Source organism: Caballeronia sp. GAWG1-5s-s (assembly GCF_023631445.1).
In the GTDB taxonomy this organism is placed as follows: domain Bacteria; phylum Pseudomonadota; class Gammaproteobacteria; order Burkholderiales; family Burkholderiaceae; genus Caballeronia.
In genome coordinates this window covers 281,083-370,771 of sequence record NZ_JALQDC010000004.1, presented here as the reverse complement: position 1 = coordinate 370,771, position 89,689 = coordinate 281,083, and the positions used below count along the sequence as shown (strand labels likewise).

At 65.0% G+C, this 89,689-nt stretch carries 83 protein-coding genes; 33 read left to right on the top strand and 50 right to left on the bottom strand.

Features of this window, described 5'->3' with window-relative positions:
- Window positions 1-592 precede the first annotated feature (592 nt).
- From NCR34_RS07600 to NCR34_RS07590, 3 genes are all read right to left on the bottom strand, one after another.
- The gene (locus tag NCR34_RS07600; protein WP_250499507.1) at window positions 593-1,459 is read right to left on the bottom strand and encodes a DMT family transporter; all 867 of its coding nucleotides are present in this window, start codon (window positions 1,457-1,459) and stop codon (window positions 593-595) included.
- Window positions 1,460-1,539: 80 nt separating this feature from the next.
- The gene (locus tag NCR34_RS07595; protein ID WP_248319873.1) at window positions 1,540-2,451 is read right to left on the bottom strand and encodes a YihY/virulence factor BrkB family protein; all 912 of its coding nucleotides are present in this window, start codon (window positions 2,449-2,451) and stop codon (window positions 1,540-1,542) included.
- Between the two features lie 103 nt (window positions 2,452-2,554).
- On the bottom strand, window positions 2,555-2,758 hold the full coding sequence (locus tag NCR34_RS07590; protein WP_175940354.1) for a hypothetical protein: 204 nt from the start codon (window positions 2,756-2,758) through the stop codon (window positions 2,555-2,557).
- 206 nt (window positions 2,759-2,964) lie between these two features.
- Here NCR34_RS07590 and NCR34_RS07585 point away from each other — a divergent pair, with 206 nt between their 5' ends.
- Window positions 2,965-4,443 carry an NCS1 family nucleobase:cation symporter-1 gene (locus NCR34_RS07585; RefSeq protein ID WP_248319872.1) on the top strand — a complete coding sequence of 493 codons (1,479 nt, stop codon included), beginning with the start codon at window positions 2,965-2,967 and terminating at the stop codon, window positions 4,441-4,443.
- 391 nt (window positions 4,444-4,834) lie between these two features.
- Here the strand turns inward: NCR34_RS07585 and NCR34_RS07580 are convergent, their stop codons facing one another.
- Window positions 4,835-5,155, bottom strand: a complete 321-nt coding sequence (locus tag NCR34_RS07580) for a hypothetical protein (RefSeq protein ID WP_250499506.1) — start codon at window positions 5,153-5,155, stop codon at window positions 4,835-4,837.
- Between the two features lie 193 nt (window positions 5,156-5,348).
- Here NCR34_RS07580 and tehA point away from each other — a divergent pair, with 193 nt between their 5' ends.
- Window positions 5,349-6,347 carry a dicarboxylate transporter/tellurite-resistance protein TehA gene (gene tehA / locus NCR34_RS07575; protein WP_248319870.1) on the top strand — a complete coding sequence of 333 codons (999 nt, stop codon included), beginning with the start codon at window positions 5,349-5,351 and terminating at the stop codon, window positions 6,345-6,347.
- Window positions 6,348-7,749: 1,402 nt separating this feature from the next.
- Here tehA and NCR34_RS07570 read toward each other — a convergent pair.
- Window positions 7,750-8,667 carry a LysR family transcriptional regulator gene (locus NCR34_RS07570; RefSeq protein WP_248319869.1) on the bottom strand — a complete coding sequence of 306 codons (918 nt, stop codon included), beginning with the start codon at window positions 8,665-8,667 and terminating at the stop codon, window positions 7,750-7,752.
- A gap of 222 nt (window positions 8,668-8,889) precedes the next feature.
- Here NCR34_RS07570 and NCR34_RS07565 point away from each other — a divergent pair, with 222 nt between their 5' ends.
- The 3 genes from NCR34_RS07565 (at window position 8,890) to NCR34_RS07555 (ending at window position 10,686) form a co-directional block, all read left to right on the top strand.
- Window positions 8,890-9,273, top strand: a complete 384-nt coding sequence (locus tag NCR34_RS07565) for a hypothetical protein (protein WP_248319868.1) — start codon at window positions 8,890-8,892, stop codon at window positions 9,271-9,273.
- Between the two features lie 37 nt (window positions 9,274-9,310).
- The gene (locus tag NCR34_RS07560; protein ID WP_248319867.1) at window positions 9,311-9,541 is read left to right on the top strand and encodes a hypothetical protein; all 231 of its coding nucleotides are present in this window, start codon (window positions 9,311-9,313) and stop codon (window positions 9,539-9,541) included.
- A gap of 611 nt (window positions 9,542-10,152) precedes the next feature.
- Window positions 10,153-10,686, top strand: coding sequence for a cupin domain-containing protein (locus NCR34_RS07555; RefSeq protein WP_250499505.1), 534 nt, complete (start codon window positions 10,153-10,155; stop codon window positions 10,684-10,686).
- 21 nt (window positions 10,687-10,707) lie between these two features.
- Here the strand turns inward: NCR34_RS07555 and NCR34_RS07550 are convergent, their stop codons facing one another.
- On the bottom strand, window positions 10,708-11,649 hold the full coding sequence (locus tag NCR34_RS07550; RefSeq protein WP_248319866.1) for a DMT family transporter: 942 nt from the start codon (window positions 11,647-11,649) through the stop codon (window positions 10,708-10,710).
- Window positions 11,650-11,965: 316 nt separating this feature from the next.
- Between NCR34_RS07550 and NCR34_RS07545 the strand changes: the two genes are divergently transcribed.
- The gene (locus NCR34_RS07545) at window positions 11,966-12,475 is read left to right on the top strand and encodes an ElaB/YgaM/YqjD family protein (RefSeq protein WP_250499504.1); all 510 of its coding nucleotides are present in this window, start codon (window positions 11,966-11,968) and stop codon (window positions 12,473-12,475) included.
- 381 nt (window positions 12,476-12,856) lie between these two features.
- A complete protein-coding gene (locus NCR34_RS07540; RefSeq protein WP_248319864.1) occupies window positions 12,857-13,234 on the top strand; it encodes a hypothetical protein in 378 nt (125 codons plus the stop codon).
- A gap of 212 nt (window positions 13,235-13,446) precedes the next feature.
- Here the strand turns inward: NCR34_RS07540 and NCR34_RS07535 are convergent, their stop codons facing one another.
- Window positions 13,447-13,716, bottom strand: a complete 270-nt coding sequence (locus tag NCR34_RS07535; protein ID WP_175940343.1) for a DUF1488 family protein — start codon at window positions 13,714-13,716, stop codon at window positions 13,447-13,449.
- 221 nt (window positions 13,717-13,937) lie between these two features.
- On the bottom strand, window positions 13,938-14,162 hold the full coding sequence (locus NCR34_RS07530; RefSeq protein ID WP_248319863.1) for an FmdB family zinc ribbon protein: 225 nt from the start codon (window positions 14,160-14,162) through the stop codon (window positions 13,938-13,940).
- 149 nt (window positions 14,163-14,311) lie between these two features.
- Between NCR34_RS07530 and NCR34_RS07525 the strand changes: the two genes are divergently transcribed.
- Window positions 14,312-14,857 (top strand): DUF4142 domain-containing protein, encoded by a 546-nt coding sequence (locus tag NCR34_RS07525; protein ID WP_248319862.1) that lies wholly within the window; start codon window positions 14,312-14,314, stop codon window positions 14,855-14,857.
- A 70-nt stretch (window positions 14,858-14,927) separates the two neighbouring features.
- On the opposite strand, the gene NCR34_RS07520 is transcribed toward NCR34_RS07525, so the two are convergent.
- Both NCR34_RS07520 and NCR34_RS07515 read right to left on the bottom strand, forming a co-directional pair.
- Window positions 14,928-15,629: a carbonic anhydrase gene (locus NCR34_RS07520; protein WP_248319861.1), complete on the bottom strand. Its 702-nt coding sequence runs from the start codon at window positions 15,627-15,629 to the stop codon at window positions 14,928-14,930.
- A gap of 285 nt (window positions 15,630-15,914) precedes the next feature.
- Window positions 15,915-16,574, bottom strand: coding sequence for a hypothetical protein (locus NCR34_RS07515; RefSeq protein ID WP_250499503.1), 660 nt, complete (start codon window positions 16,572-16,574; stop codon window positions 15,915-15,917).
- 775 nt (window positions 16,575-17,349) lie between these two features.
- Here NCR34_RS07515 and NCR34_RS07510 point away from each other — a divergent pair.
- The 3 genes from NCR34_RS07510 to NCR34_RS07500 all read left to right on the top strand — a co-directional run bounded on the left by NCR34_RS07510 (window position 17,350) and on the right by NCR34_RS07500 (window position 22,475).
- Window positions 17,350-18,696: an O-antigen ligase family protein gene (locus tag NCR34_RS07510; protein ID WP_250499502.1), complete on the top strand. Its 1,347-nt coding sequence runs from the start codon at window positions 17,350-17,352 to the stop codon at window positions 18,694-18,696.
- A 1-nt stretch (window position 18,697) separates the two neighbouring features.
- On the top strand, window positions 18,698-20,008 hold the full coding sequence (locus NCR34_RS07505; protein ID WP_502800059.1) for a cellulase family glycosylhydrolase: 1,311 nt from the start codon (window positions 18,698-18,700) through the stop codon (window positions 20,006-20,008).
- A 124-nt stretch (window positions 20,009-20,132) separates the two neighbouring features.
- Entirely contained in the window at window positions 20,133-22,475 is a 2,343-nt protein-coding gene (locus NCR34_RS07500) for a GNVR domain-containing protein (RefSeq protein WP_250499501.1), read from the top strand.
- A 6-nt stretch (window positions 22,476-22,481) separates the two neighbouring features.
- Here NCR34_RS07500 and NCR34_RS07495 read toward each other — a convergent pair whose 3' ends face one another.
- The 3 genes from NCR34_RS07495 to NCR34_RS07485 all read right to left on the bottom strand — a co-directional run bounded on the left by NCR34_RS07495 (window position 22,482) and on the right by NCR34_RS07485 (window position 24,982).
- Window positions 22,482-23,861 (bottom strand): glycosyltransferase family 9 protein, encoded by a 1,380-nt coding sequence (locus tag NCR34_RS07495; RefSeq protein WP_250499500.1) that lies wholly within the window; start codon window positions 23,859-23,861, stop codon window positions 22,482-22,484.
- Between the two features lie 213 nt (window positions 23,862-24,074).
- Window positions 24,075-24,563, bottom strand: coding sequence for a hypothetical protein (locus NCR34_RS07490; protein ID WP_250499499.1), 489 nt, complete (start codon window positions 24,561-24,563; stop codon window positions 24,075-24,077).
- Between the two features lie 245 nt (window positions 24,564-24,808).
- Entirely contained in the window at window positions 24,809-24,982 is a 174-nt protein-coding gene (locus NCR34_RS07485; RefSeq protein ID WP_248319855.1) for a hypothetical protein, read from the bottom strand.
- A 68-nt stretch (window positions 24,983-25,050) separates the two neighbouring features.
- On the opposite strand from NCR34_RS07485, the gene NCR34_RS07480 reads away from it, so the two are divergent.
- Entirely contained in the window at window positions 25,051-25,239 is a 189-nt protein-coding gene (locus NCR34_RS07480) for a hypothetical protein (protein WP_250499498.1), read from the top strand.
- Window positions 25,240-25,347: 108 nt separating this feature from the next.
- Here the strand turns inward: NCR34_RS07480 and NCR34_RS07475 are convergent, their stop codons facing one another.
- From NCR34_RS07475 to NCR34_RS07460, 4 genes are all read right to left on the bottom strand, one after another.
- Window positions 25,348-26,637, bottom strand: coding sequence for an RNA polymerase sigma factor (locus NCR34_RS07475; RefSeq protein WP_250499497.1), 1,290 nt, complete (start codon window positions 26,635-26,637; stop codon window positions 25,348-25,350).
- Window positions 26,634-27,032, bottom strand: a complete 399-nt coding sequence (locus tag NCR34_RS07470) for a VOC family protein (protein WP_250499496.1) — start codon at window positions 27,030-27,032, stop codon at window positions 26,634-26,636. Before NCR34_RS07470 ends, NCR34_RS07475 begins: the two co-directional genes overlap by 4 nt.
- 69 nt (window positions 27,033-27,101) lie before the next feature.
- Window positions 27,102-27,455 carry a YciI family protein gene (locus NCR34_RS07465; RefSeq protein WP_250499495.1) on the bottom strand — a complete coding sequence of 118 codons (354 nt, stop codon included), beginning with the start codon at window positions 27,453-27,455 and terminating at the stop codon, window positions 27,102-27,104.
- A gap of 231 nt (window positions 27,456-27,686) precedes the next feature.
- Window positions 27,687-27,866, bottom strand: a complete 180-nt coding sequence (locus NCR34_RS07460; RefSeq protein ID WP_250499494.1) for a hypothetical protein — start codon at window positions 27,864-27,866, stop codon at window positions 27,687-27,689.
- A gap of 12 nt (window positions 27,867-27,878) precedes the next feature.
- Between NCR34_RS07460 and NCR34_RS07455 the strand changes: the two genes are divergently transcribed.
- Together NCR34_RS07455 and NCR34_RS07450 are read left to right on the top strand one after the other, a co-directional pair.
- A complete protein-coding gene (locus NCR34_RS07455; protein WP_250499493.1) occupies window positions 27,879-29,807 on the top strand; it encodes a hypothetical protein in 1,929 nt (642 codons plus the stop codon).
- Between the two features lie 274 nt (window positions 29,808-30,081).
- Entirely contained in the window at window positions 30,082-30,459 is a 378-nt protein-coding gene (locus NCR34_RS07450; protein ID WP_250499492.1) for a DUF2917 domain-containing protein, read from the top strand.
- A 12-nt stretch (window positions 30,460-30,471) separates the two neighbouring features.
- Here NCR34_RS07450 and NCR34_RS07445 read toward each other — a convergent pair whose 3' ends face one another.
- Together NCR34_RS07445 and NCR34_RS07440 are read right to left on the bottom strand one after the other, a co-directional pair.
- Window positions 30,472-32,082 (bottom strand): tannase/feruloyl esterase family alpha/beta hydrolase, encoded by a 1,611-nt coding sequence (locus NCR34_RS07445; protein WP_250499524.1) that lies wholly within the window; start codon window positions 32,080-32,082, stop codon window positions 30,472-30,474.
- A gap of 183 nt (window positions 32,083-32,265) precedes the next feature.
- Window positions 32,266-33,126 carry a LysR family transcriptional regulator gene (locus tag NCR34_RS07440; protein ID WP_250499491.1) on the bottom strand — a complete coding sequence of 287 codons (861 nt, stop codon included), beginning with the start codon at window positions 33,124-33,126 and terminating at the stop codon, window positions 32,266-32,268.
- A 129-nt stretch (window positions 33,127-33,255) separates the two neighbouring features.
- On the opposite strand from NCR34_RS07440, the gene NCR34_RS07435 reads away from it, so the two are divergent.
- Both NCR34_RS07435 and NCR34_RS07430 read left to right on the top strand, forming a co-directional pair.
- On the top strand, window positions 33,256-34,641 hold the full coding sequence (locus NCR34_RS07435) for a DHA2 family efflux MFS transporter permease subunit (protein ID WP_250499490.1): 1,386 nt from the start codon (window positions 33,256-33,258) through the stop codon (window positions 34,639-34,641).
- Between the two features lie 70 nt (window positions 34,642-34,711).
- Complete coding sequence (locus NCR34_RS07430) at window positions 34,712-35,707, top strand: aldo/keto reductase (protein WP_250499489.1); 996 nt, start codon at window positions 34,712-34,714, stop codon at window positions 35,705-35,707.
- 25 nt (window positions 35,708-35,732) lie between these two features.
- On the opposite strand, the gene rarD is transcribed toward NCR34_RS07430, so the two are convergent.
- Entirely contained in the window at window positions 35,733-36,611 is an 879-nt protein-coding gene (rarD, locus tag NCR34_RS07425; protein ID WP_250499488.1) for an EamA family transporter RarD, read from the bottom strand.
- Window positions 36,612-36,836: 225 nt separating this feature from the next.
- Between rarD and NCR34_RS07420 the strand changes: the two genes are divergently transcribed.
- A complete protein-coding gene (locus tag NCR34_RS07420; protein ID WP_250499487.1) occupies window positions 36,837-37,892 on the top strand; it encodes an AI-2E family transporter in 1,056 nt (351 codons plus the stop codon).
- 53 nt (window positions 37,893-37,945) lie between these two features.
- Here the strand turns inward: NCR34_RS07420 and NCR34_RS07415 are convergent, their stop codons facing one another.
- From NCR34_RS07415 to NCR34_RS07365, 11 genes are all read right to left on the bottom strand, one after another.
- Complete coding sequence (locus NCR34_RS07415; protein ID WP_175940322.1) at window positions 37,946-39,598, bottom strand: SpoVR family protein; 1,653 nt, start codon at window positions 39,596-39,598, stop codon at window positions 37,946-37,948.
- Complete coding sequence (locus NCR34_RS07410; RefSeq protein WP_175940321.1) at window positions 39,595-40,860, bottom strand: YeaH/YhbH family protein; 1,266 nt, start codon at window positions 40,858-40,860, stop codon at window positions 39,595-39,597. Before NCR34_RS07410 ends, NCR34_RS07415 begins: the two co-directional genes overlap by 4 nt.
- Before the next feature lie 170 nt (window positions 40,861-41,030).
- On the bottom strand, window positions 41,031-42,953 hold the full coding sequence (locus NCR34_RS07405) for a PrkA family serine protein kinase (protein ID WP_248322230.1): 1,923 nt from the start codon (window positions 42,951-42,953) through the stop codon (window positions 41,031-41,033).
- Window positions 42,954-43,288: 335 nt separating this feature from the next.
- A complete protein-coding gene (locus NCR34_RS07400) occupies window positions 43,289-44,050 on the bottom strand; it encodes a 2-keto-4-pentenoate hydratase (protein ID WP_250499486.1) in 762 nt (253 codons plus the stop codon).
- 128 nt (window positions 44,051-44,178) lie between these two features.
- Entirely contained in the window at window positions 44,179-45,888 is a 1,710-nt protein-coding gene (locus NCR34_RS07395; RefSeq protein WP_250499485.1) for a methyl-accepting chemotaxis protein, read from the bottom strand.
- Window positions 45,889-46,077: 189 nt separating this feature from the next.
- Window positions 46,078-47,022 carry a ribokinase gene (gene rbsK / locus NCR34_RS07390; protein ID WP_250499484.1) on the bottom strand — a complete coding sequence of 315 codons (945 nt, stop codon included), beginning with the start codon at window positions 47,020-47,022 and terminating at the stop codon, window positions 46,078-46,080.
- Between the two features lie 54 nt (window positions 47,023-47,076).
- Window positions 47,077-48,126: a LacI family DNA-binding transcriptional regulator gene (locus NCR34_RS07385; protein ID WP_250499483.1), complete on the bottom strand. Its 1,050-nt coding sequence runs from the start codon at window positions 48,124-48,126 to the stop codon at window positions 47,077-47,079.
- 228 nt (window positions 48,127-48,354) lie between these two features.
- Entirely contained in the window at window positions 48,355-49,362 is a 1,008-nt protein-coding gene (locus NCR34_RS07380; protein WP_250499482.1) for an ABC transporter permease, read from the bottom strand.
- Complete coding sequence (locus NCR34_RS07375) at window positions 49,363-50,970, bottom strand: sugar ABC transporter ATP-binding protein (protein ID WP_502800058.1); 1,608 nt, start codon at window positions 50,968-50,970, stop codon at window positions 49,363-49,365.
- A gap of 174 nt (window positions 50,971-51,144) precedes the next feature.
- Window positions 51,145-52,107 (bottom strand): sugar ABC transporter substrate-binding protein, encoded by a 963-nt coding sequence (locus NCR34_RS07370; RefSeq protein ID WP_248322226.1) that lies wholly within the window; start codon window positions 52,105-52,107, stop codon window positions 51,145-51,147.
- 196 nt (window positions 52,108-52,303) lie between these two features.
- Complete coding sequence (locus NCR34_RS07365) at window positions 52,304-52,585, bottom strand: hypothetical protein (protein WP_175940314.1); 282 nt, start codon at window positions 52,583-52,585, stop codon at window positions 52,304-52,306.
- A 228-nt stretch (window positions 52,586-52,813) separates the two neighbouring features.
- Here NCR34_RS07365 and NCR34_RS07360 point away from each other — a divergent pair, with 228 nt between their 5' ends.
- The 3 genes from NCR34_RS07360 (at window position 52,814) to NCR34_RS07350 (ending at window position 54,700) form a co-directional block, all read left to right on the top strand.
- The gene (locus NCR34_RS07360; protein WP_206468135.1) at window positions 52,814-53,119 is read left to right on the top strand and encodes a PsiF family protein; all 306 of its coding nucleotides are present in this window, start codon (window positions 52,814-52,816) and stop codon (window positions 53,117-53,119) included.
- A 223-nt stretch (window positions 53,120-53,342) separates the two neighbouring features.
- Entirely contained in the window at window positions 53,343-53,813 is a 471-nt protein-coding gene (locus tag NCR34_RS07355) for a hypothetical protein (protein WP_248322225.1), read from the top strand.
- Window positions 53,814-54,109: 296 nt separating this feature from the next.
- Window positions 54,110-54,700: a BPSL1445 family SYLF domain-containing lipoprotein gene (locus tag NCR34_RS07350; protein ID WP_175940651.1), complete on the top strand. Its 591-nt coding sequence runs from the start codon at window positions 54,110-54,112 to the stop codon at window positions 54,698-54,700.
- 111 nt (window positions 54,701-54,811) lie between these two features.
- Here the strand turns inward: NCR34_RS07350 and NCR34_RS07345 are convergent, their stop codons facing one another.
- The 9 genes from NCR34_RS07345 to mltG all read right to left on the bottom strand — a co-directional run bounded on the left by NCR34_RS07345 (window position 54,812) and on the right by mltG (window position 62,958).
- Entirely contained in the window at window positions 54,812-55,879 is a 1,068-nt protein-coding gene (locus NCR34_RS07345; protein ID WP_250499481.1) for a glycosyltransferase family 4 protein, read from the bottom strand.
- A gap of 242 nt (window positions 55,880-56,121) precedes the next feature.
- Entirely contained in the window at window positions 56,122-57,507 is a 1,386-nt protein-coding gene (otsA, locus tag NCR34_RS07340) for an alpha,alpha-trehalose-phosphate synthase (UDP-forming) (RefSeq protein WP_175940310.1), read from the bottom strand.
- A gap of 130 nt (window positions 57,508-57,637) precedes the next feature.
- Window positions 57,638-57,994 (bottom strand): Rap1a/Tai family immunity protein, encoded by a 357-nt coding sequence (locus NCR34_RS07335; RefSeq protein ID WP_175940309.1) that lies wholly within the window; start codon window positions 57,992-57,994, stop codon window positions 57,638-57,640.
- Window positions 57,995-58,079: 85 nt separating this feature from the next.
- A complete protein-coding gene (locus NCR34_RS07330; RefSeq protein ID WP_250499480.1) occupies window positions 58,080-58,844 on the bottom strand; it encodes an ankyrin repeat domain-containing protein in 765 nt (254 codons plus the stop codon).
- A 54-nt stretch (window positions 58,845-58,898) separates the two neighbouring features.
- Window positions 58,899-59,687, bottom strand: a complete 789-nt coding sequence (locus NCR34_RS07325) for a TatD family hydrolase (protein ID WP_250499479.1) — start codon at window positions 59,685-59,687, stop codon at window positions 58,899-58,901.
- A 27-nt stretch (window positions 59,688-59,714) separates the two neighbouring features.
- Entirely contained in the window at window positions 59,715-60,242 is a 528-nt protein-coding gene (locus NCR34_RS07320) for a GNAT family N-acetyltransferase (RefSeq protein WP_250499478.1), read from the bottom strand.
- A gap of 30 nt (window positions 60,243-60,272) precedes the next feature.
- On the bottom strand, window positions 60,273-61,310 hold the full coding sequence (locus tag NCR34_RS07315) for a DNA polymerase III subunit delta' (RefSeq protein WP_250499477.1): 1,038 nt from the start codon (window positions 61,308-61,310) through the stop codon (window positions 60,273-60,275).
- 17 nt (window positions 61,311-61,327) lie between these two features.
- Window positions 61,328-61,948 carry a dTMP kinase gene (gene tmk, locus NCR34_RS07310; RefSeq protein ID WP_250499476.1) on the bottom strand — a complete coding sequence of 207 codons (621 nt, stop codon included), beginning with the start codon at window positions 61,946-61,948 and terminating at the stop codon, window positions 61,328-61,330.
- On the bottom strand, window positions 61,948-62,958 hold the full coding sequence (gene mltG, locus NCR34_RS07305; RefSeq protein ID WP_175940303.1) for an endolytic transglycosylase MltG: 1,011 nt from the start codon (window positions 62,956-62,958) through the stop codon (window positions 61,948-61,950). Before mltG ends, tmk begins: the two co-directional genes overlap by 1 nt.
- A gap of 252 nt (window positions 62,959-63,210) precedes the next feature.
- Here mltG and NCR34_RS07300 point away from each other — a divergent pair, with 252 nt between their 5' ends.
- The 3 genes from NCR34_RS07300 (at window position 63,211) to NCR34_RS07290 (ending at window position 65,953) form a co-directional block, all read left to right on the top strand.
- Entirely contained in the window at window positions 63,211-63,543 is a 333-nt protein-coding gene (locus tag NCR34_RS07300; RefSeq protein WP_250499475.1) for a hypothetical protein, read from the top strand.
- Window positions 63,544-64,141: 598 nt separating this feature from the next.
- A complete protein-coding gene (ygfZ, locus tag NCR34_RS07295; protein WP_250499474.1) occupies window positions 64,142-65,128 on the top strand; it encodes a CAF17-like 4Fe-4S cluster assembly/insertion protein YgfZ in 987 nt (328 codons plus the stop codon).
- Between the two features lie 6 nt (window positions 65,129-65,134).
- Entirely contained in the window at window positions 65,135-65,953 is an 819-nt protein-coding gene (locus NCR34_RS07290) for an NRDE family protein (protein WP_250499473.1), read from the top strand.
- A gap of 125 nt (window positions 65,954-66,078) precedes the next feature.
- Here NCR34_RS07290 and NCR34_RS07285 read toward each other — a convergent pair whose 3' ends face one another.
- The 8 genes from NCR34_RS07285 to NCR34_RS07250 all read right to left on the bottom strand — a co-directional run bounded on the left by NCR34_RS07285 (window position 66,079) and on the right by NCR34_RS07250 (window position 74,335).
- The gene (locus NCR34_RS07285; protein WP_250499472.1) at window positions 66,079-67,035 is read right to left on the bottom strand and encodes an alpha/beta hydrolase; all 957 of its coding nucleotides are present in this window, start codon (window positions 67,033-67,035) and stop codon (window positions 66,079-66,081) included.
- Window positions 67,036-67,037: 2 nt separating this feature from the next.
- Complete coding sequence (locus NCR34_RS07280) at window positions 67,038-67,907, bottom strand: SDR family oxidoreductase (protein WP_250499471.1); 870 nt, start codon at window positions 67,905-67,907, stop codon at window positions 67,038-67,040.
- Window positions 67,908-67,926: 19 nt separating this feature from the next.
- Window positions 67,927-68,931, bottom strand: a complete 1,005-nt coding sequence (locus NCR34_RS07275; protein WP_250499470.1) for an NADP-dependent oxidoreductase — start codon at window positions 68,929-68,931, stop codon at window positions 67,927-67,929.
- A gap of 14 nt (window positions 68,932-68,945) precedes the next feature.
- Complete coding sequence (locus tag NCR34_RS07270) at window positions 68,946-69,431, bottom strand: PaaI family thioesterase (RefSeq protein ID WP_250499522.1); 486 nt, start codon at window positions 69,429-69,431, stop codon at window positions 68,946-68,948.
- 5 nt (window positions 69,432-69,436) lie between these two features.
- A complete protein-coding gene (locus tag NCR34_RS07265; protein ID WP_250499469.1) occupies window positions 69,437-69,739 on the bottom strand; it encodes a Dabb family protein in 303 nt (100 codons plus the stop codon).
- Window positions 69,740-69,802: 63 nt separating this feature from the next.
- Window positions 69,803-70,429 (bottom strand): bifunctional nicotinamidase/pyrazinamidase, encoded by a 627-nt coding sequence (gene pncA, locus NCR34_RS07260; protein WP_248322210.1) that lies wholly within the window; start codon window positions 70,427-70,429, stop codon window positions 69,803-69,805.
- A gap of 7 nt (window positions 70,430-70,436) precedes the next feature.
- Window positions 70,437-72,521, bottom strand: a complete 2,085-nt coding sequence (locus tag NCR34_RS07255; protein WP_250499468.1) for a 3-hydroxyacyl-CoA dehydrogenase NAD-binding domain-containing protein — start codon at window positions 72,519-72,521, stop codon at window positions 70,437-70,439.
- Between the two features lie 155 nt (window positions 72,522-72,676).
- Window positions 72,677-74,335, bottom strand: coding sequence for a 3-(methylthio)propionyl-CoA ligase (locus tag NCR34_RS07250; protein WP_250499467.1), 1,659 nt, complete (start codon window positions 74,333-74,335; stop codon window positions 72,677-72,679).
- A gap of 188 nt (window positions 74,336-74,523) precedes the next feature.
- Between NCR34_RS07250 and NCR34_RS07245 the strand changes: the two genes are divergently transcribed.
- The 5 genes from NCR34_RS07245 (at window position 74,524) to NCR34_RS07225 (ending at window position 78,365) form a co-directional block, all read left to right on the top strand.
- Window positions 74,524-76,059, top strand: coding sequence for a protein adenylyltransferase SelO (locus tag NCR34_RS07245; protein WP_502800061.1), 1,536 nt, complete (start codon window positions 74,524-74,526; stop codon window positions 76,057-76,059).
- 43 nt (window positions 76,060-76,102) lie between these two features.
- Window positions 76,103-76,525, top strand: coding sequence for a peptide-methionine (R)-S-oxide reductase MsrB (msrB, locus tag NCR34_RS07240; RefSeq protein WP_250472292.1), 423 nt, complete (start codon window positions 76,103-76,105; stop codon window positions 76,523-76,525).
- Between the two features lie 140 nt (window positions 76,526-76,665).
- A complete protein-coding gene (locus tag NCR34_RS07235) occupies window positions 76,666-77,202 on the top strand; it encodes a septation protein A (RefSeq protein WP_175940289.1) in 537 nt (178 codons plus the stop codon).
- Window positions 77,203-77,219: 17 nt separating this feature from the next.
- Window positions 77,220-77,513: a BolA family protein gene (locus NCR34_RS07230; RefSeq protein WP_206468229.1), complete on the top strand. Its 294-nt coding sequence runs from the start codon at window positions 77,220-77,222 to the stop codon at window positions 77,511-77,513.
- 69 nt (window positions 77,514-77,582) lie between these two features.
- Window positions 77,583-78,365, top strand: coding sequence for a peptidylprolyl isomerase (locus NCR34_RS07225; protein ID WP_206468117.1), 783 nt, complete (start codon window positions 77,583-77,585; stop codon window positions 78,363-78,365).
- Between the two features lie 136 nt (window positions 78,366-78,501).
- Here NCR34_RS07225 and purL read toward each other — a convergent pair whose 3' ends face one another.
- Window positions 78,502-82,539 carry a phosphoribosylformylglycinamidine synthase gene (gene purL, locus NCR34_RS07220; RefSeq protein ID WP_250499466.1) on the bottom strand — a complete coding sequence of 1,346 codons (4,038 nt, stop codon included), beginning with the start codon at window positions 82,537-82,539 and terminating at the stop codon, window positions 78,502-78,504.
- A 412-nt stretch (window positions 82,540-82,951) separates the two neighbouring features.
- On the opposite strand from purL, the gene NCR34_RS07215 reads away from it, so the two are divergent.
- The 3 genes from NCR34_RS07215 (at window position 82,952) to pgi (ending at window position 87,728) form a co-directional block, all read left to right on the top strand.
- Window positions 82,952-84,244, top strand: a complete 1,293-nt coding sequence (locus tag NCR34_RS07215; protein WP_250499465.1) for an FAD-dependent oxidoreductase — start codon at window positions 82,952-82,954, stop codon at window positions 84,242-84,244.
- 111 nt (window positions 84,245-84,355) lie between these two features.
- Complete coding sequence (locus NCR34_RS07210) at window positions 84,356-85,909, top strand: NAD(P)H-hydrate dehydratase (protein WP_250499464.1); 1,554 nt, start codon at window positions 84,356-84,358, stop codon at window positions 85,907-85,909.
- 196 nt (window positions 85,910-86,105) lie between these two features.
- Window positions 86,106-87,728 (top strand): glucose-6-phosphate isomerase, encoded by a 1,623-nt coding sequence (gene pgi, locus NCR34_RS07205; RefSeq protein WP_248322204.1) that lies wholly within the window; start codon window positions 86,106-86,108, stop codon window positions 87,726-87,728.
- A 73-nt stretch (window positions 87,729-87,801) separates the two neighbouring features.
- Here pgi and NCR34_RS07200 read toward each other — a convergent pair whose 3' ends face one another.
- The gene (locus tag NCR34_RS07200) at window positions 87,802-88,503 is read right to left on the bottom strand and encodes an ABC transporter ATP-binding protein (RefSeq protein WP_250499463.1); all 702 of its coding nucleotides are present in this window, start codon (window positions 88,501-88,503) and stop codon (window positions 87,802-87,804) included.
- On the opposite strand from NCR34_RS07200, the gene NCR34_RS07195 reads away from it, so the two are divergent.
- Both NCR34_RS07195 and NCR34_RS07190 read left to right on the top strand, forming a co-directional pair.
- Complete coding sequence (locus tag NCR34_RS07195; RefSeq protein WP_502800057.1) at window positions 88,502-89,179, top strand: arylesterase; 678 nt, start codon at window positions 88,502-88,504, stop codon at window positions 89,177-89,179. The genes NCR34_RS07200 and NCR34_RS07195 overlap by 2 nt on opposite strands.
- Window positions 89,180-89,297: 118 nt before the next feature.
- Window positions 89,298-89,639, top strand: coding sequence for a hypothetical protein (locus tag NCR34_RS07190; protein ID WP_175940281.1), 342 nt, complete (start codon window positions 89,298-89,300; stop codon window positions 89,637-89,639).
- The last annotated feature ends 50 nt before the right edge of the window (window positions 89,640-89,689 follow it).

Here is an 89,689-nt window from a genome sequence, read left to right as displayed (position 1 = left end):
CCCCCCCCCCCCCCCCCCCCCCCCCCCCCCCCCCCCCCCCCCCCCCCCCCCCCCCCCCCCCCCCCCCCCCCCCCCACGGCTCTTCGGGTAGTTCAGCGTGGTGAGGCATGGCTGCGCTCTCCAGAACATGTACATCAGCGGCGGACACCGACCGCGCGCGCGGTCGTGCGCGGGTCGCCGCAGGAAGCCGGATGAAGCGCGTAAGCGAAGCGGGCGTGACCCCTTACGCTGCGCGCGTCATTCGAAATGAATAATCAAACTGAAAAAGCGTGCGGCCGATCTCGACGGCGTTGCCCCGAGCGTGGCTCATCGGGAAGCGGAGAACCGGCCGTACCGCCTGCAACGATGTAAGGCTTGCCGCAGGCCGGCAAAATCTGCCAATCGTCAGCAGCCACGGTGTTGCGCGACGCGCGCTGCCGGCCGCAAGCCGCACTGCGCATGACGCTGCCGCACGTGACCGCGCGAATACCGAATACTACCGTAGCATCGAGCAGGCCAGCCGACCGCAATCGCCATTCCTCAGATCAGCGAGGCTTCGCTTGGTTGCCTTGCGCACAGACGGAAGCGGCGAATGCATGAAGCGCCGCTCATTCTAGCGTTTTCGGCGACTGGCGATGACGAGCGCGATACCGCCGAGAATCGCCACCGAACTGACGACGAGCCGGACCGTAAGCGCCTCGCCTAGCAGCGCGACGCCGCCCGCTGCCGCAAGGACCGGCACGCTCAGTTGCACGGTCGCGGCGGTCGCGGGTTCGAGCTTCTTCAGCGCCGCATACCAGATGATGTATCCGAGTCCCGACGTCAGCGCGCCCGAGGCCAGCGCATAGCCGAACCCGGCGGCGTCGAACGTCGCGTGCCGGTAAGCGAGCGCGAAAACCGCCGCCGCGATCGGGAACGCACGCAGAAAATTGCCGGCGGTCGCGGCGGTCGGATCAGCGAGACCGCGGCCTCTTAGCGAATACACGCCCCAGCCGACGCCCGCCACGAGCATCAGCGCCGATGACAACGGCTGCGGCGCGGCCAGTCCCGGCAGCACGAGCCAGACAAGGCCGGCGAGCGCGAGCGTCAGGCCGAGCCATTGACGCGCGGTGAGGTGTTCGCCCCGAAAGAGACCGTAGCCGATCATCGTCGCCTGCACCGCGCCGAAGAGCAGCAGCGCGCCTGCGCCGGCCGACAGCGCGACATAGGCATAGGAGAAGGCGGCCGCATAGAGCGTGAGCATCGCGGCCGACGCCCAGCTTCCGGCGCGCCGCGCATCGCCGCCGCGCGCCGCGAGTATCAGCCACAGCACGAGCGCCGCCGACGCGATGCGCACGAACGTGAACGTCGCGGCATCGATGCTCGTGCCCTTCAGCGCCAGGCGACACAGCAGCGAATTGCCGGCGAACGCGAGCATCGCGAGCGCGGCGAGCGTGGCGGTGCGCGCCGGCGACGACGCATCGGGATAGGCTTCGTCCATCGAAAGTCCCGGTGATGGCAACGCGCCGAATGTATCCCAACCGTGCCGCGCGGACATCGCGCGGTGTGTCAGTCGGCGTGTCAGTCGGTGCGAAAGGCGGGCGGCTTGTCCGGCTGTGGCAAGCCGAAACGCTCGAACTCCGAGATGACCTGCGCGCCGAAGAGCAGCAGCGTCGCAAGCGCTTCGAGGCTGAACAGCACGACGATCGACGTCGTGAGCGACCCGTACACCACGCTCACCTGCGAAAGCGTCGCGAAGTACCAGACGAGCACGTGGCGCGTGATCTCCCAGAGCAGGGCGGCGGTGATGCTGCCGAGCAGCGCGAGCCTGAACGACGGCCGCCCCACCGGCATCACGAGATAGATGGACGTCAGCACGAACACCTCGCCCGCCACGCCGAGCAGATAGAGCAGCACCCGCGACGCGCCCTTGAGCGACACGTCGAAGCCGAGCAGGGTGACGCTGTTATCGCCCATCGCCTGAAGGCCGTTCGACACCAGCGTGACGATCAGCATGCCCACGCCGAGAAACAGGATGTAGCAGTACGGCAGCAGCGCGGACCAGAGAAAGTGGCGCCGTCGAATGGCGACGCGGTGCACGAAGATGACCGACATCGCGTTCTCCAGCACGGTGAAGGCGAGCGAACTGAAGAAGATCATCGTGACGAGAAGCAGCCAGCCGATCACCGCGCGATGCGTCAGAAAATTGGCGAGCTCGCGCACGATGGCGCGCGCCTGTCCCGGCACCAGCCATTCCAGCAGATGCGCGAGCGTGTCCAGCAACTCCTGCTGACCGACGAACTTCGACAGCACGATCACGATGAGAATCAGGAGCGGCACGATGGAAAGCAGCGCGTAATACGCCACCGCGCCGGCGAGCAGCATGCCCTGATTGGCGCGGAACGCCTTCACGGTCCGCGTGAGAAACCCGAGCGGATGGCGCGCGACGCTTTTGATCTGTGGCCCGAGCACGGGGCCGAGAATCTTCGACATGGAACCTCCGCGGCGCGTGTGCGGCCCTCGCACGATGGCCAGCCCCATGTTCAGGGCGACGGGACGACAAGCCGCCAAGCAACTTGCACGCCCGAAGCGATGTCTATCCCGCGCGATGCGCTTTCGTGCGGCGTGCGGCGGCTTGCTGCGCGGCTTCTTCGAACGCGATGTCGAGCAGCGCATCGACGTCCTGTGCCGGCAGATCGGCCGCGTCGATGCGGCGCAACCGGCAGATGAGCGCAAGGGCTTCGGCGGCAGCGGCGAAGGCGAGATTCACATCGCGGGCGGGAAGGCGTTTTTTTCTCATGCCCCGCATATCGGCAAGCGCGCCGTTTTACTTTAATCTCTCTGTAACGGCGGGCGCGCGCCCGTCGTGGCCGGGCCCGCGCGCTTTTCCCCGGATCTGGCGATTCGCATCTCCATCGCGGCTTCATTTGTCGGCCGTTTGCGTTGCAGGCAACGCTACTCAACGTTGCTCAACGCGGCTCGACGCTTTGAACAGAGGGGACGATCATGCCAGCTTCGCACGTTGCGAATACCTCCGCTCTCGGTCCGGGCGCCGATGTCGACGTCGCCGACGCCGACGAGCGTCTCTACAACCACGACCTCGCGCCCGTGCCGCGCGCGCGGCGCACATGGACCGGCTACAGCATCTTCGCGATGTGGATGTCGGACGTGCACAGCGTCGGCGGCTACACCTTCGCGGCGAGCCTCTTTCTGCTCGGGCTCTCGGGCTGGCAGGTCCTGCTTGCGATGACCATCGGCATTCTGGTGGTCTACGTGCTGATGAACTGGGTCGGCAAGCCGAGCCTGGTGCACGGCATTCCATTCCCCGTGATGGCGCGCGTCTCGATGGGCGTGATGGGCGCGAACCTCGCCGCGCTGATTCGCGGCGTCGTGGGCATTGTCTGGTATGGCGTGCAGACGTACTTCGCGTCGAAGGCGGTGGCCACGCTGCTCTTGCTCTTCGTGCCGTCGGCCGTGGCGTTGCGCGATTCGAGCTTTCTGCGGCTCGACATGCTCGGCTGGGTCAGCTTTCTCTTCATGTGGCTGCTGCAACTCGTGATCTTTCAGCGTGGCATGGAGATCATCCGCAAGTTCATCGACTTTTGCGGGCCGGCTGTGTACGTCGTGATGTTCTTTCTGATGGGATGGATTCTGTATCGCGCGGGGCTCGGGAGCCTGAATCTCACGCTCTCCGGCAAGGTGCTGCCGGGCGACGAGCAATTGCACGCGATGGTGAACGCCATTCTGCTCGTCGTTAGCTATTTCGCCGCGCTGCTGCTGAATTTCGGCGACTTTTCGCGCTTTGCGAAAAGCGAGCGACAGATGAAGATCGGCAATTTCCTGGGCCTGCCGTTCAACTTCATTGCGTTCGCCATCATCACCGTGATCGTCACGGCGGGCAGCGAGAAAGTATTCGGCGCGATGATCATGGACCCGGTCGAGATCGTCTCGCGCATCGACAACAAGCTCGCGGTGGCGGTCGGCAGCATTACGTTCGTGATCGCGACGATGGGCATCAATATCGTCGCGAACTTCGTATCGCCGGCCTACGACATCGCCAATCTGTTCCCGAAGCACGTGGACTTCAAGAAGGGCGGGCTGATCGCGTCGGTGCTCGCGGTGGTCGTGTGTCCGTGGATCTTCGTCGATAGTCCGAAGGCGATCACGATTTTCGTGTCGGTGTTCGGCGCGGTCCTCGCGCCGCTCTATGGCGTGATGATCGCCGACTATTACCTCGTGAAGCGTCAACACGTGAACGCCGCCGAGCTGTACACCATGCAGCCCGGCTCGCGCTTTTACTACGACGGCGGCTGGAACAAGGTCGGGCTCGCGGCGCTGATCGTGTCCGGCGTGATCTCGGTCGGCTGGGAACTCTCGACGCAACTGCTCAAGGTGCTGCCACCGAACAACCTCGGCTGGCTGATCGGCGCGGTGGCGGGGGCGTTGCTTTATATCGTCTTCATGCGCGTTGCTCGGCGTACTTGACCGGAACGGCGCGTTCGCGCGACGACGCGGGCAAGGTGCTGCGAGCGGACGACGCGGATGTTGCCGTGCTGCACATGCCGATGGGAAGATGCCGAGTGCTTGCGCGATGCAACTCCATGTGCGCGAAGCCATTGCCGTATCCGCACGGCCGCACGGTCTGCTGCCGGCGTCGCAGCACGCGATGCGCTCTCACGGCCATCTCGCGCTCTCGCTGGCCGAAAGCGAGGCTCGTCGCACGCCTCGGCGGGCATCGCTGAGCCCGGGTCAGCGGCCCACAGCGATGGCCAGTCTTCGGCCCAGCGAGCCGCTCGACATTTGCATGCTGAGCGTGGAGCTCGCCACGTCGGACATCGCATACTTCCGTCGTCGCAGCCGTGGCTTTCACACGAATTCACTTCAGCCAGCGGCGGACATCCTGTTCCCAGTCGGGTTGTCCGCAATTCGGCGGATTCTCCGGGCCGAGCACGGTGATGTAGCCCTGCGTTTTCATGCACGCTTCATATGCGCGAACCTGCGCGCATCGGCCGGGGCCCGCGTTGCGCGACGAGGCTTTGCAGGTGTCCATCGCGCGGTCCATGCCGCTGAAGTCGGCGTTGACGGATTCGCTGGCAGGCGGCGGATTCGCGTTCGCGGAGAATTCGACGGGGCCGGGGCAGGCGGCCAGCGCGAGCAGAACCAGGGTGACGAGCGTGCGTGCGATGCGATATGCCATCGTGTCGTTTCCTCGCGTGAATGATGCCGTGGATGTTACGCGCAGTTTGGCGCTGCGGAGCATCGCGAGTCTGAGACGATCGAGCAGCCGAACAAGACGTTGCGACATTTGCGCCGCCGGCCCTCGCCACTAAGCTTTCTCCAACGACGAAGAACGCAACCGCGCGCTTCGGACATGCGAAAAGGAGAAGGCAATGGACAAGAACCAACCTGCAACCCGTCCCGGCCCGATGCCGGTGGCGTTCTTCGGCATCGCGGTGGGCACGCTGGCGCTGGCGGGCGCATGGCGCGCGGCGGCTCGCGTGTGGCATGTCCCGCATGGCGTGCCGGATCTGCTGACGGCGGGCGCGCTCGTCGTATGGATCGCGCTTCTGGTCGCTTATGGCCGGAAGTGGCTGACCGAGCGCGAGGAGGCCATCGCGGAGATGCGGCATCCGGTGCAGTCGTCGTTTGCGGCGCTCGTCCCGGTATCGACGATGCTCGCCGCGCAAGCGGTTCAGGCCGTTTCGCGCGAACTCGCGGTGGGGCTCTTCTTCGTAGGCGTTGCGAGCCAACTCGCGCTCGGGGCGTTCCTGCACGGGCGCTTCTGGCAAGGCGGCCGCAAACCCGAACTTACGACACCGGCGATGTATCTGCCGACTGTCGCGCCGAGCTTCGTCGCAGGCACGGCAGCCGCGGCCTTCGGCTGGACGCAGCTCGGCGCGTTGTTCTTCGGCGCGGGCGTGTTCTCGTGGCTCGCGATCGAATCGATTCTGCTTCATCGCGCCGCCGTGCACGAGCCGCTCGCCGATGCGCTGCGCCCGACGCTCGGCATTCAGCTCGCGCCGCCGGTGGTGGGAGGCGTGTCGTATCTCGCGATCACGCACGGGGTGCCGGATGTCTTCGCGTACATGCTGCTCGGTTACGGACTCTATCAGGCTTTGATCTTGACGCGCCTCGTGCCGTGGATTCGTCAGCGCGCGTTCGCGCCTTCGTACTGGGCGTTCAGCTTCGGCGTGGCCGCGTTGCCGACGATGGCCATCCGCATGCTTGAGCGCGGGGCGCAGGGTCCGGTGGAATGGATCGCGGTGGCTTCGTTTATCGTGGCTAACGTGGTGATCGCGGGGTTGGTTGCGGGGACGGTGCGGGCGGCTTTGCAGGGGCGGCTGGTGCCGGTGGTTCCGGCAGTGCCGGTGCAGGCGACGCAGGCGTGACGCGGGCGAGGCGGCGGGCGGGGCGGCGGGCGTCGGCGGTGGGTTGGTGGGGGGCTTCTTTGTCGGGAGTGAGTTGTTTGAAGTGGGGGACGGCGAAGGTCAAAGGCATGCTTAATGCCGAATGCAGAATGCCAAAGGCCAAGCGCGAGAAGCCAGAGCCGTTGTGCGCACCGGTAAACGCCGCCCGCTACGCTCGCCTCGCGCACCCTCAAGCCATAGGCTCGGTCGCGGGTTGGCGCCGGCCGTCTCCGTTGAAGCGAACTGATCGAATAGGGGCGGCATACGCCGAAGGGCGAAGGTCAATGGCATGTGGAATGCCGCTTGAGGAATGCCGAATGCCAAACGCCAAAGGCGAGAAGCCAGAACCCGTTTGGGGGCAACAGTAATCGACGCCCGCTGAGTCCGCGTTTGTGCACCCTCAACCCATAGGCGTCAGTGCCGGGGTGATGTCGGAACTCGGCGTTGGGAGCGAACCCCCAACAAGGGGCGATGGTCCTCAATGGGTAAGGCAAAGGCACGCAGAATGGCGAATGATGAACGGCGAATGGTGGATGCAAAACGCCAAACGCCAAAGGCGAGAAGCCAGACCCGTTCCTAGGGCAAACTGCAAACGCCGCGGCCACGCCCAACTTCATGCACCCTCAACCCATAGTTTTCAGTGGCGCGGTGATGCCGGGAGTCTGCGTTGCAAGTGACTGATCTAAGACGGGGCGGCGAACGCCAAAGGGCAAGAAGGTCAAAGCCACGTGGGACGAGATGCCGCATGCCGAATGCAAAACCCAAACGCGAGAAGCCAGACCCGAGAAGCCAGACCCGAGAGGCCAGACCCGAGAAGCCAGACCCGAGAAGCCAGACCCGAGAGGCCAGACCCGAGAGGCCAGACCCGTTCAGGGCAACCAGCAAATGCCACCCGCCACGCCCAGCTTCCCGAACGGTCAACCCGTCGGCTTCGGTGATGGGATGACGTGGGCCGTCTGCTTTTAGGAGAAGTTGTTCAAGTGGGGCCGGCAAGTGCCGAAGGGCAAAGGTCAAAGGCACGCGGAATGCCGAGTGCGAAATGCCAAACGCCAAACGCCAAACGCCAAACGCCAAACGCCAAACGCCAAACGCCAAACGCCAAACGCCAAACGCCAAACGCCAAAGGCGAGGCGCCAGACCCCATTCAGGGCAACCAGCAAACGCCGCCCACTGCGCCAGCTTCGCGCACCCTCAACCCATCGGCTTCGGTGGCGGGTGACGTCGGCCGGCTGCGTTGGAAGTCAAGGTTGTTCGAAGAGGGACGGCGAACGCCAAAGGACAACGTCAAAGGCAAGCGGAATGCCGAATGCAGAATGCCAAAAGCGAGACCGGTCGAACGCAACGAACAAAGCCCCGCCGACCACCCCGAGAACTTCCCGCCCCCTCACCCCATCTGCTCCGCCAGCGTCCCTTCGACGAATTCCTTCAAAAACGCCACCCACGTCTTGATCTTCGCATCGAGATATTGCCGCGACGCATACATCGCGTAGATCGTCATGGTTTGCAGTTCCCACTCGGGAAGCACGCGCACGAGTTCTCCGCTTCTAATGGACGGCAGCGCGGACAGCGCCGGCAGCGGCGCAATGCCGAAACCATCCGCGACCGCGAAGGCGAGCGCATCCGCCGAATTGACCCGCAGGCGCCCCGGCGGAAGATCCACCTCGGCTCGTCCGCGCGGGCCCTCGAACGCCCAGCGATCGACCGGAAAAAACGTGGTGACGAGTTGCAGGCAAGCATGCTTCGACAGATCGTCGATATCGCGCGGGACGCCCGCCCGCTCCAGATAACGCGGCGACGCGCAGAGCACGCTCGGCATCGAGCAGATGCGGGTCGAGACGAGCGCCGAGTCCGGCAGCGCCGATGTCGTCACCTGCACGAAGACGTCGTAGCCTTCGTCGAGCATGTCGGGCACGTTCTGCGACAACGTCAACTCCACGCGAACTTGCGGATGCGCCTCCAGATACCGCGTGAGCGCGGGCACCACATAGTGATGCCCGAACGTAATCGGCGCATGCATGCGCAGCACGCCGCTCGGCAGCACGCGGGCATCGCCGGCTTCGGCTTCGGACAGATCGACTAGCTCGATCACTTCCTTGCATCGCGCGAGATAGCGGTTACCGGCATCCGTCAGCGCGACGCGCCGCGTCGTGCGATTCAGAAGCCGCGTGCGCAAGTGCGTCTCGAGATCGGTGATGGCCCGCGATGCCTGCGCCGTCGTGATGTCCAACTGTTGTGCCGCCGCCGTGAAGCTCGACGCTTCCGCCACGCGCGCAAAAATCCGCATGCTTCGCAACAGGTCCATTCGCTCGCAACCTTTTTTGACGAAGCCCGCACTATCCCACCGGGCGCCCGACCGCGCAACCGCTTGCGGCGACATCGCCGATACGCTCGCGACGGGCGATACGGCGCAAGCCGACCGTTCGTTTCAACGTTCACATCTGTTACAGGCGTTGTAACGCAAGGCCCGACGCGCCCGCCTAACATGCGGTCATGGCCGTGCTGCGGCCGTCAGGCAGAGGACAACATGAACGTCAAAACAATTATCGGACTGGGAATCGCCGCATGCGCCGCGCTCGCGTGCGAGGCGGCATTCGCGGGCGTGAGCATCGGGGTCAATCTGGGCGTCCCGGTCGCGCCGGTCTATGCCGCGCCTGCGCCGGTGTACGCCGCGCCGCAACCCGTGTACGCGCCGCCGCCGCCCGTCTACGTCGAGCAACCCGCGCCGCCGCCCGTCGTGTATGAGCCCGCGCCGCCGCCCGTCGTGTACCAGCCCGCGCCCGTGATGGTCGCGCCCGCGCCGGCTATCGTCGTCGGCTGGCACGGCGATCGTTACTGGGACGGCTACCGTTATTGGGACCGTCGCGACTGGTACGCGCATCACGGCGTCTATGGCCATCGCCATTGGTGAGACCGGACGTCGGGGAGCGCACATCATGAATAGGCACATGAACACCAAGCCGGGCCGGCGCGTGTCGCGTCTGGCGATCGTCTCCGCGACGCTCGCGCTCGCGGCGGCATTGAGCGGCTGCGTCTATGCGCCGCCGTATGCCTATGCGCCCGCGCCGGCTTATGGCTATGCGCCCGCATACGGCTACGGTTATGCGCCGGCGTACTACGCGCCGTCGGTATCGGTCGGCGTTGGCTTCGGCGGATACGGACACTGGCACGGCCGCTAAGCTCCGCGAGCCGGAGAGGCGTGGAAACGCGACGAATATCGGTCGGCGTCGGGTTCGGCGGATATCGACACTGGCACGGCCGCTAAACTCCGGTGAGCCGGAGAAGCGTGGAACGCGATGAATATCGGTCGGCGTTGGCTTCGGCGGATACGGGCACTGGCACGGCCGCTAAGCTCCGCGAGCCGAAGAGGCGTGAAAACGCGATGAATATCGGTCGGCGTCGGGTTCGGCGGAATGAACACTGGCACGGCCGCTAATCCCGGCGAGCGGAAGAGGCGTGGAAACGCGACGAATATCGGTCGGCGTCGGCTTCGGCGGATATGGACACTGGCACGGCCGCTAAACTCCGGTGAGCCGGAGAGGCGTGGAACGCGATGAATATCGGTCGGCGTCGGCTTCGGCGGATACGGGCACTGGCACGGCCGCTGATCTCCGCGAGCCGGCGACGCGTGACAACGCGGTTAATAGGTGTCGGCGTCGGGTTCGGCGGAATGAGCACTGGCACGGCCGCTAATCTCCGCGAGCCGACGAAGCGCGAAAACACGCTGAACCGCGCCTAACGACAGGAACAGCCGTTGCTGCGATGCTCCCGATTCCACGGAGAAACGCATATGGCCGAGCACACCGAAACCGAGCAGGCGGCCGACGCCCGCTGCGAGTCGTTCATGCTCGCGGCGAACGGCTGGGTGCCGAACAACGCGCGCTTGCCGGTACTCGTCTGGCACGGCGCGATCGATCCTCAGGACCGCGACTGCGGCAGCCGCTTCGAGGCGCTCTTCGCGCAGAACGGCTGGCCGCCGCAATGGCGCGACAGCGTCTTCGACTATCACCATTTCCATTCGACGGCGCATGAGGCGCTCGGCGTGGCGTCAGGCGAAGCTGAACTGATCATCGGCGGACCGAACGGGCGCGTGATCCCCCTGCGCGCAGGCGATGCCCTGATTCTGCCTGCCGGCACGGGGCACTGCTTGCTGACGAGCGGACGCCGCTTTCAGGTGATCGGCGCGTACCCCCCGGACCAGCAGTGGGACATTCGCCGCGACGCGCTCTCCGACGACGAGCGGCGCGCGATGGAAGCCCTGCCGTTCCCGAAAAGCGATCCGGTCGGCGGAGAAGGCGGACCGCTCACGCGCTTGTGGCGATAAGCGGCGTACTGCGCACTACGTTCACTGCTTGGCGCACGCCGCGCGGCGTTCGCGCACGAGCGGCACGCGCTTGACGACGCCCGTCGCGAGCGCGGTGCCGGCCAGCACGACGGCGCAAGCCGCGGCCATGCCCGCCGACACGCGCTCGGCCAGAAAGAGCGCGCCCCACAGAATCCCGAATATCGGAATCACGAACGTGACGGTGATCGCCCGCGCGGGTCCGGCGACCGCGATCAGGTGAAAGAACACCATGTAAGCCACGCCCGTGCACGCGACGCCGAGGCCGAGCACCGCGCCCCACGCGCTGAGCGACACCGCGCCCGCGGGCCACGCGACGAGCGCGAACGGGATGAGCACGAGCGTCGCTGCGCTCATCGTGCCGGCTGCCACGGTCAGCGAATCGACACCGGTCAGATACCGCTTCGTGTAACTGGCGGCGATGCCATAGCAGAGCGTCGCGGCCAGCGCGGCGAGGGCCGCTAGCGCCGTCGTCATCGGCGCGATCGCGGGTGTCGTGGCGTCGTGAACGAACATCTGATCCCACACGAGCGCCATCACGCCCGCGAAACCGATGCCCAGTCCCGCCACGCGCAGGCGGCTCAAACGATCGCCGAGCCACAGGTAGGCGACGAGCGCGCCCCAGAGCGGCGTCGTCGCGTTGATCACGGAGGTGACGCCCGCGGTCAACGTCAATTCCGCATAGGCGAAGAGACAAAACGGCGCGGCGGAGTTGAAGACGCCGACCACGAAAAGCGGCCACGCGCGCTTGCGCATGGTCGCGAACGCCTCGCGCGGCGAGCCCCGCAGCATCAACACGATAACGAGAAAGGCAGCGCCGATGCCCACGCGCAGCGCCATCAGCGGCGCGACGCCGAGATCGGTCACCCCCACGCGAATGAAGAGAAATGAGCCGCCCCACAGCGCGGCGAGCAAAAGCAACTGAGCTAGATTGACGGGATTCATGACAGGCTTCGCGTAAAGAAAGGATGAAGCCATCGTAGCGGCGCGCAATCGCGCGATGCTTCGCTGCGGCCTGAAACGAAAGATGCGCGAGCCGAGGGCTTCGTCCGATGGAGGAGCATCGTAGGCGCGCGGCCGGGCGTCGGCAAACGAGCAATTCTCACCGGTATGTGAAAGAAATTGCGATTCATGCGGACGCGCTCCGGCGTCGGGCTTATGCCGTGCGGACGAGTGGCGCGCGTCTGTCGTCGGTGCGACTCTTGCTGGCAGGACGAAGAACGGCTCACGCATGACATCAACGACGCGAAAGGAGAGCGCCATGGAGAACGTCAACGTCAACGCAAATGCCAACGCCAGCGGCAACGCGAATGCAAAAGGGAACGCCGCGACATCGTCGGGCGAACCCGCTGTGTCGCGCAAGGCCGTGGAGCGCGCGATGGACGCCGCACTCGGGCCCGGCATGGAGCAGAGCGGCGAGGGCAACGCGGCGGCGCACGCGCCCGGCGCTGCGCAACAGCCCGCGCGTAATGCTCCGTATCCCGCGCCCTATCATGCGCACGGCAGCGTGCTGGAGGGCGGCGACAGTCCGGCCGTGCTTGCGCAGCCGGCGTCGGCTTCCTCGCAAGGGCAGGGCAGTCCGTTGCGTCCGGAGCGGCTGTCGGCGGGCCGCCGGGCGCAGCGCGTCATCTCGGGGGCGCAGGATGTCGCCGTGGCGCGCTATCGGCTCGTCACGGAAGGCACCGACGACTTCGTGCACGATAACCCGTGGAAGTCCATCGCGATGGCGGCGATAGGCCGCCTGATCGTCGGGCTGCTGATCGCGCGCTGATGCCGCATGGGGCGCGGCGGGCCTCGTCTTGCTTCGCAGCGATGGACGGCGCGGTGCGCATCGCCGCGCCGGACCGCTATGAATGGTTCGACGAGCGAAGCGCGCGCAAGCGGCTAACTATGGACGTCACGCAAGGCGGTCGTGCCGATGCACGATGAAAGCCGCGCCGCGTACTCATTGCGCATTCCGAATCGAAGGCAGGCGTTGGTCTAGCGCTCGTGCTTGCGACGCGCGGCTTCGAAACCGCGAGAAATCGGCGATGCTGGGGCAGCTGACAGCTCGCGTCGTCGCGGCGGCAGCTGGCGCTCTCCGTGAAAACGCGCATCGGCACGCGCACTGATTGCGCATTCCAAATCAAAGGTAGGTGTTTGTCTGACGCTCATGCTTGCCATGCGCGCCTCGAAACCGCGTGACCTGGCGATGCTGCGGCTGCGTTCGGGCCCACGTCGTCCCGGCGGCCGCAGGCGCTTCTCGTGGGCACGCGCATCGGCACGCATACTGATTGCGCATTCCGAAGCGATCGCAGGCGTTTGTCTCGCGCTCACGCTTGCCATGCGCGGTTTCGCAATCACGCGAATCGGCGGTGGTGCTGCTGTCAGGCTCGTGGTGTTCTGGCGGTGGCAGGCGCATTTCGTCGACACGCGCATCTGCGGGACGGGCCGGCAGCGCCAGGCGACGAATGGCATCGACATGCGCTTGAGCACTTCCGGTGGGAACTACAGCGCGAGGAACGTGTGGCAGGGTAGGAGCCGCTGCTGATCGGCGCTAGCCACGAACGAAGGCACCGAACCGCGCGACGCGTTGCGAGAAGTGGGCTACGACGGATCTATCGCGATCCTTCGCTGGTGAGTAATGGACCCGTCGCCGCACTTCTCGGATGCCGAAGCATTTCGGCAAGCGACGTCGGCGCCGTAGCGTCGACGCTGCCGTCGATTGAATCAAACCGACCGGCGGCGTCGATATATGAATGTTCAGGCCGTCTTCTTGAAGTCGTTGGTTTCGAGTTCCACCGACTGACCGCCATTGCGCTCGAGCGCCCGGCGCGCCGCTTCCTCGATCTGCAGACGTCCGCCTTCGAACGCGCTCAAGATGGCGTGCGACGAGGTTCCGCTATTGCCGAAGTGGTCGTTGAGCGCGTCGAGAGACACGCTGCACCAGACTTCGCGGCCGTCCACCGACGCTTCGAATGCGACACGCGCTGCCGCTACCACATGACGCCGCCCGCTGAACTCTATCGTCATCCTGATCACCTCCTGTTATTCGTTTGAGTTAAACGTTGGGAAAAAAGGAAAACTGGAAAGGCTTGATACACGCTGACCGTCACGCTCGGGACGAACTGGCCGAATGCCGGCATGCCGCCGGTGCCGCTTTCATCATACGCCGCGCGGCGCGTTCGCAGGGAAGTGCAACGCGTATGCCTGGCTGCGCGTCGGAAACGGCGCGCGCATCGGCGAGGACCGTTTCAGCAGCAGAGGCAGCCGCCGCGATGCCGCATGCCGTAACTGCCGACGTCGTCGTTCTGGGCCTGCGAGCTGCCGCCGCTGCTCCCGACAGACGGCGCGCCGACGGTCACGCGCACGGCCGTCGCGCCGCATGTGGGGCAGGCGGCGGGGTCGTCGCGTTCGGAGATGCGGCGGACTGCTTCGAATGCGCCGCATTCGGAGCATGCGTAGTCGTAGACAGGCATGGCGTCTCGTAAAGGAATTGAGAAGGGAAAGTGTAGCAAGCCAGCATCAGAAGGGCAGCAATAGCTATTCCGGAAGCGCGAGCGGCTCTCGGCTGGGTGGCATCGCCATTGCTATCGAAGGGGAGCTATCACCGCCAAAGGAGGCATCAATGAAACGCAATGCAGTTCTGCTCACCGCGCTGGCATCGGCGCTATTTGCCGCCGCGCCGGCAGTCACGCTCGCGCAGACGCAGGCGGCCAGCACCACGATGGCCAACGACTTGCCCTCGCCTGACAAGGAATTCGTGCAGGCCGCGTCGAAGTCCAGTTCCACGGAAATCGACGCCAGCAAGCTCGCCACCAAGCAATCGCAAGACAAGGATGTGAAGAGCTTCGCGCATCACATGATGGTCGATCACACGAAGCTCACGATGCAGCTGAAGATGGCCGCGCCGCACGGCATCGCCGTGCCGAAGGACAATTCGGACACGGCCGTGCTCGATTCGCTGAAAGGGCTGAAGGGCAAGGAGTTCGACACCGCCTATATCCAGAAGGTCGGCGTGCAAGGCCACCAGGAAGCGGTCGAAGCCTTCAAGAAGGAAGCCGAAGGCGGCCAGAACGCGGACTTGAAGAAGGCCGCGCAGAAGGCATTGCCGACCATCGAGCAACACCTGAAGATGGCGCAGGACCTCGCCTCGAAGAAGGGCGTGCAGTAAGCGTAAGCATCGAAACGGCGGGCGCGGCGTTCGGCGCCGCGCCGCCTTTCCTTGCTTCCCTCTGCTCCTGTCAGCGCGAGCCGCTGTGCAGGAGCCGCTCGCGTGCTTGCGGAATCGACTCGAACGCGCCGGCGTACTCATCGAATACGGACACCTCGCCCTGTCCGATGTCATAGACCCAGCCCTGCACCTGTAGCTTGCCGAGCGCGAGCCGTCCCGCCACCGCCGGGTGCGTGCGCAGATGCGTAAGCTGGAGGCGGATGTTTTCTTCGACCATCGCCTGCACGACGCGGCTTTCGTCGAGTTTCCTCGTCATCACGACACTGCGCGCCGCTTCCGCGTTGCGCAGCCACGCGTGGACCGTCGGCATTTCATCGGCAATGGTGGCGCCGGACGCGAGGCCCTTCATGGCGCCGCAATCCGAGTGGCCGCAGATGACGATCTGGCGCACGTTCAGCGCCAGCACCGCGAATTCCACCACGGCGGACACGCCTCCGAGCATTTCCCCATAAGCCGGCACGATATTGCCGATGTTGCGGCACACGAAAAGCTCGCCCGGGTGCGTCTGGGTAATCATCTCGGGCGACACGCGCGAGTCGGCGCACGTGATGAACAACGTATGCGGAGCCTGCTGATGAGCGAGGCTCTTGAAAAGCGCCTCGCGGTCGGGAAAGACGAACCGGCTGAAGTCTTCGGCGCCCTGCAGCAGATACAGCAGGTCGGGGTTATCGGAGCCTTTGCGCTCTTCGTTCATCGTCAATTTGTCGGACATGGGACCTCTACGTTTCACAGACCGGCGCGCGTCACGCGCCGCAACCGAGAGCTTGCGGGGTTTTGAGATGATCTGCAAGCGTGAGGCATTGTCGCGCTGAATGATGCAGTCGGCAGGAAACCGTTTTCTCTCTGCAGAAGAGCGGTGAAAGCTGCCTGGAAGCGTCGAGCTCGCCACTACGAGGCGTTCGTCACGGCCGCGCCGAAGCGCGACGCGCGATCATGCACCATCCGGGGTCGCAACGCGAGTCACGCCCGACGCTGCCACGGATGCCGACTCATCCGCTCAGAGCGCGTCGAGCCCGGTGACGGTCTCGACAGGAAACACGGCGTCCGACGGCGTGGCCAACTCGTGCCGGCGCAAGCGGTTGACCGCCGACAGTCCCAGCGACAAGCCCGGGTCCAGATAGTGAATGACGAGGCTGCGGCGTTCCCCTGCGAGCACATCCAGATTGCAATGCTGCATCAGGAATCCGTTGAAGACGTACACGTCGCCCGCGAAGCCCCGAATGCGAGAGCACAGGCCGCGTTCGAGATGCCGCTCGGTGCGCGCGGCGCGAAGCTGGAACGGCAGGCCGCGCTCGCCCCACTGCATGCTCTTGCGCAAGAGGTTGTGACGGCGTCGCGGAATCTCGCGTGTTCGCGGATAGACGACGAGATCGCCGCTCTTGTCCTTATCGCTCGCTGTCTTCAGCACGATCACGAGCGTGAGCACTTGCGAGTCGAAGTGTCGGCAATGGCTGCCCGCCGTCGTCGTGCTGCTTCCGATGCGCAGACCGAACCACGGTCCGACCGTCGCGGTGACCTGCATCGTCGACCTGAGCCAGTCGGATGCGGCGCGCACGGCCTCGTTTTCGAGTTCCTTGAAGGCGGGAATGTCGCGCAAGGTATGCACCACATCCTGCGCGCTGCCGAAAAAACTGCTCGTGGTCGTGCGTGGCTTCATAGGCCGCATCCAGCATGCGGTTGATAGCGGAAAGCGTAGCCTGCGGCACGACGGATTCGAATACCGCAATGCTGCCCTTCGATGCCTGCGTCAACGCGGCACGGTCTTGTGCGTTCATATGCGCTCCCGAAGATGACGTGGAAAAGACGGCGATTCGTTGCGGGCGCGAGAGTCATCGGAGGCCGCGTGGCGCGTGCCTCGAAGCGAGAAGCATGACGTTGCCGCTGACGTGTGCGGCATTGCAGGCGTGCGTGCTGGTCTGACTCATGGCGAGCCTCTTTGATCTTTTCGATTCGTTCGATACCGCGACCCCGCGCGTCCGGCCCCGACCGCCTCCCGGCGCGCATTCCTGTCCGGCTTGATTCGTACGTAATCCTACGCGTTTCGATTCGTGCCGATATGGCTCTAATGTACGACGTCACGCGCGTTCGCGACACATGACGACCACGAGGACAAACCCGTAGCGACGCCACAATAAGCCGGCTTATGTTCGGTAACGATCGCAAGGAACGTTCGGGTGCAGACATCAGCGCCTGCGTGTGGCGGCTTATGAGCGCAAGCCGACATAGCAAACGTGAGCGCGGAGCATCGACCGGAACGAGCGTGCGTAGGCGCACGGAGGGGCCTCGACGGCGGCGGTAAGTTTTCGGCAACGGGGGCGGGCCTGGCCGGGTCCGTCGCGCTGGAAGCACAGCGCATACAACAAGAGGCGATCGGCGGCGACATGGGCGACATGCGCGACCGGCGATCCCCGGCGACATGCGACGGTGAAACAATGGAAAGGGCATCGCTCGAAGACAAACTGTGGGTCGCGACGTTTCTCGCCGCCGTGGCAAGCGACGTGCTCTCGGGCGTCATGCGCTATTACACGTCGATGGCCGGCGTGCCTCAGGCCGCGTATCTTCCGAAAGTCGTCATGGTCGCGTGGGTGTTGTTCACGCTCATCAAGCGCCCGAAGGCGAGCCACGCGCTCATTGGGCTCTACATGCTCGCGCAGTCGTGCGTATCGCTCTCGCATGGCGTCGTGCCGCAAGCCGTCGCGTTCTGGGTGTGGACGGTGACGCCGATGCTCTTTGCGCTCACGGCGCCGCGCGGCGCGCTCGCGCTGCTCAACGCGCGTACCGCGACAACCGGCTTTGTCGTGCTCGCCGCGCTGTGCGGCATCGGCATTCTCGCCAACACGTTCATGACGCTGCCGTGGGTGGGCGTGAGCGTATCGGTCGGCGGGCACAACGTGCGCGCCGCGGTGTCTTCCTATGTCGGTATCGCATCGCGGCTGTCGGGCTTCGGCCGCGATAGCGCGTCGACGGGGCTCATGGCCGGTCTGCTCACTACGTGGCTTCTCATGCGGACCGACAATCGCTGGTTGCAGTGCGCGTTGCTCGCGGCAGCGGGCGCGGCCATTCACGCCACCACCAACAAGACGGCGCCCGTGGCGCTCGCGCTTGTCGTCGGTGCGCACTGCCTTTTCTCCACGATGACGATGAAACGCGCCTGCCTGTGGGCGACGGCCTTCGCCATCGGCTTTCCGCTCGCGTCGTTCATCGCGGCCTCGGCGTTCAATCTCTCCGGCACGGGCTACATGACGCTCGCATCCTTCCAGGATCGCATGTTCAATACATGGCCGATCCTGATAGAAGGACTCCTGAAGAACAACCGCATATGGCTCGGACTCGGACCAGGTGGCTTCGGCTCGGCATCCACCTATTACGAAAGCGCGTTCGGGTTCAATGTGGCCTATGCGGACAACACGGTGCTGTATGCGCTCGCGAGCTTCGGCATGCTGGGCGCAGTAGCGCTTATCGGCTTTTTCGTGCGCGTGTTGCTGAGAGCGCAACCCGAGGACAGACCGTCGTGGGCAATGCTTCTTTATCTGCTCTTCGCCTGCGCCACGACCGATATCTGTGAATCGATCGGCTGCCTGCTATTCCTCGGCATCACGCTCGCTTATCTGCGTGAGAGCGGGCTCGCTGTGGAGCCGCGCGTGTGGCGCATGCCGGTGCCGTTGTCCGCGATGCAATGGCGCGCCCGCATGCCGGCGATGCATGCGATGCATGCGATGCCGTCGGTCAAGAGCGAGCCGATGCTCGAATCGGCGCGCGACGGACTGCGGAGCCTTTGACATGATCCGCGCGAAAAGCATCGCCCGGCACATCGCGGTAGCGGGCGTCGTGGCCGCCTGCATCACGATGCTGCCCGCATCCGCCACGACCGATGTAGCGCTCGACGGCTCGCCGGTGTCGCTCGAGCGCGCTTATGTCGCGTTGCCGTCGTTTGCCGCGTCGCGGGCGAACACGGGCGTCGCCATTCATCAGATCGGCGATACGCAACTGCTCGACGCGGTGAAGGACGTCGGCTTCTCGTTCGTGCGCACCGACCTCTTCTGGGAAGCGGTGCAAGCGCCGGACGGCTGGCACTTCGGTGAGTTCGACGGTCTCGTGAACAACCTGAAGGCGCGCGGTCTCGGCGCGCTTTTCATCCTCGGCTACAAGCATTACGCGTACAGCCCGGACCAGCCGCCGACGTCCGCGCCGCAGCTCGCCGCGTTTCAGACGTACACGTATCAGGCGGCATACCGCTATCGCAATGCGCCGGTACGCTTCGAAGTGTGGAACGAAGAAGATCATAAGGACTACTGGTTAGTCACTCCCTCGGCGACCGCGTATCGCGCGTTGCTTCAGACTGCGGTGAAAGCGGCACGGGCCGCGAATCCCAACGTGGTGATTGCGACTGGTGGCGTGCAGCAGGTCGATCGCGACTTCATACGCGCGGTGGGCGATATCAGCGCGACGCAAACCGGGCCGGACGCCGTGAGCGTTCATCCGTACCGGCAGCAAGAACCGGAGACCGTGCTCGGGGATTATCGTGCGTTGCGCGAGGACCTCTCGACGTATGCAAGGCGTCCGCAAGTGTGGGCCACCGAATGGTCATACCCGAGCGTCGGCTATCACTATGTAGTTGATATCGGCAATGGTCACGCGAGCGAAGCGCGCGCGAGACAGGCGAACTATGCGGTGCGCTTGCTGTTGATGAACTGGATCGCGCAAGTGGGACTGACCTCCTACTACGACATGCGCAACGACGGCAATGATCCGAAGGAGATGGAACATAACTTCGGTCTGCTGGATGCGCAGAACGGAAAGCTCCCGGCGTATCGAGCGGTGAAGCATCTGTTCGCGTTCACGGCGGATGCGAAGAACGCGCGGTATTTCATCGACGAGAAGGAGCAATACATCGTGCTCAAGTTCGACGACGCGCAGGCAACGAAATATGTGGTCTGGTGCTACGGCGCCGGCAACGTGGTGAATCTGGATGTGTCGCGTCTGCCTGCGGGCGCGCGGATCACGGATCTGTTTGGCGTCGCGCGAGCCGGGCAGAAGGTGCTCGCCGTGACGGAAGCGCAAGGGCCGGTCTTCGTGACGGTTTCCTCGTAGTGGTTCGCTGTACGTATCAGCAGGCACATGCGAGGGAATGTGCCTGCGTGGAAATGCACTGACGTCCTGGGTCTTTTACTTTTCTTAGGGATATAACATGCTTTCATATAATATGCGCCCGGCCATGACGCCAGTTCCGCAACGCGGCGACGGTCTCGTCGACTTATGGCGCAGCGTGGTGCGCCATAAGACCTTGTTGGGCGCAGTCACCGGCACATGCTGCGCGGCCGGTGTGCTGTATGTGCTGCTCGCCACGCCGCAATATCGCGCTGAAGCGCTGTTGCGCGTGCAAAGCAAGGCCGGCACGTCGATCAGCGCGCTCTCCGACGTATCTGGCTCGATGGCCGCCGACGCCTCCGCGAACGACGAGAGCGACGTGCTCACGTCGCGTTCCGTGGTGAGCGCGGCTATCGCGCAGACGGGCGCGGAGACCGTCGTCGAGACGAAGAGCCACTTTCCTTTGATCGGTAGCTATCTCGCGTCGCGCCACGCGAGCGACAACGAGCTTGCGCCATCGCTCTTCGGCCTCGATGACTATGCTTGGGGCGGCGAGCGCCTGAAGCCCGGCGTGTTCACCGTTCCTGAGTCCACTTACAAGGCGAAGTTCCGCGTGGTCGCGGGACCAGCGGGACGATGGACGCTCTACGACAAGGACGACAGGCAACTCGCGCAAGGGCGCGTCGGCGAGACAGTGCCGTTTCAGGTCAGTACGCCGGAAGGGCAGGCGCCCGGCGAACTGCGCATCGACACGCTGCGCGCGCGCCCGGGCATCAGCTTCGAACTGCGCAAGTACTCGCAGCAGATGACGTTCGACAACGTGATTGCGCGGCTGCGCACATCGATTCCGCCGCGCGAATCGTCGTTGCGCGACCCGTCGCTGATCCACCTGAGCTATCAGGCGGAATCGCCGCTGCTCGCGCAGGCCATGGTCAACGCGATCATCAAGACGTATCAGCAGCGCGACGTCGAACGCCGTGCCGCGCAGGCGCAGACGAGCCTCGACTTCCTGAAGCAGCGCCTGCCCGCGTTGAAGCAGGATCTCGAAACGGCCGAGCGACGCCTCAATGCATTCCGCACGCAAACGGGCACGGTCGACATGGCGCAGCAGAACGCCGCGCTCATCACGCGCATGAGCCGGCTGGAAGAGCAGCAGACGACGCTGCAACTCGCCCTCGATGCCGCGCAGCATCGCTACAAGCCCGACAACGAGAACTATCAGAGCGCGCTCACGCAGTTGAATCAGGTGAAGCGCGAGATTGCCGATACGTCGAAGATCGCGGCGAATCTGCCGACCGTGCAGCGGCAATACGTCGAGCTCGCGCGAGATGTCGCCGTCACGACGCAGCTTTACACGAGCGTGCTCACGAATGCGCAACAACTGGAAGTGGCGGCCGCGAGCACGCCGCCGGGCGTCGCGGTGGTGGATTGGGCCGTCGCGCCCGAGAAGCAGTCGTGGCCGCGCGCGTGGATCGTGCTGCTCGGCTCTGTCTTCGGCGGCCTCTTTATCAGCACCGTTTCGATCTATCTGATCGCGTTGAATCGGCGCGAACTTCGGAGTCCGGAAGAAATCGATCAGTTCTCGCAGTTGCCGCGTCTTGCGGTGATCGCGCGTTCGACGGCGCAACTGCGCCAGGACGTGCGCGCGCTAACGCACAACGCCGCGCCTGCGAAGCTGCTCGCCATGACGAGTCCGACCGACCCGAGCATCGAGGCGTTGCGCTCGTTGCGCAACAGCGTCCGCGCGATGCTGAGCGGCGCGCCGGTGCCGATGGTTCATGCGGGACTCGGCGGCGGACTCAACTCGCTGAACCCGATGAACGGGATGCCTTTCGGCACGACCACGACGATGATGAATCCGCGCTATGTCGCGAGCGCCGACGATCGTCACGGCAAGGTGATCCTCTTCACCGGCCCGACGCAGGGCGTGGGCAAGAGCTTCGTCTCCTCGAACTTCGCGTATCTGCTAGCGGAAACGCGTGCGTCGGTGTTGCTGATCGACGCGGACATGCGGCAGGGCCGTCTGCGCCATCTCGTCGATGGCCGCACCGGGCCCGGTCTCGCTGAAGTACTGGAAGGCTCCGCGCACGTGGATGAAGCGATCGTCTCGCTCGGCGGTGGTCTTTCGATGATGGACGCGGGCGCGTTCTATCCCGAGAATCCCGCGGAACTGCTCGGCCGTCCGGCGTTCCAGGAGACGCTGTCGATGCTGCGCGACATCTACGATTACGTCGTCATCGACTCGCCGCCGGTGCTTCCGGTCAGCGACGCGCTCTCCATCGCCATGCACGATTGCGATCTCGTGCTGCTGGTGTCGCGGGCGGACCGGACGGGCGCGCGGCAACTGGAAGAGACCTTGCGCCGCCTTGAAAACGTGGGCGCGAAAGTGGGCGGCCACGTGTTCAACGGCTTCGCGCCCGGCCGCTACGGCGCGCGCGAGGAGTACGGTTTCCGGGCAGTCGCGCGCTGAGCGCGGCTAGCGTGCGTCGGCATTGAGCAGTCGCTGCAACGCGCCGACCACGTCGCCCCAAGCGCCCAGCTCGCGCGCCCGGACGAGCCGCACGTTCGGGTACCAGGCCGTTGTGGCGCCTTCGCGCTCGTAGCGCCATTCGGCGACGTGGTTCAGAAAGAGATAGGTGCGCTTGCCGAGCGCGCCGGCGAAATGCGTGAGCCCGCCGTCGTTGCCGATGAACGCATCCAGCCGATCGATCAGCGCCGCCGACTGACCGAGCGTCATGTCGAGATCGAGCGTGGTAAAGCGGTCGAGATCGTTCGAGCGCGGGTCGTTCAGCCAGCGGCGGCGTTCGAAGCCGCGCTGCATGACGACCCAGTAGACGTCGCTCTGCGTATCGAACAGCGGGTCGAGGTCGGGCAGGGTGAGGCTGCGGCTCGCGAAGTTATTCGCCGATTCGCACGATGACCAGAACACGCCGACGCAGCGCCGGCCCCGCGCGCGATGCCAGATGCGGTCGACGACGGCATCGACGCTCGCGGAGGCCGCCGGTTCGATGTACCGGTGCGACGGCGCGTGGCCGAGCACCGGGAAAAGGGCGGTGAACAGCGTGAACGGGTCCGTCCACATTGCGCCGTCGCCCGTCGGTCGCGTGAAGCCGGCGGCTTCCATCGCCCGGACGTAGTCGGCGCGATCGGCTTCCGGCGTCGCCACGCGGAAGAGGTCGGTGTCGTAGTCCACGGCGACGCCCATCGCCTGCAACGCGCCGATGTAGCGCGCCCAGTTCACCAGATCGCCGAAACCCGACGCGATGAGTTGGACAGACAGGCGCGCGGGCAGGGCGCGCTGACCGGTCCAGTAACCTTCGCGGTTCACATGCGGGAAAAGCACGCGCCGCGCGTCGTCGGACGACCAGTACTGATGCATCGCCTCGACGCCATGCGCGATGCCGTGAAGCCGCATGCGGCTGCGCGCCTGGTGATGACCGAGCACGAAGGCGGAATGCTCGTCGATGCCGTCGGGTCTCAATTCCAGTACGCGATTGTCTTCACCGAGATAATGCCATCCGTACACGCGCCACAGAAAACCGGCGATTTCAGGCGTCGACGCTTTCTGCGCGAACGATTCGATTCCCGCGAGCGCGACTTCTTTCAGACCGAGATGTGCGGCGACGTCGCACATGCAGTGGACGTGAAAGGCGAAAGAATCGGACAGACGCGTGAGCATGAAACAAATATCGAGCGCCTGAAGAAATTGTCCCGCGCGCAGATGCACGATTGCGCGCCAATGCCAGTATTCGGCCGTGTTGCCATCCGCCGCTCGCCGTTCGTCGAGAAAGCGCGCGCATGACTCGACATCGCCGGCGTAGAGTTTCGGATAAAGGTCGTCGTATTGTTCGAGCATGCTGTCGTGTCGTGGGTGGTGCGCAAAACTGGGCTTGAGCCCAGACGGAAGCGCTAATTACGCGACTATGGCACGATGCCGGGGCAGGTTTCGCTGAGTGAACGAATCGTCGAAGAAATTTGACGATTCAGCGCGCGTGCTTTCAGTATAGGTCGTGGTTTTGGTTTGGGGAGCACGGGGGAAAGCGCGTTGGAGAAGCGCCGACTTCTCGCGCTAGAACGCGTAAAGCTCCGGCACTCGTTCGCTCAGCTTGCGCGCTCGATACAACATGCGGTGGGTCTTCGGCGACAATACGTTGACTTCTCCTTTCAGCAAGCGGCTCACCATCTGTACGACGTCCTGTAACTCGTCGGCTTTATTGGCGACGCTCGGTCGGTTCAAATGCGTCATTTTCTCCAGAATTTGCGGATCGGTCACCGTGGTATGCAGGAGAATGGAAACGTGAGAATGCCGATTAATGAAAGCAGTGAGCGAATCGATATTGCCGAGATCGAGATCGTGCTGCAAGAATGCGGGATCGAGAATAAGAATATTGATGTCGCTACGATTTAGGCGGTCCGTTAATTCGACTTTGCATGAGGATATTCCGACAACTACCGGAAGACTGCTTTCGCTTAGAAGCAATTTTAAGCCTTCCGCTATCATCGGTGTCGTGTCCGCGATAAGCACTCGATGTAAAGCCTTTCCTCGTTTCATCTTCAAGCCCCAAATCGATTGAAAGGTGCCACTGAGAAGGAGGATAACGCGGAACGCCTAGTTTCTCGAACGATTTTTATGCGCGTTTTTGCGAATGTCTTTTACTGAGCATTTTCTGATTAAATTCCGATGCCTTCGGGAAATACTCTCGGACGTCAAGCAATTGGTTCGGAACGGTTTGAAGTTGCTGAGACGAATTCGGCCGCGCCGATTATCGACGCGCACCATTGACGTGTTATCGCAGAGCAGTATCAGCGATCGTCCGGACGTGGAACGCCCGCCGGACTCGGGGGATCGCGCAAATCGGCGTCCGCTTGCGGCGGATGCGGCGGGTCTTCGGGCTGCGCCGGCCCGAGATCGGTCAGTCCCTCGGAGTCGATCGGGTTTTCGGGTGGTTTATTGGTTGAGCTGGTCGATGCGGACATGGTTGGCTCCGGTTGTCGAATACATCGACGCAACGAAGCAACGCGCATTCCGCGATCAGGCACTGTCGATGCTGATGGTCATCTCAACAAAGGAGACGATCATGAGTATTCCGCAGAACGAACCGGGCACCGATGTCGTCGATACGGACAAAGCGGCGCAGCCCGCGCCGAAGTCCGGCGATCAACCGGCCGATATGCCGCTGACCGAGGCAGACGACGGCAACACGCGCACACCAACTGCGCCAGCGCAGGAATAGCAACGTAGGATCGGCGATGGCATAAGCGGTCGCCGATCATCAATTAAACGGCTAACTAAAAATGTGCTAATTTATCTTATGTCAAATGACGTAGCCGTCGCCCAGCAATCAACCCATCTCCCGACTCCGCTTCAACAAAAACTCCCGCTCCCGTGCATTTCTCGCCAGCCCCGCCGCCCGCATGAACTCGTCCCGCGCCTCATCCACGCGACCAAGTCGCGCCAGCAAATCCGCGCGCACGCCGGGCAACCAGTGATAATTCTCCAACGCGGCCGCATCCCGTAACCGGTCGACGATGGCGAGCGCCGCCTCTGGCCCCGACGCCATGCTCACCGCGACCGCGCGGTTGAGCTCGACCACCGGCGTCGGCGCCACCTCCATCAGCGCATCGTAAAGCGCGACGATCATCGGCCAGTCGGTCTCGGCGGCGCTCAGCGCGCGCGCGTGGCATGCCGCCAGCTCCGCCTGCAATGCATACACGCCGCGCGCGCCGCCCAACGCCGCCGCGCGCCGCAGCGCCGCCAGACCGCGCTGAATCAGCAACGGATCCCAGCGGCTGCGATCCTGATCCGGCAACAGCACCGGGCGGCCGTCGCGGTCCACCCGCGCCTTCGTCCGCGATGCCTGAATCTCCATCAGCGCAACGAGGCCGTGCACCTCGCTCTCATGCGGCATCAGTTCGGCGAGAATGCGGCCGAGCCGCAGCGCGTCGTCGCAGAGCCCGGGCCGCATCCAGTCATCACCGGCTGTGGCCGAGTAACCTTCGTTGAAAATGAGATAGATCACTTCGAGCACCGATGCCAGCCGCGCCGCGCGCTCGCCGGCCTTCGGCACCTCGAACGGCACGCGCGCCGCCGACAGCGTGCGCTTCGCCCGCACGATGCGCTGCGCGATCGTCGGCTCCGGCGCAAGAAACGCCCGCGCGATTTCGTCCGTCGTGAGGCCGCCCGGAAGCCGCAGCGTCAGCGCGACGCGCGCATCCAGCGACAGCACCGGATGGCACGCCGTGAACACGAGCCGCAGCAGATCGTCGCCGATGTCGTCGTCGCGGGCGGCGTCGAGGGAATCGACGAAATCGGGCGTGATGTGTCGCTCCTGCGCATCCAGATCGCGGCCGAGTTCCTCGTGCTTGCGCGCGTGCAGCGCGTGCTGACGCAGACGGTCGAGCGCCCGGTTCTTCGCTGTCGTCATGAGCCACGCTCCCGGTTTCTCGGGCACGCCTTCGCGGCTCCAGTGCTCGAGCGCCGCGACGAACGCGTCCTGCGCCAGCTCTTCCGCGAGCGCGACGTCGTGCACGACGCGCGCCACGCTCGCAATCACCTTCGCCGATTCGATGCGCCACACCGCCTCGATGGTCCGCCGCGTCGCTGCTTCGCGTTCGTCCGACGACGCGCTCACGCTGCTTCCGGCTCCATATGCACCAGTTCCCAGGTATGGCCGTCGAGGTCCTCGAACGCGTGACCGTACATGGACCCGTGGTCCTGCGGCGCGCGCGGCGTGCGCCCGCCCGCAGCCACGGCCTTGGCGATGAGTTCGTCCACTTCCGCCCTGCTCTCGCAGGACAGGCACACGAGCGCCTCGACGCTTTCACGCGCATCGACGAGCGTCTTGTCGGTGAACGTCTTGAAGAACGCCTCGGTGAGCAGCATCGCGTAGATGTTCTCGCCGATGACGAGGCACGCGGCGGCGTCGTTCGTGAATGCCGGGTTGAAGTGAAAGCCGAGCGCCTTGAAGAACGTCATCGATTGCTGAAGGTCGCGAACCGCCAGGTTCACGAAGATCTGCTTGTGCATGGCGTGATGCTCCGTTTTCATGGGATGTCGTTTGAACGACGATCGAAGCACGCGGAAATCGACACCGCGTCACAGATAGCACGGCCCGAGCTTGCGGACCTCCACCGTGCACCATGCCGCCGCCGGGCACTCGCCGGCGATCGCCACCGCTTCGGCGTGCGTCTCGCAATCGAGCAGGAAGAAGCCGCCGATCATTTCCTTCGCTTCCGCAAACGGCCCGTCGATGACCCGCGCGTCGCCTTTTACCGTGGAAACGCGCGACGCGTCCGCGAGCGACGTCAGCGATTCGCACGCGCGCAAGACGCCGCGCGCCTTCAGTGTGTCGGCGAATTCGACCATCTGCCGATACGCCTCCCGCCCTTCCTCTGCCGTGCGCTGCGCGCGCTGACCGACGGGTTCCACGATGAGCAACAGAAAAGCCACGGCGGTCTCCTTTCGTGAAGTCATGTGCCGACAAAGTTAAACCGGCATCGCCTGAACAGCAACCTTCGGCCGCCACGCTCATTAGTCAGACGAAAAGACGTAATTGTCGTACGTTACAAGACGTTACGAGCTGTTACGTGCCATTGTCTGAATTATCCCGTAGTATTTGCCTCCGTCGGCCGGTAAGCGAATTGCCCAGAAGCAATTTATACCGCCCGGTGTCGCATGCCCTCAGTAGAGCGTCGCGGGGCGGTGGCCACCGCTGTACGTCCGCTCGTCCATCACGACGGCGCATTCGTTCGCTTCTTCGACATCCGGCCCGAAGCCGGGAGAGGCGAATACGTCGGTTCCCTGCCCGTCCCGAACCCGATGCCGAAGGCGTCGCCGGTCGCCTGCGCGCGTCCGGTCCATGCATATGAATCCATGAAGAAGAATACTTTCCTGCTTTCGACGCTCGTTCTCGCTCTCGCCGGTTGTGGCGGCAGCGACGACGCCTCCTCGCCCGCCTCCGTCACGAACGCGGCCAACGCAATGGCCGACGGCTCCACCGCGGCCGACCCGACTGCGGTCGCCAAGGCGGCGAGCGCCCAGTCGATGACTTGCGGCGCGCCCTCGGCAGCGGCGGCCTCGGGCGGCAGCGGACAGATCACGGCGGACACGCCGAGCAGCGACGGCTCGCGCATGTTCCCCGCCGGCACGAAGTTCCAGGTGGCGATCACGACGCGCCCCGGCTCCTCCGACACGCTCAAATGGAGCATCGCCGATGCGCTCGGCAAGACGGTCGCGAGCGGCAGCTTCCCGGCGCCCGCCGCGGCCACGAAGACCACGCTGACGTGCTCCTCGACGCTCGCTGGCTATTTCGCGGTCTCGGCGACGCTCGCCAATCACGGCGGACAGGTACAGACGGCCGGCACGCGCCCGAACGGCATCGCCACTTTCGGCGTGATTCCGGATCTCGGCGGCGTGATTCCCGCCGTCACGTACGCGAACCAGGAACAGCACCGCTTCGGCATGCAGGGCTTCAACGGCAACGGCACGATGCTCGCGGCGCTCGGCATCTCGTCGACGATCGACGACCGCCAGATGTCCGTGATGGAGCCGAACGGCCGCTTCGCGTTCAACCCGAACGCGAACAATCTCGACCCGTTCTATACGTCCGGCAAATTCATGCGCCTCGTCCGTCTGGACGGCATTCCCGGCGGCGCGAGCATGCACGGCCTGAGCCCCGACTACAGCTACATCCCGAACGACCTGAACTACTACGCGAACTACATGGGTCGCGTCGGACAGGAAACCGAGGCGATCCGCGCGCGCTACTACCCGACCATGTCGGCGAACTACTATCAGGTGACGTGGGAGCCGTACATCCAGTGGAAGGACACGGACGCGAACTTCGTCGCGCTCTACAAGGCGGCGTATCAGGGCCTGCATTCGAAGGACCCTCACGCGGTCGTCATGGGTCCGGCCGAGCCGTTCCCGTCGCTCACCACCGATCGCCTGAAGCGCCTCGCGCCGCTCGGCCTCGCGCAGTATCTCGACGGCATCGCGACGCACGGTTACTACGATGCGGGCACGTCGCCGTCGCATCCGCCGGAGCGTCATCACACGGACGCTAATGCCGCCGATGCCGCGAACTCGCTGCTCAACGAGATGCGCAACCTGCGCGCGGAAATGGCGAAGGACTACAAGCCGAACATGAAGCTCTTCGTGACCGAGACCGGCATCAGCTATGACATCGGCGCGAACTACGGTCCGAACTATCCGTCGCCGAACATTCTGTTCGCGCACGGCGCGGTCGTCGCGCGCGCGCACATCATCCTGCTCGGCGAAGGCGCGGATCAGACCTACGTGTTCTTCGGGCCGGACTTCCCCGGCGAGCCGGGCTACGGCACGTTCTTCGATCTGGATCATCCGCAGGCCGCGTTCGGCACGACGAACATCAGCCCGAAGCCGGCCGCGATGGAAGTCGCCGCGATGACTCGCGTGCTCGACGGCACCACCACGCTCGGTCCCGTGAACAACCTGCCCTCGGGCGTGTACGCCTACGCGTTCCAGCAACTCGGCAACGGCAAGGTCATCACCGCGCTCTGGACGCACAACAACGCGGTGTGGCCGGCGTCGAACGGCGCATTCAGCACGACCTACAGCACTGCCTACAAGCTCAATGTCGATGCAGCCGGCACGAGCGGCACGGTGAAGCTGATCGACGCGATGGGCAACGTGTCGAGCGCGCCGTACACGAACGGCGTGGTGACGCTCACGCTCACCGAGTCGCCGCAGTACGTCGTTTCGACCAACGCGGATGTCGCGAAGAAGAACGCGACGAAGCCGCAGGGTTACACCGGCATGTGAGCTCCGCGCCGTAAAAACGCGAACGCGCCCGCTATCTCGATATTGACAGCGCCGCGCGTTCGCACCGATACTGCGTTTCATGCACGCAATCCTTTCCCTCGCCATCGCCGCGATCAAAAACCCAGTGAACGCCATCATCGGCGGGTCATCGGGAGAACGCGTGCGCTAGCGAGACAGGCAAGCAAGTCGATTCCGAAGGCCCCGCCGCAAGACGGGGCCTTTTTGTTCGATGCGTGCCTGGCCTTCCGTCTTCGGCTCTAATCTGGAGAGCAAGATGGAAGAGCTATCGCAAGTGCTGGAAGGGCGTGGCGCGCGCCACGGCGTCGCTTCGGGCAAGCTGCATGCGTCGGGCGCGCGGGTGGTCGTGTATGTCGAGGTGTTGCCGCATCAGATGGTCTCGTGGCGGCTGGCGCGCGATGCCGAATTGCGCGCGGATGCCTCGATATGGCTCACGCGTCATGAGGACCCCTACGATTACTGGCTCAAGCCCGGCGATGTCGTGCGGCTTGCGCGCGGCGAGCGCGTGTGGCTGTCGTCGGAGTCGGAGGGCGCGGTCGAGGTGTCGCTGACTTCGTATCGCGCGCAGCACGTTCGGCCCGCGTGGGCGCGCATTCTTGCCCGCTTCGTGCCGCCCGCCGTGAACGCGCTCTGATGGCGGCCGCCCTCACGGGGCCGTGCAGCGGAAGCTCGCGGCCACATTCACTCGTCCCTTGCCGAGATAGCGCGGATAGCCGGGGTATCGGCAGATGGGACGCGTGCGTCCGTTGGTGGCCGGCGCGATGTCCGTGCCGATGAGCGTCTCCGGCGCGACGCCGTTCGTCACCCATTCGTCGAGCGCGCCGAGTTCGTCCCATGCGGGAATGAACACGCCGTTGCCGTGCTGGAAGCCGGGCACCATGTAGAGCCGCATGAACGAATCGACGGTCTCCTGACCATATCGCTCCACGAGTCCGCGATAGAACGCGATCGTCTGATTCGGGCTGATCACTTCGTCGGCGAGGCCGTGCATCGCGACCAGCTTGCCGCCGCGCGCGATGAACGCCGAGAAATCCGGGTTCATCGCGCCGACCGTATAGGCGAGCGTGACGAGCCGCTGCCGGTAGCGGCCGGGATTGTCGATATCGAACGAGAGTCCGCTGACCGCCGCATCGCGCGTGACGAAGTGGCGGATATACGCGTCGCCCTGCGCGAACAGATAGCCGTTCGCGGCGAAAGTCGGCGGGTTCACGAGCGTGGGCGAATCGCCGAGGCCGAGCATGCCGGAGAAGTCCACGCCCTGAAACACGTTGTAGCCGGGATAGGTGGCGACGCCATAGGCGAGCGGATAGCGCATCGAAAGACCATCGCGCAGCAGTTCCAGCGTGTCGAGTTGGGCATCGGAGAGGCAACTGTCGCGCAGCGAAGGACGCTGGCCGTTCGCGCAGCGCAACGACGCGATGATCTGCGGTTCCAGTTGCCGGCACGCTTCGACATTGCCGACGATGCCGTCCGCGAGACCGTCGAGCCGGTCGCATTCGTGGACCACCGTCTCGTACACGCGCCGTTGCTGCGCGAGCCCGACGAAGCCGCCCGGCTTAGCGTACGACGCCTGCCCCACTTTCACGCCGAGCAGCCGCACGCCCGAGAAGTTGATGGCGGGCGCGTTGGCGATCACGCCGTCGTAGTCGTTCGGGAACCGCTCGATGACGGTGAAGCCTTCGCGTCCGCCCGTCGAGCCGCCCGCGAAGTAGATCTTGTCGGGCAGGCGCCCGTAGCCCATTTCGATCAGCGCGAGCGCGACATCGCGCGTTTTCTTCAAATGCGCGAAGCCGAAGTTGACGATGGCTTCGTCGTTCACGGCGAAATCCGCGCGTCCCGAATTGCCGACGTGCCCCGAGTCCGAGCCGAAGGTCGCGTAGCCGCGCGCGAGCGGCGTCGAATCGGGCGCGAAGGGCATCGGCTCGGTGCCGGACACGAGCACGCCGTTGTAGCCGCCGCCGCCCATCTGCAGCGCGCGACCGTTCCAGTGGCTCGGCAGGTTCACTTCGAAGCGGATGTCCGGCGTCGTCTCCTGAATCGCGCGGATGATGCCCGTCACGCGGCAATACTCGCCGTTGCGATTGCCCGGCGCGGCCGCCTTGACCGCCGACGCCGTGACGATCAGCGCGCCGCGCGTCGGCAAGCCGATGATCGACGCGGGCACGGTCTTGCCGGCGAGGTCTTCGCAGTGCCGGGTCACGTACGCGGCGGCGTGCGCGCGCGAGAGCGGTATCAGCGCGAGCGCGGCGACGAGCAATGCCCGGCACGCGCGGCGCGAGGCATCGGCGAGGAAAAGACGGCGGAGATAAAGCACGGGCTGGAGTGGATACTTCAATGGCCGCTCAATATATAAGAAGCGTTTCTGGTTAGCCATTCGGGGCCGCCGCCCGGCGTTGCGGCGGCACGACGTGATTGATCCGCCCAAAGCACGCCGCATTCCCTACTCCCCGTCCCACTCCCCGCGCAAATCGCTCGTCTCCAGAAGCTGGAGCAGCGTCTCCGCCGGCCGGCTTAGATGCTTCGCGCCGAACGCGATGAACTCCACCTCGGGCAACTCCGGCAAGTCCGCGCGATTGACCGGCGGCGCGAGCCCGCGGCCCGCCAGAAAATGCGAGCGCACCGTGAGGCCGAGCCCGCCGCGCGCCGCCGCGATGCAGCCCGCGTGGCTGCTGCTCGTGCAGACCATTTGCCAGCGCGCGCCGCTCATCGCGAGCGAATCGAGCACGACGGCGCGCGTGACGCTCGGCTCGGCGACGAGAATCAGCGGCAGCGGCAGCGTCGTATCGACGACGGTCCCCGGCTTCGCGAGCCATTCCAGCCGCCCGCTGAAAAGCCGCGTGCCGCGCGCATCGCCGAGACGCCGCTTGCCGACGGCGAGATCCAGTTCGCCCGCGTCGAGCAGTTGATATAGCCGCCCGGTCATGCCGATCGTGATTTCCAGTTCCACGTCCGGATGCGTGTCGCGAAACGCGGCGAGCACGCTCGGCAGCGGACCGAGCGCGAGATCGTCCGATGAGCCGAGCCGCACCCGTCCGCGCAGTCGAGGCGAGCGGAACTGCGATTCGGCATGCGACATCGCTTCCAGAATGACGCGGGCGTGGACGAGCATCGCTTCGCCGTCGGCGGTCAGCGCGAGCGAGTGCGTGTCGCGCAGGAAAAGCCGCCGGCCCACGCTCTCCTCCAGGCGCCGGATATGCTCCGACACGCTGGATTGACGCAAGCCGAGTTGCCGCCCCGCTTCGGTGAAACTGTGCGACGCGGCCACCGTCGCGAAAGTGTTCAGCCAGAGCGGATTGAGCATGCGGCATTGTTATCGCCAAAGGCGATCACAGTCAATGCGGTTAGCGGTCTTCCCGATAACGCTCGCAGTCACTAAGATTTCACAGATGCGCTGAAAACGGTTCCAGCGCGACGCCAAGCTCCCTCCCTCATGACCAGACAGTCTTCGCACACGGCGCTTTTGTGGATCGTCGCCGTGGGCTTCTTCATGCAGGCGCTCGATACGACGATCGTCAACACGGCGCTGCCTTCCATCGCGCGGGACCTGCACGCCGCGCCGCTTGCGATGCAGTCGATCGTCGTCGCCTACACGCTCACGATGGCGCTCTTCACGCCGGCCTCCGGCTGGCTCGCCGACCGCTTCGGCACGCGGCGCGTGTACTTCGTGTCGATCAGCTTGTTCGTCGTCGGATCGCTCGCCTGCGCGGGCGCGCATTCGCTCAACCAGCTCGTCTTCGCGCGCGTGCTGCAAGGCATCGGCGGCTCGATGCTGCTGCCGATCGGCCGCCTCGCGGTGTTGCGTGCCGTCAGCGGCGAAGCGTATGTCTCCGCGCTGGCGATGATTTCCGTCGCCGGACAAGTCGGCCCGATTCTCGGCCCGACGCTCGGCGGATGGTTCGTCCAGTCGTTCACATGGCATTGGATCTTCCTCATCAACGTGCCGATCGGCGCGGCCGGCCTCTATGCGGTGCAGCGTTTCCTGCCCCACGACACGCTGCACGACGCGCCGCCCTTCGACTTCATCGGCTGCGGCTTGCTCTCGCTGTGCATGGTCGCGTTTTCGCTCGCGCTCGATCCCCCCGTCGAGACGCATCGCGGCGCGCTGTCGGCGGCGCTTTTCGCGCTCGCGGCGATATCCGCCTTCGCCTACATTCCGTATGCGCGTCACCGGCGCAACCCGCTCTTCAAGCTCGCGCTCTTTCGCGAGCCCAACTTCAGCGTCGGTCTGATCGGCAATCTGCTGTGCCGCATCGGTTCGAGCGCGGTGCCGTTTCTGCTGCCGCTCATGATGCAGCTGGAACTCGGCTATAGCCCGCTGCATTCCGGGCTCATGATGCTGCCCATCGCGATTGCGGGCACCGTCTCGAAGCGCTGGATCGCGCGGCTCGTCAAGCGCTATGGCTACGACACGTTCCTGTTGGTGAACACGGCGCTCGTCGGCGCGTCGATCGTCGCGTTCGCGGCTTTCTCGCCGTCACTGCCGCTCGCCGCCGAAATCGCGATTCTCGCGATCTTCGGCGCCTGCAACTCGATGCAGTTCGCCGCGATGAACAGCGTCACGCTCAAGGGCTTGTCGAAGCAGGACGCGGGCAGCGGCAACAGCCTGTTCTCGATGGTGCAGATGCTCGCCATCGGGCTCGGCGTGTCGATCGGCGGCTCGCTCGTGCAGGTCTTCGAAGGACACTTCGGATCGGCGTCGCTCGGCTTCAAACTGAGCTTCGTGTGCATGGGCGTGGTCACGCTGCTGTCGGGCGCGGTGTTTCGCCGGCTCGATTCCGCGCCGCGCACGTCCGCGCCGACGCCCGCCGCACGATAAGCAGGCGCGCACGGTACGGGCTATCCTGCCCGTTGCCGCACGCCTTCTTCCCTTCTTCTGGAGCGCAACCGTGCAATACCGCAAATTCGGCAGCACCGGACTCACCGTATCGCGTCTCACCCTGGGCACGATGACTTTCGGTCTGCAGACCGACGAGAACGTGTCGCGCAGCATCATGGATCGCGCGAGCGAGGCAGGCGTCAATTTCATCGATACCGCCGATGTGTATCCGCTCGGCGGCACGCAAAATATCGTCGGCCGCACGGAGGAGATCGTCGGGCGATGGCTTGCGGGCAAGCGCGACCAGTTCATCCTCGCGACCAAGGCCGTCGGCGTGATGGGACCGCTCGACTGGAACAAGGGCGCGTCGCGCAAGCACCTGCTCGATGCCATCGACGCGTCGCTCAGGCGCCTGAACACCGATTACGTCGATCTGTATCAACTGCATATGGACGACCGCGACACGCCGCTCGACGAAACGCTCGAGGCACTCGACGTGATCGTGCGGCACGGCAAGGCGCGTTATATCGGCGTGTCGAATTTTCTGGCGTACCGGCTCGCGCGGGCGCTCGGCCGCGCCGACGTGCTGCGTACCGCGCGCTTCGTCTCGGTGCAGCCGCGCTACAACCTGCTGTTCCGGCAGATCGAGCGCGAGTTGCTGCCGCTCGCAACCGAAGAAGGGCTCGCCGTGATTCCGTACAACCCGCTCGCGGGCGGACTGCTGACGGGCAAGCACAAGCACGGCGCGGCGCCTTCGGAGGGCCGCTTCACCGCGACCGTGGGCAAGGCGGGCGAGATGTATCAGGAGCGTTACTGGCACGAGCGCGAGTTCCAGACCATCGAGAAGCTGAAGGAAATCGTCGCGCCGACCGGGCGTTCTCTTGCGAGCACGTCGCTCGCGTGGGTGCTGGAGAATCCCGCGGTGACGTCGGCGATCATCGGCGCGAGCCGCCCGGAGCAGCTCGACGATACGCTCGCTGCCGTCGATCAGCCGCTCGATCCAGACGTCAAGGCGAAGCTCGACGATGCGACCGTCGAATACCGCTGGGGCGATGCATCGCGCTGAACGGCGCTGACCGGCATCGGTCGGCTCAAGCTACACGCGCTCGCCGCGCCGAGTAGACGCCTTCGAGCGAATAGAGCGCGAGCGCGGCCCAGATGGCGCCGTAACCGATCAGCTGATCGTGCCCGAACGCCTCCTGATAGATCGCCACGCCGATCAGCAGTTGCAGCGACGGCGTGATGTATTGAATGAGCCCGAGCATCGACAGCGGAATGCGCCGCGCGCCGGCGGCAAACAGCAGAAGCGGCACGGCCGTCACCGGTCCGGCCGCCGCGAGCAGCAGCTTCACGCCGATCGTCGCGTGCGCGAAGCCGCTTCCTCCGTGCGAGCCGAGCACGAAGAGATAGAGTAGCGCGGCCGGACACAGCAGCATGGTTTCGAGCGTCAGGCCTTCGAGCGCGCCGAGCGAGGCGGTCTTGCGCAGCAGGCCATAGCCGCCGAACGTGAGCGCAAGCGCGAAGCTGATCCAGGGCGGCGCGCCGTTGACCCATGTAAGCCACGCGACGCCCAGCGCGGCGACAATCACCGCGATCCACTGCACCGGCCGCAGGCGTTCGTGCAGGAACGCCATGCCGAACAGCACGTTGACGAGCGGATTGATGAAGTAACCGAGACTCGCCTCGACGATGCGCCCCGCGTTCACCGCCCAGATATAGATGCCCCAGTTCGCGGAGAGCAGCACCGCGCTCGCCGCGAAACGCGCGAGCAGCCGCTTGTCGCGCAGCACGGGCACGAGCCATTGCCATTGACGGCGCGCGGTCAGCACGATCAGCAGGAAGAGCATCGACCACGCCATGCGGTGCGCGAGCATTTCGATCGCGCCGATCGAATGCAGCGCCTTGAAGTAGATCGGGAAAAGACCCCAGATGGCAAAAGCCGCGAATGCGTAGACGACGCCTGGATTCATGGTTCGATGCGTGGCGCAGATGTAAGCCGTCCGGACGTGGCCGGAAGCCGTCTGCAAGAAATGGAAGCCGGATTTTAGTCGATGCGGACGACCGAACCGCGCATCTCACGAACGTCAGGCGAGCTTCGTGCTCGTAGCGTGCGTCAAAGCTCGCCGACAGAGCGTGCTAGCATGGCCCGCTAACCCTCGCCCTGCCCGCTTTTTTGCCTTCTCCCCTCGCCGCTCATGAACAACAACCAGTCCGTTCACCAGAACTTCTTTCATATCCTGCTGTTCGTCGTGACCGTCGCGCTCGGCTGGGTGCTGCTGCCGTTCTTCGGCGCGATCTTCTGGGGCGCGATACTCGCGCTGCTTTTTCAGCCGATGCAGCGCTGGCTCACCGTGCGCTTCGGCAAGCGCCGCAACCTCGCCGCCCTGACGACGCTCGCTGCCGCCATTCTCATCGTCATCATTCCGGTGTCGGTGGTCGCGGTGACGCTCGTGCAGGAAGTCGCGCTGGTCTATACGCGCATCAAGAGCGGCGATCTGAACTTCGGCATGTACTTTCAGCATGTGCTTCATGCGCTGCCGGCGTCCGTGCAGCAACTGCTCGGGCGTTACGGCCTCGACGACATCGGCGGCGTGCAAAGCAAGCTGATGGAAGGCGCCTCGCGCATCAGCCAGTTCGCGGCGGCGCAGGCGCTGCTCATCGGTCAGAACACGTTCCAGTTCATCGTGAGCTTCGGCGTGATGCTCTATCTCGTGTTTTTCCTGCTGCGCGATGGCGGCGAGATCGGGCGACGCATCCGCCGCGCGCTTCCGCTCGACCCGGCGCCGAAGCAGCATCTGATCGCGAAGTTCACGACCGTCGTGCGCGCGACGGTCAAGGGCAACATCGCGGTGGCTGCCGTGCAGGGCTTTCTAGGCGGGCTGATCTTCTGGATTCTCGGCATCAACGGCTCTTTGCTCTGGGGCGTGCTGATGGCGTTTCTGTCGCTCTTGCCGGCGGTGGGCGCGGCGCTCGTCTGGGCGCCGGCCGCGCTTTACTTTTTTATGACCGGCGAAATCTGGCGCGGGCTGGTGCTGGTGGCGTTCTGCGTGGTCGTGATCGGGCTCGTGGATAACGTGCTGCGCCCGATTCTCGTCGGCAAAGACACGAAGATGCCTGACTGGGTCGTGCTCATCTCGACGCTCGGCGGCATGGCGTTGTTCGGCATCAACGGCTTCGTGATCGGGCCGCTCGTGGCCGCGTTGTTCATGGCGAGCTGGGATATCTTTTCGCAGGATGAGGACCCGCAATAGCCAAGAAAAATGGCTCCGCGAAGGAGCCATTTCTCATTGCAAACTTTTCTCGATCAGCGCGAGTTCGGCGCGGTGTACCGGCAGTCGAAGCGCTTCCTCACCGTGCCGTTTTCATCGACGCTTTCCAGATACACGTCGAACTGCCACAAGCGCGCCATGTGCTTGAGCACTTCGTCGCTGTCGTTCGACAGATGGCGGTTGTCGGTCATGAAGTGACGCAGCGTGAGACTGCGGTCGCCGCGCGTGTTCACCGAATAAACCTGAATGTTCGGCTCGCGATGATGAATGTCGTACTGTCGCGACAGCGCTTGCCGCACATAGCGATAGCCGCTTTCGTCGTGAATGGCCGAGACTTCGAGCGCGTCGCGCATGTCGTCGTCGAGAATTGAGAAAAGGCGCATCTCGCGGATCAAATGCGGAGACAGATACTGCGCGATAAAGCTCTCGTCCTTGAAGTTGCGCATCGCGTAGTGCAGCGATTCGAGCCAGTCGCTGCCTGCGAGATCGGGGAACCACTCGCGGTCTTCGTCCGTCGGGTTCTCGCAGATGCGGCGAATGTCGCTCATCATCGAAAAGCCGAGCGCATACGGGTTGATGCCGCTGTAATACGGCTTCGTCACCGGCGGCTGATAGACCACGTTCGAATGCGAGTGCAGGAACTCCATCATGAAGCCGTCTTCTAGCCGGCCTTCGTTGTAGAGCGTGTTCAGCAGCGTGTAGTGCCAGAACGTGGCCCAGCCTTCGTTCATGACCTGCGTCTGCCGCTGCGGATAGAAATACTGTCCGACCTTGCGCACGATGCGAATGACTTCGCGCTCCCAAGGTTCCAGGAGCGGCGCGTTCTTCTCCGCGAAATACAGCAGGTTCTCCTGCGGCTCCGGCGGATAGCGGCTTTCGATTTCCTCGGCGGACGGCGCCTTTTTGTTCGGCAGCGTGCGCCACAGTTCATTCACCTGCGATTGCAGATACGCCTCGCGCTCGCGGCGCATCGCGGCTTCTTTCGCAAGCGACAGCTTTTGCGGGCGCTTGTAGCGGTCCACGCCGTAGTTCATCAGCGCGTGGCACGAGTCGAGCAGTTCCTCGACGCGATCCAACCCGTGACGCTCCTCGCATTCCGCGATGTAATTCTTCGCGTACACGAGGTAATCGATGATCGCGTGCGCGTCCGTCCACAGCCGGAACAGATAGTTGCCCTTGAAAAAGGAGTTGTGCCCGTAAGCGGCATGCGCGATGACGAGCGCCTGCATCGTCATCGTGTTCTCTTCCATCAGATACGCGATGCACGGGTTCGAGTTGATGACGATCTCATACGCGAGGCCCATCTGCCCGCGCCGGTAGCTCTTTTCCGTCGAGAGAAAGTGCTTGCCGAACGACCAGTGCCGATAGTTCACCGGCATGCCGACGGACGCGTACGCATCCATCATCTGCTCGGCGCTGATGATTTCGAGCTGGATCGGGTACACGTCGAGCCCGTAGCGATTCGCGACGCGCGAGATTTCGGCGTCGTACTCCTCGATCAGCTCGACGCTCCAGTCCGATGGGCATGGCAGCGGCCGCCGTTTTTCTGCAACGTTCATGCTTACCTCGTGCGTCGTGGCGGACGCATTGCGTTGCCCCGCTTCCGGTCCGAGTTTCGACGGCGCACGATCGTCCGTGCCGTCGAGATGATATCCACGCGTTTCGTTGTTCACGTGCCTCGTCGTCATGCGGCCGCCTGTTGTTTTTCGAAGAGTTCGCGGAACACCGGATAAATGTCCGAGGCCGAATCGACCTTCTTCATCGCCAGTTCAGGCGCGCCGGCCGCAAGTTGAGCATACTCCAACCACAGGTTCTGCTCTTCTGGCGCGACTTGAATATACGCAAAATACCGCACCTTCGGCAGGATGTCCTCCGCGAGCAGCTTGCGGCACTTCGGAGAATCGTCGGTCCAGTTGTCGCCGTCCGATGCCTGTGCGCCGTAAATGTTCCATTCAGTCGGCGAGTAGCGCTCGTCCATGATCTTCTTCATGAGTTCGAGCGCGCTCGACACCACCGTGCCGCCGCTTTCCGTCGAATGAAAGAACGTGTCTTCATCGACTTCTTCGGCGCGCGTATGGTGACGGATGAACACGACCTCGATCTTCTCGTAGTTCCGCTGCAGGAAGAGATACAGCAGGATGAAGAAACGCTTCGAGAGATCCTTGCGCTGCTCGTCCATGGAACCGGACACGTCCATCAGGCAGAACATCACCGCCTTGCTGGAAGGCGTGGGCTGCTTGACGCGGTTGATGTAGCGCAGATCGAACGGATCGATGAACGGAATGCGCGTGATCCGTCCCTGCATGATGACGATATCCGCTTCCAGCCGCGCGATGTCGTCCGGATTGCCGTCCTCTTCTTTCAGTTGTTCGAGCTGGCGTTCCATCTCGCGCAATTGCGCCGACAGCGGCCACCCTAGCGCGATGCGCCGGCCGAGCGCGCTGCGCAGCGAACGCACCACGTCGATGTTGTTCGGCGTGCCTTCCGCCGCCCAGCCCGCGCGCACGTTCTTCCACGTCGGCACGGCGAGCAGCTGCGTCTTGACGAGGCGCGGCAGTTCGAGATCGTCGAAGAAGTACTGCATGAATTCTTCGCGCGACAGCTCGAAGACGAAATCGTCCTGGCCTTCGCCCTCGTTGCTCGCGCTCTTGCCGCCGCCGCCCGAGCCGCCTTGTGGGCGCGGGATCTTGTCGCCGCGCACGTAATCGGCGTTGCCCGGATGCACGTATTCACGCTTGCCGCCCGGGCCATGCCGGAACGACGGCTCCGCGATGTCCTTCTTCGGAATCGTGATGCTCTGCGTGCTTTGAATGTCTTTGATGCTGCGATCGCGCACCGCGTCGGAAACGGCGCGGCGAATGTAGTTCTTGACGCGTCGCAGGAAGCGTTCGCGGTTCGCGATGCTCTTGTTCTTGCCGGCTAACCTGCGGTCGATGATTTGGTGCAGCACATCCAGTCTCCCGCAAAAATGGCGAGTGTGCGAGGCGCCGCATGGTTGCGCCGCAAGCCGGCGCCTCTCGCTCGCAATCTGCCCGCTTGGCCATCCGGATGCAAGCATCGAACCCGGACGGCGCGGACCTGCACTGCTTTACTGCTACTCGACTACGTTGCGGCGTGTGCTTAAGACGACTTGCGCACGCGCAGATACCAGTCGCAAAGCAAACGCACCTGCTTCGGCGTATAACCCTTCGCGACCATGCGATTCACGAAGTCCTCGTGCTTGCGCTGCTCTTCGGCCGATCCCTTCGCATTGAAGGAGATGACCGGCAACAGTTCCTCCGTATTCGAGAACATCTTCTTCTCGATGACGACGCGCAGCTTCTCGTAGCTGATCCACGCGGGATTCTTGCCGCCGTTGTTCGCGCGCGCGCGCAGCACGAAATTCACGATCTCGTTGCGGAAGTCCTTCGGGTTGCTGATGCCCGCGGGCTTCTCGATCTTCTCCAACTCCGCGTTCAGCGCGGCGCGGTCGAAGCTCTCGCCGGTGTCGTGATCGCGGAACTCCTGATCCTGAATCCAGAAGTCCGCATACGTCACATAGCGATCGAAGATGTTTTGTCCATACTCCGAATACGATTCCAGATAAGCCGTCTGAATCTCCTTCCCGATGAACTCGGCGTAGCGCGAAGCCAGTACGTCCTTGATGAACGACAGGTACTTCTGCTCCGTTTCCGGCGGGAACTGCTCGCGCTCGATCTGCTGTTCGAGCACGTACATGAGATGCACCGGGTTGGCTGCGACCTCGGTTGAATCGAAGTTGAACACGCGCGACAGGATCTTGAACGCGAAACGCGTGGACACGCCCGTCATGCCTTCGTCGACGCCCGCGAAATCGCGATACTCCTGATACGACTTCGCTTTGGGATCGGTGTCCTTCAGGTTCTCGCCGTCATAGACCTGCATCTTCGAGAAGAGGCTCGAATTCTCCGGCTCGTGCAGGCGCGTGAGCACGGCCATCTGCGCCATCATCTTGAGCGTGCCGGGCGCGCATACCGCTTCGGCAAGCGAAGAATTGCGCAAGAGCTTCTCGTAGATCTTCACCTCTTCGCTATAGCGCAGGCAGTACGGCACCTTCACCACGAAGATACGATCGAGCAGCGCCTCGTTGTTCTTGTTGTTGCGGAAAGCCTTCCATTCCGATTCGTTCGAGTGCGCGAGAATCACGCCGTCGAACGGAATGGCGCCGAATCCTTCCGTGCCCTTGAAGTTGCCTTCCTGCGTGGCGGTCAGAAGCGGATGCAGCACCTTGATCGGCGCCTTGAACATTTCGACGAATTCGAGCAAGCCCTGATTCGCAAGGCACAGGCCGCCGGAATAGCTGTAAGCATCGGCGTCATCCTGCGAGTACGTTTCGAGCTTGCGAATGTCCACCTTGCCGACGAGCGAGGAGATGTCCTGATTGTTCTCGTCGCCCGGTTCCGTCTTCGCGATGCCGATTTGCCGAAGGATCGAAGGATAGCGGCGCACGACGCGAAACTTGCGGATATCGCCGTTGTATTCGTGCAGGCGCTTTACAGCCCACGGCGAAAGAATGCTCTTCAGGTAACGGCGCGGAATGCCGTACTGTTCCTCGAGCACGGGACCGTCTTCGTCGTAATCGAAAAGACCGAGCGGCGATTCGTTTACGGGCGAGCCCTTGAGCGCATAGAACGGTACGCGCTCCATGAGTTGCTTGAGCCGTTCTGCAATGGACGACTTGCCGCCGCCCACCGGACCGAGCAGATACAGGATCTGCTTTTTCTCTTCGAGACCCTGCGCGGCGTGCCTGAAATACGACACGACGTTCTCGATCACTTCCTCCATTCCGTAGAACTCGCGGAACGCCGGATACACCTTGATGACCTTGTTTGCAAACACACGCGATAAACGCGGGTCGAGGCGAGTGTCGACCATTTCCGGTTCCCCGATGGCCGTCAGCATGCGTTCGCCCGCTGTTGCATATGTGGCAGGATCTTCCTTGCAGAGCGCGAGATACTCTTCGAGCGAGAATTCCTCCTCGCGCGTTTTTTCGAAGCGGGTCGCGAAACTGCTGTAGATATCCATGCTACCTCCTCGCCGAAGTCAGAAAGCCTTGGTCGTCTCAACGCGCGTTATCGAAACGACATCGCTTGAATTCATCCTAAACCCTTTCGAATTTTTTTTCACGCACTTGCTTGGTTGATTTGCTTAGAAGCTGCTCGGAACAATCACTAGCTTGGTAGGTTATTTTCGTTCACCTACAATCCTCAGTCCCAAGATGCTCATCGTATCTGCTTCAAGCATCGGCGCGCATGAGTGCAGCCTGCGCTGCATCTGCGCTTCGGCATGTACGCTGCGCCGCGCCTGCTTCGTCGGTACACCGCGACCTTCCGCCAAAGCATGTTCGCGAGCGCATGTCGTCACGTCAGCACGAGTTCCAGTTCCCCGATGCGATCAATCGAGCCATGCACCATGGCCGGTCCTTCCACGCGATAAGCGCCTGTGTATGAGCCCGTGGTGATGGTCCAGAAAGGCTCGACCGTTAAACCCATGCGCGAACAATGGTTGACGAGCCAGGGCAGCAATTCGCGAGGATCGCCCGCCGGATTGCCGAGGGTAGCTGGAGCAATCCCCACGCCATCGAGCGTGAGTTCAAGGCGCGGCGCAAGAAAATCGAAGCCCGGCGCGACGACCTCGTAAGGTTCCATGCCGCTCGTGATGAGCGCGCCGTTGTTCTGCGCATCGGCAAGCTGCGCGAGCGGATCGAGATTGGGCCACTGCGCGAAACGGCTATCGACCACTTCGAGCGCGACTGCAATGCCGCCGATCGCCGCGAGCACTTCCGCGCGCGTGTAAGGATCGTTCTTCGGGGGCAACGCATACGCGAAGCGAAAGGCAATCTCCAGTTCCACGAGCACGCGAAAGAAGCCTTCGAAAGGAAGGCGCGCGGGCGAAACGTAGACACATTCGGCATCGATAGGCGCGCCCGCCGCGAGCGCATCCGGGGCGCGCGCGCCGATCTTCCATGCGCCGATGCGCGCGTGGCTGTCGCGCAGGACTTCGTGCTGGATGGCGTAAGCGGTTGGCGCGTCGGCGGGGAGATCGCGCGGTTCCAGCGTGTCGATCAGTCGATGCTGACGCCGGGCCGCGACGAGCTTGGCGGCAAGTGTCGATCCGGTCATGTCGATCCCCTCGTGTGAATGGACGCGCAGTGTCGTCAGTGTACGGGTTACCGGACCGGAGGTGCTTCACGTTGCCCGCTTGCTGCGATGTCCTGCGTACGCGCACTCCGGGCAACGGCATCAAAACGTCAGAACGTCTCCCAGTCGCCGCCCGCCGTCGACAGCGCAGCGGGTTTCGCGCTCGCCGCAGGCCTCACGCTCGCCGCGGGCTTAACAGCCGCCGCAGGCGGCGCGACGCGCTTCGGCTTCGTGGATACGGTCGCCGGCACTTGCAAGGAAGCAGCAGCAAGCCCCGCGCCTTCGGCCACCTGAAACACTGCGACCGCCTGACGCAGGCGCGCGGCCTGATCTTCGAGCGACTGCGCGGCCGCCGCCGCTTCTTCCACGAGCGCCGCGTTCTGCTGCGTGACTTCGTCCATCTGCGTGACGGCGCGCGACACCTGCTCGATGCCTGTCGACTGCTCCGCCGATGCCGCCGCGATCTCGCCCATGATGTCGGTCACGCGTTGCACTGCGCCGATGATCTCGTTCATCGTGCGGCCCGCTTCGTCGACGAGCGTGGTGCCCGACTGCACGCGCGCGACCGAAGTGTCGATCAACTCCTTGATTTCCTTGGCCGCCGTCGACGAACGCTGCGCGAGATTGCGCACTTCGCCTGCCACGACCGCGAAGCCGCGCCCTTCTTCGCCCGCGCGCGCCGCTTCGACGGCCGCGTTGAGCGCGAGGATGTTGGTCTGGAACGCGATGCCCTCGATGATCGTGATGATGTCGGCGATCTTGGCCGAGCTGCGGCTGATCTCGCCCATCGTATCGACCACTTGCGTGACGACGGCGCTGCCTTTGCCCGCGATCTCAGACGCGTTGGCGGCGAGCGTGCTGGCCTGACGCGCGTTATCCGCGTTCTGGCGCACCGTGCTCGTCAGTTCCTCCATGCTCGACGCCGTTTCCTGCAACGCGGACGCCTGTTCCTCCGTGCGCGACGAGAGATCGGTATTGCCCGCCGCGATCTGCTGCGTGGCCGACGCGATCGATTCGCTGCCCGAGCGCACCGTACGGACCGTCGTGAGCAGGCTCGCGCGCATCTTCGCGAGGCCTTCGAGCAGCAGGCCCATTTCGTCGCGCGAGGTCACGACCACGTCGCGGCGCAGATCGCCGGCGGCAATGGCTTCGAAATGCGTGAGCGCGGCTTCGAGCGGCCGCGCGATGGCGCGCCGCAACGCGAACCACGCGAACGCCGCCGCCGCGAGGCCCAGTGCGATGGCCGAAAGACTCAGCGCGCGGAACGACGTATAGCGGCTCTGCGCGTCTTCGTAACTCTTCTTCGAGGCGTCGGTGAGAAACGCGCGGAGCGCGTCGTTCGCGTTGGCGAGTTCGTTGTAGGCGGCCTGCATCGCCTTGGCCGCCTCGATCATGCCCGCGCGGTCGTCTGCCGTGACGGCCGCGAGTCCCTTGTCGACGGCGCGTTGAAGCGCGAGCCGCTTGTCCTGCGACGCATCCGCCAGACGCCGCTCGTCGGGCGTCTGCGGCAGCGACATGTAGTTCTTCCAGAAGGCGTCGGCGCGCTCGCGCATCATGCGCGAACGCTCGATGGTCGCGCTCACCTCGGACGTGCCGGCGAGCAGCGCCGCGCGGTCGAACACGAGCCGTTCGCGCGCCGCATACATTTCGCTGTTGCCGACCGCGAGGGCGCCCGGCATCTGCACCGAGTACGTGTCGAGGAAAGCCTCGTTCGTGCGGCCCATGCCCGCGAGTCCCAGTGCGCCGATGCCGATGAGCAGCGCGCCGAGAAACGCCATCGACATGCCGATGCGTGCCTTGATCGTCAAAGCCTTTTTCATGGATGTGTCCCTGATGCCGGTTCGAATGTGCGCGGGCGTCGTGACGCATAGAGCCGCGATCGGGCGGCGTGCGTTCGCGCAGCCGCTTTCGATATAAACGGCATGAAGGCACCGGGACTTGAGAAGGTTCTTTCCCTGATAGGGAAAACGACGCGTTGCGCGCGCCGTTATTCAGCGCATGTTGAAAACTTATGCTGCGATTTCGCCGCGGCGCGGAATGGACGGCTGCGCGCCCTCGCGCGTGACGGCGAGCGCGGCGGCGCGCTGACCGAAGGCGATCGCATCCGCGACGGCGCTGCCGCGCGCCAGTTCCGCCGCGAATCCGCCGATGAACGTATCGCCCGCGGCGGTCGTGTCGACGGCCTCGACCTTCGGCGACGGCAGATGCTGGCCGTCGCTGTCGTCTCCTAGAAGTGCGAACACGCCCTGCGCGCCGAGCGTGACGATCACGTTGCGCGCGCCTTTCTCCTTCAGCACGCGAGCGGCGCGGCGCGCATCGTCCGGCGTCGCGATGGTGATACCCGAAAGCGTCGCGGCTTCCAGTTCGTTCGGAATCAGATAGTCGATGAGCGCGAACCAGTCGGCGGGCAGCGTGTTCGCCGCGGGCGCGGGATTGAGAATCGTCGTGCGACCCAGCCGGCGGCCCGCGGCCAGCGCCGCGCGCACGGTCTCAGGCGGCGTTTCGAGCTGGCAGACGATGACATCGGCGCGTGCGAGCAGTGCTTCTTGTTCGTCGATGACCGCGGGCGTGACCTGCGCGTTGCTGCCCGCGACGATGACGATCGCGTTCTGGCTCGCGTCGTCCACGATGATGAGCGCGACGCCCGTCGGCGCGTCCGCGCTCGTCGCAAGCGCCGCGCAGTCGATGCCTTCCGCTTCGAGGCCCGCGCGCAGCGTCGCGCCGTTCGCGTCGCGGCCGACGCAGCCGATCATCGCGACCTGCGCGCCGAGACGCGCGGCCGCCACCGCCTGATTCGCGCCCTTGCCGCCCGGCGCCTGCACGAAAGCGGAGCCGGCGAGCGTTTCGCCGGGCCTGGGCAGGCGCGGCGCGCGCGCCACGAGGTCCATGTTGAGACTGCCGACCACCACCACGCGCCCGCGCGTGCCCGTTTCACTCGTTGCGTTGTCGCTCATCGCGATGAAATCCTGCTCCGGTTGTTGGTCCGCGTTATTCCACGTTATTCCACGCTATTTCGATCTGGCGTCTGCCACGGCGCCGCTCTCGGCGCCATGCGATTCGGGCACGACCGCCGTGGATTCGCGCAGCACGAGACGCGGCGGGACCACGCGGCGGCGCGTCGTGCCGCCGAGCTTGCCGACGATGCGCTCGATCAGCGTCTGCGCGGCCATCTCGCCGAGCGCGCGCACCGAATGGCCGACCGTCGAGAGCGCAGGATACGTGTAGCGCGACAACTCGACATCGTCGAAGCCGATGATCGAGCAATCGTCCGGCACGCGAATCTTGCGCTCGGCCGCCGCCCGCAGCGCGCCGATGCCCATCATGTCGTTACACGCGAAAATCGCGGTCGGCTTCATCGCGTCGAACAGTTGCGAGGCCGCCGCATAGCCGCCCGTCGCGGAAAAGTCGCTCTGAACGATCGCGTTCGGCTCGATCTCGACGCCGCGCTCGGCCATCGCGCGGATGAAACCGTGCAGGCGCATGGCGCTCACCGCCGTCGCGACCGGTCCGGTGATGCAGCCGATCTCCGAATGCCCCGTTTGCAGCAGATGCTTCGTGGCGATATACGCGCCTTTCTCGTGGTCGATCTGCACGAGGTCCGCCGAGACGCCCTCGATGTTGCGGTCCACGATGACGAGCGGCTCACGCGCGCCCGCGAGACACTGCGCGAGCACCGCGTCCTCGCCCGCCGATGCGATCACGAGGCCGTCGATGCGCTTTTCCTGCAACACGCGCAAATAGTTGCGCTGCTTGGCCGGATCGTCGTCCGAGTTGCAGAAGAAGACGCAGTAGCCGTTTTTCGCGCAGCCGTCCTCGACCCCGCGCGCCAGTTCGGCGAAGTACGGATTCGTCGCGTTCGGCACGAGCAGCCCGATGGTCGCCGTGGACTTCGCCTTGAGCGAGCGCGCCACGGCCGACGGCACGTAGTCCAGCTCGCGGATCGCGCGCTCGACCTTCGCCCGCACATCGGCCGACACCGGCCTCGAATTGTTCACTACGTGGGACACCGTCGTAAACGACACCCCAGCAATGGCTGCCACGTCCTTGATCGTCGCCATACATCGTCCTTCGCTTATGCTTTGGTCCAACTTCTTTTATTGACCGGAAACGGCCTCTCGCGCGGCCCTCCCGCGCCGGCCGTTTTCCTTCCGCTCACCGCTCTTGACGTTGTCTAGACGTTGAACGGACTGCCCGGTCATCTCTATTTGACTGCACTTGTGTTTAACGTCGCCGCCCACCCCGTTGCGAGGCGCCGACGTGCTGCCTGCTGCACTGCTATATCAAGCTCAACCGCGCCTGCGCCGGCTCCGGTACGTATCCAGCACCACCGCGACCACGATCACCGCGCCCGTGATGATGCGCTTGGTCGGCTCGTTCGCGCCGATCTGCGCGAGCCCCGCCGCCAGCACCGAGATGATGAGAACGCCGAAAAACGTGCTGATGACCGAGCCGCGCCCGCCCATCAGACTCGTTCCGCCGATCACCACCGCCGCGATCACCTGAAGCTCCACGCCCGCGCCCGCGTTCGGATCCGCGGCTTCGAGACGTGAAATCTGGAACAGCGCGGCCAGTCCCGACAGCGCGCCCATCAGCGCGAACACGATGACCTTGTACGGCCGCGGATCGACACCCGCGAGCCGCACCGCTTCCTCGTTCGTGCCGATGCCTACCAGATAACGGCCGAAAATCGTCCGGGTCAAGACCCAATGCGCAAGAATCATCACCGCCACCGCAATCAGGAACGCCGGCGAGATGCCGAACGCGATCGGATTCGACAGAAAATCGAACGCATCGCCGATATACGCGGTGCGCGAGTTCGTCATCTGATACGCGAGCCCGCGCGCCGCTTCCAGCACGCCGAGCGACACGATGAACGACGGAATGCGCCACGCCACCGTGACGAGCCCCGTGACCGTGCCCGTCAGCGCGGCGGCGGCGAGCCCGATGAGCGCCGCCGGAAGCGCCGGCCAGTGCCACTTCAGCGCGGCCACGCTCACCACCGACGCGCCGAGCGCAAGGACCGAGCCCACCGACAAGTCGATCCCCGCGATGATCAGCACGAACGTCATGCCGACCGACATCACGACGAGATCCGGTATCTGGTTCGCGATCGTGCTGAACGTGTCGTACGTCAGGAAGTGCGAACTCAGCACGGAGAAAAGCGCGATCATCGCGGAGAGCGCGCCGGCCAGCCCCAGATAATTGGAGAAGCCCAGGCGCGTGCCCGCGCCCTTCGCGTTCTTGCCGCTTTTCGGCGCATCGGCTGGCAGATTCGCTTCGGTCTGTCCGGTCATTCAATGCTCCAGCAAATTGTCTTGTTCGGGCGGCTTCGCGTCGGGCGCGAGCGGCTCGTGCAGAATCGCCTCGCGCTTCGCGTAGCCGGCGAAAGCCGCCGCGAGCAACGCATCCTGAGTCCAGTTCGCGCGGTCGAACACGCCGGTCATGCGCCCGGCCGACATCACGCCGATCCGGTCGCAGATCAGCATCAGTTCGCGCAGATCGCTCGAAACCACCACGAGCGCGCGGCCTTCGCGGGCGAGCGCGCCCATGAGCCCGTAAATATCGAACTTCGCGCCGACGTCGATGCCGCGCGTCGGTTCGTCGAAAAGCAGCACGGCGCAGTCGCGCGCGAGCCAGCGGCCGATCACCACTTTCTGCTGATTGCCGCCCGATAGCTCGGACACCGCTTGCGCCGGCCCCGACGTGCGGATGCGCATGGCGTCAATCTGGCGCTCGGCGAGCGCGGCTTCGCGGCGCGTGTCGATCACGCCGTGACGCGCCACTGCGCCCACGTTGCCGAGTGAAACGTTCGCGGCGATGGGCAGGCCGAGCAGCAGGCCCTCGCCCTTGCGGTCCTCCGTGATGAGCGCGATGCCGTTTTTCACCGCGTCCGACGGCGACTGGATATCCACCGGGCGCACTGCCTCGCCGCCGCGCGAGACGGACACCGTGCCGCCGTCCGCGCGATCCGCGCCGTAGATCAGGCGCATGAGTTCCGTGCGCCCCGCGCCGATCAGCCCGCTAATGCCGAAAATCTCGCCCGCGCGCACTTCGAAGGACACGTCGCGCACGGCCGGGGCGCGCGTCATGCCATCCGCTTTCAGCGCGACGCCGCCCAGCTTGCGCTCGCCGAGATCGATGCGTTCGCCCAGTTCACGGCCCACCATCAGCGTGACGAGCTGGTCGCTGGTCAGCGCGCTCATCGGCCCGACGTGCACGAGGCGGCCGTCGCGCAGCACCGCCGCGCGCTCCGCGATGCGCCGCAGTTCTTCCAGTCGATGCGAGATATAGACGAGCGCCACGCCGCGCGCCTTGAGCCGCGCGATCTGCTCGAAGAGGAGATCGACTTCGCGTGCGGTGAGCATCGCGGTGGGTTCGTCGAGAATCAGCACGCGGCAATCGCCGATCAGATTGCGCGCGATTTCGACCATCTGCTGATGCCCGATGCCGAGGTCGCCCACGAGCGTCTCCGGGTCGATCGCATCGAGGCCGACTTGCGCCATCGCGTGCCGCGCATCCTGGGCGAGCCGCTTGCGGTCGATCCAGCCGATTTTCAGGCGCCCTTTCTGCGGCAGGCGGTTGAGGAACAGGTTTTCCGCGACCGAAAGCGTCGGCAGCAGGTTCAGCTCCTGCATCACCATGCGCACGCCGAGCGATTCCGCTTCGGTGCGGCTTTGCGGCGCGTACGGCTGGCCCGCGAGCGTCATGGTGCCCGTGGTCGGATTGGTGAGCCCGCCGATGATCTTCGACAGCGTGCTCTTGCCCGCGCCGTTCTCGCCGGTCAACGCGAGCACCTCGCCCGGCGAGAGTCCGAGCGATACGTCGGCCAGCACCGGCTCGACATAGGTCTTGCCGATTCCCGTGACGGTCAGCACGCTCGCGTCGTGCGCGTCTTTCATCATGGCGTAAGGTCGCTCAAGGCGGTCGGTGCATCCTCGGCAAAGTTGTGCATGCGTTGCGGCGGGACGGCGGCCGGCGCGCTCCGCCGCCATCCGTCCACCGCGCTCGTCCGTCTTAACGGCATGATGGCCGCGAACTTGAGGACGAACGGTTCGCGGCGCAACGCTGGCTGCGCTTTACTTCGTCACGAGATCGACGGGCGTTTCCACCACGGTCGAGAGCTCCGATTGCTTCTTGTGCCCGGAAATGGCCTTGAGCGCCACGTCGATGCCGAACACGGCCTGCTTCGCCGCGTATTGGTCCGCGGTGGCGAGCACGCGGCCGTCCTTCAGCATCGGCTTGATGGCGTTGATGTTGTCGTAGCCGACCACCTGCACCTTGCCGGCCTTGCCCGCCGCGCGCACCGCCGACACCGCGCCGATCGCCATGTTGTCGTTGCCGCAGAGCAGCGCCTTGACGTTCGGGTTCGCGTTGAGAATCTGCGACGCGACGGCGTTGCCCTTGTCGATTTCCCAGTCGCCCGATTGGAGCGCGACCACCTTCATGCCGGCCGCGTCCATCGCGTCCTTGAAGCCGGCCGTGCGCTGCTGCGCGTTGGTGGTCGTCGAGACGCCTTCGATGATGCCCACTTCGTCGCCCTTCTTCAGGTGCTTGGCGAGATAGTCGCCGACCTGGCGCGCGCCCTTGCGGTTGTCCGGGCCGACGAACGGCACGTTCAGGTCCTTCGACTTGAGCACGTCCTGATCGAGCCGGTTGTCGATATTCACCACGATGATGCCCGCGTCCGCCGCCTTCTTGATGACCGGCACGAGCGCCTTCGAATCCGCTGGCGCGATGACGAGCGCATCGACCTTCGAGACGATCATCTGCTCGACGATGCGGATCTGCGCGGCCGTATCGGTTTCGTCCTTGATGCCGTTGGTGATGAGCTCGAACTTGTCGGCGTTGTGCTGCTGGTAGTCTTTCGCGCCGTTTTCCATCGTGAGGAAGAACTCGTTGGCGAGCGACTTCATCACGAGCGCGACCTTCGGCTTGCCGGCGCTCTGCGCGAACGCGGGCGATGCGGCGAAAGGCAGCGCGCTGCACGCAACAAGCGCGACGGCGGCTGACAGGACGCGACGGCGAATGGCTGACTTCATGCGGTTCTCCTCCAGTGTTTTGATTGATTTGTTTGCAGTGGGTCCTGCATGTCACGCGAAACGTGGGCGGTTCAACGTTTGCCGCCGTCGATTCTCGTTCGTGGGAGGCGCGCGGTCAATCGGGCTAACGTGCAGTGGGCGCTTCGGACGCACGCGCAATGTGGTCTCGCGCGCGTTCGAAGCCAGCCGCAGCCGTTCAGAGATCGGCGACGGACTGGCCCTCGATTTCGTTGTCGATGATCTTGCGGCCATAGTCAATGCCAGCGCGCGTCGCATCGATCGGGCTCTCGAACGGCTCCTGCTCCGGCACGCCGAACATGGCGGAGCGGCCGCTCTCCCCGGCCGCGTCGCGTGAAATGGTCACGAAGATGTCGAAGTGGCGCGGGCCGTCGTCCGGCTCGTCACGCTCTTTCGCGCGTCGCATGGCCTGCACGTGGATGGCGAAGCCTTTGTAATGATCGGCGAGCGGTGTGGACATGAAGCGGCTCCTGTCATGAGATGAAGGATCGAAGCAACCGGATGACGAACACTGGCGTCCGCTCGCCGGCGAAAGCGCGTTGCAAGGCCGCGGCGCGGCGCGAAAAGATCAACCTCGAGATTTAACCTTATCGCACACTCAGTTGAAACCTGCTTTGCCATAATGCGCGGGCGAGACGTCGAAACTCGCTTATTCAAGAAGAATCGTCAATTACTCAGGGAGCGTCACATGACCATCCGAGCTACTGCCCTTATCGCTGTTTTGAGTCTTACGCTGGGCGCGCATACGGCTTTCGCGGCCAATAGCCAGCAGTCGAAGATGAGCGACTGCAACAAGCAGGCAGGCGACAAAAAGGGCGACGACCGCAAGGCGTTCATGAAGAGCTGCCTGTCCGCCACGCCCGCCGCGGCCTCCGCCGCCTCCGCGCCGATGACCCAGCAGCAGCGCATGACTGCGTGCAACAGCCAGGCATCCGGCAAGAAGGGCGACGACCGCAAGGCATTCATGAAGAGTTGTCTCAGCACCAAGGGCTGATCGCGGCGCCGGCCGCATGTCTGATTCGCGCCGCGTCGATCGCATGCGGCGCGCGCGGCCTCCCCTTGCCGTCCGTAGATATTGCACTGCACCCAAGCAAGTGTTTCGCACCGCCGTCTTTTTCTCATAAGATGGCGCGAAGGCGGCCCCTCACGAATACAAGAAACACGCCATCGGCCGCCGCTCGTCTAGCGTGGCGACAAGCCTCGCATGGAGGCAACGGATGGCATGGAAATACAAGAACCGCTGGTTCCGCCGGTGGCTCGTGACGATCACCTTCTGGGCCGTGCCCGTGATGATCGTCGCGGTCAACGAGGTGCGCGAGGAAATGGCCTACAACACGGTCGATCTTCAGAAGGCGCTCTCGACCTGGGAACTCACCGATGCCCAGCGGTCGGCCGGTGCCGCCGCCCGTTGCCACGGCGCGCCGGACGAAGCGCGCGCAGCCGGCTGCCCCGCCGACGTTCTCAGCGCAAACGCCCTCCGCCATCAGGAAGCGCTCGATGAATACGCGCATCGCAAGGCCACCCTCGCCGATTATCTGTGGCATGCCTTCATCGGCTATTGGGTCGTGCCCGCGGCGTTTCTGCTTGCCGTCGGCATCGTGATCGGGGGCATCAAGCGCGCCTTGCGGCGACCGTCGCGCGCGCCGGAGCCCGTTCCTCCGACCAAAGTAAAAACGACGAGCCAGTGACCCGGGCAACCCGGGTACGGTCGTTGCTACTTGCTACGCGGCGTTGCCGCCGTCACCGTGACCGGTGCGGTGAAATTAATGCAGGGCTTCAGGCAGCGGGGCGGGCGAAATAGCCGGCCATTCGCCGTCGTCAAGTCGACGACGCGCGGATGCGACGCAGGGCTTGCGCGGCACGCGCGGAACGCGGTATCTGTGTCCGGTGCGAGCGTCGCGTTGTTGCGTCGCTGTGCTATAACTTGGCGTGCCTCACCCTCCCGCACTATGGGGTTTCCTAAATTCCACGATGGAGAACAATGATGCAAAGACGAAACTTCATGCTCAAGACGACGGCCGTGTTGGCGCTGGGAGGCCTCGCGCTTGCCGGTTGCACGACGAATTCGAATACCGGCGCTGAAAAGGCCGCCGGCAGCGCGGACGATCGCCGCAGCATCGACGCGGACGTCGACAGCACCATCCAGCGGCTGTATGCGACGGTTCCCGGCTCGCGCGAACTGGTCGCGAAGTCGCGCGGCGTGCTCGTGTTCCCGTCCGTGATTCAGGCAGGCTTCATCGTCGGCGCGCAGTACGGCAAGGGCTCGCTGCGCGTGGGTGGCAGCACGGTCGGCTACTACAGCACGACCTCCGGCTCCTTCGGCCTGCAGGCGGGCGCGCAGTCGAAGTCGATCATCTTCCTCTTCATGACGCAGGACGCGCTCGACAAATTCCGCAATTCGGACGGCTGGTCGGCAGGCGCCGATGCGTCCGTGGCGCTCGTCAAGATGGGCGCGAACGGCGCGGTCGACACGACCACCGCCACCAACCCGGTCGAAGCGTTCGTGCTGACGAACGCGGGCCTGATGGCCGACGTGTCGCTCCAGGGCACGAAGGTGACGCGCCTGAAGATGTAAGGCGGCGCGCGCCGTCTCACGGTCCCGGCGGAAAGCATGACCGCCGTGCGGCGCGACTCACGGTCGCGTCGCACGGCGGTTTTTTCGTTTTTGTTCTGGCGGTTCGAGGACTCAGGTCGCCGCGCGATCGATCAGCTTGAAGCGCGACCGCTTTTGCGCGCGCACTACGGCCTGATACGCGTCGAGATATTGCCGCGCCATGCGGTGCGACGTGAAGCGCTCCTCGAAGCGCCGGCGCACGCCCTCGCGCGAGAGCGTATGCAGCCGGTTCACGGCCGCCACCGCGCCGATCTCGTCTTCCACGATAAAGCCCGACACGCCCTCGTCCACCACTTCCGGCACCGCGCCGCGATTGAACGCGATAACGGGCGTGCCGCAGGCCATCGCCTCGATCATCGCGAGTCCGAACGGCTCGGGCCAGTCGACCGGGAACACCAGCGCGTGCGCGCCCGACAAGAAGTCCGCCTTCTGCGCGTCGTTGATTTCGCCGATGAACTCGACGTAGGGCAACTCCAGCAGCGGCGCGATCTCGCGCTCGAAGTATTCGTGATCGGCTGCATCGACCTTGGCCGCGATCTTGATCGGCAAGCCGCAGCGCCCCGCGATGCGAATGGCCGTATCGACGCGCTTTTCCGGCGAGATGCGCCCGAGGAACGCCAGATACTTCTGCTCGACGGGCTGCGGCACATAACGCGTCTCCGGCAGACCGTGATAGACCGTCGAGACCCACTTCGCCTGCGGCAACGGATGGCGCTGCGAATCGGAGATCGAGATCACGGGCGCGGTGTTGAACGTGTCGAAAACCGGCTGCTGCTCGGGCAAGTCGAGCCGCCCGTGCAAGGTCGTGACGAACGGCGTGTCCTGCCGGTTGAAGAGCGAAAAGGAGTAGTAGTCCATGTGGAAATGCAGGACGTCGAACTCCTCGGCGCGGCGGCGCACCAGTTCCATCAGCAGCATGTGCGGGGCAATACGGTCGCGAATCGCCGGGTCGAGGCGCAGCGCGCGCGGCCAGACGGCCTCCAGCTTCGCGCTGGTTTGTGAATCGCCGGTTGCGAACAGCGTCACATCGTGGCCAAGCTCGACGAGCGCCTCCGTGAGATACGACACGACGCGCTCCGTGCCGCCGTAGAGCTTGGGCGGGACGGACTCGGTCAACGGGGCAATTTGGGCAATTCTCATCGTTCTCGTCTCCATGCGAACTTCGACGTGCGAGCGTGTGCTCGTGTTCTTAATGCGTCGCGCGAGATCGAGTATGACAGCAGACTGTCAGCCGGCTAACGAGGGTTTCCCTCGATCGTTGAATGCGGCAAGCCGGCTCGCCGCGCGACGATTCATTATCGACGGCGAAGCGGCGCGAACCGGCGTTCTCTTGCACTTTCATCGCTCTGTTACAGGCCGGAAACAACCGTTTCGCGCGCCTGTTACTTGCGTCGCACGCCGCGAAGGTCGGCCAGGAAATCGTCGCGCCAGACGCCGAGATTGTGCTTGCGCAGCGCCGCCATGTTGGTCTGGTAACGCTGCTGGCGCTCGGCGAGCGGCATGGCGAGCGAACGGGCGAGCGCGTCGCTCATGCCGACGACATCGTGCGGATTCACCATCACCGCGCCCGTCATTTCGCCCGCCGCGCCCGCGAACTGCGACAGCACGAGCACGCCGGGATCGTCCGGATTCTGCGCGGCGACGTATTCCTTCGCGACGAGATTCATGCCGTCGCGCAGCGGCGTCACGAGCCCGATCTGCGATTCGCGGAACAGCGACATCAGCTTCCAGCGGTCATAGCGCTGGTTGAGATAGCGGATCGGCGTGTAATCGAGGCCGGAATAGCGCCCGTTGATGCGCCCTGCTTCGTATTCGAGGTTCTGGCGGATCTGCTGATACGTTTCGACGTCCGAGCGCGTGGGCGGCGCGATCTGCACGAGCGTGACGTTGCCGCGCCATTCGGGCGATTTCTCCAGAAAATGCTCGAACGCGCGAAACCGTTCGACGAGCCCTTTCGAATAATCCAGCCGGTCCACGCTCATGATGAGCTTGCGGCCTTCGAGACTCTGCTTCAGGTCCATCACGTCCTGCCGCGCCTCGCCGCGCTGCGCCTGTTCCGCGATCTCGTCGGGGAACACGCCGATGCGGTAGACGCCCGTCTTCAGCTTGCGCCCGAACGCCTCGACGTGGCCGTCCTCGGTTGCCGTGCCGTGCGCGTGCCGCACGATGTAGTCGTGAAACGCGGTCTGATCGCCTTCGGTCTGAAACCCGACGACGTCGTAGCAGCACAGCGACCGCACCAGTTCCTCATGCGGCGGAATGTTGAGCAGAATCTGCGGCGACGGAAACGGGATATGCAGGAAAAAGCCGATCCGGTTCGTGATGCCCGCGCTGCGCAGCGCCTCGGCGAACGGTATCAGGTGATAGTCGTGGACCCAGATGACGTCGTCGGGCTCCAGCAGCTTGATGAGCTTGTGCGCGAGCCACGAATTCACGCGGCGATAGCCGGCATATTCGTCGCGGTCGTAGACGGCGAGATCGTTGCGATAGTGGAAAACGGGCCACAGCATCGCGTTCGAGAAGCCGCGGTAATACTGGTCGTAGTCCTTCTTCGGCAGGCCGACGGTGGCGAACGTCACGGCGCCGTCCTGCACGAGCGTGGGCCCCTGATTCGCGACGCTCTCGCTCACCACGTCCCCGCTCCAGCCGAACCAGACGCCGCCGCTGTCCTTCAGCGCGCCGAACACACCGACGGCGAGCCCGCCGGCGGAGCCCTTGGTTTCGGTCGGCGTGGCGACCCGGTTGGATACGACGACGAGACGGCTCATATGCTTTCCTCTTGCGTTTTTTGTGTGATGTGGACGGATCGCTATCCGACGTTCGACTAGCAAACGGCGTGCGGGTTTCCGCGCCGCGTCCGATCACCCGAGCCGCTGCAAGAGGCGCGTCGGCGTCCGTTCAGCGTTCCGCCTTGCAGGGAAACGCCTTGCCGAGACCGAGCGAAACCATCGTCGTGGCGTTGAAATTCGCCTTGTCGGGGTTGTCCGCGATGTACTTGCGCACCGCGTCCGTCAGTTGCTGCGGCTTCACGTCGGCCGGCAGGCAGAAGTACTGGCCGACTTGCGGCCCCGTGGTGCCGCCGATGGCTTCGATCGTGTTGTACACGCCGTCGGCCGCGCCTTCGATATAAGCGGCACACGCGGTACGCGAGTTCGGGTCGGTTTTGATGCAGAGCTTGTTGAGATCGTTGCCGGTGAATGCGAACGCGCACACGGGCGTCGCAAGAACACAGGCGATGGCGAATTCCCGCAGCATGGTCTTCCTTGTCTGTTGAGCGGCGGCGTATCGGGGCGAGGCGGCCGCGCCTGACCGCGCTCGCCCGTTTTCGAGCGTAGCGGTGTTATTTTGACCCATTTGCGCCGCTTTGAGCAGCGCCGCCTTGCATGGCGTCGAGGCGCGCCTGCAAACCTTCCGCGACGTCCTTCTCGTTGTACTTGCGGGCGAAATCCACCGCCGTCATGCCGATCTGGTTCTTCACGCGCAAATCGGCGCCCTGATCGAGCAGCAGCTTGCACGTCGACAGATGGCCGCCGCGCGCCGCCATCATGAGCGGCGTGGTGCCGTTCGGCGATCCGGCGTCGATGTAGGCGGAGTGGTCGAGCAGGATCTTCACGATGTCGTCGTGGCCGTTGGTCGCCGCGTAGTGCAGCGGCGTCCAGCCCTTCTTGTTCACTTCGGCGTCCTTCGCGATCAGCAGATTCACGAACGTGGCGTCGCCGTTGAGCGCGGCGAGCATCATCGCGTTTTCGCCGGCGGAATCCAGCTTTTCCAGGTCCGTGTTCGGGTTGTCGGCGAGCAACTGGCCGACCTTGTCCGACTTCTCGCGCGCGGCGATGACGAGTAGCGGCGCGCCGGTGTTATCGACCGTGTTCGGGTCCGCGCCCTGCGCGAGCTGCTTCTTGACCTCGGACACGTCGTCGAACTTCACTGCCTTGATGAGCGAGTCCACGGAAGCGGCCCAGACCGGCTGCGCGAACGCACACGCGGCGATGAGCGCGCCCGCGAAAAGCCCGCGCACCGCCGCGCGCCTGCTGCCGCCGCGCGTGGCGGGCTGCGTGCGTGCATTCGTGGCGGACTGAGTGGAAACCATCGGGGAATTGTTCATAGTGGACCTTCGAATTGCATGAAACGATGAATCGCGCCGCTCGCCTGACTATGCTCAGGCAGCCGGACGGGCGATCTTGAAAAGCCGGAAGAAGTTGTCGGTGGTCGCTTGCGCCACCGCTTCGTCCGTCTGCTCGCGCAACTGCGCGATGAAACGTCCGACATAACTCACGTACGCAGGTTCATTCGGCTTGCCGCGATACGGCACCGGCGCGAGATACGGCGAGTCGGTTTCGATCAGCAGCCGGTCGAGCGGCACGCGCCGCGCGACGTCCTGCACGTCCGTCGCCTTCTTGAACGTGACGATGCCGGAGAGCGAGATAAAAAAGTTCTGCGCGAGCGCCGCTTCGGCTACGTCCCACGGCTCGGTGAAGCAGTGCATCACGCCGCCCGGCACGCTCGCGCGCTCCTCTTCCATGATGCGCAGCGTGTCTTCCGACGACGACCGCGTGTGGACGATGAGCGGCTTGCCCGTCGCGTGCGCGGCGCGAATATGCGTGCGAAAGCGCTCGCGCTGCCATTCCATGTCGGCGATGCTGCGGCCTTCCAGCCGATAGTAGTCGAGTCCCGTCTCGCCGATCGCGCAGACTTTCGGATGCGCCGCCAGTTCGACCAGTTCCGCGACGCTCGGCTCCTTCGCGTCCTCGTGGTCCGGATGCACGCCGACCGACGCATACACGTTTTCGCATCGCTCGGCGATATCGAGCACCGAGGGCAGCGTCTCCAGATCCACCGACACGCACAGCGCATGCGTGACCGAGTGCGCGCGCATCTTGTCGAGCACGTCCGGAAGCCGGTCGGCCAAGCCTTCGAAATTGATGTGACAGTGCGAATCGACGAACATCCCGTGCTCCTTGCTACTGGTTCTGATTCAGGCCGCAGCCGTCGTGGCCTTGCGGGAGTCGTCCAGCCGCAAGCCGAGAATGACGAGATCGCGTTCCACGCCGTCCAGCACCGCGACGCGCGGCAGCGTGCCCCACGCTTCGAAGCCGAAGCTCGCGAAAAGCCTCATGCTCGGCTCGTTATGGCCGAAGACGAAGCCGAGCACCGTATCGACTTGCAGCGACGGCGCCTTATCCAGTGCTTCGCGCAGCAGTTGCTTGCCGAGCCCCTTGCCGCGCGCGCGTTCGTCGAGATAAATGCTGATTTCGACGGTGCGCGCATATGCCGGCCGGCCGTAAAAGTCCGAGAAACTCAGCCACGCGATCACGGCGCCGTCCTCTTCGACCACCCACAGCGGCCGCGCGTTCGGGCCGTGCGAATGGAACCACGCGAGACGGCTTTCGACGCTGACCGGATCGAGGTCCGCGGTCACCTGCCGCGAGGCGATCGTCGAGTTGTAGATGGCGACGATAGCGGACAGGTCGTCGAGGGTGGCGTCGCGATACGTGAGACTCATGAGCGATGGCGTTGGAAACGAAGCAAAAATTCAGGCGGTGAAAATCCCGCGATACGCGAGAAACAGTTCTTCGAAGACGAGCCGCGCGTTCAGCGGATGGTTCTCCACGGCGCGCTGACGCGTGACGGCCTTGATGCAGCGGGCGAGCGCGGCAGGATCGGCGGCTTGCGCGCAGCGCGCGAGCGCCTTGCCCGCGCCCGGGAAATAACGCGGCCGGCCGGCGGTGCGCTGTGCGAGCACGTCGTAGAGCCAGCGTTGCAGCCAGCCGAGGACCATCGGCACGGGCAGCTTTTGCAGGTTTTCGCCGCACGCGAACGCATCGCAGTTCGGGCCTGCGGCGAGTTGCGCGAGCGTGAAATCGCGTAGCGCGCGGTTCTCGTCGTGCGCGAGCGCCAGCGCGGCGAGCGGCGCGCCGCCCGCTTCGGCGAGCAGGCTCGCGGCATCGTCCACGCCTTGCGAGGCGAGCCACGCGCGCGCGGCGTCGGCGTCGGGCAGGCTCATCGGCCATTGACGGCAGCGGCTGATGATCGTCGGCAACAGCCGGTCGATCCTCGCCGACACGAGCGAGAACACGACGCCCGACGGCGGCTCTTCGAGCGTTTTCAGAAGCGCATTCGACGCCGCGACATTGAGCGCCTCGGCCGGATACAGCAGCACCACGCGCAAGCCTCCGCGATGCGAGCCGAGGCTGCAAAAGTCCAGCAGCGCGCGCACCTGCTCGATCTTGATCTCCTTGCTGGGCGCGCGCGATTTCTTGCCTTCGCCGTCGTCGGCCTTGTCGGCGGATGCGTCATCCGCGCCCGCCGGTCCGGCGAGCGCGGCGAGCGCCTCCGGCAGCACGGCGCGGTAATCCGGGTGATTGCCTTGCGAGAACCACAGGCACGCGGGGCACGTGCCGCACGGCTCGCCGTTGCCGGCGGGCGTCTCGCACAAGAGCCCCTGCGCGAGATGCTGCGCGAACGCGAGCTTGCCGATGCCCGCCTCTCCGTGCAGCAAGAGCGCATGCGGCCAGTGCGCGCGCAGTTGCTGGAGGCGTTGCCAGTCGTCGGTTTGCCAGGGGTAGATCATCTTTTCGTGTCGTAGTCTCAAAGGCCCGAGATCACGTCTTTCAGACGCTCGCGGATCGCGTCGATCGGCTGAGTCGAATCGACGATGACGAAACGCTCCGGCGACTCCGCCGCGCGACGCAGATATTCGGCGCGCGTGCGCTCGAAGAACGCGTCCGACTCGCTCTCGAACTTGTCCGGCGCCCGCGCGGCCGAGCGGCGGTCGCTCGCGGTCTCGGTCGGCACGTCGAAAAGCACCGTCAGATCCGGATGGAATCCGCCCTGCACCCACCGCTCCAGCGCCTCCAGCTTGTCGCGCGGCAGGCCGCGCCCGCCGCCCTGATACGCGAACGTCGCATCCGAAAAGCGGTCGGACAGCACCCAGTCGCCGCGCGCGAGCGCCGGCTCGATGACCTGCGCGAGATGCTCGCGGCGCGCGGCGAACATCAGGAGCGCCTCGGTTTCGAGGTCCATCGGCTGATTCAGCAAAATGCCGCGCAGCGTTTCGCCGAGCGCGGTGCCGCCGGGTTCCCGCGTCATGACGACATGGTGGCCGCCCGGCGCAATCTTCTCTTCGAGCTGCTGGCGAAACCAGTCGAGATGCGTGGTCTTGCCCGCGCCGTCGATGCCTTCGAACGTGATGAAAGTGCCGCGCGCCATCATTGACCCCGGATGTACTTGTCGACGGCCCTGTTGTGGTCGCCCAGATTGTCGGAAAAGATGCTGCTGCCGTCGCCGCGCGCCACGAAATACAGCGCGCTGCTCGGGGCGGGGTTCAGCGTGGCGCTGAGCGCGGCCACGCCCGGCAGCGCGATCGGCGTCGGCGGCAGGCCCATGCGCGTGTAGGTATTGTACGGAGTGTCCGTCTGCAGATCCTTTTTCTTCAGATGGCCTTCGTAGGTCGAGCCGAGTCCGTAGATCACGCTCGGGTCCGTCTGAAGCGGCATGCCGATGCGCAGCCGGTTCGCGAACACGGCGGCCACGAGCGGCCGGTCGGAGGCGCGCCCCGTCTCCTTTTCGACGATCGACGCCATGATGAGCGCCTCGTACGGCGTCTTGTACGGCAGGTTGGGCGCGCGCGTCGCCCAGGCTTCGGCGAGGCGCTTTTGCATGGTGCGATACGCCCGCTTGTAGACGGCGAGATCGCTCGTGCCCTTGTCGAAGAGATAGGTGTCCGGGAAGAACAGGCCCTCGGCGGACGCCTTGTCCACTTCCGTCGCGCCGATGGCTTTCAGCAGGTCGATGTCGCTCATGCCGGCCGTGTCGTGCGTGAGCGCGGGATTGCCGTCCAGCTCACTCCGCATTTTCTGCAGCGTCCATCCTTCGATGACGGTGGCGACGTATTCGTTCACGTCGCCGCGCGCGATTTTCTGCAGCACCTCATAAGGCGTGATGCCGCTCTTGAACGCGTAGTTGCCGGATTTGAGCTGCGCGGACAGGCCGAGCACGCGCGTCATCAGCACGAACAGTTCGGGCTCGACGGGCACGCCGCCGCGATTGAGCTGGGCGCTGACGCTGCGCAGACTGCTGTGCGGCTTGATGGTGACATCGAGTTCGGCGGGCGAAAGCGCCATCGGCCGATTGGCCCAGTAATAGACGCCGCCCGCGACGGCCGCTGCGAGTATCGCGACGAGCAGCGCGGCCACGACGCATTTCTTCAGGAAAGACACGACGAATAGAGGCAGTAATGGAGTGATGACGGAGAGGTGCGCGCCGATCGGGTCAGCGTGCGACTTCCCTCTTGCAGCCGTTCGGCCGATTTCGACCCGTATTGTATAGATGCGGCCACGCTTCGGTCAGAGCGGACCGGTAGCTGGATGCGAACGACCGGGCGAACGCGGCACGGCACTTGCGACTCGTTCAATTAAGCAGGCGATGAGCGTCTGCCTCGATTTTGGAGAATGACCAAGGAGGAAGAGATCATGAGCAAGGCAATGAGCACATTGATCGCGGCGGTCGCCGCGCTGACGCTGTCGGGCGGCGCGTTCGCGCAGGCGGGCGGCGGCGGCTCGGCGGGCGGTTCCAACGGCGGTTCGACGGGCAGCACGGCGAGCCCGGCTAACCAGGTCAACCCGGTCAACGGCGCGACGGGCGGCTACGGCTCGCCGGGCGCGACGGGCTCCGCCAGCGGCATGTCTGGCGGCGCGCCGAACTCGGGTCTGCCGAGCAGCACGAATGGCACTACCACTACTGCTCCTGCCACGAGCAATAACACGCTCGCGACGCCTAGTGTTAGGTCGCCGGCTGGGCAGTGAGGGGTGAGGCAGGGTGGCGCGGACGATCGCGCCACATCTAGGGAAGCGGGAGCATCACAGTCGCTGGCGCCGCCGCTTCCCGCGGTTTCGACGACAGCGGCGGATGACACCCCCGCTGCTGCGTCTGATATCGGCCGCTGAAGATAATGAACAAGCGCGAGCAAGCGCATGCCAATGAGCAGGCCGCCGTCGCGGTGCGGACGCAGTCGGCCGTTTCAACTAATGCCTTACTGCCCGACGGCACGCGCGGTCGATCGCCACGGAACGCACGGCCTGCCCAATCGCGAGTTCTCTGCGCATCTCCTGGTCAAGCCCCGACTGGCCGCACACTTAACGCGATATAAGAGCGACGGTCGCGGCAGACCCCATCAACGCATCGGCTGATTCCGCGAAGCCCCGACTGGCCGCGCATGCAAGCGACTCTGTTCGCCTCGAGCAGACGCGCCTGCCGTTATGCTCGCCATCGGCGCTAGTCGCAATCCTCGCCCCACGCCGCCAGCGCGCTAAAACACGCCCCGCCCAACCCCCATATAATGACTTGCCACCTGCGCGGGGCCGGATCGACCGGCCGCGCCTTCCGCATCGACACATCGTCACTATGAATTCCCAGACCACTTCCCTCGCCGCCGCCGATTTCGAAGCCGTCAGGACCGCGGGCGTCCACATGCCGCTCACGCAGTTCGGCATGATCGACGTGAAAGGCGATGACGCCGTCGCGTTCCTGCATAACCAGTTGACCAACGACGTCCAGCATCTCGACGCCTCCACCGCGCGCCTCGCCGGCTATTGCTCGGCCAAAGGCCGCCTGCTCGGCTCGTTCCTCATGTGGCGCACAGCCGACGCCGTGCGTCTCCTGATCTCGCACGACATTCAGGCGCCCGTGCAAAAGCGCCTCTCCATGTTCGTGCTGCGCGCCAAAGCCAAGCTCTCCGACGCGACGTCCGAAGTCGCGGCCGTCGGCTTCGCGGGCGATGTGCGCGCGGCGCTCTCCGGCATCTTCGACGCGCTGCCCGATGGCATCCACGTCAAGGTGGAAGGTCCGCACGGCGCGCTGATCCGCGTGCCGGATGCCGCGGGCCGTCCGCGCTTTCTGTGGGTCGGCCCGAAAGCCGATATCGAGGCGCAGTTGCCGAAGCTCGACGAAAAGCTGCGGCGCGGGCCCGCCGAACTGTGGGACTGGCTCGACATTCACGCGGGCGAGCCGCGCATCACGCAGCCGACCGTCGAGCAATTCGTCCCGCAGATGGTCAACTTCGACGTGCTGGGCGGCGTCAACTTCAAGAAAGGCTGCTATCCGGGTCAGGAAGTGGTGGCGCGCAGTCAGTATCGCGGGACCATCAAGCGGCGCACGGCGCTCGCGCACGGGGAAACGGCCGCGCCCGGCGCAGCGCTCTTTCATTCCGACGATCCCGGCCAGCCGTGCGGCATGGTCGTGAATGCGGCGCCGGCCGAAGGCGGCGGCGTCGATTGTCTCGTCGAAATCAAGCTCGCGGCGCTCGATAACGGCTCCGTGCACGTCGGTGCCGTCGACGGTCCGCGTCTCGACTTTCTGCCGCTGCCCTATGCGTTTCCGTCCGACGTCTGATCGCTCATGTGCCTGATCGTATTCGACTGGCAGCCCGACGCGCGTTCCAACGACGGTCGTCCGCTGCTGACGCTCGCCGCGAACCGCGACGAGTTCTTCCGCCGCGACGCCGAGCCGATGCACTGGTGGACCGATGCGCCCGGCGTCCTGGCCGGCCGGGATCTGACGGGCGGCGGGACGTGGCTCGGCGTGAGCCGCGACGGCCGCTTCGCCGCGCTGACGAACTATCGCGCGCCGAGCGAAATGCGCCCGGATGCGCCCACCCGCGGCACGCTCGTGAGCGCGTTTCTCGCGGGCGAGCGCGAGGCGCCGCTGGACTATCTGCGGCGCGTGGCCGAGCAAGGGCATCGTTATAACGGCTTCAATCTGCTATGCGGCGATTTCGCGCGACGCGAGCTCGGCTGGTACGGCAATCGCGCCGACGCGCCGCCTGCGCTGCTCGAAGCCGGCGTGCACGGTCTCTCGAACAGCCTCTTGAACACGCCGTGGCCGAAGCTCGTCGCGCAGCGGCAGGCGCTTGCCGATCTGATTCATGCCGGCGAGCATCCGGCGCTCGACGTGCTGATCGACACGCTGCGCGATCCGCGTATCGCCGATGACGAACATCTGCCGTCCACCGGCATTTCGATCGAGCGGGAGCGCGTGCTGTCGGCGGCATTCATCGAGACGCCCGATTACGGCACGCGCAGCACGACCGCGCTGCGCGTGCTGCCGGCTGCACGCGGCTTTTCGCTGGCGATCAAGGAGCGCAGCGATGACGATGGTTCGCATCGGGTCGTTAGGCCGGGGAATGTGGAGCGGGCGTTTTCGTTTGACATTGCGTGAGGGTGGCTTTCGGGGTCTGTGTCGTGTCTGCGTTGGCCGCTTCAGACACCAAACGAAACGACCCATCGCGGTGCTGACGGACGGGTTGCATCACCGAGTTCGCAAAAGCCCGAAAGTGCCGCGCCTCAGCTCTCAAACGCGCCCTTCAACGCCGCTACCGCATCCGCGTGCGCCTGCGCCACTTCCGGCACGAAGCCGCCCATCTTGAAGAACTCGTGGATCATGCCTTCGTAACGCGCGAGCGTCACCGGCACGCCCGCGGCCGCGAGCTTCGCCGCATACGCGATGTCTTCGTCGTAGAGCGGATCATGGTCCGCCGCCGCGATCCACGCCGGCGCAACCCCCGCGAAATCCGGCTGGCCGCCCGCTGCATCGAGCGGGGCGAAGCGCCAGTCGTCGCGGTCGCGGTCGTCGCGCAGATAGTGGGCGAAAAACCACTGAATCGTCTCGCCCGAAAGCAGATAGCCCTCGGCCAGCCGCGCATGCGATTCGCTTTGCTGCCGCGCGCTCGTGCCCGGATAGATCAGCAGTTGCAGCCGCAACGCGATGCCCGCGTCGCGCGCGAGCACCGCGCAGACGGTGGCGAGCGTGCCGCCCGCGCTGTCGCCGCCGATGGCGAGCCGCGCCGGATCGATGCCGAGCATCGGCGCTTCACGCGCGAGCCATTGCAGCGCGTCGAACGCGTCGTTCACGGCGACCGGGAACTTGTGCTCCGGCGCGAGCCGGTAATCGACCGATACCACCGCGCAGCGCGCGTCGTGCGCGAACTTGCGGCAGAGCGCGTCGTGCGTCGCGATGCTGCCCACCGTAAAGCCGCCGCCATGCAGATACAGCAGCGCCGGCGCGGGCTCGGCCCAACTCGGCGCGGCGGGATGATAGACGCGCACGCCGATCTCGGCGCCATCGCGCGTGGCGATGCGCATGTCTTCTACGCTATGGAGCGGCAAGGGCGCGATATCGAGAATCGGCGCGCTCATCGCATACGCGGCGCGCGCCTCGTCGGGCGTCAGCGTGTGATACGGCGGACGGTTCGCGCGCGCGACCATGTCGAGGATCTGCGCGATCTTGGGATTGAGCGGCATCGTCACGCGTCCCGCTTCGTTTCGCCCCTGACCGACATCGGATCGCTCGGGTTGCGCAGTTGCGCGATATCGTCGAGCCGCAGGCGAATCGACGCCATGATGCCCGGATGGGTGATGACGTAGAAACGGCCTTCGCGGACCGCATCGAACGTCATTTCGGCAATGTCGCGCGCCGAGAGCCGCCCGCTTTCCACTGCGCGCGCCAACTGCCGCGCGGCCATTTTCTGCGATGCGGTGAGCGGCGCGTCGTTGGCCAGCGCGTCGGGCCGGGAGCGCTCCGCATCCGCAATGCCGGTCGGCACGAACGCCGGGCACAGGAGCGACACGCCGATGGACGCGCCCGCGAGCCGCAGATCGTGATACAGCGTCTCGGTCAGCGCGACGACCGCATGCTTCGATGCGTTGTAGACGCCCATCGCGGGCGCGGCGAGCAGGCCCGCTACCGACGCCGTGTTCACGATATGCGCCGGTTCCGCCTGCTTCAGCATGATCGGCGTGAACGCGCGCACGCCGTTCGCCACGCCCATCACGTTCACGCCGAAGACCCACTGCCAGTCTTTCGCGCTGTTCTCCCAGACGAAGCCGCCCGCGCCCACGCCCGCGTTGTTGAAGAGCAAATGCACGCCGCCGTATGCATCGAGCGCGGCTTGTGCGAGCGCATCGACTTGCGCCGCATCCGAGACGTCCGTGCGCACGCCGAGCGCATCGCCGCCTTGCGCGCGCACGGCGTCGACGGTGGCGGCGAGCGCAGCGTCGTCGATATCGGCGAGCACGAGCTTCATGCCGAGCGACGCCGCCTTGTACGCGAATTCGCGGCCGAACCCGCTCCCCGCGCCGGTGATCACGGCGACCTTGCCTTGGAAACGATCCACGCGGATTCCTCTGCTGTCGTTAAATCAGCTTGACGAGTTGCTTGCCGAAGTTCTTGCCGCGCAACAGACCCAGAAAGGCTTCGGGCGCGCTTTCGATGCCCTCGGCAATCGTCTCGCGATACTTGAGCTTTCCGGTCGCGACCGCAGCGCCCAGTTCCTTCAACGCCTGCGGCCACACGTCCATGTGCTCGCTGACGATGAACCCTTGCAGCTTCAGCCGCTGCGTGAGCAAAAGCGCGGGCGCTTTCATCGGCAAGGGCTTGCCGTCATAACCGGAAATCATGCCGCACAGCGCGATGCGTCCGAACGCGTTCATGCGCGCGAGCACCGCATCGAGCACTTCGCCGCCGACGTTCTCGAAGTAGCCATCGACGCCGTTCGGCGCGGCCGCCTTCAGATCGTCGCGCAGATTGCCCGCCTTGTAGTCGACGCAGGCATCGAAGCCGAGCGTTTCCACCACATAGCGACACTTCTCCTCGCCGCCCGCGATGCCGACCGCGCGGCACCCCGCCGCTTTCGCGAGTTGCCCCACGACGCTGCCGACCGCCCCGCTCGCCGCCGATACGACGACCGTCTCGCCCGCCTTCGGCTCGATGATGCGGTTCAGGCCGTACCACGCCGTCACGCCCGGCATGCCGACCGGCCCGAGATAAGCCGAAAGCGGCACATGAGTCGTATCGACGATCTGCAGGCCTTTGCCATCGGACGTGCCGTATTCCTGCCAGCCGAACATGCCGACGACCTTGTCGCCCGGCTTGAACGCCGGATTGCGCGATTCGATCACTTCGCCCACTGTTCCGCCGATCATCACTTCGTTGAGCGGTTGCGGCGGCGCGTACGACTTCGTGTCGTTCATCCGTCCGCGCATGTACGGATCGAGCGAGAGATAGTGATTGCGCACGCGCACCTGACCCTCGCCGAGCGGCGCGAGCGGCGTTTCGAAGAGCCGGAAGTTGTCCGCCGACGCTTCGCCCTGCGGACGCGAAACGAGCAGTATCTGACGATTGATGTTGGCGTTTGCCATAAGGAGTCTCCTGATCAGGCGTCGCTCGGTCCGGGCGTGGCCGCCGGATCTGAACGCAGTTTCTGACGCACGACGTCGCGGCCCACCGCGAGCCGCTTCATGTACTTGAACGTGCCGAGCGCCTTCGCGACGAAGTGCCCCTCGCTGTCGCGGATTTCGCCTTCGCAGTAGGCCATCGTCGTCGAGCGATGCAGCACGCGGCCGTAGCCGCGCAACTCGCCGCGTCCTGGCTGCATGAAGTTCACCTTCATCTCGACGGTGACGACGCCGACGCCATCGCCCGCGACACTGCGCGCCGCAATGGCGAGCGCCGCGTCGAGCAAGGTCATCGTGACGCCGCCATGCGCGATGCCCCACGTGTTCATATGCGCTTCGCTGAGCGGGAGGCGCACTTCGCCTTCCCCATCGACGGCTTTCACGAGCTGCACCCCGAGCGCGTCGATGAACGGGCTTTCGATTGCGATGGCGTGGTTCGCGGGCTGTTTCTGCGTATCGGTCATCGCGATCACACTTCGTAGTCGAGACATTGACGCGCTTCGTGAACCGCCGTCACGAAGTCCTTCACCGCGAGATGCTTCGGGTGCTTTTGATACGCCTGAAGCGAAGCGGTGTCGTCGAAGTCCGAGACGAGCACTACGTCATACGTGCAATCGAAGCCCGGCTGCGCGATGCCGACCTCGAAGTGTCCCTGCCCTTTCACGAGGCTGCGGCAAGTTTCGAGCTTGGTCTTCAGCTTTTGCGCGTTCTCCGCGCGACTGGCGCCCTCGGCGGTCTCTTTCAACTTCCACATGACGATGTGACGTAGCACGGCGGCTCCTGTAATGCGAATGAACGAACGAAGCGCCAAGCGTAGCAAAAATCGCGAGCAGCCTTAGCCGGTGACATCGTCCGACCGCACCCGCGCGACGCCCGCCGCGCGCATGTCGGACCACGCGCGGTCGAGCGAGCCGTTCAGGTCGATCGCGCGGCACGCGTCTTCGATCACGCTCGCTTCGAAGCCCGCGGCGCGCGCATCGAGCGCGGACCACGCGACGCAATAGTCGGTGGCGAGGCCCGCGAGCCACACGCGCTTCGCGCCCGTTTCGCGCAGATAGCCGGCGAGTCCGGTCGGTGTCGTGCGATCCGCCTCGACGAAGGCCGAGTAGCTGTCGACGCGTTCGTGATGCCCCTTGCGCACGATCAGCCGCGCATGCGGCACATCGAGATCGCGATGCAGCGCCGCGCCCTGCGTGCCCTGCACGCAATGCGGCGGCCACAGCACCTGTTCGCCATAAGGCATCGCGATGGTCTCGAACGGCGCGCGTCCCGCGTGATTCGCCGCGAACGATACATGCGACGCCGGGTGCCAGTCCTGCGTCAGCACCACATGCGAGAACGCCTTCGCGAGCCGGTTGATGACGGGCACCACTTCATCGCCCCGCGCGACCGCGAGCGCGCCGCCGGGCATGAAGTCGTATTGCACGTCGACGACAAGGAGCACTTCTTCCGCTGATTTCATTCGGCACTCATGCATTGAAGCGGCCGTTGCTCGCCGCCAGTTCGGTGATGCGCGCAGCCGGCTGCCACGCTTCGCCGTTGCGTTGCGCGGCGTACTTGCGCATGGCGCGCTCGACGTTGGGCAGGCCGAGCGTGTCGGCATAGAACATCGGCCCGCCGCGCCACAACGGAAAGCCGTAACCCGTCAGATACACGATGTCGATATCCGATGCCTTCGCCGCGATGCCTTCTTCCAGAATCTTCGCGCCCTCGTTGACGAGCGACAGCACGAGCCGCTCGACGATCTCGTCGTCGCTTATGTCCCGCCGCGCGATGCCCTGTTCCTTCGAATACGCGACGATCATCTCAATCACTGCCTGCGACGGCTTCGCCTCGCGCGAGCCGGCTTCGTAGTCGTACCAGCCCGCGCCGGTCTTTTGCCCGAAGCGACCCGTCTCGCACAGCCGGTCCGCGACGCCCGAGTAGCGCATCTCCGGCTGCTCGCGATAGCGCCGTTTGCGAATCGCCCAGCCGATGTCGTTGCCCGCCAGATCGCTCATGCGGAATGGACCCATAGCAAAGCCGAAGGTCTCGATGGCGCGGTCGATTTGCGCCGGCAGCGCGCCTTCTTCGAGCATGAAAAGCGCCTGCCGCAGATATTGCTCGACCATGCGATTGCCGATAAAGCCGTCGCACACGCGCGCCACCACCGCCGTCTTGCCGATCTTCCTGGCGAGTTGCATGACGGTCGCGAGCACGTCTTTGTCCGTCTTTTCGCCGCGCACCACTTCGAGCAGCTTCATGACGTTGGCAGGACTGAAGAAGTGCATGCCGATCACATCGCCGGGACGCTCAGTGAATGCCGCGATCTTGTCGAGATCGAGTGTCGACGTATTCGACGCGAGGATCGCGCCGGGCTTTGCGATCGCATCCAGTTGACGGAAGACTTGCGCCTTCACGTCGAGGTCTTCGAACACGGCTTCGACGATCAGATCGGCTTGCGCGAGATCGGCGTAGTCGAGCGTCGGATGCACGAGTTGCATGCGGGCTTCGAGCCGTTCCGGCGTGAGCTTGCCCTTTTTCACCTGCGCTTCGTAGTTGCGCCGCACGGTGGCGAGGCCGCGGTCGAGCGCGTCCTCGTTCGTTTCCAGCAGCACGACCGGCAAGCCCGCGTTGATGAAGTTCATCGCGATGCCGCCGCCCATCGTTCCCGCGCCGATCACGCCGATGCGTTCGATTTTTCGAACCGGCGTATTCGAGGGCACATCGGCGATCTTGCTCGCCGCGCGCTCCGCGAAGAACGCATGCCGCAGCGCGCGGCTTTCCGGCGTCTGCACGAGAAAGAGAAAGCACTCGCGCTCGAAGGCGAGACCGCGATCGAAGCCTTCCTTCGCGCCCATTTCAATGGCATCGATGCACTTGTGAGGCGCGGGAAAGTGCCTGGCTTTCTCAGCAATCGCATGACGCGCGGACTCGAAGCAGCGCGCGGCGTCGGCATGTACGATCGGGCGATCGCGCACTTTCGGATGCGGACCGCCTCGTTCGGCCAAGCGCCGCGCGAAGCCGATGGCGGCATCGAGCAGATCGCCTTGCGCCATGTCGTCGAAGAGCGCGGTGTCGGCGAGCTTCTCCGAGCGCACCGGCGTGCCGGACACGATCATGTCGAGCGCGCGCTCAAGCCCGACCACGCGCGGCAGACGCTGCGTGCCGCCCGCGCCCGGCAGCAAGCCGAGCTTCACTTCCGGCAGCGCGATCTGCGCGCCCGGCAACGCGATGCGGTAGTGCGCCCCGAGCGCGAGTTCCAGCCCGCCGCCCATCGCGACCGCGTGGATCGCCGCGACGACCGGCTTCTCGCTGCCTTCGACGGCTTTGATGACGGTGGCGAGCGTCGGCTCCTGCGTTGCCTTCGGCGTATTGAATTCGGTGATATCCGCGCCGCCCGAGAACGCCTTGCCCGCGCCGATCAGCACGATCGCATGCACCGACGCATCGCTGCGCGCCCGCTCGATGCCCTCGACGATGCCAAGCCGCGTCGAATGTCCGAGCCCGTTGACCGGCGGGTTGTCGAGCGTGATGACGGCAACGCCTTCGCGGATCGTATAGTCGACTGCCATGGATGCTCCCTCTCGCGTGATGGCTCATTGTGGGCGATCGGGGAAAAATACACAAAGACGAACGACCGTGCAATTCGGCTGTGCCCGCATGCGCTGCAAGCGCCCGATGCAAGAACGCCCCGCGGCGCGGGGCGTTTCAGTGGACCCAAGAGCGCTCAGACGGCCTTTTCTTCGGCGACTGGCAGCACATGATCGCGGTACTGCTCGCGCAGCCGCACCTTCTGCAGCTTGCCCGTGGCGGTATGCGGCAACTCGTCGGCGAACACGACGTCGTCCGGAATCCACCACTTCGCGACCTTGCCTTCGTAGTACGCGAGCAGCTCCTCGCGCGTGAGCGTCGCGCCCGGGCGCAGCACGGCGACGATGATCGGCCGCTCGGTCCACTTCGGATGCGAACACGCGATGCACGCGGCCTCGGCCACTTGCGGATGCGACATCGCGATGTTCTCCAGGTCGATCGAGCTGATCCATTCCCCGCCCGACTTGATCACGTCCTTGCTGCGGTCGGTGATGTGCATGAAGCCGTCGGCGTCGATGGTCGCGACGTCGCCGGTCGGGAACCAGCCGTCGACGAGCGGGGATTCGTCGCGGCGGTAATAGCGGTCGATGACCCACGGCCCGCGCACGTAGAGATCGCCGAACGACTGGCCGTCCCACGGCAGTTCACGGCCGTCGTCGCCGACCACTTTCATATCCACGCCGAAAAGCGCATGCCCCTGCTTCTCGCGCGATGCGCGCTGTTCCTCCGGCGTGCGCTGCTTCTGACGGAACGACAGGCGCGCCAGCGTGCCGAGCGGCGACATCTCCGTCATGCCCCACGCGTGAATCACTTCGACGCCGTATTCTTCTTCGAACGTGCGCAGCATCGCGGGCGGACACGCGGAGCCGCCTATCACGGTGCGCTTGAGTGTCGTGAAGCGCTTGTCCGCCTGCTTCATATAATTCAGGAGTCCGAGCCACACCGTCGGCACGCCCGCCGAATACGTGACGCCTTCCGCTTCCATCAGTTCATAGAGCGACTTGCCGTCGAGGTCTTTGCCCGGGAATACCAGCTTCGCGCCGACGAGCGGCCCGGCGTGCGGAATGCCCCAGGCATTGACGTGGAACATCGGCACGACGGGAAGAATGGCGTCGCTCGACGAAGCGCCCATCGCATCGGGCAGCGCGGCGGCGTAGGCATGCAGCACGGTCGAGCGATGCGAATACAGCGCGCCTTTCGGATTGCCGGTCGTGCCCGACGTGTAGCAGAGAAACGAGGCTTGCCGCTCGTCGAGCACCGGCCATTCGAAGACGCCGTCCTGCGGCGCGATCAGGCTCTCGTAGCTCATCACCGGCACGCTCATGTCGCCGAGATGTTCGGCGATGCACGCCGCGTCGCCGAGCGCGATCCAGCCCTTCACATTCGGACAATGCTGCTCGATGCGTTCGACGAGCGGCCCGAACGTCATGTCGAAGAAGACGTATGAATCGTCGGCGTGATCGATGATGAACGCGATCTGATCCGGAAAGAGCCGAGGATTGATGGTGTGGCACACGGCGCCCATGCCGCTCACGCCGTAATAGCACTCCAGATGCCGATAACCGTTCCACGCGAGCGTGCCGATGCGCTCGCCCTGCCCGACGCCGAGCGCGGCGAGCGCCTGAGCGAGTTGCTTCGCGCGCTTCTCGCAATCGCGATACGTGTAGCGATGAATGTCGCCCTCGATGCGCTTCGACACGATTTCCGTATCGCCGAAGTGGCGCGCCGCATGCGAGAGCAATGACGACGCGAGCAGCGGAATGTCCATCATCTGACCGTAAAGCGGCGACGCCATGTGTGAAGTCCTCGACGAGTGGATGGTCCGAAAGATGGTCCGACAGCTGCCCGAGTGCCGCCCTGCAGGCCCGCGGGCGCGGAATTACAATATCGTTTAACTCAGAGGCGCTCAACATGTCGTTTTCCCCAAGCAATGCCGTGCGCGCAACGACCGGCGCAGCCGAATCCGAACTTGGCGCGCAGTCGATGCCGCAGTCGATGCAAGCCGTCGCCGAGTCGATCCAAAGCAACCGTCCCGGCTCGTTCGCCTCGCTCGGTCCCACGTTTCTCACCCGTCTTCCCGCCACGCCTGTTCCCGATCCGTATGTCGTCGCCGTGTCGCGCGAGGCGGCCGAACTGCTCGGCTTCGACGCGCGCATCGCAGACGACGAAGCAGCCGCGTTCGCCGCGTACTTCGCGGGCAATCCCACGCGCGAATGGCCGCCCGAGGCGCTGCCCTATGCCGCGGTCTATTCGGGGCATCAGTTCGGCGTGTGGGCCGGTCAATTGGGCGATGGCCGCGCGCTCACGCTCGGCGAAGTCGACCGCGCCGGCGCGCGTCTCGAAGTGCAGCTGAAAGGCGCGGGCCGCACGCCGTATTCGCGCATGGGCGATGGCCGCGCGGTGCTGCGCTCGTCTATCCGCGAATTTCTGTGTTCGGAGGCGATGCATCATCTCGGCATTCCGACGACGCGCGCGCTCGGCGTCATCGGTTCGGACTTGCCGGTGCGCCGCGAAACCATCGAGACGGCGGCGATCGCCACGCGCATCGCGCCGAGCTTCGTGCGCTTCGGCAACTTCGAGCACTTCTATGCGAACGAGCGCGTGGACGATCTGAAGACGCTGGCGGACCACGTCATCGAGCGTTTCTATCCGCAGTGCCGTGACGCCGACGATCCGTATCTCGCGCTGCTCGATGAAGTCGTGCGACGCACGGCGGAGCTCATGGCGCAATGGCAAGGCGTGGGCTTCTGCCACGGCGTGATGAACACCGACAACATGTCGATTCTCGGCCTCACCATCGACTACGGTCCGTTCGGCTTCATGGACGGCTTCAACGCGCATCACATCTGCAATCACTCGGACACGCAAGGGCGTTATTCGTATAGCCGGCAGCCGCAAGTCGGGTACTGGAACCTGTTCTGTCTCGCGCAGGCGCTCGTCCCGCTCTTCGGCGCGCAGCTGCCGGAAGAAGGCCGCGCGGAACGCGTGGTTGAGGAAGCGCAGAAGGTGCTCGAACGCTACAAGACGTACTTCGCGCCCGCGCTCGAAGACAAGATGCGCGCGAAGCTCGGTCTGGAAACCGCGCGCGAAGGCGACGACAAGCTCGCCAACGGCCTGCTGGAAATCATGCATGCGAATCGCGCGGACTTCACGCTGACGTTCCGCAATCTGTCGAAGCTCGCGAAAGCGGATGCATCGGGCGATGCTCCCGTGCGCGATCTTTTTCTCGATCGCGCGGCGTTCGACGCCTGGGCGGTGCAGTATCGCGAGCGCCTCGCGCATGAATCTCGCGACGATGCTGCCCGCGCCGCGGCGATGAATCGCGTGAATCCGAAGTTCGTGCTGCGCAATCATCTGGCCGAGCAGGCCATCCGTCAGGCGAACGAGAAGGATTTCTCGGAAGTCGCGCGCCTGCTCGACGTGCTGCGCCGCCCGTTCGACGAGCAACCCGAAAACGAGGCTTACGCCGGCCTGCCGCCGGACTGGGCGAGCGATCTGGAAGTGAGTTGTTCTTCCTGAGCCCGCCCCCAACTACACAGCCCAGAGCAACGAAAGGAAGACCATGAACCGAGACGACACCCCCGGCGCTACCGAGCATCCGCTACAAAAGGACGACGCGGTCTATCGCCGCGAACTCAACGACATGCAATATCAGGTCACGCGCCACGCGGCGACCGAACGGCCGTTCACCGGCGAGTACTGGGATCACTTCGAGCGCGGCGTGTATGACTGCGTGTGTTGCGGCACGCCGCTCTTCGAATCCGACACCAAGTTCGACGCCGGCTGCGGCTGGCCGAGCTACTTCAAGCCGATCAACGGCGAAGTGATCCAGGAAAAGACCGACCGCTCGCACGGCATGCTGCGCATCGAAGTGCAGTGCAAGAACTGCGGCGCGCATCTCGGCCATGTGTTCGAGGACGGCCCCGCGCCCACTGGCCTGCGGTATTGCATCAATTCGGCTGCGCTACAATTCGAACCCAAGTAACCGGGTTCAGCCTTGAACGGACACGGGCTGGCACGCTCGCTCGTGGCCGACGCCCGACCCGCGCCCGCTCTCCCGAGCGGGCGTTCGTTTAGCGTCATCGCGCCCCGCATCGCACCATTCGCCTCATCTCCGAAACGCCAATGAAATTCCTGTTCGATCTGTTTCCGATCATCCTCTTTTTCGTCGCTTTCAAGATATGGGGCATCTATACGGCGACGGCCGTGGCGATCGCGGCGACGCTCGTGCAGATCGCGTGGGTCGCGTTCCGGCACCGCAAGGTCGATCCGATGTTGTGGGTGAGCCTCGGCGTCGTCGTCGTGTTCGGCGGCGCGACGCTCGTGCTGCATAACGACACGTTCATCAAGTGGAAGCCCACTGCCCTTTACTGGCTGTTCGCGTTCGCGCTGATCGTCGCGCAAGTCGGCTTCAGGAAGAACCTGATCGAAGCGATGATGGGCAAGCAGATCGTGCTGCCGCATCGCGTATGGGGACAGTTGAACATCGCGTGGGCGGTGTTTTTCGCGCTGCTCGGCATCGTGAATCTCTTCGTCGCCTATCACTTCACCACCGACCAGTGGGTCAACTTCAAGCTCTTCGGCGCGACCGGCTGCCTCGTGCTGTTCATCGTCGCGCAGAGTTTCTGGCTTGCGAAGTACATGAAGGAGGACAACCAGTGACCGCTCCGTTCGATTTCATGGCCGCCAGCGCGCAGGACAAGATCGCGCATCTCGAAGCGCGCCTGAACGCCGCGCTCGATCCGCAGTCCGTCCATATCGAGGACGACAGCGCCGCGCACGCGGGCCACGCCGGCGCGGCGTCGGGCAGTCACTACACGGTGACCATTGTCGCGGAACGCTTTGCCGGCAAGGCGCGCGTGGCGCGGCATCGGCTGGTGTATGATGCGCTGGCCGAAGAAATGCGGCGCGGCGTGCACGCGCTCGCCATCCGGGCTTATACGCCGCAAGAGTTCGCAGAACAATTCGAATAAATCGCGGTCCGGCCCGATCTCGCTAAACCCGCCTTTGAAGGCGTCTGTTTGTTCAGTTAGGAACCTCCGATGACTTTGAAAAAAACCCGTGTCTGGGTGTTGCTGGCTGCGTTCGCGGCGGCTCCCGCGTTTGCGCAGAACATCGCCGTCGTGAACGGCACGCCGATTCCCACGGCGCGCGCCGATGCGCTCGTGAAGCAACTCGTCCAGCAGGGTCAGCAGGATTCGCCGCAACTGCAACAGGCCGTGCGCGAAGAACTGATCAACCGTGAAATCCTGATGCAGGAAGCCGCCCGCGAAGGCGTGGCCAACCGCCCGGACGTGAAGGCGCAACTGGCCGTCGCGCAGCAGACCGTCGTGCTGCGCGCGATGATCGAAGATTACCTCGCGAAGAACAAGCCGACCGACGCCGAGATCAAGGCGCGTTACGACCAGCTCGTGAAGCAGCAAGGCGGCGGCAAGGAACTGCATCTGCATCACATCCTCGTCGAGAACGAAGCGCAGGCCAAAGACCTGATCGCGAAAATCAAGGGCGGCGCGAGCTTCGAAGATCTCGCAAAGCAGTATTCGAAGGATCCGGGATCGGGCAAGAACGGCGGTGATCTCGACTGGTCGTCGCCGTCGGCCTACGTGCCGGAATTCGGCGCAGCGGCCGAAAAGCTGAAGAAGGGCGAAGTCACGGCCGCGCCGGTCAAGACGCAGTTCGGCTGGCACATCATCCGCCTCGACGACAGCCGCGAAATCGCGCCGCCGCCGTTCGATCAGGTCAAGGCGCAGATCGCGCAGCAGATGCAGCAGGAAAAGCTGCAGGCGTTCGAAGAGGATCTGCGCAAGAAGGCGGTCATCAAGTAATTGCCCTTCTCACGCGAATCCGCGCATTCGACGACAAAGCCGCCCTCGGGCGGCTTTGTCGTTTTTGGAACCGCGCAGTCCAGAAAAACGCCCCGGCAGCCGAGGCTCCGGGGCGTTGTTCTGCGCTTACGCGCGATCAGCCGAGGAAGCGTCGCGCATTCTGGAACGCGCGCAGCCACGGGCTCGCGTCGGTGGTCCAGTCGGCGGGCGTCCAGCTCATCTGCACATTGCGATGCACGCGCTCCATGTGCGGCATCAGCACCGTGAAGCGGCCGTCGGGCGTCGTGACCGACGTGATGCCCTGCGGCGACCCGTTCGGGTTGAACGGATACTGCTCCGTCGCGTTGCCGCGATGATCGACGTAACGCATCGCGACGAGCGCGCTCGCGGCATCGCCCTGTTGCGAGAAGTCCGCGAAGCCTTCGCCGTGCGCGACCGCCACCGGAATGCGCGAGCCTTCCATGCCGGCGAAGAAAATCGACGGCGAGCTCTGCACCTCCACCAGCGAGAAGCGCGCCTCGAACTGCTCCGACTTGTTGCGCGTGAACTTCGGCCAGCTTTCCGCGCCCGGGATGATCGACGCGAGGCTCGACATCATCTGGCAGCCATTGCAGATGCCGAGCGCGAACGTGTCCTGACGCGCGAAGAACGCCGCGAACATGTCCGCGAGGCGCGGATTGAAGCGGATGGTCTTCGCCCAGCCCTCGCCCGCGCCGAGCACGTCGCCATACGAGAAGCCGCCGCACGCCACCGCGCCCGCGAAATCGGCGAGCGTCGCGCGGCCTTCGAGCAGATCGCTCATGTGGACGTCGTGCGCGTCGAAGCCGGCGCGGTCGAACGCGTAAGCCGTCTCCAGATGCGAGTTCACGCCCTGCTCGCGCAGAATCGCCACGCGCGGGCGCTTGTTCGTCGCGATGAACGGCGCAGCCACGTCTTCGGCCGGATCGAACGTGAGCACCGGCGAGAGGCCGGGATCGGTCGCGTCGAGCAGCGCGTCGTATTCGGCGTCCGCGCAGGCCGGGTTGTCACGCAGACGCGCGATGCGCCAGCTCACCTCGCTCCATGCGCGATGAAGTTCGACGCGCGGCGCATCGAAGATCTTCTTCGCGTCGCGATAAATCTCGACGGCATCGCGCTCGTTCGGCTTGCCGATCACGTGCGAGCACGCCGACAAGCCGTGTTCGCGCAGCGCGGCGAGCACCGCGTCGCGGTCGGCTGCGCGCACCTGCACGACCGCGCCCAGTTCCTCGGCGAAGAGCGCGCGAACGGTGCGGTCGTCGCGGCGGCCGCTTGTCTGCTTCGCCCAGTCTTTGGCGTCGCCGTAATCGGATTCGTGCCCGGCGTCGAGCGTCAGCATGTCCACGTTCAGCGACACGCCCACGTGCCCGGCGAACGCCATCTCGCAGACCGTCGCCCACAGACCGCCGTCCGAGCGGTCGTGGTACGCGAGCAGCTTGCCGTCGGCATTGAGCGACTGAATGGCGGCGAAGAAGCGCTTCAGGTCTTCGGCGTCGTCCACGTCGGGCACGGCTTCGCCGACCTGCTGCGTGACTTGCGCGAGAATGCTGCCGCCGAGGCGATTGCGCCCGCGCCCGAGATCGATCGCGATGAGCACCGTGTTCGTATCGGCGACGAGCTGCGGCGTCAGATGCCGGCGCACGTCTTCGACCGGCGCGAACGCCGAGATGATGAGCGACACCGGCGACACCACTTCCTTCTGAGCGCCGCGCGCGTCCTGCCATTTGGTGCGCATCGACAGCGAATCCTTGCCGACCGGAATGCTAATGCCGAGCGCCGGACACAGTTCCATGCCAATCGCCTTCACCGTCGCATAGAGCGCGGCGTCTTCGCCCGGGCTGCCGCACGCGGCCATCCAGTTGGCGGAGAGCTTCAGCTTGTTCAGCGATTCGATCGGCGCGGACGCGATGTTGGTCACCGCTTCGCCGACGGCCATGCGGCCGGAAGCTGGCGCGTCGATCACGGCGAGCGGCGTGCGCTCGGCCATGGTCATCGCTTCGCCGCGAAAGCCCGCGTAGTCCATCGTCGTGATCGCGCAGTCGGCGACGGGCACCTGCCACGGACCCACGAACTGGTCGCGCGCGGTCGTGCCGCCCACCGAGCGGTCGCCGATGGTGATGAGAAACGACTTGCTCGCCACCGTCGGATGCTTCAGCACGTCGAGCGCGACTTCCGACAGCGCGAGCCCGGTCACGTCGACGGGCTCGAACTTCGCCTGTTCGCGCTTCACGTCGCGATGCATCTTCGGCGGCTTGCCGAGCAGCACGTCCATCGGCATGTCGACGGGCTGCTGGCCTTCGTTCTCATCGTCGATCAGCTTCAGTTGACGCTCTTCCGTCGCCACGCCGACGACCGCGACCGGGCAACGCTCGCGTGCGCAGATGGCTTCGAACGCGGGCAGATCGGCGGGCGCAATGGCCAGCACGTAACGCTCTTGCGCCTCGTTCGACCAGATTTCGCGCGGCGACAGGCCGCTTTCTTCGAGTTGCACCTTGCGCAGTTCGAAGCGCGCGCCCTTGCCCGCGCCGTCGACGAGTTCGGGGAACGCATTCGAGATGCCGCCTGCGCCGACGTCGTGAATCGACAGAATCGGGTTGCGCTCGCCCAACTGCCAGCATGCGTTGATGACTTCCTGCGCGCGGCGCTGGATCTCAGGATTGCCGCGCTGCACGGAATCGAAGTCGAGCTCGGCGGTGTTCGCGCCCGTGGCCATCGACGAAGCCGCGCCGCCGCCCATGCCGATTCGCATGCCCGGCCCGCCAATCTGGATCAAGAGCGTGCCGGCCGGCAAGTCGTGCTTGTGCGTGTGCTGGTCCGAGATATTGCCGATGCCGCCCGCGATCATGATCGGCTTGTGATAGCCGCGCACGCGGCCGCCGACGTTCTGCTCGTAGGCGCGGAAGTAGCCGCCGAGATTCGGCCGGCCAAACTCGTTGTTGAAGGCGGCCGCGCCGATCGGGCCGTCGATCATGATCTGCAACGGCGATGCGATGCGGTTCGGACGGCCATACGGCTCGTGCGCGTCGGCGGGATTGCGCGCGGACGGCGGCGTGGCGCTGTCGCGGGCGTTTTCCCACTTCTGACGCGCGTCGGGCAGATCCAGATTCGACACGGTGAAGCCCGCTAGGCCTGCTTTCGGACGCGCGCCGCGGCCGGTCGCGCCCTCGTCACGGATTTCGCCGCCCGAGCCCGTCGCCGCGCCCGCGAACGGCGAGATGGCGGTCGGGTGATTGTGCGTCTCGACCTTCATCAGCGTGTGCGTGAGCTCGACGTGGCGCTCGTAATGCTCGCTCTCGCCGCGCGGGAACCAGCGTTCCGCCACGCCGCCCCGCATGATCGCCGAGTTGTCCGAATACGCGACGATCGTCCCTTCGTGATTCAGCTTCTCGGTATTGCGGATCATCTGGAAGAGCGACATGTCCTGCTTCTCGCCGTCGATGGTCCACTCGCCGTTGAAAATCTTGTGGCGGCAGTGCTCGCTGTTGGCCTGCGCGAACATCATCAGTTCGACATCGGTCGGATTGCGCCCGAGGCTTTGGAACGCGTTCACCAGATAGTCGATCTCGTCATCCGCCAGCGCGAGGCCCAGTTCGACGTTCGCCGCTTCCAGCGCGGAGCGCCCCGTGCCGATGATATCGACGGTCTGCAGCGGCTTTGCGGGCAGTTCATCGAAGAGATGCAGCGCCTGATCGCGCGATGCCGCGACGCTTTCCGTCATGCGATCGTGCAGCGCGGCCGCGACCTGCGCGCGCGCCTCGTCCGACAGCGCCTTCTTGCCGCCGAGCAGCCCGCTTTTCATGACGACCGAATACTCGACGCCGCGCTCGATGCGCCGCACCTGCGTCAGACCGCAGTGATGCGCGATGTCGGTCGCCTTGCTCGCCCACGGCGACACGGTGCCGAAGCGCGGCACGACGAGAAACGTTTCGACATGGCCGCGCTCTTTCTGGTCCGCGAACGGCGTGCCGTAGTGCATCAGCGCGTGGATGCGGTTCGTGTCCTCGTCGCTGAGCGGCTCGGACGCGTTGACGAAATGCAGGAATTGTCCGCGCACGCCGACGATGTTGGCGTCGATGCGGGCGAGCGTTTCGAGAAGACGAGTCTGACGGAAATCGGAGAGGGCCGAAGCGCCGGGGAAACACGAGAAGTGGGCCATTGTGACGGTGCGTCGATGACGTCTGTGAGCCGCTCGATGGCACTCGGCGCGCCGAGTGCGGGAAAGCGGCGTGAGGCGGAGTGAAGACCGCGATTATAACCCGGATGCGTCTCGAAATCGGCTGCGCCCGGCCGGGCGGTGCTGTCGTGGTGGCGCCCGGCGGAACGCCGGCATTGCTTGCTTATCCTGAAATTTCGCGGCTCGGTCGCACGCCTGGATGACACGCTTTTTGACACATGAGCGGTTCCGGAATGGCCGTCCCTGGACGGCGCATTTGGCGCTATCATGGCGCGCTTTCTTCGGGCGCGGCATGCCGCCGCGCCTGCCGTCTTACCGTCAGGACACGCGGCTCGCCGGGCGCTCGATGCGCCGCGCCGCGCGTGCGTTCTCCCGCCCTCGGGCACAAAAAGTCATGGATGTCATCGTCATCGGCGGAGGAATCGCCGGCATCGCCACCGCTTATCAGTTGCACGCGGCCGGGCATCGCGTCTGTGTGATCGAGCGCCACGCGACTGTCGCGCAAGGCGCGACGTACGGCCAGGGCGGCGCGCTTCTGCCCTCGCCGCTCGACGTCTGGTTCGGGCCGACATTCATGGCGTCGAGCCGCGCGAAGCAAAGCGGCATGATCGTGAAAACCGGCTTCGACGGCGCCGCGCGCGATTTTCTCAAGCGACTCGGCGAGCTGCGCGATCCGCAGGCGTTCGCGGCGCAGTACGCGCGCTTGCAGCCGCTCGTCGAATTGTCGCGGCGCGCGCTTGCCGAGATCGAAACGCGCTTCGAACTCGACTACGAGCAGCGCGTCGGCATGCTGCACGTTTTCCGGCACGCCCGCGAACTCGACGACGCGCAGCCGGCCATCGAGCTTCTGAAGAGCTTCGGCGTGCCTCACCGGCCGCTTGCGCCGGACGAATGCGTGCGGGCGGAGCCATCCGTGCCGGACGATCCCGCGTTCGCAGGCGGCGTTCTGCTCCCCGAAGAACGCACCGCCAACTGCCCGCTTTTCACGAAGCAACTGAAGCAATTGCTGGAAGAAGCCGGCGTCGAGTTCCGCATGAATTGCGAAGTGGCGTCGCTGCGGCTCGAAGCCCGCCGCGCCGCGGTCGAACTTGCCCGCTCGAAGGACGACAAGAAGCGCCACGCCGACGCCGAGGTGATATCCGCCGATGCGGTCGTCGTCGCGGCGGGCGCGGATACGCCCGCGCTCGTCGGCGGCTTTCGCTCCACGCCTTCGCTGTATCCGCTGCGCGTGCATACGCTGACCGCGCCCGTCGCCTACGAGGAACGCGCGCCGCATATCACGGTGGTCGATTCGGTGAAGCGCATCACGATGTCGCGGGTGCATCAGCGGCTGCGTGTCGGCGGCGCGGGCGTTTTCCAGAGTTTCGCGAAGGCCGACAAACCCGCGCGCGCCGGGCTCGCGCGCCGCGCCTTCGACGTGCTCGGCCAAGGCACGCACGACTGGATTCCGGGTGCCGCGCGCGTATCGGCTGCGCGTTCGTGGGACGGCTTGCGGCTGCTTTCGGCGGACGGGTTGCCGGTCGTCGGCGCGACGCGGCATCCACGTCTTTTCGTCAACGCGGCGCACGGTCCGGCGGGCTGGGGCCTCGGGTGCGGGTCTGCTAAAGTGGTCGCGGATCTCGTCTCCGGTGTCGCGCCCGATCTTCCCGCCGAGACGCTCGCGGCCATCGGCGTCGAACGTTTTTGACACGCTTCTGACGCGCTTCGAGGCGCAAGTCGCCCGCCCGGCGCGGCGTGGCATGAAGGGTGCGAGCCGGGACGCTTTCGCCTTCTTTGCCGACCCTTCGTTCGCGCCATCATGACCGCATCCGCTTCCTACTTTACGCCCGACGACGACGCGCTCCCGCTCTTCACGCTCGCGGAGCTGCGCAGTCTCGAAGCGCGAGCCGCCGCCGCGCTGCCGCCACACACGCTGATGGCCCGCGCGGGCGCGGCCGCCGCGCAGTATCTGCTCGATGCCCTCTCCCGCGATCCGGACGCCCGCGCGTTGCCCGTGTGGATCGCGGCCGGCCCCGGCAACAACGGCGGCGATGCGCTCGTGGTCGCGGAGCATCTGCACCGCGCGGGCGTGGCCGTCGAGGTTTGCATGCCGATAGCCGTCAAGCCCGACGACGCCCGCTGGGCGCTCGATGCCGCGCAGGCGGCCGGCGTGCCGATCAAGAGCGACCCGCCCGCCTCCTTCGACGGTTTCGGCTGGCTCGTCGACGGCATGTTCGGCATCGGACTCACGCGCCCGCTCGATGGCGTCTTCGCGACGCTGGCCGCGCGCATGTCGCGTCGCGCGCAGCAATCCGGCCGCGTGCTCGCGCTCGATGTGCCGAGCGGCCTCGACAGCGATACCGGCGCGCCCGTCGGCGGCGGCGAGGCGCTGCGCGCGAACACGACGATCACCTTCATCGGCGCGAAGCCGGGCCTCATCACCGCGCTCGGCCGCGATCTATGCGGCACGCTGCACGTCGCGACGCTGGACGTGGAGCCGCCCGCCGCGCCCGCGATCATGCTCAACGCGACAGCGCTTTTCCGGGCGAGCCTGCCGCCGCGCGACTTCGCGACCAACAAGGGCACGTTCGGCACGCTGGCCGTCGTGGGCGGCGACACGGGCATGTGCGGCGCGCCGATCCTCGCGGCGCGCATGGCGCTCTACGCGGGCGCGGGTAAGGTCCACGTCGCGTTTCTGGGCGAAGGCGGCCCGCCCTACGACCCGCCGCATCCCGAGCTGATGTTGCATCACGTCGACGGCTTCGCGCTCGACAAGACGGATGCGCTGTCCATCGGCTGCGGCATGGGGAAAACGGATCGCGCGAAGCGCGTGCTCGCCGATGTGCTCAAGCTCGACATGCCCAAGCTCCTCGATGCCGACGCGCTCAATCTCGTCGCGACGGACGACGCGCTCGCGGGCGAAGTCGCGGCGCGCGGCCGCACGGGCGATCCGTGCGTGCTGACGCCGCATCCGCTGGAGGCCGCGCGGCTTCTGCAATCCGACGCGAAAGCCGTGCAGGCGGATCGCATTGCCGCAGCGCGCCAGCTTAGCGCGCGCTACGCGGCTGTCGTCGTGCTGAAAGGATCGGGCACGGTGATCGCGTCGCCGGATGGCCGCGTCGCGGTGAATCCGACCGGCAACGCGGGACTCGCCACAGGCGGCACCGGCGACGTGCTCGGCGGATTGATCGGCGCATTGCTCGCGCAAAAGCTGCCGCAGTACGAAGCGGCGCTCGCGGGCGTCTATCTGCACGGACTGGCCGCGCAGTCGCTGACCGGTCGCGGCATCGGACCGGCCGGGCTCACGGCGGGCGAACTCGCGCCCGAGGTGCGCGGTCTCATCAACCGCCTGTTCTATCCGCCGAACGGCTAACGCGGCGGCGCGTGTGACGGCTTGCAAGCATCCATTCACGCATCGTCGCTATACTCCCTTTGATTCGTTGCTTCGATTCGGGCATCCGCGGCGGCACGCACCGCGTTCACGAACCTTCGATGGTCGCAGTACGCAGCCTCGGCAAACCGCATCCGCACGGACGTTTCCCACTGTCACTCTGGACTATCAGACCGCTATGACGCTCAAATCGCACCCTGCCTGGTCGGCGCTCCAATCGCACTACGATGCCATCTCCGGCGAGCGCCTGCGCGACTGGTTCGCGCCGCAAAACGACACGGCGCCGACGCGCGCCGAGCGCCTGACGTTCGAAGGCGGCGGCCTCACGATCGACTTCTCGAAGAACCGCATCACCGACGCCACGCTCGAACTGCTCGTCCAGCTCGCCGAAGAAGCCGGCGTCACGAAGCGCCGCGACGCGATGTTCGCCGGCGAAACCGTGAACGTCACCGAAGGCCGCGCCGCGCTGCACACGGCGCTGCGCGCGCAGTCGCCCGATGCGCCCTTCCACGAACAGGTGCAGAAAGAAAAGGCGAAGATGGCCGCGTTCGCCGACAAGGTCCGCGACGGTTCGTGGACCGGCTATACCGGCAAGCGCATTCGCCATGTGGTGAACATCGGCATCGGCGGCTCGGATCTCGGGCCGAAGATGGTCGTGCACGCGCTGCATCATCTCGCGTCGAAGGAACTGGATACGCACTTCGTCTCCAACGTCGACGGCGCCGATCTCTATAGCGTGCTGCAACAGATCGACGCGGAAGAGACGCTCGCCATCGTCGTCTCGAAGACCTTCACCACGCTCGAAACCATGACCAACGCGCACTCCATGCGCGACTGGTTCCTGAAACAGGGCTGCCCGGAAGACCAGTTGTCGAAGCACTTCGTCGGCGTGTCGGCGAATACGGCCGAGGTCGTGAAGTTCGGCATCGCGAAGGAAAACGTCTTCGAGATGTGGGACTGGGTCGGCGGGCGCTATTCGCTGTGGTCGGCTGTCGGACTGTCGATCATGCTGTCGGTCGGGCCGCAGAACTTCGAGGCGCTGCTGCAAGGCGCCGACGCGATGGATCAGCACTTCCGCACCGCGCCGCTCGCGCAGAATCTGCCGGTGCTGATGGGCATGATCGGCATCTGGTATCGCAACTTCTTCGGCTCGCAAAGCGATCTCGTCGCGCCGTATTCACAGGCGCTGCACTATCTGCCGTCGTATCTTCAGCAACTGGAGATGGAGAGCAACGGCAAGTCCGCGACGCTCGACGGCGGCATGGTCGACTACCCGACCGCCGCGGTGATCTGGGGCGAGCCCGGCACGAACGGCCAGCACGCGTTCTTCCAGATGCTGCATCAAGGGCCGACCATCATTCCGATCGACTTCATCGCGCTGCTGACGCCGGAACATCCGCTCGTTGATCATCACGCGAAGCTGCTCGCGAACTGCTTCGCGCAGAGCGAGGCGCTGATGCTCGGCCGCACGCTCGAAGAAGCGAAGAAGGTGGCGGGTCCGGGCAAGGAAGAACTCGCGACGCACCTGAGCTTCCCCGGCAACCGGCCGACGACGACCATCCTGCTCGACGCGCTCACGCCGCAGTCGCTCGGCGCGCTGATCGCGCTTTACGAGCACAAGGTGCTGGTGCAGGGAACGGTGTGGGACATCAATTCGTTCGACCAGTGGGGCGTCGAACTGGGCAAGATTCTCGGCAAGGTGGTCGAGGCGGATATCACGGCAGCGAGCGTGGACCCGGCCAAGCACGATTCGTCGACGTCCGCGTTGATCGAGCGCGCGCGCAAGGCGCTCAAGCGCTGAAGCGCTGACCCGTCACGACGCTTTGCCGTTCTTCACGACGCCCGCATCGTCGCCGATGCGGGCGTTTTCGTGTCTAGACGGCGAGACCGTTGACGAGCCGCCCCGCTTCGATCGTCACGGTCGCGTCGCAGCGTTGCGCGAGTTCGGTGTCGTGCGTGACGAGCACGAGCGTCGCGCCGTTGCGCGCATTCATCTCGAACATCAGGTCGATGATCGCGTAGCCGGTCGCGGCATCGAGACTGCCGGTGGGTTCATCGGCGAAAAGAATGGCGGGATGCGTGACGAAGGCGCGCGCGAGCGCAACCCGCTGTTGTTCGCCGCCCGAAAGCAGCTTCGGGTAATGCCCGGTCCGTTGCGAGAGCCCGACCTGATCGAGCAGCGAGCGCGCGCGCTGCGCGATCTGGTCATGCGGCATCTCGGCGCGCAGTTCGAGCGGCAGCATCACGTTCTCCAGCGCCGTCAGATGCGGCATCAACTGGAACGACTGGAACACGAAACCGACCGCGCCGCTTCTGAGCGCGGCGCGCTCGTCTTCGTTCAGTGCCGACAGCTCCTTGCCGAGCAGGCGAACCGAGCCGTCGCTCGCGCTGTCCAATCCCGCGAGCAAGCCGAGCAACGTCGACTTGCCTGATCCCGATGCGCCGACGATCGCCACGCTGCTACCCTTCGCGATGGACAAGTCGATGTTGTCCAGAATCGTCAGCTCGCCCGTGGCGTCCTTCACCCGTTTGCTCAATCCCCGAACTTCGATGACCGGCTCAGTATTGTTTTGCATGGACACCTTGAATAAGAACTGGAGCGCGCGCGGCTTCGTGAAGGCTGCGATCGCGAGCATGATGTTGTCGGCGGCCGCTTTCTCGCATGCTCAAGCTGCCGATGCGCAAATGAAGCCCGCCATCGTCGTGCTGGGCGACAGTCTTTCGGCGGAATATGGCCTGCCGCGCGATACCGGCTGGGTCGCGCTGCTGCGCGAGCGGCTGGCTAAAGAGCGTCTCGATTATAGCGTCGCCAATTCGAGCATCAGCGGCGACACCACGAGCGGCGGACGCGCCCGGCTCACTGCCGTGCTCGGGCGCATCAAGCCATCGGTCGTCATCGTCGAACTCGGCGCCAACGATGCGCTGCGCGGCGTGCCACTCGCGACCACGGAGGCGAACCTTCGCGGCATCGTCGACGCGTCGCAGGCGGCGCATGCGAAAGTGCTGCTTATCGGCATGTACGTGCCGCACAACTACGGCCCGGACTATTCGCAAAAGTTCCACGCGGTCTATGAGCGCATCGCGAAGGACAAGCATGTGGCGCTCGTGCCGTTCCTGCTCGCCGGCATCGAAGACAAGCCGTCGATGTTCCAGTCCGACCAGATTCATCCGACGGCTCAGGCGCAACCCTTGCTATTGAACAACGTCTGGCCGACGTTGAAACCCTTGCTGGGCGCAAGCGCTTCGCAATAGCGGAACGCAAGCGCCGTAGCGGCGGGAATAACGCGGAACGCGGCCAGGATTCAGTCATCAGACTCTCGCGTCACTCTTATAACCCGCTCGACATCGAGCGACTCTACAAGGAGGTCACGTGAAACATATCCCCTTGCTCGCATTGACCGTTGCGATCTCTGCCTGTGCCGCACAGCCGCCTGCCGGCGTGCAGCAAGTCGGCACGAGCCAGAAGGCGCCGAAGGTGGTCGCGCAATGCATCTCCCAGCAGTGGGCGACGAAGTCGCAGCAGCAGGTGATTTCGCAAGACACGCTCGCGAACGACCAGGCCGTCGACGTGTTCGTTCCGGGCCAGCAGCCGCCTAACGGCGCAGCGGCCGTGGTGCGTCCGTCGTGGTCCGGTTCGGGTACGTGGGTCGGCTTCCGCGCCTCGGGCGCAGCCGGCAGCGACGCGACCGGCGACATTCAAGGCTGCCTGTAAGTCCGCGTCCGCTCTGTGATGTGCCGAGACATCGCAGGCGGCTGATTCGC

Coding starts and splice junctions, on each gene's coding strand:
- NCR34_RS07600 (WP_250499507.1), bottom strand. CDS start 1,459: ATGGACGAAGCCTATCCCGATGCGTCGTCGCCGGCGCGCACCGCCACG.
- NCR34_RS07595 (WP_248319873.1), bottom strand. CDS start 2,451: ATGTCGAAGATTCTCGGCCCCGTGCTCGGGCCACAGATCAAAAGCGTC.
- NCR34_RS07590 (WP_175940354.1), bottom strand. CDS start 2,758: ATGAGAAAAAAACGCCTTCCCGCCCGCGATGTGAATCTCGCCTTCGCC.
- NCR34_RS07585 (WP_248319872.1), top strand. CDS start 2,965: ATGCCAGCTTCGCACGTTGCGAATACCTCCGCTCTCGGTCCGGGCGCC.
- NCR34_RS07580 (WP_250499506.1), bottom strand. CDS start 5,155: ATGGCATATCGCATCGCACGCACGCTCGTCACCCTGGTTCTGCTCGCG.
- tehA (WP_248319870.1), top strand. CDS start 5,349: ATGGACAAGAACCAACCTGCAACCCGTCCCGGCCCGATGCCGGTGGCG.
- NCR34_RS07570 (WP_248319869.1), bottom strand. CDS start 8,667: ATGGACCTGTTGCGAAGCATGCGGATTTTTGCGCGCGTGGCGGAAGCG.
- NCR34_RS07565 (WP_248319868.1), top strand. CDS start 8,890: ATGAACGTCAAAACAATTATCGGACTGGGAATCGCCGCATGCGCCGCG.
- NCR34_RS07560 (WP_248319867.1), top strand. CDS start 9,311: ATGAACACCAAGCCGGGCCGGCGCGTGTCGCGTCTGGCGATCGTCTCC.
- NCR34_RS07555 (WP_250499505.1), top strand. CDS start 10,153: ATGGCCGAGCACACCGAAACCGAGCAGGCGGCCGACGCCCGCTGCGAG.
- NCR34_RS07550 (WP_248319866.1), bottom strand. CDS start 11,649: ATGAATCCCGTCAATCTAGCTCAGTTGCTTTTGCTCGCCGCGCTGTGG.
- NCR34_RS07545 (WP_250499504.1), top strand. CDS start 11,966: ATGGAGAACGTCAACGTCAACGCAAATGCCAACGCCAGCGGCAACGCG.
- NCR34_RS07540 (WP_248319864.1), top strand. CDS start 12,857: ATGCTTGCCATGCGCGCCTCGAAACCGCGTGACCTGGCGATGCTGCGG.
- NCR34_RS07535 (WP_175940343.1), bottom strand. CDS start 13,716: ATGACGATAGAGTTCAGCGGGCGGCGTCATGTGGTAGCGGCAGCGCGT.
- NCR34_RS07530 (WP_248319863.1), bottom strand. CDS start 14,162: ATGCCTGTCTACGACTACGCATGCTCCGAATGCGGCGCATTCGAAGCA.
- NCR34_RS07525 (WP_248319862.1), top strand. CDS start 14,312: ATGAAACGCAATGCAGTTCTGCTCACCGCGCTGGCATCGGCGCTATTT.
- NCR34_RS07520 (WP_248319861.1), bottom strand. CDS start 15,629: ATGTCCGACAAATTGACGATGAACGAAGAGCGCAAAGGCTCCGATAAC.
- NCR34_RS07515 (WP_250499503.1), bottom strand. CDS start 16,574: ATGAAGCCACGCACGACCACGAGCAGTTTTTTCGGCAGCGCGCAGGAT.
- NCR34_RS07510 (WP_250499502.1), top strand. CDS start 17,350: ATGGAAAGGGCATCGCTCGAAGACAAACTGTGGGTCGCGACGTTTCTC.
- NCR34_RS07505 (WP_502800059.1), top strand. CDS start 18,698: ATGATCCGCGCGAAAAGCATCGCCCGGCACATCGCGGTAGCGGGCGTC.
- NCR34_RS07500 (WP_250499501.1), top strand. CDS start 20,133: ATGACGCCAGTTCCGCAACGCGGCGACGGTCTCGTCGACTTATGGCGC.
- NCR34_RS07495 (WP_250499500.1), bottom strand. CDS start 23,861: ATGCTCGAACAATACGACGACCTTTATCCGAAACTCTACGCCGGCGAT.
- NCR34_RS07485 (WP_248319855.1), bottom strand. CDS start 24,982: ATGTCCGCATCGACCAGCTCAACCAATAAACCACCCGAAAACCCGATC.
- NCR34_RS07480 (WP_250499498.1), top strand. CDS start 25,051: ATGCTGATGGTCATCTCAACAAAGGAGACGATCATGAGTATTCCGCAG.
- NCR34_RS07470 (WP_250499496.1), bottom strand. CDS start 27,032: ATGCACAAGCAGATCTTCGTGAACCTGGCGGTTCGCGACCTTCAGCAA.
- NCR34_RS07460 (WP_250499494.1), bottom strand. CDS start 27,866: ATGGACCGGACGCGCGCAGGCGACCGGCGACGCCTTCGGCATCGGGTT.
- NCR34_RS07455 (WP_250499493.1), top strand. CDS start 27,879: ATGAAGAAGAATACTTTCCTGCTTTCGACGCTCGTTCTCGCTCTCGCC.
- NCR34_RS07450 (WP_250499492.1), top strand. CDS start 30,082: ATGGAAGAGCTATCGCAAGTGCTGGAAGGGCGTGGCGCGCGCCACGGC.
- NCR34_RS07440 (WP_250499491.1), bottom strand. CDS start 33,126: ATGCTCAATCCGCTCTGGCTGAACACTTTCGCGACGGTGGCCGCGTCG.
- NCR34_RS07435 (WP_250499490.1), top strand. CDS start 33,256: ATGACCAGACAGTCTTCGCACACGGCGCTTTTGTGGATCGTCGCCGTG.
- rarD (WP_250499488.1), bottom strand. CDS start 36,611: ATGAATCCAGGCGTCGTCTACGCATTCGCGGCTTTTGCCATCTGGGGT.
- NCR34_RS07420 (WP_250499487.1), top strand. CDS start 36,837: ATGAACAACAACCAGTCCGTTCACCAGAACTTCTTTCATATCCTGCTG.
- NCR34_RS07415 (WP_175940322.1), bottom strand. CDS start 39,598: ATGACGACGAGGCACGTGAACAACGAAACGCGTGGATATCATCTCGAC.
- NCR34_RS07405 (WP_248322230.1), bottom strand. CDS start 42,953: ATGGATATCTACAGCAGTTTCGCGACCCGCTTCGAAAAAACGCGCGAG.
- NCR34_RS07400 (WP_250499486.1), bottom strand. CDS start 44,050: ATGACCGGATCGACACTTGCCGCCAAGCTCGTCGCGGCCCGGCGTCAG.
- NCR34_RS07395 (WP_250499485.1), bottom strand. CDS start 45,888: ATGAAAAAGGCTTTGACGATCAAGGCACGCATCGGCATGTCGATGGCG.
- rbsK (WP_250499484.1), bottom strand. CDS start 47,022: ATGAGCGACAACGCAACGAGTGAAACGGGCACGCGCGGGCGCGTGGTG.
- NCR34_RS07385 (WP_250499483.1), bottom strand. CDS start 48,126: ATGGCGACGATCAAGGACGTGGCAGCCATTGCTGGGGTGTCGTTTACG.
- NCR34_RS07380 (WP_250499482.1), bottom strand. CDS start 49,362: ATGACCGGACAGACCGAAGCGAATCTGCCAGCCGATGCGCCGAAAAGC.
- NCR34_RS07375 (WP_502800058.1), bottom strand. CDS start 50,970: ATGATGAAAGACGCGCACGACGCGAGCGTGCTGACCGTCACGGGAATC.
- NCR34_RS07370 (WP_248322226.1), bottom strand. CDS start 52,107: ATGAAGTCAGCCATTCGCCGTCGCGTCCTGTCAGCCGCCGTCGCGCTT.
- NCR34_RS07365 (WP_175940314.1), bottom strand. CDS start 52,585: ATGTCCACACCGCTCGCCGATCATTACAAAGGCTTCGCCATCCACGTG.
- NCR34_RS07360 (WP_206468135.1), top strand. CDS start 52,814: ATGACCATCCGAGCTACTGCCCTTATCGCTGTTTTGAGTCTTACGCTG.
- NCR34_RS07355 (WP_248322225.1), top strand. CDS start 53,343: ATGGCATGGAAATACAAGAACCGCTGGTTCCGCCGGTGGCTCGTGACG.
- NCR34_RS07350 (WP_175940651.1), top strand. CDS start 54,110: ATGCAAAGACGAAACTTCATGCTCAAGACGACGGCCGTGTTGGCGCTG.
- NCR34_RS07345 (WP_250499481.1), bottom strand. CDS start 55,879: ATGAGAATTGCCCAAATTGCCCCGTTGACCGAGTCCGTCCCGCCCAAG.
- otsA (WP_175940310.1), bottom strand. CDS start 57,507: ATGAGCCGTCTCGTCGTCGTATCCAACCGGGTCGCCACGCCGACCGAA.
- NCR34_RS07335 (WP_175940309.1), bottom strand. CDS start 57,994: ATGCTGCGGGAATTCGCCATCGCCTGTGTTCTTGCGACGCCCGTGTGC.
- NCR34_RS07330 (WP_250499480.1), bottom strand. CDS start 58,844: ATGAACAATTCCCCGATGGTTTCCACTCAGTCCGCCACGAATGCACGC.
- NCR34_RS07325 (WP_250499479.1), bottom strand. CDS start 59,687: ATGTTCGTCGATTCGCACTGTCACATCAATTTCGAAGGCTTGGCCGAC.
- NCR34_RS07320 (WP_250499478.1), bottom strand. CDS start 60,242: ATGAGTCTCACGTATCGCGACGCCACCCTCGACGACCTGTCCGCTATC.
- NCR34_RS07315 (WP_250499477.1), bottom strand. CDS start 61,310: ATGATCTACCCCTGGCAAACCGACGACTGGCAACGCCTCCAGCAACTG.
- tmk (WP_250499476.1), bottom strand. CDS start 61,948: ATGGCGCGCGGCACTTTCATCACGTTCGAAGGCATCGACGGCGCGGGC.
- NCR34_RS07300 (WP_250499475.1), top strand. CDS start 63,211: ATGAGCAAGGCAATGAGCACATTGATCGCGGCGGTCGCCGCGCTGACG.
- ygfZ (WP_250499474.1), top strand. CDS start 64,142: ATGAATTCCCAGACCACTTCCCTCGCCGCCGCCGATTTCGAAGCCGTC.
- NCR34_RS07290 (WP_250499473.1), top strand. CDS start 65,135: ATGTGCCTGATCGTATTCGACTGGCAGCCCGACGCGCGTTCCAACGAC.
- NCR34_RS07285 (WP_250499472.1), bottom strand. CDS start 67,035: ATGCCGCTCAATCCCAAGATCGCGCAGATCCTCGACATGGTCGCGCGC.
- NCR34_RS07275 (WP_250499470.1), bottom strand. CDS start 68,931: ATGGCAAACGCCAACATCAATCGTCAGATACTGCTCGTTTCGCGTCCG.
- NCR34_RS07270 (WP_250499522.1), bottom strand. CDS start 69,431: ATGACCGATACGCAGAAACAGCCCGCGAACCACGCCATCGCAATCGAA.
- pncA (WP_248322210.1), bottom strand. CDS start 70,429: ATGAAATCAGCGGAAGAAGTGCTCCTTGTCGTCGACGTGCAATACGAC.
- NCR34_RS07255 (WP_250499468.1), bottom strand. CDS start 72,521: ATGGCAGTCGACTATACGATCCGCGAAGGCGTTGCCGTCATCACGCTC.
- NCR34_RS07250 (WP_250499467.1), bottom strand. CDS start 74,335: ATGGCGTCGCCGCTTTACGGTCAGATGATGGACATTCCGCTGCTCGCG.
- NCR34_RS07245 (WP_502800061.1), top strand. CDS start 74,524: ATGCCGCAGTCGATGCAAGCCGTCGCCGAGTCGATCCAAAGCAACCGT.
- msrB (WP_250472292.1), top strand. CDS start 76,103: ATGAACCGAGACGACACCCCCGGCGCTACCGAGCATCCGCTACAAAAG.
- NCR34_RS07235 (WP_175940289.1), top strand. CDS start 76,666: ATGAAATTCCTGTTCGATCTGTTTCCGATCATCCTCTTTTTCGTCGCT.
- NCR34_RS07230 (WP_206468229.1), top strand. CDS start 77,220: ATGGCCGCCAGCGCGCAGGACAAGATCGCGCATCTCGAAGCGCGCCTG.
- NCR34_RS07225 (WP_206468117.1), top strand. CDS start 77,583: ATGACTTTGAAAAAAACCCGTGTCTGGGTGTTGCTGGCTGCGTTCGCG.
- purL (WP_250499466.1), bottom strand. CDS start 82,539: ATGGCCCACTTCTCGTGTTTCCCCGGCGCTTCGGCCCTCTCCGATTTC.
- NCR34_RS07215 (WP_250499465.1), top strand. CDS start 82,952: ATGGATGTCATCGTCATCGGCGGAGGAATCGCCGGCATCGCCACCGCT.
- NCR34_RS07210 (WP_250499464.1), top strand. CDS start 84,356: ATGACCGCATCCGCTTCCTACTTTACGCCCGACGACGACGCGCTCCCG.
- pgi (WP_248322204.1), top strand. CDS start 86,106: ATGACGCTCAAATCGCACCCTGCCTGGTCGGCGCTCCAATCGCACTAC.
- NCR34_RS07195 (WP_502800057.1), top strand. CDS start 88,502: ATGGACACCTTGAATAAGAACTGGAGCGCGCGCGGCTTCGTGAAGGCT.
- NCR34_RS07200 (WP_250499463.1), bottom strand. CDS start 88,503: ATGCAAAACAATACTGAGCCGGTCATCGAAGTTCGGGGATTGAGCAAA.